Source organism: Micromonospora sp. SL4-19, assembly GCF_047921475.1.
Lineage (GTDB): Bacteria > Actinomycetota > Actinomycetes > Mycobacteriales > Micromonosporaceae > Micromonospora.
In genome coordinates this window covers 169,122-281,852 of the sequence record NZ_JBLROB010000006.1, presented here as the reverse complement: position 1 = coordinate 281,852, position 112,731 = coordinate 169,122, and the positions used below count along the sequence as shown (strand labels likewise).

The 112,731-nt window shown below is 73.1% G+C and carries 99 protein-coding genes, 1 tRNA gene and 4 pseudogenes (1 of these 104 cut by a window edge); 33 read left to right on the top strand and 71 right to left on the bottom strand.

Annotated features, from left to right (window positions below):
• Positions 1 to 237: 237 nt before the first annotated feature.
• The 4 genes from uvrC to rsgA form a co-directional block, all read right to left on the bottom strand.
• Positions 238 to 2,178, bottom strand: a complete 1,941-nt coding sequence (uvrC, locus tag ACNAVT_RS12135) for an excinuclease ABC subunit UvrC (RefSeq protein ID WP_416295615.1) — start codon at positions 2,176 to 2,178, stop codon at positions 238 to 240.
• Positions 2,179 to 2,269: 91 nt separating this feature from the next.
• Positions 2,270 to 2,731, bottom strand: a complete 462-nt coding sequence (locus ACNAVT_RS12130) for a Rieske (2Fe-2S) protein (protein ID WP_416295613.1) — start codon at positions 2,729 to 2,731, stop codon at positions 2,270 to 2,272.
• Positions 2,732 to 2,913: 182 nt separating this feature from the next.
• Entirely contained in the window at positions 2,914 to 5,859 is a 2,946-nt protein-coding gene (uvrA, locus tag ACNAVT_RS12125) for an excinuclease ABC subunit UvrA (protein ID WP_416295611.1), read from the bottom strand.
• A gap of 206 nt (positions 5,860 to 6,065) precedes the next feature.
• Positions 6,066 to 7,145: a ribosome small subunit-dependent GTPase A gene (gene rsgA / locus ACNAVT_RS12120; RefSeq protein WP_416295608.1), complete on the bottom strand. Its 1,080-nt coding sequence runs from the start codon at positions 7,143 to 7,145 to the stop codon at positions 6,066 to 6,068.
• 237 nt (positions 7,146 to 7,382) lie between these two features.
• Here rsgA and ACNAVT_RS12115 point away from each other — a divergent pair, with 237 nt between their 5' ends.
• Positions 7,383 to 8,099 (top strand): maleylpyruvate isomerase family mycothiol-dependent enzyme, encoded by a 717-nt coding sequence (locus ACNAVT_RS12115; RefSeq protein ID WP_416295606.1) that lies wholly within the window; start codon positions 7,383 to 7,385, stop codon positions 8,097 to 8,099.
• 8 nt (positions 8,100 to 8,107) lie between these two features.
• Complete coding sequence (locus ACNAVT_RS12110; RefSeq protein WP_416295604.1) at positions 8,108 to 8,761, top strand: MBL fold metallo-hydrolase; 654 nt, start codon at positions 8,108 to 8,110, stop codon at positions 8,759 to 8,761.
• A 72-nt stretch (positions 8,762 to 8,833) separates the two neighbouring features.
• On the opposite strand, the gene ACNAVT_RS12105 is transcribed toward ACNAVT_RS12110, so the two are convergent.
• Positions 8,834 to 9,457, bottom strand: a complete 624-nt coding sequence (locus tag ACNAVT_RS12105) for a DedA family protein (RefSeq protein ID WP_416295602.1) — start codon at positions 9,455 to 9,457, stop codon at positions 8,834 to 8,836.
• Positions 9,458 to 9,555: 98 nt separating this feature from the next.
• Entirely contained in the window at positions 9,556 to 10,242 is a 687-nt protein-coding gene (locus ACNAVT_RS12100; RefSeq protein WP_416295600.1) for a class I SAM-dependent methyltransferase, read from the bottom strand.
• Between the two features lie 166 nt (positions 10,243 to 10,408).
• On the opposite strand from ACNAVT_RS12100, the gene ACNAVT_RS12095 reads away from it, so the two are divergent.
• On the top strand, positions 10,409 to 10,612 hold the full coding sequence (locus tag ACNAVT_RS12095) for a cold-shock protein (protein WP_357546200.1): 204 nt from the start codon (positions 10,409 to 10,411) through the stop codon (positions 10,610 to 10,612).
• 51 nt (positions 10,613 to 10,663) lie between these two features.
• Here the strand turns inward: ACNAVT_RS12095 and ACNAVT_RS12090 are convergent, their stop codons facing one another.
• Together ACNAVT_RS12090 and ACNAVT_RS12085 are read right to left on the bottom strand one after the other, a co-directional pair.
• Positions 10,664 to 11,914, bottom strand: coding sequence for an MFS transporter (locus ACNAVT_RS12090; protein ID WP_416295597.1), 1,251 nt, complete (start codon positions 11,912 to 11,914; stop codon positions 10,664 to 10,666).
• Positions 11,915 to 11,958: 44 nt separating this feature from the next.
• Positions 11,959 to 12,534 (bottom strand): ArsR/SmtB family transcription factor, encoded by a 576-nt coding sequence (locus ACNAVT_RS12085; protein WP_416295595.1) that lies wholly within the window; start codon positions 12,532 to 12,534, stop codon positions 11,959 to 11,961.
• Positions 12,535 to 12,782: 248 nt separating this feature from the next.
• Here ACNAVT_RS12085 and ACNAVT_RS12080 point away from each other — a divergent pair.
• A pseudogene (locus ACNAVT_RS12080) lies at positions 12,783 to 12,959 on the top strand (IS110 family transposase); the annotation flags it as partial.
• 145 nt (positions 12,960 to 13,104) lie between these two features.
• Here ACNAVT_RS12080 and ACNAVT_RS12075 read toward each other — a convergent pair.
• Entirely contained in the window at positions 13,105 to 13,584 is a 480-nt protein-coding gene (locus ACNAVT_RS12075) for a transposase (RefSeq protein ID WP_416295593.1), read from the bottom strand.
• Positions 13,585 to 13,712: 128 nt separating this feature from the next.
• Here ACNAVT_RS12075 and ACNAVT_RS12070 point away from each other — a divergent pair, with 128 nt between their 5' ends.
• Entirely contained in the window at positions 13,713 to 13,844 is a 132-nt protein-coding gene (locus ACNAVT_RS12070; RefSeq protein ID WP_416295591.1) for a hypothetical protein, read from the top strand.
• On the opposite strand, the pseudogene ACNAVT_RS12065 reads toward ACNAVT_RS12070, so the two are convergent.
• The 5 genes and pseudogenes from ACNAVT_RS12065 to ACNAVT_RS12045 form a co-directional block, all read right to left on the bottom strand.
• A pseudogene (locus ACNAVT_RS12065) lies at positions 13,844 to 13,945 on the bottom strand (helix-turn-helix domain-containing protein); the annotation flags it as partial. The gene ACNAVT_RS12070 and the pseudogene ACNAVT_RS12065 overlap by 1 nt on opposite strands.
• Positions 13,946 to 14,013: 68 nt before the next feature.
• A pseudogene (locus tag ACNAVT_RS12060) lies at positions 14,014 to 14,088 on the bottom strand (helix-turn-helix domain-containing protein); the annotation flags it as partial.
• A 211-nt stretch (positions 14,089 to 14,299) separates the two neighbouring features.
• Positions 14,300 to 14,944 carry a hypothetical protein gene (locus tag ACNAVT_RS12055; protein WP_416295589.1) on the bottom strand — a complete coding sequence of 215 codons (645 nt, stop codon included), beginning with the start codon at positions 14,942 to 14,944 and terminating at the stop codon, positions 14,300 to 14,302.
• A 663-nt stretch (positions 14,945 to 15,607) separates the two neighbouring features.
• Positions 15,608 to 17,263, bottom strand: a complete 1,656-nt coding sequence (locus ACNAVT_RS12050; RefSeq protein ID WP_416295648.1) for a CocE/NonD family hydrolase — start codon at positions 17,261 to 17,263, stop codon at positions 15,608 to 15,610.
• 2 nt (positions 17,264 to 17,265) lie between these two features.
• Entirely contained in the window at positions 17,266 to 17,814 is a 549-nt protein-coding gene (locus ACNAVT_RS12045) for a MarR family winged helix-turn-helix transcriptional regulator (protein WP_416295647.1), read from the bottom strand.
• A 137-nt stretch (positions 17,815 to 17,951) separates the two neighbouring features.
• On the opposite strand from ACNAVT_RS12045, the gene ACNAVT_RS12040 reads away from it, so the two are divergent.
• Positions 17,952 to 20,087 carry an MMPL family transporter gene (locus ACNAVT_RS12040; protein ID WP_416295587.1) on the top strand — a complete coding sequence of 712 codons (2,136 nt, stop codon included), beginning with the start codon at positions 17,952 to 17,954 and terminating at the stop codon, positions 20,085 to 20,087.
• Positions 20,088 to 20,138: 51 nt separating this feature from the next.
• On the opposite strand, the gene ACNAVT_RS12035 is transcribed toward ACNAVT_RS12040, so the two are convergent.
• Together ACNAVT_RS12035 and ACNAVT_RS12030 are read right to left on the bottom strand one after the other, a co-directional pair.
• A complete protein-coding gene (locus ACNAVT_RS12035) occupies positions 20,139 to 21,005 on the bottom strand; it encodes a lytic transglycosylase domain-containing protein (protein WP_416295585.1) in 867 nt (288 codons plus the stop codon).
• 31 nt (positions 21,006 to 21,036) lie between these two features.
• Positions 21,037 to 22,497, bottom strand: a complete 1,461-nt coding sequence (locus ACNAVT_RS12030) for a DedA family protein (protein ID WP_416295584.1) — start codon at positions 22,495 to 22,497, stop codon at positions 21,037 to 21,039.
• 130 nt (positions 22,498 to 22,627) lie between these two features.
• Here ACNAVT_RS12030 and typA point away from each other — a divergent pair, with 130 nt between their 5' ends.
• Together typA and ACNAVT_RS12020 are read left to right on the top strand one after the other, a co-directional pair.
• Complete coding sequence (gene typA / locus ACNAVT_RS12025) at positions 22,628 to 24,496, top strand: translational GTPase TypA (protein ID WP_416295582.1); 1,869 nt, start codon at positions 22,628 to 22,630, stop codon at positions 24,494 to 24,496.
• 124 nt (positions 24,497 to 24,620) lie between these two features.
• Complete coding sequence (locus tag ACNAVT_RS12020) at positions 24,621 to 25,487, top strand: serine hydrolase (RefSeq protein WP_416295580.1); 867 nt, start codon at positions 24,621 to 24,623, stop codon at positions 25,485 to 25,487.
• A 53-nt stretch (positions 25,488 to 25,540) separates the two neighbouring features.
• On the opposite strand, the gene ACNAVT_RS12015 is transcribed toward ACNAVT_RS12020, so the two are convergent.
• Positions 25,541 to 26,338, bottom strand: coding sequence for a tyrosine-protein phosphatase (locus ACNAVT_RS12015; protein WP_416295578.1), 798 nt, complete (start codon positions 26,336 to 26,338; stop codon positions 25,541 to 25,543).
• Between the two features lie 44 nt (positions 26,339 to 26,382).
• Here ACNAVT_RS12015 and ACNAVT_RS12010 point away from each other — a divergent pair, with 44 nt between their 5' ends.
• Both ACNAVT_RS12010 and ACNAVT_RS12005 read left to right on the top strand, forming a co-directional pair.
• Entirely contained in the window at positions 26,383 to 27,480 is a 1,098-nt protein-coding gene (locus ACNAVT_RS12010; RefSeq protein WP_416295576.1) for a mandelate racemase/muconate lactonizing enzyme family protein, read from the top strand.
• 44 nt (positions 27,481 to 27,524) lie between these two features.
• On the top strand, positions 27,525 to 28,454 hold the full coding sequence (locus ACNAVT_RS12005) for an NlpC/P60 family protein (RefSeq protein ID WP_416295574.1): 930 nt from the start codon (positions 27,525 to 27,527) through the stop codon (positions 28,452 to 28,454).
• Between the two features lie 54 nt (positions 28,455 to 28,508).
• On the opposite strand, the gene ACNAVT_RS12000 is transcribed toward ACNAVT_RS12005, so the two are convergent.
• Entirely contained in the window at positions 28,509 to 29,507 is a 999-nt protein-coding gene (locus ACNAVT_RS12000) for a TerC family protein (protein WP_416295572.1), read from the bottom strand.
• A 453-nt stretch (positions 29,508 to 29,960) separates the two neighbouring features.
• Between ACNAVT_RS12000 and ACNAVT_RS11995 the strand changes: the two genes are divergently transcribed.
• A complete protein-coding gene (locus tag ACNAVT_RS11995; protein WP_416295570.1) occupies positions 29,961 to 30,254 on the top strand; it encodes an antibiotic biosynthesis monooxygenase family protein in 294 nt (97 codons plus the stop codon).
• A 256-nt stretch (positions 30,255 to 30,510) separates the two neighbouring features.
• Here the strand turns inward: ACNAVT_RS11995 and ACNAVT_RS11990 are convergent, their stop codons facing one another.
• The 4 genes from ACNAVT_RS11990 to uvrB form a co-directional block, all read right to left on the bottom strand.
• A complete protein-coding gene (locus ACNAVT_RS11990; protein ID WP_416295568.1) occupies positions 30,511 to 31,425 on the bottom strand; it encodes a DUF5753 domain-containing protein in 915 nt (304 codons plus the stop codon).
• Between the two features lie 156 nt (positions 31,426 to 31,581).
• Complete coding sequence (locus ACNAVT_RS11985; RefSeq protein WP_416295566.1) at positions 31,582 to 31,950, bottom strand: VOC family protein; 369 nt, start codon at positions 31,948 to 31,950, stop codon at positions 31,582 to 31,584.
• A 23-nt stretch (positions 31,951 to 31,973) separates the two neighbouring features.
• A complete protein-coding gene (locus ACNAVT_RS11980; protein WP_416295564.1) occupies positions 31,974 to 32,858 on the bottom strand; it encodes a DUF6597 domain-containing transcriptional factor in 885 nt (294 codons plus the stop codon).
• A gap of 12 nt (positions 32,859 to 32,870) precedes the next feature.
• Positions 32,871 to 34,979 (bottom strand): excinuclease ABC subunit UvrB, encoded by a 2,109-nt coding sequence (gene uvrB / locus ACNAVT_RS11975; protein WP_416295562.1) that lies wholly within the window; start codon positions 34,977 to 34,979, stop codon positions 32,871 to 32,873.
• Between the two features lie 296 nt (positions 34,980 to 35,275).
• On the opposite strand from uvrB, the gene ACNAVT_RS11970 reads away from it, so the two are divergent.
• Positions 35,276 to 37,240 carry a hypothetical protein gene (locus tag ACNAVT_RS11970; protein WP_416295560.1) on the top strand — a complete coding sequence of 655 codons (1,965 nt, stop codon included), beginning with the start codon at positions 35,276 to 35,278 and terminating at the stop codon, positions 37,238 to 37,240.
• Between the two features lie 6 nt (positions 37,241 to 37,246).
• Here ACNAVT_RS11970 and coaE read toward each other — a convergent pair whose 3' ends face one another.
• Complete coding sequence (gene coaE, locus ACNAVT_RS11965; protein WP_416295645.1) at positions 37,247 to 38,425, bottom strand: dephospho-CoA kinase; 1,179 nt, start codon at positions 38,423 to 38,425, stop codon at positions 37,247 to 37,249.
• A 191-nt stretch (positions 38,426 to 38,616) separates the two neighbouring features.
• Complete coding sequence (gene rpsA, locus ACNAVT_RS11960; protein WP_416295558.1) at positions 38,617 to 40,104, bottom strand: 30S ribosomal protein S1; 1,488 nt, start codon at positions 40,102 to 40,104, stop codon at positions 38,617 to 38,619.
• A gap of 367 nt (positions 40,105 to 40,471) precedes the next feature.
• Between rpsA and ACNAVT_RS11955 the strand changes: the two genes are divergently transcribed.
• The 3 genes from ACNAVT_RS11955 to ACNAVT_RS11945 are packed head-to-tail and all read left to right on the top strand — an operon-like array spanning position 40,472 to position 41,954.
• A complete protein-coding gene (locus ACNAVT_RS11955) occupies positions 40,472 to 41,278 on the top strand; it encodes a class I SAM-dependent methyltransferase (protein ID WP_416295556.1) in 807 nt (268 codons plus the stop codon).
• Positions 41,279 to 41,317: 39 nt separating this feature from the next.
• Entirely contained in the window at positions 41,318 to 41,539 is a 222-nt protein-coding gene (locus ACNAVT_RS11950; RefSeq protein WP_416295555.1) for a DUF2945 domain-containing protein, read from the top strand.
• Entirely contained in the window at positions 41,523 to 41,954 is a 432-nt protein-coding gene (locus tag ACNAVT_RS11945; protein WP_416295553.1) for a DUF3140 domain-containing protein, read from the top strand. The genes ACNAVT_RS11950 and ACNAVT_RS11945 overlap by 17 nt, the downstream gene beginning before the upstream one ends.
• 47 nt (positions 41,955 to 42,001) lie before the next feature.
• Here ACNAVT_RS11945 and polA read toward each other — a convergent pair whose 3' ends face one another.
• From polA to ACNAVT_RS11890, 11 genes are all read right to left on the bottom strand, one after another.
• The gene (polA, locus tag ACNAVT_RS11940; RefSeq protein ID WP_416295551.1) at positions 42,002 to 44,701 is read right to left on the bottom strand and encodes a DNA polymerase I; all 2,700 of its coding nucleotides are present in this window, start codon (positions 44,699 to 44,701) and stop codon (positions 42,002 to 42,004) included.
• 118 nt (positions 44,702 to 44,819) lie between these two features.
• Positions 44,820 to 45,629, bottom strand: a complete 810-nt coding sequence (locus ACNAVT_RS11935) for an amino acid ABC transporter ATP-binding protein (protein WP_416295549.1) — start codon at positions 45,627 to 45,629, stop codon at positions 44,820 to 44,822.
• Positions 45,626 to 46,606, bottom strand: a complete 981-nt coding sequence (locus tag ACNAVT_RS11930; RefSeq protein ID WP_416295547.1) for an amino acid ABC transporter permease — start codon at positions 46,604 to 46,606, stop codon at positions 45,626 to 45,628. The genes ACNAVT_RS11935 and ACNAVT_RS11930 overlap by 4 nt, the downstream gene beginning before the upstream one ends.
• A gap of 1 nt (position 46,607) precedes the next feature.
• On the bottom strand, positions 46,608 to 47,513 hold the full coding sequence (locus ACNAVT_RS11925; RefSeq protein WP_416295546.1) for an ABC transporter substrate-binding protein: 906 nt from the start codon (positions 47,511 to 47,513) through the stop codon (positions 46,608 to 46,610).
• A 27-nt stretch (positions 47,514 to 47,540) separates the two neighbouring features.
• On the bottom strand, positions 47,541 to 48,251 hold the full coding sequence (locus ACNAVT_RS11920) for an ABC transporter ATP-binding protein (protein WP_416295544.1): 711 nt from the start codon (positions 48,249 to 48,251) through the stop codon (positions 47,541 to 47,543).
• On the bottom strand, positions 48,241 to 49,086 hold the full coding sequence (locus tag ACNAVT_RS11915; protein WP_416295542.1) for an ABC transporter ATP-binding protein: 846 nt from the start codon (positions 49,084 to 49,086) through the stop codon (positions 48,241 to 48,243). The genes ACNAVT_RS11920 and ACNAVT_RS11915 overlap by 11 nt, the downstream gene beginning before the upstream one ends.
• On the bottom strand, positions 49,079 to 50,188 hold the full coding sequence (locus tag ACNAVT_RS11910; protein WP_416295540.1) for a branched-chain amino acid ABC transporter permease: 1,110 nt from the start codon (positions 50,186 to 50,188) through the stop codon (positions 49,079 to 49,081). The genes ACNAVT_RS11915 and ACNAVT_RS11910 overlap by 8 nt, the downstream gene beginning before the upstream one ends.
• Positions 50,185 to 51,135, bottom strand: a complete 951-nt coding sequence (locus tag ACNAVT_RS11905) for a branched-chain amino acid ABC transporter permease (protein ID WP_416295538.1) — start codon at positions 51,133 to 51,135, stop codon at positions 50,185 to 50,187. Before ACNAVT_RS11905 ends, ACNAVT_RS11910 begins: the two co-directional genes overlap by 4 nt.
• 109 nt (positions 51,136 to 51,244) lie before the next feature.
• Positions 51,245 to 52,408: a branched-chain amino acid ABC transporter substrate-binding protein gene (locus ACNAVT_RS11900; protein ID WP_416295536.1), complete on the bottom strand. Its 1,164-nt coding sequence runs from the start codon at positions 52,406 to 52,408 to the stop codon at positions 51,245 to 51,247.
• Positions 52,409 to 52,667: 259 nt separating this feature from the next.
• The gene (locus tag ACNAVT_RS11895) at positions 52,668 to 53,867 is read right to left on the bottom strand and encodes a hypothetical protein (RefSeq protein WP_416295534.1); all 1,200 of its coding nucleotides are present in this window, start codon (positions 53,865 to 53,867) and stop codon (positions 52,668 to 52,670) included.
• Positions 53,868 to 53,918: 51 nt separating this feature from the next.
• Positions 53,919 to 54,539 carry an ANTAR domain-containing response regulator gene (locus ACNAVT_RS11890; protein ID WP_416295532.1) on the bottom strand — a complete coding sequence of 207 codons (621 nt, stop codon included), beginning with the start codon at positions 54,537 to 54,539 and terminating at the stop codon, positions 53,919 to 53,921.
• A 104-nt stretch (positions 54,540 to 54,643) separates the two neighbouring features.
• Here ACNAVT_RS11890 and ACNAVT_RS11885 point away from each other — a divergent pair.
• Together ACNAVT_RS11885 and ACNAVT_RS11880 are read left to right on the top strand one after the other, a co-directional pair.
• Positions 54,644 to 54,720 (top strand) — tRNA-Leu (locus tag ACNAVT_RS11885).
• Between the two features lie 32 nt (positions 54,721 to 54,752).
• Positions 54,753 to 55,502 carry a helix-turn-helix domain-containing protein gene (locus ACNAVT_RS11880; RefSeq protein WP_416295530.1) on the top strand — a complete coding sequence of 250 codons (750 nt, stop codon included), beginning with the start codon at positions 54,753 to 54,755 and terminating at the stop codon, positions 55,500 to 55,502.
• Between the two features lie 32 nt (positions 55,503 to 55,534).
• Here ACNAVT_RS11880 and ACNAVT_RS11875 read toward each other — a convergent pair whose 3' ends face one another.
• Positions 55,535 to 56,692 (bottom strand): trans-sulfuration enzyme family protein, encoded by a 1,158-nt coding sequence (locus ACNAVT_RS11875; protein ID WP_416295528.1) that lies wholly within the window; start codon positions 56,690 to 56,692, stop codon positions 55,535 to 55,537.
• A gap of 102 nt (positions 56,693 to 56,794) precedes the next feature.
• Between ACNAVT_RS11875 and ACNAVT_RS11870 the strand changes: the two genes are divergently transcribed.
• From ACNAVT_RS11870 to ACNAVT_RS11860, 3 genes are all read left to right on the top strand, one after another.
• Entirely contained in the window at positions 56,795 to 57,274 is a 480-nt protein-coding gene (locus ACNAVT_RS11870; RefSeq protein WP_416295526.1) for an Lrp/AsnC family transcriptional regulator, read from the top strand.
• Positions 57,275 to 57,322: 48 nt separating this feature from the next.
• On the top strand, positions 57,323 to 58,333 hold the full coding sequence (locus tag ACNAVT_RS11865; protein ID WP_416295643.1) for an LLM class flavin-dependent oxidoreductase: 1,011 nt from the start codon (positions 57,323 to 57,325) through the stop codon (positions 58,331 to 58,333).
• 482 nt (positions 58,334 to 58,815) lie between these two features.
• Positions 58,816 to 60,249, top strand: coding sequence for a pyridoxal-dependent decarboxylase (locus ACNAVT_RS11860; RefSeq protein ID WP_416295524.1), 1,434 nt, complete (start codon positions 58,816 to 58,818; stop codon positions 60,247 to 60,249).
• A 319-nt stretch (positions 60,250 to 60,568) separates the two neighbouring features.
• Here the strand turns inward: ACNAVT_RS11860 and ACNAVT_RS11855 are convergent, their stop codons facing one another.
• The 5 genes from ACNAVT_RS11855 to ACNAVT_RS11835 all read right to left on the bottom strand — a co-directional run bounded on the left by ACNAVT_RS11855 (position 60,569) and on the right by ACNAVT_RS11835 (position 65,288).
• A complete protein-coding gene (locus ACNAVT_RS11855; protein ID WP_416295522.1) occupies positions 60,569 to 61,648 on the bottom strand; it encodes a sulfite exporter TauE/SafE family protein in 1,080 nt (359 codons plus the stop codon).
• A 167-nt stretch (positions 61,649 to 61,815) separates the two neighbouring features.
• Positions 61,816 to 62,286 carry an RrF2 family transcriptional regulator gene (locus tag ACNAVT_RS11850; protein ID WP_416295521.1) on the bottom strand — a complete coding sequence of 157 codons (471 nt, stop codon included), beginning with the start codon at positions 62,284 to 62,286 and terminating at the stop codon, positions 61,816 to 61,818.
• A 72-nt stretch (positions 62,287 to 62,358) separates the two neighbouring features.
• Positions 62,359 to 63,243, bottom strand: coding sequence for an acyl-CoA thioesterase (locus tag ACNAVT_RS11845; RefSeq protein ID WP_416295519.1), 885 nt, complete (start codon positions 63,241 to 63,243; stop codon positions 62,359 to 62,361).
• Positions 63,240 to 64,688 carry a pyruvate kinase gene (gene pyk, locus ACNAVT_RS11840; RefSeq protein ID WP_416295517.1) on the bottom strand — a complete coding sequence of 483 codons (1,449 nt, stop codon included), beginning with the start codon at positions 64,686 to 64,688 and terminating at the stop codon, positions 63,240 to 63,242. Before pyk ends, ACNAVT_RS11845 begins: the two co-directional genes overlap by 4 nt.
• A gap of 234 nt (positions 64,689 to 64,922) precedes the next feature.
• Entirely contained in the window at positions 64,923 to 65,288 is a 366-nt protein-coding gene (locus tag ACNAVT_RS11835; protein ID WP_416295516.1) for a YciI family protein, read from the bottom strand.
• A gap of 249 nt (positions 65,289 to 65,537) precedes the next feature.
• On the opposite strand from ACNAVT_RS11835, the gene ACNAVT_RS11830 reads away from it, so the two are divergent.
• Complete coding sequence (locus ACNAVT_RS11830; RefSeq protein ID WP_416295514.1) at positions 65,538 to 67,142, top strand: GMC family oxidoreductase; 1,605 nt, start codon at positions 65,538 to 65,540, stop codon at positions 67,140 to 67,142.
• Positions 67,143 to 67,181: 39 nt separating this feature from the next.
• On the opposite strand, the gene ACNAVT_RS11825 is transcribed toward ACNAVT_RS11830, so the two are convergent.
• The 5 genes from ACNAVT_RS11825 to ACNAVT_RS11805 all read right to left on the bottom strand — a co-directional run bounded on the left by ACNAVT_RS11825 (position 67,182) and on the right by ACNAVT_RS11805 (position 72,583).
• Positions 67,182 to 67,976 carry a lipase family alpha/beta hydrolase gene (locus ACNAVT_RS11825; protein ID WP_416295512.1) on the bottom strand — a complete coding sequence of 265 codons (795 nt, stop codon included), beginning with the start codon at positions 67,974 to 67,976 and terminating at the stop codon, positions 67,182 to 67,184.
• A gap of 180 nt (positions 67,977 to 68,156) precedes the next feature.
• On the bottom strand, positions 68,157 to 68,618 hold the full coding sequence (locus ACNAVT_RS11820; protein WP_416295510.1) for a hypothetical protein: 462 nt from the start codon (positions 68,616 to 68,618) through the stop codon (positions 68,157 to 68,159).
• Between the two features lie 22 nt (positions 68,619 to 68,640).
• Complete coding sequence (locus ACNAVT_RS11815; protein ID WP_416295508.1) at positions 68,641 to 68,904, bottom strand: DUF6244 family protein; 264 nt, start codon at positions 68,902 to 68,904, stop codon at positions 68,641 to 68,643.
• A gap of 143 nt (positions 68,905 to 69,047) precedes the next feature.
• Complete coding sequence (locus tag ACNAVT_RS11810; protein ID WP_416295507.1) at positions 69,048 to 69,944, bottom strand: hypothetical protein; 897 nt, start codon at positions 69,942 to 69,944, stop codon at positions 69,048 to 69,050.
• Positions 69,941 to 72,583 carry an FtsK/SpoIIIE domain-containing protein gene (locus ACNAVT_RS11805; RefSeq protein WP_416295505.1) on the bottom strand — a complete coding sequence of 881 codons (2,643 nt, stop codon included), beginning with the start codon at positions 72,581 to 72,583 and terminating at the stop codon, positions 69,941 to 69,943. The genes ACNAVT_RS11810 and ACNAVT_RS11805 overlap by 4 nt, the downstream gene beginning before the upstream one ends.
• A gap of 172 nt (positions 72,584 to 72,755) precedes the next feature.
• Between ACNAVT_RS11805 and ACNAVT_RS11800 the strand changes: the two genes are divergently transcribed.
• Positions 72,756 to 74,195, top strand: coding sequence for an alkaline phosphatase PhoX (locus ACNAVT_RS11800; protein WP_416295503.1), 1,440 nt, complete (start codon positions 72,756 to 72,758; stop codon positions 74,193 to 74,195).
• Positions 74,196 to 74,315: 120 nt separating this feature from the next.
• On the opposite strand, the gene ACNAVT_RS11795 is transcribed toward ACNAVT_RS11800, so the two are convergent.
• Entirely contained in the window at positions 74,316 to 74,897 is a 582-nt protein-coding gene (locus tag ACNAVT_RS11795; RefSeq protein ID WP_416295501.1) for a TetR/AcrR family transcriptional regulator, read from the bottom strand.
• Positions 74,898 to 75,258: 361 nt separating this feature from the next.
• Here ACNAVT_RS11795 and ACNAVT_RS11790 point away from each other — a divergent pair, with 361 nt between their 5' ends.
• Positions 75,259 to 76,725, top strand: coding sequence for an MFS transporter (locus tag ACNAVT_RS11790; RefSeq protein ID WP_416295499.1), 1,467 nt, complete (start codon positions 75,259 to 75,261; stop codon positions 76,723 to 76,725).
• Between the two features lie 15 nt (positions 76,726 to 76,740).
• Here the strand turns inward: ACNAVT_RS11790 and ACNAVT_RS11785 are convergent, their stop codons facing one another.
• From ACNAVT_RS11785 to gltB, 3 genes are all read right to left on the bottom strand, one after another.
• Entirely contained in the window at positions 76,741 to 78,297 is a 1,557-nt protein-coding gene (locus tag ACNAVT_RS11785) for an MFS transporter (RefSeq protein WP_416295497.1), read from the bottom strand.
• Positions 78,298 to 78,535: 238 nt separating this feature from the next.
• Positions 78,536 to 80,044: a glutamate synthase subunit beta gene (locus ACNAVT_RS11780; protein WP_416295495.1), complete on the bottom strand. Its 1,509-nt coding sequence runs from the start codon at positions 80,042 to 80,044 to the stop codon at positions 78,536 to 78,538.
• Positions 80,037 to 84,707, bottom strand: coding sequence for a glutamate synthase large subunit (gene gltB / locus ACNAVT_RS11775; RefSeq protein ID WP_416295494.1), 4,671 nt, complete (start codon positions 84,705 to 84,707; stop codon positions 80,037 to 80,039). The genes ACNAVT_RS11780 and gltB overlap by 8 nt, the downstream gene beginning before the upstream one ends.
• A 147-nt stretch (positions 84,708 to 84,854) precedes the next feature.
• Between gltB and ACNAVT_RS11770 the strand changes: the two genes are divergently transcribed.
• Positions 84,855 to 85,700 carry a GNAT family N-acetyltransferase gene (locus ACNAVT_RS11770; RefSeq protein WP_416295492.1) on the top strand — a complete coding sequence of 282 codons (846 nt, stop codon included), beginning with the start codon at positions 84,855 to 84,857 and terminating at the stop codon, positions 85,698 to 85,700.
• Between the two features lie 18 nt (positions 85,701 to 85,718).
• Here the strand turns inward: ACNAVT_RS11770 and ACNAVT_RS11765 are convergent, their stop codons facing one another.
• Together ACNAVT_RS11765 and lgt are read right to left on the bottom strand one after the other, a co-directional pair.
• Complete coding sequence (locus ACNAVT_RS11765) at positions 85,719 to 86,906, bottom strand: FAD-dependent oxidoreductase (protein ID WP_416295490.1); 1,188 nt, start codon at positions 86,904 to 86,906, stop codon at positions 85,719 to 85,721.
• Between the two features lie 11 nt (positions 86,907 to 86,917).
• The gene (lgt, locus tag ACNAVT_RS11760) at positions 86,918 to 88,075 is read right to left on the bottom strand and encodes a prolipoprotein diacylglyceryl transferase (RefSeq protein WP_416295488.1); all 1,158 of its coding nucleotides are present in this window, start codon (positions 88,073 to 88,075) and stop codon (positions 86,918 to 86,920) included.
• A 104-nt stretch (positions 88,076 to 88,179) separates the two neighbouring features.
• Between lgt and ACNAVT_RS11755 the strand changes: the two genes are divergently transcribed.
• The gene (locus ACNAVT_RS11755; protein WP_416295486.1) at positions 88,180 to 88,740 is read left to right on the top strand and encodes an NUDIX hydrolase; all 561 of its coding nucleotides are present in this window, start codon (positions 88,180 to 88,182) and stop codon (positions 88,738 to 88,740) included.
• A gap of 142 nt (positions 88,741 to 88,882) precedes the next feature.
• Here the strand turns inward: ACNAVT_RS11755 and trpA are convergent, their stop codons facing one another.
• Genes trpA through trpC form a run of 3 tightly spaced genes read right to left on the bottom strand, consistent with a single transcriptional unit; the run spans position 88,883 to position 91,823 of the window.
• A complete protein-coding gene (trpA, locus tag ACNAVT_RS11750) occupies positions 88,883 to 89,686 on the bottom strand; it encodes a tryptophan synthase subunit alpha (RefSeq protein ID WP_416295485.1) in 804 nt (267 codons plus the stop codon).
• A gap of 3 nt (positions 89,687 to 89,689) precedes the next feature.
• Positions 89,690 to 90,922 (bottom strand): tryptophan synthase subunit beta, encoded by a 1,233-nt coding sequence (gene trpB / locus ACNAVT_RS11745; RefSeq protein ID WP_416295483.1) that lies wholly within the window; start codon positions 90,920 to 90,922, stop codon positions 89,690 to 89,692.
• A gap of 37 nt (positions 90,923 to 90,959) precedes the next feature.
• Complete coding sequence (gene trpC / locus ACNAVT_RS11740; protein WP_416295482.1) at positions 90,960 to 91,823, bottom strand: indole-3-glycerol phosphate synthase TrpC; 864 nt, start codon at positions 91,821 to 91,823, stop codon at positions 90,960 to 90,962.
• A 367-nt stretch (positions 91,824 to 92,190) separates the two neighbouring features.
• Here trpC and ACNAVT_RS11735 point away from each other — a divergent pair, with 367 nt between their 5' ends.
• A complete protein-coding gene (locus tag ACNAVT_RS11735; protein ID WP_416295481.1) occupies positions 92,191 to 92,445 on the top strand; it encodes a hypothetical protein in 255 nt (84 codons plus the stop codon).
• Here ACNAVT_RS11735 and ACNAVT_RS11730 read toward each other — a convergent pair.
• From ACNAVT_RS11730 to ACNAVT_RS11710, 5 genes and pseudogenes are all read right to left on the bottom strand, one after another.
• Positions 92,438 to 93,019 carry a Trp biosynthesis-associated membrane protein gene (locus tag ACNAVT_RS11730; RefSeq protein WP_416295480.1) on the bottom strand — a complete coding sequence of 194 codons (582 nt, stop codon included), beginning with the start codon at positions 93,017 to 93,019 and terminating at the stop codon, positions 92,438 to 92,440. The genes ACNAVT_RS11735 and ACNAVT_RS11730 overlap by 8 nt on opposite strands.
• Positions 93,016 to 94,569: an anthranilate synthase component I gene (locus ACNAVT_RS11725; protein ID WP_416295479.1), complete on the bottom strand. Its 1,554-nt coding sequence runs from the start codon at positions 94,567 to 94,569 to the stop codon at positions 93,016 to 93,018. Before ACNAVT_RS11725 ends, ACNAVT_RS11730 begins: the two co-directional genes overlap by 4 nt.
• On the bottom strand, positions 94,566 to 95,000 hold the full coding sequence (gene hisI, locus ACNAVT_RS11720; RefSeq protein WP_416295641.1) for a phosphoribosyl-AMP cyclohydrolase: 435 nt from the start codon (positions 94,998 to 95,000) through the stop codon (positions 94,566 to 94,568). The genes ACNAVT_RS11725 and hisI overlap by 4 nt, the downstream gene beginning before the upstream one ends.
• A 180-nt stretch (positions 95,001 to 95,180) precedes the next feature.
• Positions 95,181 to 95,897: pseudogene (locus tag ACNAVT_RS11715) on the bottom strand (nucleotidyltransferase domain-containing protein); the annotation flags it as partial.
• Positions 95,898 to 96,042: 145 nt separating this feature from the next.
• The gene (locus ACNAVT_RS11710) at positions 96,043 to 96,432 is read right to left on the bottom strand and encodes a MerR family transcriptional regulator (RefSeq protein WP_416295477.1); all 390 of its coding nucleotides are present in this window, start codon (positions 96,430 to 96,432) and stop codon (positions 96,043 to 96,045) included.
• A 104-nt stretch (positions 96,433 to 96,536) separates the two neighbouring features.
• On the opposite strand from ACNAVT_RS11710, the gene ACNAVT_RS11705 reads away from it, so the two are divergent.
• From ACNAVT_RS11705 to ACNAVT_RS11695, 3 genes are read left to right on the top strand one after another with little or no spacing between them, the layout of a single operon-like run.
• Positions 96,537 to 97,280, top strand: coding sequence for an ABC transporter ATP-binding protein (locus ACNAVT_RS11705; protein ID WP_416295475.1), 744 nt, complete (start codon positions 96,537 to 96,539; stop codon positions 97,278 to 97,280).
• On the top strand, positions 97,277 to 98,032 hold the full coding sequence (locus ACNAVT_RS11700; RefSeq protein WP_416295473.1) for an ABC transporter permease: 756 nt from the start codon (positions 97,277 to 97,279) through the stop codon (positions 98,030 to 98,032). The genes ACNAVT_RS11705 and ACNAVT_RS11700 overlap by 4 nt, the downstream gene beginning before the upstream one ends.
• Positions 98,032 to 98,628 carry a TetR family transcriptional regulator gene (locus ACNAVT_RS11695; protein ID WP_416295471.1) on the top strand — a complete coding sequence of 199 codons (597 nt, stop codon included), beginning with the start codon at positions 98,032 to 98,034 and terminating at the stop codon, positions 98,626 to 98,628. The genes ACNAVT_RS11700 and ACNAVT_RS11695 overlap by 1 nt, the downstream gene beginning before the upstream one ends.
• 57 nt (positions 98,629 to 98,685) lie before the next feature.
• Here the strand turns inward: ACNAVT_RS11695 and ACNAVT_RS11690 are convergent, their stop codons facing one another.
• Both ACNAVT_RS11690 and ACNAVT_RS11685 read right to left on the bottom strand, forming a co-directional pair.
• On the bottom strand, positions 98,686 to 100,464 hold the full coding sequence (locus tag ACNAVT_RS11690) for an ABC transporter ATP-binding protein (RefSeq protein WP_416295470.1): 1,779 nt from the start codon (positions 100,462 to 100,464) through the stop codon (positions 98,686 to 98,688).
• 114 nt (positions 100,465 to 100,578) lie between these two features.
• Positions 100,579 to 102,453, bottom strand: coding sequence for an ABC transporter ATP-binding protein (locus ACNAVT_RS11685; protein WP_416295640.1), 1,875 nt, complete (start codon positions 102,451 to 102,453; stop codon positions 100,579 to 100,581).
• A 214-nt stretch (positions 102,454 to 102,667) separates the two neighbouring features.
• Between ACNAVT_RS11685 and ACNAVT_RS11680 the strand changes: the two genes are divergently transcribed.
• Complete coding sequence (locus tag ACNAVT_RS11680) at positions 102,668 to 103,297, top strand: TIGR03085 family metal-binding protein (RefSeq protein WP_416295468.1); 630 nt, start codon at positions 102,668 to 102,670, stop codon at positions 103,295 to 103,297.
• 132 nt (positions 103,298 to 103,429) lie between these two features.
• Complete coding sequence (locus ACNAVT_RS11675; RefSeq protein ID WP_416295466.1) at positions 103,430 to 105,256, top strand: AMP-dependent synthetase/ligase; 1,827 nt, start codon at positions 103,430 to 103,432, stop codon at positions 105,254 to 105,256.
• A 78-nt stretch (positions 105,257 to 105,334) separates the two neighbouring features.
• Here ACNAVT_RS11675 and ACNAVT_RS11670 read toward each other — a convergent pair whose 3' ends face one another.
• Positions 105,335 to 106,645 (bottom strand): low temperature requirement protein A, encoded by a 1,311-nt coding sequence (locus ACNAVT_RS11670; RefSeq protein ID WP_416295464.1) that lies wholly within the window; start codon positions 106,643 to 106,645, stop codon positions 105,335 to 105,337.
• A 118-nt stretch (positions 106,646 to 106,763) separates the two neighbouring features.
• Positions 106,764 to 108,221, bottom strand: a complete 1,458-nt coding sequence (locus ACNAVT_RS11665) for a PLP-dependent aminotransferase family protein (RefSeq protein ID WP_416295462.1) — start codon at positions 108,219 to 108,221, stop codon at positions 106,764 to 106,766.
• Positions 108,222 to 108,279: 58 nt separating this feature from the next.
• Between ACNAVT_RS11665 and ACNAVT_RS11660 the strand changes: the two genes are divergently transcribed.
• Entirely contained in the window at positions 108,280 to 108,954 is a 675-nt protein-coding gene (locus ACNAVT_RS11660) for a YczE/YyaS/YitT family protein (protein WP_416295460.1), read from the top strand.
• A 131-nt stretch (positions 108,955 to 109,085) separates the two neighbouring features.
• Positions 109,086 to 109,547, top strand: coding sequence for a hypothetical protein (locus tag ACNAVT_RS11655; RefSeq protein WP_416295459.1), 462 nt, complete (start codon positions 109,086 to 109,088; stop codon positions 109,545 to 109,547).
• Between the two features lie 40 nt (positions 109,548 to 109,587).
• Here the strand turns inward: ACNAVT_RS11655 and hisF are convergent, their stop codons facing one another.
• The 7 genes in view from hisF to hisB are tightly spaced (at most 15 nt apart) and all read right to left on the bottom strand, a layout consistent with a single transcriptional unit that may run on beyond the window.
• Positions 109,588 to 110,355: an imidazole glycerol phosphate synthase subunit HisF gene (gene hisF, locus ACNAVT_RS11650; protein ID WP_416295457.1), complete on the bottom strand. Its 768-nt coding sequence runs from the start codon at positions 110,353 to 110,355 to the stop codon at positions 109,588 to 109,590.
• Complete coding sequence (locus ACNAVT_RS11645) at positions 110,352 to 110,759, bottom strand: RidA family protein (protein WP_416295455.1); 408 nt, start codon at positions 110,757 to 110,759, stop codon at positions 110,352 to 110,354. Before ACNAVT_RS11645 ends, hisF begins: the two co-directional genes overlap by 4 nt.
• The gene (priA, locus tag ACNAVT_RS11640) at positions 110,756 to 111,484 is read right to left on the bottom strand and encodes a bifunctional 1-(5-phosphoribosyl)-5-((5-phosphoribosylamino)methylideneamino)imidazole-4-carboxamide isomerase/phosphoribosylanthranilate isomerase PriA (protein ID WP_416295454.1); all 729 of its coding nucleotides are present in this window, start codon (positions 111,482 to 111,484) and stop codon (positions 110,756 to 110,758) included. The genes ACNAVT_RS11645 and priA overlap by 4 nt, the downstream gene beginning before the upstream one ends.
• A gap of 15 nt (positions 111,485 to 111,499) precedes the next feature.
• The gene (locus ACNAVT_RS11635) at positions 111,500 to 111,823 is read right to left on the bottom strand and encodes a hypothetical protein (protein ID WP_416295452.1); all 324 of its coding nucleotides are present in this window, start codon (positions 111,821 to 111,823) and stop codon (positions 111,500 to 111,502) included.
• Positions 111,820 to 112,467, bottom strand: a complete 648-nt coding sequence (gene hisH, locus ACNAVT_RS11630) for an imidazole glycerol phosphate synthase subunit HisH (RefSeq protein WP_416295451.1) — start codon at positions 112,465 to 112,467, stop codon at positions 111,820 to 111,822. Before hisH ends, ACNAVT_RS11635 begins: the two co-directional genes overlap by 4 nt.
• Positions 112,464 to 112,637, bottom strand: coding sequence for a hypothetical protein (locus ACNAVT_RS11625; protein ID WP_416295450.1), 174 nt, complete (start codon positions 112,635 to 112,637; stop codon positions 112,464 to 112,466). Before ACNAVT_RS11625 ends, hisH begins: the two co-directional genes overlap by 4 nt.
• On the bottom strand, positions 112,637 to 112,731 hold the 3' portion of the coding sequence (gene hisB / locus ACNAVT_RS11620; protein ID WP_416295448.1) for an imidazoleglycerol-phosphate dehydratase HisB. 517 nt of this gene lie beyond the right edge of the window; 95 of the gene's 612 nt are visible here — the last part of the coding sequence; its start codon lies off the right edge, out of view; it ends in the stop codon at positions 112,637 to 112,639. The genes ACNAVT_RS11625 and hisB overlap by 1 nt, the downstream gene beginning before the upstream one ends.

Sequence of the window (112,731 nt, the reverse complement as noted above, 5' to 3'; positions counted from 1 at the left end):
GCAGCCCTATACGCAGCGGGCACTTTCCGTAGCTGCTGCGTATCTGGCTGCAGAGCAAAGCGAGCCAGGGGTGGTGTCCCTCTACGAAGCTGCCGCCGGAAACCACCTGGTCAACCGCCCCAGGCCGCCAACGCGCCCACCCAGCCGAGGCACGCTCTCGCTCACTGTGCGTGACATACCCCAAACCGGGCAGCCGTCACGTTCGGTCGAACACCCGGCAGCAGAGCGCTGGGCGGATCAGGGGGTGGGGGCGGGCGCGGCACCCTCGTCGAGGGCGGCCAGGATCGCCTCGGCGGTCCGTTTGCCCACGCCGGGGACTTCGGTGATCTCCTCCACGGTGGCGGTGGCGAGCCGCTTGAGCGAGCCGAAGTGCCGCAGGAGTGCCTTGCGGCGCACCTCGCCCAGCCCGGGGATGTTGTCCAGCGCCGACTCGGTCATCCGCTTCGAACGCCGCTGCCGGTGGAAGGTGATGGCAAATCGGTGCGCCTCGTCGCGGACCCGTTGCAGCAGGTAGAGCGCCTCCGAGGCGCGCGGCAGGATGACCGGGAACTCGTCGTCGGGCAGCCAGACCTCCTCCAGCCGCTTGGCCAGCCCGCAGATCGCCACGTCGTCGATACCCAACTCGGCGAGGGCCTGCGCGGCGGCCGCCACCTGCGGCGCGCCACCGTCGACCACGACCAGCTGCGGCGGGTACGCGAACTTGCGCGGCCGCCCGGTGGTGGGGTCGATGCCCGGCCGGTCGGGGTCGCCGGCGGTCTCCTCGCCGATCTCCCCGGTCTCGGCCCGGGCGTCGAGGTAGCGGGCGAAACGCCTCCGCAGCACCTCCGACATGGCGGACAGGTCGTCGGTGGCGCCCCGGACGATGAACCGGCGGTATTCGCTCTTGCGGGGCAGCCCGTCCTCGAAGACGACCATGCTGGCGACGACGTCGGTGCCCTGGATCTGGGAGACGTCGAAGCACTCGATGCGCAGCGGCGAGGTGCGCATGCCGAGCGCGTCGGCGATCTCGTCGAGGGCCTTGCTGCGGGTGGTCAGGTCGCCGGCCCGCTTGAGCTTGTGCCGGGCGAGCGCGTCCTTGGCGTTGCGCTCCACGGTCTCCAGCAGCGACCGCTTGTCGCCGCGCTGCGGAACGCGCAGCGACACCCGGCTGCCCCGGCGGGCGGAGAGCCAGTCGGCGAGCGCCTCGACGTCGCCGGGCAGCTCGGGAACGAGCAGCTCCCTGGGGACATCGGCCTCGCCCTGCTCACCGCCGTAGACCTGGGTGCAGAAGTGGTGCACCAGGTCGCCGGTGGTCAGCTCCTCCGTCTTCTCCACCACCCAGCCGCGCTGGCCCCGCACCCGGCCGTCGCGGACGTGGAAGACCTGGACGGCGGCTTCGAGCGGATCCTCGGCAAAGGCCACCACGTCGGCGTCGGTGCCGTCGCCGAGCACCACCGTCTGCTTCTCCATGGCCCGGCGCAGCGCGGCGACGTCGTCGCGCAGCCGGGCGGCCCGTTCGAAGTCCAGCTGCTCGCTGGCCTCCAGCATCTCCCGTTCGAGCTTGCGGACCATGGTGTCGGTGCGGCCGGCCATGAAGTCGCAGAACCCGTCGACGATCTCCCGGTGCCGCTCGGGGGTGACGCTGCCCACGCAGGGCGCGGAGCACTTGCCGATGTAACCGAGCAGGCAGGGGCGGCCGACCTGGCCGGCCCGTTTGAACACGCCGGAGGAGCAGGTCCGGGCCGGGAAGACGCGCAGCAGCAGGTCCAGCGTCTCGCGGATCGCCCAGGCGTGCGAATACGGCCCGAAGTAGCGCACTCCCTTGCGCTTGGCGCCGCGCATCACCTGCAGCCGCGGGAACTCCTCGTCGAGGGTCACCGCCAGGTACGGGTAGGACTTGTCGTCGCGGTATCGGACGTTGAACTTCGGGTCGTACTGCTTGATCCAGGTGTATTCCTGCTGGAGGGCCTCCACCTCGGTGGCGACGGTGATCCAGTCCACCGATTCGGCGGTGAAGACCATCTGCCGGGTGCGCTGGTGCAGGTTGACCGGATCGGCGAAGTAGGAGTTGAGCCGGCTGCGCAGGTTCCGCGCCTTGCCGACGTAGATCACCCGGCCGGTGCCGTCGCGGAAGCGGTAGACCCCTGGCGACTCCGGAATGGTGCCAGGTGCGGGACGGTAGGTCGAGGGGTCAGCCACGCCGCAAGCCTAGTCCGCACCCCCGACACCCCACCGCCGCCGCGCGCCCCGGGCTGGCGACACGGCGGGCGGGGGACAGCGCCGGATTCGGTCAGGCCAGGGTGATCTGTTCGCCGGTGACCTTGATGTTCTTCGGCGGCAGGGGCCGGGACGCCGGCCCTTCCTTGACGGAACCGTCAACGATCGAGAAGCGGCTGTTGTGGCAGGTGCAGATGATGGTGCCGCCCTCGATCTGCGATACCGGGCAGCCCTGGTGGGTGCAGATCGGGCTGAAGCCCTTGAACTGACCCGCCTCCGGCTGAGTGACGACAACGCCCTTGCTGGCGAAGATCGTCCCCCCGCCGACCGGGATGTCCGTGGTCCGGGCGATGGCTTCACCGGCGCTCGCGGACGCGCCAGGATCGCCGCTGGTCGGGCCAGCGGCGGCCGGGCTCGTCTCCTTGTCGCTGCCACAGGCAGCCAGCACCACCGCCGCGCCGACCGCGCCAGCCCCCGTGAGCAGGGCCCGACGCGTCTGCGTACCCGGCTCGGTCAGCACCTGATCATCACTCATGTCCAGCCTCTCTCTCGGCTGCCGCCTGTCACGGACCCGCGGCTACAGTTTTGGGCACGGATCGCAGTGCCGCGCGGTTCATCCCGACGCGTCACCAATTGAGGTATTGCATGGGCCAGCCCGGCCCGATCGCGCCGCGAGGCGCGTGGACCGGTATCGGCACCGGCCCCCGCGCGGTCGGCTCAGTGCGCCCCGGCCGGCACCTTGCGGGTACGCGACTTCGCGCCGCCGCCGTTGGCCTTCGCCGCCCGGGTGGTGGCCGCCTTGGCGCCCTTGGCCTCGCCGTCGAGCTTGAGCATCGGGCGCAGGAACTGACCGGTGTGGCTCTCCGGCACCTCGGCGACCTCCTCCGGGGTGCCGGTGGCGAGCACCGTCCCACCCCGGTGGCCGCCCTCCGGCCCCATGTCGATGATCCAGTCGGCGCTCTTGATCACATCGAGATTGTGCTCGATGGTGATCACCGTGTTGCCCTTGTCGACCAGACCCTCCAGGACCATCAGCAGCTTGCGGATGTCCTCGAAGTGCAGGCCGGTGGTCGGCTCATCAAGCACGTAGACCGTCCGGCCGGTGGAGCGCTTCTGCAGCTCGGAGGCGAGCTTGACCCGCTGGGCCTCGCCGCCGGACAGTGTCGGGGCGGGCTGCCCCAGCCGGACGTACCCGAGACCCACGTCGACCAGGGTCTTGAGGTGGCGGTGGATGGCCGGGATGGCGGAGAAGAACTCCGCCGCCTCCTCGATCGGCATGTCCAGCACCTCGGCGACCGTCTTGCCCTTGTAGTGGACCTCCAGGGTCTCCCGGTTGTATCGGGCGCCCTTGCACACCTCGCAGGGGACGTAGACGTCCGGCAGGAAGTTCATCTCGATCTTGATGGTGCCGTCGCCGGAGCACGCCTCGCAGCGCCCGCCCTTGACGTTGAACGAGAACCGGCCCGGCCCGTACCCCCGGACCTTGGCCTCGGTGGTCTCGGCGAAGAGCTTGCGGACGTGGTCCCAGACGCCGGTGTAGGTGGCCGGATTCGACCGCGGCGTACGCCCGATCGGCGACTGGTCGACGCCGACGACCTTGTCCACGTGCTCCAGCCCGGTGATCCGGGTGTGCCGGCCGGGGACCAGCCGGGCACGGTTGATCTGGTTGGCCAGGACCGCGTACAGGATGTCGTTGACCAGGGTCGACTTGCCGGAGCCGCTGACCCCGGTGACGGCGATGAGCTGGCCGAGCGGGAACGACACGTTGAGGTTGCGCAGGTTGTGCTCCCGCGCCCCGTGCACCACCAGCTCGCGCCCCGGGGTCTGCGGCCGGCGCAGCCGCGGCGTCGGGATCTCCCGGCGCCCGGACAGGTAGGCCCCGGTGATCGAGTGCTCGTTCTCCAGCAGGGCCGGCACCGAGCCGCTGTGCACGATCCGGCCGCCGTGCTCGCCGGCGCCCGGGCCGATGTCGACGATCCAGTCGGCGACCCGGATCGTGTCCTCGTCGTGCTCGACCACGATCAGCGTGTTGCCCAGCCCACGCAGCCGCAGCAGCGTCTCGATCAGCCGGTGGTTGTCCCGCTGGTGCAGGCCGATGGACGGCTCGTCGAGCACGTAGAGGACGCCGACCAGGCCGGAGCCGATCTGGGTGGCGAGCCGGATGCGCTGCGCCTCGCCGCCGGAGAGGGTGCCCGCCGGGCGATCCAGGGAGAGGTAGTCCAGTCCGACGTCGAGCAGGAACTTCAGCCGGGCGTTGATCTCCTTGAGCACCCGCTCGGCGATCATCCTCTGCCGGTCGGTGAGCTCGATGCCGGCGAGCAGCTCGGCCGCCTCGCCGACGGACAGGTTGCACACCTCGGCGATGCTCTTGCCGGCCAGGGTGACCGCGAGCACCTCCGGCTTGAGCCGGGTGCCGCCGCAGGCCGCGCAGGGCACGTCCCGCATGTAGCCCTCGTACTTGTCCCGCGACCATTCCGACTCGGTGTCCGCGTGGCGCCGCTCGATCCACTGCACCACGCCCTCGAAGCCGGTGTAGTAGGAGCGCTCGCGGCCGTACTTGTTGCGGTAGCGGACGTGCACCTGGTCGTCGGCGCCGTGCAGGATCGTCTTCTGCGCCCGGGACGGCAGCGCCCGCCACGGGGTGTCCAGGTCGAAGTGCTCGGCCTCGCCGAGGGCCTCCAGCAGACGGAGGAAGTAGTCCAGGTTGTGCCCGGTGGCCCAGGGCTGGATGGCGCCCTCGCGCAGGGTGCGCTCCGGGTCCGGGATCACCAGCTCCGGGTCGACCTCCTTCTTGGTGCCCAGCCCGGTGCACTCGGGGCAGGCGCCGTACGGGGCGTTGAAGGAGAAGACCCGGGGCTCCAGGTCCTCGATGGCCAGGGGGTGGTCGTTGGGGCAGGCCAGGTGCTCGGAGAAGCGCCGCTCCCGGTCCGGGTCGTCCTCGGCCAGGTCGACGAAGTCGAGCAGCACGATGCCGCCGGAGAGGCCGAGCGCCGCCTCGACCGAGTCGGTCAGCCGCTGCTTGGCGCCGGGCTTGACGCTGAGCCGGTCGATCACCACCTCGATGGTGTGCTTCTCCTGCTTCTTGAGCTTCGGCGGCTCGGTCAGCGGGTGCACCACGCCGTCGACCCGGGCCCGGGCGTAGCCCTTGGCCTGGAGCTCGGCGAAGAGGTCGACGTACTCGCCCTTGCGGCCGCGCACGACCGGCGCGAGCACCATGAACCGGGTGCCCTCGGCCATGGCGAGCACCCGGTCGACGATCTGCTGCGGGCTCTGCCGCGAGATCCGTTCGCCGCAGACCGGGCAGTGCGGCTCGCCGATCCGGGCGAACAGCAGCCGCAGGTAGTCGTAGACCTCGGTGATGGTGCCGACGGTGGAGCGCGGGTTGCGCGAGGTGGACTTCTGGTCGATGGACACCGCGGGGCTGAGGCCCTCGATGAAGTCGACGTCGGGCTTGTCCATCTGGCCGAGGAACTGCCGGGCGTACGACGACAGCGACTCGACGTAGCGCCGCTGGCCCTCGGCGAAGATGGTGTCGAACGCCAGGCTCGACTTGCCCGACCCGGAGAGCCCGGTGAAGACGATCAGGGCGTCCCGGGGCAGGTCGAGACTGACGTCACGCAGGTTGTGCTCGCGCGCGCCACGGATGATCAGTCGGTCGGCCACGGTCCGTGTACTCCCGGAAGAAGAATGTGAGGCGGATCTGTCCGCTCGGAACGTGCTCTGAGCGGTTTTCGAGGGTCGTCGAGGCGCAGGAAACACGCCTCGGCAACTCTAGCCCCGGGGTACGACAACTTCCGTCGTGAGCGCATTCCACCAGGTCAGCCCGGTCACGCCGCCCCTGAGCTGGTCGGCGTGACCGGGTATTCGACTCAGTATCCGCCGGGCGACGGCGGGGGTGCCGGACGGGCTGTCCGCCGCCGGGCGCCCCGCCAGCTTCCCCGCCGCTCGGCGGCCAGCCGGGTCTCCCGGCGCCGGCTCTCGTACGCCACCTCCCGCTGGAGCCGGCGCCAGCTCTCCCAGCGCCGGGCGGACAGTTCGCCGCTCTCCAGGGCCGACCGCACCGCGCAGGCCGGCTCGGCCTCGTGCGCGCAGTCGGCGTACCGGCAGCCGACGGCGAGTTCGGCGATGTCCGCAAAGGCCCGGTCCAGGCCGGCCGAGCCGTCCAGCAGGCCGACCGCCCGGACGCCCGGGGTGTCCAGCACCGCGCCCCCGCCCGGGACGGGCACCAGCGCCCGCCAGGTCGTGGTGTGCCGGCCCTTGCCGTCCACCCGGCGGATCGCCTGGGTACGCATCACCTCCGCCCCGGCAAGGGCGTTGACCAGGCTCGACTTGCCCGCCCCGGAGGGCCCGAGCAGGCCGAGGGTCCGCCCCGGCGCCACGTACGGGCGCAGTGGGTCCAGCCCGGTGCCCTGCTCGGCGCTGACCGGCAGCACCGGCACCCCGGGCGCGAGGGCGGCGAGTTGCCGGGCGACCGCCGCCGGGTCGGCGGCGAGGTCCGCCTTGGTGAGCACGAGCAGCGGCGCGGCGCCGGACTCGTGGGCGAGGGAGAGCAGCCGTTCGATGCGTGCGGCGTCCGGCTCGGGGTGCACCGGCTCGACCACCGCGGCGGCGTCGAGGTTGGCGGCGAGCACCTGCCCGCTGGCGTCCTTGCCGGCGGTCCGCCGGACCAGCGCGGTGCGGCGGGGCAGCACCGCCTCGACGGTCACCGGCCCGTCCGGCCAGGTGGCCAGCAGCACCCAGTCGCCGGCGCAGGGCAGGGCGGCCAGGTCGCGGGCCGCGGCGGCCAGCACCGCGCCGCCCAGGCTGGCCCGGACCGGCCCGTCCGGGCAGAGCACGGTGCAGATCCCGCGGTCGACCCGGGCCACCCGGCCCGGGCGGTGGTCGGTGCGCCGTCGTACGTGGGCCGCCCAGTCGGCGTCCCAGCCGAGGGCGGTCAGATCGAGTGTCATGGTGTCCTCATCGGTGTCGAGGGGGTTCATGGCGGAACACGGGTGCTACGACCGGCATGCTCACCACCTCCGCTCCGACTCCCGGTGCCGCGTTCGACGCCGACGGTAGGGGGCGCACCGACGCGCCGAAAGCGATTTCCCCGGCGACGCGGCGGCGCCGGACCGTTAGGGTCTTTCCGTGAGCGCGAGGAGTGAGCCGATCCTGCGAGCCCCGCAGTCGCGAATCGAGGTGGCGCCGTGACCACCGATCCGCTGCTGCTGACCGGCGAGGTGGCCGACGCCACGGCCCGGCTGCTGCACACCGCGGCCGCGTTCGACGCCGCCGACGTCGCCGCCGCGTCCCTGCTGCCGCGTTGGACCCGCGGACACGTGCTGACCCACCTGGCCCGCAACGCCGACGGCTTCGTCAACCTGCTCACCGCCGCGCGCACCGGCGAACCCATCCCGATGTACGCCAGCGCCGACGCCCGCGCCGCCGACATCGAGGCCGGGGCCGGCCGTACGCCGGGCGACCTCCGCGACGACCTGCGCCGCAGCGCGGAGCGCTTCGCCGCAGCGGTCGACGCGATGCCGGTCGAGGCGTGGGCGGCCACCGTGGAGACCCGGCGCGGCCCGTGGCCGGCGGCCCTGCTGGTCTGGGGGCGGCTGCGGGAGATCGAGGTGCACCATGTCGACCTGGCCGCCGGCTACCGGCCGACCGACTGGACGGATGCGTTCGCCCAGCGGCTGCTGCACGAGGTGGCGGCCGGGCTGGACGGCAATTCCGAGGCGCCGGCCATGGTGCTGCGGTTCGACGGCGTCCGCCAGGAGCTCGTCGTGGGCGAGCCCGAGGGGGCGCCGACGATCACCGGCCCCGCGCCGGAACTCGCCGCCTGGCTGATCGGGCGCAGCGCCGGCGAGGTGCTCACCGTCACCCCCGACGGCCCCCTGCCGACCCCACCGGAATGGATATAGAAGTGGTCATGCCCTACACCGGAGACGTCACGCCCGGCGGCGCGCCGGCCGTCCGCGAACTCGACCGGCTCACCGTCACCAAGGTGTCGGTGGGGCCGATGGACAACAACGCCTACCTGCTGCGCTGCCGAAACAGTGGCGAGCAGGTGCTGATCGACGCCGCGAACGAGGCGCCCCGCCTGCTCGACCTGGTCGGCGACGGCGGCCTGGCCGCGGTGGTCACCACGCACCGGCACATGGACCACTGGGTGGCCCTGGAGGAGGTGGTCGCCAAGACCGGCGCCCGAGCGCTGGTGCACGCCGACGACGCCGAGGGGCTGCCGATCGAGGCCGAGCCGCTGCGCGAGGGCGACACGGTCGCCGTCGGTGACTGCGCCCTGGAGGTGATCCACCTCAAGGGCCACACCCCGGGCTCGATCGCGCTGCTCTACCGGGACCCGTCCGGCGTCCCGCACCTGTTCACCGGCGACAGCCTGTTTCCCGGCGGGGTCGGCAACACCGACCAGGACCCGGACCGGTTCGGGCAGCTCGTCGACGACGTCGAGCACAAGCTGTTCGACCGGCTGCCGGACGAGACCTGGTTCTACCCGGGGCACGGCAAGGACAGCACCCTCGGCGCCGAGCGGCCCGCGCTGCCGCAGTGGCGGGCCCGCGGCTGGTGAGCTGCCCGCCGGGGCGGTCCTGGCTGGTCGCCAGCGCCGGTCAGGACCCCCGTCGGTCCCTGACCGGCCTGGTCAGGAGGCGATGCCGGCGCCGGTCACCGCGCGCAGCCGGCGCCGGGTGACGAGCAGCACCGGACCGGCGAGCAGCAGGCCGACCGCCATGGTGAGCACCGTCGGGTTCGGCGCCCCGGGCAGCAGACCGGTCACCGCCCGCGCGGTGGTGCCGAGGGCCACGTACACACCGGCCCAGAGCGCCGCGCCGAGCGCCGCGCAGGACACGAACTTGCGGTACGGCATGCGCAGTCCGCCGGCGGCCAGGGGCAGCAGCGCGTTGAACACCGGCAGGAACGGCGCCACCAGCACCATCCGGCCGCCGCCGCGGCGCAGGATCGCCTCGGCCGCGACCCAGCGCGACTCGCCGATCCAGTCACCCACCCGGCTGCGCCGCAGCCGCTCGCCCCAGCGCCGCCCGGCCAGGAAACTCAGCGACCAGCCGGCGAGGCAGCCGGCCACCACCGCCGCCACGGTGGCCAGCCCGGTCGTCGGCCGGCCCGCGGCGACCGCGGCGAGGACGGCGGCATCGCCGGGCACCAGCACCCCGAGCAGCGGTACGGCGTCGGCCAGCATGACCATGCCCAGCATCCCCATCAGCAGGCTGGTGGGGAGCTCCCCGACCTCGGCCAGCAGATCCGTCATGGCCCGTAGGCTACGGCCGCCGAACCGGACACACATCCGGCCGTCTCCCCCAGCGTCCCCTGATTCCGGCTCGGGGTCGTCCCCGAGCGGCGGGTCCGTCACCGGGGGCGCAGCACCTGCACCCGGCGTACCGGGGAGTCGACCGAGGGCTCGGTGGTGGGCACCGGGTAGCTGGTCACCACCTCCAGCCGGTCGGGTGGCAGGTGCCCCCGGTCCGGGTCGCCGACCAGCACCTCGACGCCCCGGTCGGCGGCACGTTGGAGGAACGGCAGCACCCGCTCGGCCAGCGCCGCCTCGTAGAGGATGTCGCCGGCCAGCAGCAGGTCGGTGGGCACCATGGCGTCCAGCAGGTCGTCACCGGTGGCCGCCACGGCCACCTGGTTGGCCCGCGCGTTGACCGTGACGGCGGCGACCGCGAACGGGTCGATGTCGTTGGCGACCACGCGCTCGGCGCCGGCGAGCGCGGCGGCGATGGCCACCAACCCGGAGCCGGCGGCCAGATCGAGCACCCGCCGGCCGGCGGCCAGCTCGGGGTGGTCGAGCAGGTGGCGGGCCAGCGCCTGGCCGCCGGCCCAGACCGAGGCCCAGTAGGGCGGCGGCAGCGAGCGGCCGGCCGTCGCCTCCATCCGGGCCCACCAGACGATCGCGTCCTCGGCGAGGTGCAGCCGTACCTCGGGCACGAACGGCGGGGCAACCAGGCGGAGGCGGTCCAGGCCGCCGCCGGGCGCGGCGATCTCCCGTTCCAGGTCGGCCAGCGCCGTCTGTGCCCTCACCGGGGCAAGCATGCCGGGCCCCGACCGGTCGCGGAGGTATTTTCCCGCTCGGGTTGTATTAACGAGCCACGCCGGCACTTCCGCCAGCAGATCCCGGTTCTGGCGGTTAGTGTCGGGAAGGTACAGGGCGATCACCGGCCGCGGCCGGTGGTCAGCCGCTTTGAACAGGGAGAGACGCATGGCAACCGGCACGGTCAAGTGGTTCAACTCGGAAAAGGGCTTCGGCTTCATCGAACAGGACGGCGGAGGGCCGGACGTGTTCGTCCACTACTCGGCCATCCAGAGCGGCGGCTACCGCGAGCTGCAGGAGGGCCAGAAGGTCGAGTTCGAGGTGACCCAGGGGCAGAAGGGCCCGCAGGCGGACAACGTCCGCCCGCTGTAGGTCCGTGCCAGCGGCGGCGGTCGGGCTTCCGGCCGCCGCCGCAGCCCATGCTCAGACCGGCGACGCCGGCAGGTCACGGCGCCGTCGCAGCGGCCCGACCAGCAGGATCAGCGGGGTCAGCGCCAGCCAGCCGGTCATCACCTGGATCGCCCTGGCCGGCCCCCACGCCGCGCCCAGCACGCCGGCCAGCACGGCGGCCAGCGGGATGGTCCCGTAGTTCAGCAGCTGCATGCTCACCGTCACCCGCCCGAGCAACGCGTGCGGGGTGTACGTCTGCCGGAAACTGCCCTTGACCACGTTGCCCACGGCTACTCCCAGGCTGACCAGCGCGCCGCCGAGCACGAGCCAGGCCACCCGCGGGCCCGGGCCCGCCAGCGGGATGAGCAGCGCCGGCGGGCCGGTGAGCACGGCGGCGAACAGCAACGCGCGGGCGGAGCCGAGCCGGCGGGCGAGCACGCCGGCCAGGCCCGCGCCGACGATCCCGCCCACACTGGCCAGTCCGATCAGCAGGCCCACCAGGCCGGCCGGCAACCCCGCGGAGCGGACCAGGAAGACCACGAGGACGGCCTGGTAGCCGGTGAGCCCGATGTTGCTGGCCGCCCCGAACACGGTCAGGACCCGCAGGTACGGGTCCCGGACGACGAACCGCAGCCCGTCCGCCACCTCGCGCCTCAGCGAGGGTGGTCCGTCGGGGCGGCCGGGTCGCGGCTCGACCGTCCGGATGCGCCCCAGGCAGGCGGCGGAGACCAGGAAGCTCAGCGCGTCGAGCAGCACCGCGGTCACCGCACCGGCGAGCTGGGCGATCAGGCCGGCCAGCCCGGGGCCGACGAGGTAGCTCGCGGTCTGCGTGGCGTGCAGCTTCGCGTTCCCCTCCGACACCTCCTCGGGCCGCAGCAGGGTGGGCAGGTAGACCTGGTCGGCGGTTTCGAAGAAGACCCGGGCCAGGCCGGCGCCCAGCGCCACCACGAGGAGTTGGGCGACGGTGAGCACGTCGAGCACGGCGGCCACCGGGACGCTGAGGAACAGCGCCGCCGAAACCAGGTCCGCGGCGATCATCACCGGTCGGCGGCGGACCCGGTCCACCCAGGCCCCGGCGGGCAGGCCGACCAGCAGCCACGGCAGCCAGGCCGCCGCGGTGAGGACCGCCACCTGGAACGTGGTCGCGTCCAGCACCGCCACCGCGGCCAGCGGCAGCGCCACGGCGGTCACGTTGCTGCCGACGGCGCTGACCGTCTGGCCGGCCCAGAGCAGCCGGAAGTCACGGTGCCGGAACAGGCCGCCGCGTCGCCGCGCCTCGCGCACGGGTGTGGTCGTACCGGCGGGCGCGGCCTCGGCCGGGCGGGCGGTCACGGCTGCCCGGGGACGCCGTGCGCGAACAGGAAGACCGGCTCGCGTCGCCGCCCGTCGTCCGGGACCGGCCGCTCGGCCCAGCGGGCGAACAGCTCGGTCACCTCGCGCCCCAGCTCGGCGAGTTCCTCGGGTGTCAGGTGCAGCCAGCGGTCGGTGCTGAACGGCCCCTCGCCCCAGGCGGCGTGGGCCTCGTCGGCTGCGGCGTGCCAGGCGCGGACGAGGGCGACGTGGCGGTCCAGGTTGAGCGAGGTGGCGGCGTCGGCCACCGCTCGGGCGGCGGGGTCGGCGTCGAAGTCGGCGTTGGACCAGCGCACGGCGCGGGAGCGCAACCGCCACCAGCGCTCCCGGCGGTCCCGGGCCAGTTCGGGTGCCTCGTCCACCAGCTCGGCGGCGGCCAGCACCTTCAGGTGGTGGCTGACGTTCGCCGGCGCCTGGCCGGTCCGCTCGGCGAGCAGGCCGACGGTCGACGGACCGTGGACCTTGAGCACGTCCATGAGGCGGCGACGCAACGGATGGGCGAGCGCCGCGAGGACGCGGGAGTCGGTGACGTGTCGGACGTCGGAATTCTCCACGGGGAGACTCTGGCATCCGCAAGAGCGGTTGCGCAAGAGTCATTGCGGGAATGCTCGGGGCGCCGGTCGCGCCGCGCTACAGCCGCCGCGCCCGGCCGGCGCCCCGGTCAGGAGGTCAGCCGCCGGGACTGACCTCATCGCGGGGGTCTTGCGATAGACGTACTTGCGGGCGCATTTGCCGCAAGAAGCGCTAACGCGTGAGATCGCTTCGGTCGACCGACTCCAAACAGGGGTAGGGCTCGATCCAGCGCCTCGCCTCGGTCGGCTACCAGTGGGCCTTCCACGCCCTGACCACCTCACCCGGTGCCCTGGCCCACTACCGCCGCCAGCGAGATGGCGGCTGCTGGAATGCCGCCGCGCAACGCAACATGTTCAACCGGGTGCTCGGCATCCTCCATCACTGCCTGACCACCGGACAGCCCTAGAAACCAGAGCCTTTCCCCCGCGGGCACCGGCATATCCGACAACCCACAGCCCGGAAACAGCGGCCACACCCGCCAACCGTGGGCGCTGCCCCACACGCCGGCCCTCCAAGGAGCCGCCGGTTGACATATACCCCGGTGGGAGGTCTCAGAGATGGGCCGGGGCACCCGAGCTACGGGCCAAATCCCCAAGACGTTTGCACCTCGGTGAACAGGTTGAAAGCGTCGCCGACTCGGAAGGCACCGTTGCTCGCGGGGGCGCTTCGGCGAGACACCCACGTATGGCAGCGCGCCCCATCCTGCTTGTGGCGTCCGGTACCAGAACCGCGGCGAACTCGACTTCGATCCAGTTCAGCCAGGACGCGTAGGTTGGTAGGAACACCAGGTCTATCCGGTTGGCGGCGCAGCAGGCGCGAACCTCGGGGTGCTTGTGCGGCGAGAAGTTGTCCACGATCAGGTAGAGGCGCTGCTCGGGCCAGCGGCGGCGCAGCACCTTGAGGAAGCTGAGGAACTCGCGCCAGCGTTTGCGGTCGCGGATGCGGTAATGCAGCCGTCCGGTGGCCAGGTCGAGGGCGGCGATCATGTGCCGCACGCCCTGGTCGCGGGTGTAGGTGGCCCGCAGCCGCACCGGCTGCCCATGGGGTCGCCAGGCGCGGCCGGGGCGGGGTTTGCAGGCTCAACGGACCGAACTCGTCGACGCAGATCGCCCGCCCGCCGGCGGGTGGGTGGTCGTAGAGGTCCAGGATCCGGCGCATCTTGTTCGTGAAGTCGGGGTTGGTGCTGGCCTTCCATGTCTTGGTGGCCTGCCACGACACCCCGCGCTCGCGCAGGATCCGCCGGATCGTCTCGACGCTGATCGCCGCGACGCAGCCGGCCTCGATCAGGTAGTCGCGCAGCTTGGCAAGCGACCAGCAGGAGAACGGCCGGCCGACGAAACGGGGGCCGCACCGGGCGATGACACAGATCCGGTCACGGGTCTGCTCATCGATCCGTCTCGGTGCGCCCCCGCTCCATTTTGGCCCAGCGCGTCGAACCCCCGATCGTTGAACGCGTGGATCACGTCCCGCACGTAGTCCTCGCTGGTCTTGAGCAGGTGGGCGATGTCCGGGGCTGGCTGTCCCTGGGCGGACATCAGCACCACGATCGCCCGCCGCAGCTTCACCGGGTCCTTCGCCGTCCGGCTGATCCGCTGTAACCGCTGACCCTCAGCCATCGACACCTGCCGGACAAACACCTCCGGGCGCTACCCACCCGGCACCACCTCCCACATACGTTGGGAGACAGCCTGCCCGACAGGTACTCAGAACCGACGGATTAAACGATCAACGTTCAAAGACGAGACACTAGTAGCCACGCTTCAACCTCAGATATAGACCGCTAGCAAGGTCGACGAAGCCGGGGTGGCCGTTGTAATGACGCAGCACTTCCTGGAGCCGGTCACTATCCGGCATCCCGTACTCCTCATCAACCGGAATCTGCGCATTCTTCAAATAATTCTCGATCGCGAGATCAATCGACTCCTCGTCTGATATTGGCGTCGGCGACGTAACTTGCATTACCCCATAGGAGCCGCGCGGGAAAAATCGTCCCTTCACATACTCAAGCCTTCGGAACCAATGCGGTCGCTGAAGATTCTCTGCGTAGAGTACTGCCAGAACCAGATCCTCGTCTGCACCAGCCTCTTTGGCTTTCTGCTGCGCATGGTCGACCAATCTCCGAGGCGCTTCTCGAACCGCGATGTCGTACAGGTCGCCTGCCTGATGACGCATGCGAGTTGCATCGAGGACGACTACGCCCAATACCGCTACGAAGACGGCCGTCCAGATCGCCTTGAAGAATTCGTCGATGGGAGGAACCACGAACCCGAATGGCCCGGGGCCGAGCCCACCAAGAAGAGCCGCAGCAATAGACAAGGCCGCGAGCGAAAATTGCAGGAGAGCGTCCGGTCCCCACGCATGGCGCCAACTGTTCCGAAGCGCGCTAACCATGGGAAGCCCATGATTCAGGAAGCTGTGGCCTAGTCCGATTATCAGGGCAGTCAAGAATCCTACAGATTTTTCCCTGTGGGCCATCGTAGACATGAGCAATGAGACGAGGTAAACCGGAGAGAGAATGAAAAGTAGGTACCTCTGAACCGACCTATTGACCACCAGACCGAAGCTTCGTGTCATGGTTACGTAGTTTGATGGCCACTCTAGCCGCACGGCCCTGTAGAAGACGTGCAGCAGCCCGACGCCAAGCAGCCCAAAGAGAACGGCGCTAGAGATCTGCCTCATTGACCACAGCTCCTAGAGCAAGGGCCGTCATGCCCATACGAGCGACTCGGCCACGTCGCGAGGGGGGAGCCCAGTGCGAAGGGAGAGTTCATCATGGCTGGCACAGTAGACAGCAAGAAGCCGGGGTGTTGCCCCGGCGGTGGCGAGCCCCACAGAGGTAGTTGCGCCAGCGGGATCAGACGGCGGTGTGCCACTGCGTGCCAGCAAGTGGTGGCTCGAACGGGCACGCGGGTCGCCCGCATCCCCGCCACGAGTAGGAATTTGGGGCATCTTGGGGCGGTGATCTTCGTCCTTAGTGGTGCACCGCGCCGGGCAGTTGCCCCGAGGATATCCACGCCCACCGAGAACTGCCCAGGTCAGAGGCACTATCTGGAACTACGGGCAACCTGTGGACGGTGGCTGCGCCAGGGGGAGCACAATGGCCGACGGATGCGCCGGGTCGTGCAGGATCTCCCGCCAGCCAGCACGAAGAGTAACGGCAGTGCCGAGCGGCTCGCCCGTGCCCGGGTTCCGCGCGTAGCGCGGGTGGGCGCCGCCGGAGACCTGGACGCGCAGCCGGTGCCCGGGCGCGAAGCGGTGCGCGATCGGCCAGAGGGTGACCGGCACCCGAACCACGCCGGAGGGATCCGTCGGGAAGCGGCCGGGAGCGACCCGCACCAGACCGTCGCAGACGTTCCAGGACCGGCCCCGGCGGTCCACGTCGCAGAGCCGCACGAAGACGTCCAGGTAGGACAGCTCGCTGCGGACGTGGACCTCGGCGCGGACCGGGCCGACCACCTCGACCGGCGCGTCCAGCGCAGCGCTGGTGTACGTCAGCACGTCCGCCCGGGCCTCCACGGGCCGGTTGTCCACCGCACCGGCCCGCTGGGCGACCAGCAGCGGGCCACCGAGCGACGGCGTGGGGTCGGCCGGGTCGTACCAGATCCGGTCGGGCGGGGACGAGGGCGCGGCGGCGGTGCCGAGGGCCCGGCCGGGGTGCAGGTGCCACCGGATCGGCACCGCCGGTGGGGGCCAGTCCGGCAGGTCCCGCCAGCCGCCGCCGTCGCCGCCGACATGCACCCGGACCGGGGCACGGCGCGGCCCCGGACGGCCGGCCAGGTGCTCGTCGAGCCAGTCGAGGCCCTCCCGGATGGACGCCACGAGCAGGCCCGGACTGCCGTGGGTCCACGGTCCGACAATCAGCCGGAGCCGGGCGCCGGCCGCGCGGAGCCGGGCGTAGTCGTCGAGCTGGGCGGGGAGGAAGATGTCCTGCCAGCCGCTGACCATCGCCACCGGGGCACGTACCTCGGCGATCCGGTTTCCGAAGACCCGGGGGCGCCAGTAGTCGGCGTCGGGGGTGTGGTGGCGCAGCCACTCCTGGAAGAACGGCACGGTCACTCCGGTGGCGATGCGGTCGGCCTCCGCCAGCGGCAGGTGGGCAAGTGCCCGGGCCAGCCGGGGCTGCCCCCGCTTCAGCTCCCACTGCCGCACCAGCCACGGCACGGTCTGCGCCTGGAGCAGTTCCGCCCAGGTCAGCACGGTGTCCAGCGCGAACGACTCCCCCGCGTACGTCGAGTCCCGGGTGGCCGACGCGGTCACCACGGCGACCAGCGCGCGCAGCTCGTCGGCCGCCTCGGCGGCGAGCGCCCACTGCACGAAGCCCTGGTAGCTGGCGCCGAACATGCCGAATGCCCCGGACCACCAACGCTGCCGACGCAGCCAGTCGAGGGTGTCCAGGCCGTCGTCGCGCTCGTGCACCAGCGGGGCGAACTCACCGCCGGATCCGAACGTGCCCCGGCAGGACTGGATCACCACGTGGAAGCCACGTTCGGCGGTGAGCCGACCCAGCAGCCGCGTCGGCCCGCCCCGCCCGTACGGCGTGCGGATGAGCACGGTGGGCGCGCCCGGCAGGTCCGGGGCGTAGTGGTCGGTGCGGAGGATGACGCCGTCGCGGACCCGGACCGGGATGTCCCGGGCCACCGCGATCCGCCGGGTCCGGGCGGCGGGCAACCGCAGCGCCGCGGTGACCAGCCGGGTGACGAGCCGATCCACGGTCACTCGGCGGCGCGCTCCGGGGCGGCCAGATCGGAGGCAGCCGCCCGCCGGGACGGCTCACCCCTGGCCGCCCGGACGGCGTCCCGGTGCTCCCGCATCGACACCACCATCTCGGCCATGAACCGGTGCACGACCTCCAACTCCCCGTCGCTGAACCGGGCCATCACCTCGTCGGTGCGCCGGCCGAGCGGGGCGAAGAAGCTACGGGCCAGGGCGGCACCCTGGTCGGCGTAGCGCAGGAACACCTTGCGCCGGTCGACGGTGTCCCGGTCGCGCCGGATGTGACCGGCCCGTTCCAGGCGGTCGATCAGCGCGGTCACCGAGCCGGAGGAGAGGTCGAGGCGCTCGCCGAGCCGTCCCGGGGTGATCGGGTCACCCAGCAGCTCGGCGTCCATCACCGCGAACAGCGCCTGCAGGTCGGTGGCGTTGAGCCCGTGCATGCCGGCGAACGCATGCCCGACCTGCTGCGCGTCCACCGAGTAGCGCCGCAGGTCGTTGGTGATGTCCCCGATCATCTGCCCGCGCCGGTCGTCCCGCCGCCGGTACATGCTCTGCGCTGCCACGTCTCGCCGATGCCCCCTGTCCGCGCGGCCCGGTTGCAGCATAGAGCAGCCACCGATAATCTCGGCCATCGAGATACTCGACAGGCAAGAGTCGCCCCCGCAACGACCACCTGAGGCATCCCATGTCACTGCTCACCCGCGTCGCCCGGGGCCGGCTGGCCGCCTGGCTCACCGTGGCCGCCGCGCTCGTCGTCGGGGCGGTCGTCTTCGGGCTGCCCACGCCCGACAACCCCGCACCCGTCTCCACCACCGGCCTGTCCGTGCGGTGGGAGTCGACCCAGGTCGAACGCCTCCAGGAGCAGCTGCCGTCCAGCGACGTCCAGCCCGCCGTCGTCGTGGTCAGCCGCGACGACCGGGCCCCGCTGGCCGAGTCCGACCGGGCCGCCCTCGCCGAAGCATCGGCCGCGCTCGGCCGGCTCGCCGCCGGCGGCCAGGTCGGCCCGGCGCAGCTGTCCCCCGACGGCACCGTGGCGCTCGTCGCCGTACCGCTGTCCACCGCCGGCGGTCAGCCGGCCGTACTCGACGAGGTCGCCCAGCTGCGCACCGCCCTGGCCGGCCTGCCCGACGCGCTGACCGTGCAGGTGACCGGCGCGCCGGCCGTCACCGCGGACCTCACCAAGGTCTTCGAGGGCGCGGACGTCACGTTGCTCGCGGTGACCGCCGCCGTCGTCGCGCTGCTGCTGCTCGTCACCTACCGCAGCCCGTTCCTGTGGATCGTGCCGCTGCTGGTGGTCGCCGCGACCGAGCAGCTCACCCTGCGCGCCGTCGACACGATCGTGCCGGCGGTCGGGATCCACCTCCAGCAGGGCCAGGTCACCGGGATCGCGAGCGTTCTCGTGTTCGGCGCCGCCACCGACTACGCCCTGCTGCTGATCGCCCGCTACCGCGAGGAACTGCGCCGCGAGGAGGACCGGTTCACCGCGATGCGGGCCGCCCTGCGCCGCACCGCCGAACCGATCCTGGCCAGCGGCGCCGCCGTCGTCCTCGGCGTGCTCACCCTGCTGCTGTCCGAGCAGGAGACCAACCGCGCCCTCGCGGTCGCCTGCGCCACCGGTGTCGTGTTCGCCATGCTCTCGGCGCTGTTCGTGCTCCCCGCCGCCCTGGTGATCTTCGGGCGGGGACTGTTCTGGCCGTTCGTACCCCGGGTCGGCAGCCGGCCGCGGGAAGGCCGGCTCTGGGGCCGGCTCGGCGCCGCCGTCGTCCGCCGGCCGGTGCCGGTCGCGGCACTCGCCACGCTGCTCCTCGCCGGCCTGGCCCTGGGCGGCCTCGGTGTCCGCACCGGCCTGTCGGAGACCGAGCGGTTCCGGGTGAAGCCGGAGGCGGTGGCCGGGGCGGAGATCCTCGCCCGGGCCTTCCCCGCCGGAGCCACCCAACCGGTCGCCGTGCTCACCAACCCCGGCGCGGCGCAGGCCGTCGTGGCCGCCGCCACCGCGGTCGACGGGGTCGCCTCCGCCCGGCCCGGCCCCGCCGGCGACCGGGTCGCCCAGGTCGACGTGGTGTTCGCGGCGGAGCCCGGCACCGCCGCCTCGGACCGCGCCGTGGCGGCGCTGCGCGACGCCGTCACCGCCGTGCCCCACTCCGCGCCGCCCACGGTCGCTGGCGCGGACCCCCCGGACGGCGCGGTGGTCGGCGGTACGGTTGCCGCCACCTACGACTCGGACCGGGCGAACAGCAAGGACCTGCGACTGATCCTGCCGGTCATCCTGCTGCTCGTCGGGGCGGTGCTGGTGCTGCTGCTCCGCGGCCTGCTGGCCCCCGTCCTGCTGGTGCTCACCGTGATCGCCTCGTTCTTCGCCAGCCTCGGCGCGGCGTGGCTGCTCTTCGACCGGGTGCTGGACCTTCCGGCGCTGGACAGCGGCGTGCTGCTGCTGGCCTTCGTGTTCCTGGTGGCCCTCGGCGTGGACTACAACATCTTCCTGGTCACCCGGGCCCGGGAGGACGCCCGCCACACCGGCACCCGCGACGGCATGCTCTCCGCGCTGCGGGTCACCGGCGGGGTCATCACCAGCGCCGGTGTGCTGCTCGCCGCGGTCTTCGCCGTGCTCGGGGTGCTCCCGCTGATCACGCTCACCCAGATCGGGATCATCGTCTGCGTCGGCGTGCTGCTGGACACGCTGCTGGTCCGGACGGTGCTGGTCCCGGCGCTGGCGTTCGCGCTCGGCGACCGGTTCTGGTGGCCGGGCCGGATCCGCCGCGAGGCCGCCGCCTCGGGGCAGCGGGGCCGGGCGCCCGCGGCGGCGGTCACCGCCCGCGACTGACCTGCCGAAGCGGCGGCGAGGGGCCCCGGACGGGGCCCCTCGCTCGTCAGCTCAGAAGCTGAGGCATTCGCACGTGTTCATCAACTCCCGCACGTTGTACACGTACCCCGGGTTGGGGATGGTGAGCGGCTGACCCTCCCGGGCCACCGCGTTGTGCCCGTAGTTGTACGCCGAGATGATGGCGTTGAGCAGGCACGAGTTCAGCTCGCTGGTGCACAGCGAGGTGTCCAGCCGGTAGTCCGACTCGAAGTACATGTCGCCGATGTACTTGGTGAGCCAGGCGAGGTAGTTCGCGCCCAGGTACGCGTTGTCCCGGTAGTTGTTGATGTCGTACGACTGACCGAAGCGCTGGTTCATCCAGTCCGCGGTGGCCGGCATGACCTGCATCAGCCCGATCCCACCGTCGCAGGCCACGATGTTGGACTGCCAGCCGCTCTCCTGCCAGGCGGTGGCCTTGACCAGATTGAGCGGGATCTTGATGGCCGGCGCTGAGGTCGGCCAGTAGGTCTTCGCGGCCGCATCGGACAGGGCGGCCTTCACCTGGCTGCGGGTCGCCTGGGTGCCCCGGTAACTGGGCTTGCAGCCACTCGGCGCCGGCTTCGGCGGTGGCGGCGGGACCTTCGTCTCCGTCGGTGGCTTGGGCTTGGCCAACGGGCCGGTGGTGGTCCGGGTGGGCTTAGGCTTCGCTTTCGCCGTCGGCGTGGCGCTCGGGCTGGCCTTGCTGGGCGCCACGCCCATCGCCTCGACCGCCGGCGGCGCCTCGCTCGGCTCGTCGGCCGGCGCCTCCACGGGCACCTCGCCGGGCAGATCGACGGCCACCCCCCGAGGCGGGCGCTGCTCACCACCGCATCCGCTGATCCCGACCGCCAGCAGCAGCGCGGTGGCCGCCGTGGCCCACCGGCCGATTCCTCGACGCATCCGATCCTCCCCCATGGCTGTCCGCCGCACCCTAGCAAGGATCGATGGGGCGCCGGGGTACCCGCGGCGCCGCCCCGGACGAGTGCGGCCCCTGCGGGCCTGCCCGGGGCGGCGGCTCCCCCGTGCCCTCAGACTCCTCCGTGGGCAGCGGATCGCCCACGCCGACCGCCCGGTCCCGGGTGGCCCAGGCGACCATGAACACCGTGGTCCAGGCCACGCCGAGCAGCACGGATGTGGCGGTGCCACTGGCCGTGCTCCACCCCAGATAGAGGCGGGCGCCACCGACGGCCAGCACGCCCGAGACAGCACCCGTCCACACCGCCACGGCCGCCGGCCAGCGCGCGCCCCTCGACAGCAGCCAGGCCAGCGTGCCGAAACCCGCGGTCACCACCGCGTTCTGGGCGGGGAAGAGGGCCCCGTCGCCGCCCGGGCCGGTCAGGTCGGCGACCACGGCCAGCACCACCAGCGGCACGAACGCGCCCACCGTGCCGAGCACGCTGAGCAGGTCCGCCCGCCGGGGCGGTTTCCGCCAGGCCAGCACCGCCGCGACGACCGCCACCGCGGCGATCAGGACCGACCCGCGCAGCACCGAGACCACCACCAGCGCCGCATCCACCACCCCGGGGGTACGTCGGGCGGCAAACCAGTGCGCGATGAACCCGTCGACCACCCCGAGCCCACTGTGCCGGACCACCGCCTCCAGCAGCACGGCGACGGCCAGCCCGACGGTGAAGAGCAGCAGCAGGCCGACGACGAGGTTGAGCAGCAACGTCCAGGCCGGCCCGACCCGCGCGGTGACCAGGAGAAACAGCACCCCGTAGCGGGCGCGCAGCCAGCGGACCGGAGGCAGGGCGGCCGCCCGGGCGGCCAGCGCCCGCGCCGGGTCGGGGTTGCGGCCGAGCCAGCGGCCGGCCAGCACCACCCCGACCAGGCACAACAGCAGGAGCAGCACCGCGCCGGTGGCCCGCCCGAGCAGCCGGGACACCTGCTCGTACGACTCACCGGCGACGTAACCGGCCAACACGGACGCGCCGACCCAGCTGACCACCCCGGCCAGGTTCCACGGTGCGAACCGCCGGTACGGCAGACCCGCCGCGCCGGCCAGCCGGGGGGCCAGGGTGCGGACGAAAGGCACCCAGCGGGCGACCAGGACACCGCGACCGCCGAGCCGGCCGAGCAGGGAGTCGGCCCGCCCCCAGCGGTCGGCGCCGATCCGGGCGCCGAGGCCGGAGGCGCGCAGCCGAGGCCCGTACCGGCGGCCGGCACGGAAGGCCAGTGTGTCTCCGGTCACGGCGGCGGCCATCATCGCCAGCAGCGTAGGGGCGAGCCGTAGCGTCCCCGCGTACGCTAGGAACCCGACCAGCAGCAGGGTCGCCTCTCCCGGCACCAGCAGTCCGAAGATCACCGCGGTCTCGCCCGCGACGATCATCGCGGCGACCAGGTAGATCAGCAGGGGCGACAGGCCCTGCAGCCACGTCAGCAGGTCAGGCATCCGGTCCCCCGCACGGGGCCCAGCATGCCAGCCGACGAAACGGTCGGGACAGCAGTTTCGGCAGAGATCCGGGCCATCCAAGGGTGACCCCGAACGACCCACGGCAACCGCAGACAGGAGTATGGAGGGTATGCAGCTACGCACCGACCTCCGCAACGTCGCCATCATCGCCCACGTCGACCACGGCAAAACGACCCTGGTCGACGCCATGTTGCGGCAGGCCGGCGCCTACGGCGCCCGCGGTGAGGTCACCGAGCGGGTCATGGACTCGATGGACCTCGAACGGGAAAAGGGCATCACCATCCTCGCCAAGAACACCGGCGTGCGGTACATGCCGGCGGACGGGTCCGAGCCGGTGACCATCAACATCATCGACACCCCCGGCCACGCCGACTTCGGCGGCGAGGTCGAACGCGGCCTGACCATGGTCGACGGCGTGGTGCTGCTGGTCGACGCCAGCGAGGGCCCACTGCCGCAGACCCGGTTCGTGCTCCGCAAGGCCCTCAAGGCCCGGCTGCCGATCATCCTGGTGATCAACAAGGTGGACCGCCCCGACGCCCGGATCAAGGAGGTCGTGGACGAGGCCTACGAGCTCTTCCTCGACCTGGACGCCGACGAGGAGCAGATCGACTTCCCGATCGTCTACGCCTGCGCCCGCGACGGCATCGCCTCCCTGACCCAGCCCGCCGACGGCGCGGTGCCCAACGACAGCCACAACCTGGAGCCGCTGTTCCGCACCCTGCTCGACACCATCCCGCCGCCCGCGTACAACGAGGATGCGCCGCTGCAGGCGCACGTCACCAACCTCGACGCCTCGCCGTTCCTCGGCCGGCTGGCGCTGTGCCGGGTCCGCCAGGGCACCATCAGCAAGGGCCAGTCCGTGGCCTGGTGCCGCACCGACGGCAGCACCCAGCGGGTCCGCATCTCCGAGCTGCTGATGACCGAGGGCCTGGAGCGCAAGCCGGCCGAATCCGCCGGCCCGGGCGACATCATCGCCGTCGCCGGCATCCCGGAAATCATGATCGGTGAGACGCTCGCCGACGCGGAGAACCCGACGCCACTGCCGCTGATCACCGTCGACGAGCCGGCCATCTCGATGACCATCGGCACCAACACCTCGCCGCTCGTCGGCCGGGTCAAGGGCGCCAAGGTCACCGCCCGCATGGTCAAGGACCGGCTCGACAAGGAACTGATCGGCAACGTCTCGCTACGGGTGCTGCCCACCGAGCGCCCGGACGCCTGGGAGGTGCAGGGCCGCGGCGAGCTTGCGCTGGCCATCCTGGTCGAGCAGATGCGCCGCGAGCAGTACGAACTCACCGTCGGCAAGCCGCAGGTGGTCACCAAGGAGATCGACGGCCGCACCTGCGAGCCGGTCGAGCGGCTGACCATCGACGCCCCCGAGGAGTACCTGGGTGCGATCACCCAGCTCCTCGCGACCCGCAAGGGCCGGATGGAGCAGCTGGTCAACCACGGCACCGGCTGGATCCGGATGGAGTGGCTGGTCCCGGCGCGTGGCCTGATCGGCTTCCGGACCGAGTTCCTCACCGAGACCCGGGGCACCGGCATCCTGCACCACGTCTTCGAGTCCTACGAGCCGTGGTTCGGCGAGCTGCGTACCCGCAACAACGGCTCGCTGGTCGCCGACCGGGCGGGCAGCGTCACCGCGTTCGCGATGACCAACCTGCAGGAGCGCGGCCAGCTCTTCGTCGAGCCGGGCACCGAGGTGTACGAGGGCATGATCGTCGGCGAGAACTCCCGCTCGGACGACATGGACGTCAACATCACCAAGGAGAAGAAGCTCACCAACATGCGCTCGTCGACCGCGGACGAGACCGAGAAGCTGATCCCGCCGCGCAAGCTGTCGCTGGAGCAGGCCCTCGAGTTCTGCCGCGAGGACGAGTGCGTCGAGGTGACCCCGGCCGCGGTCCGCATCCGCAAGGTGGTCCTCGACCAGACCCAGCGGGCCCGCACCGCCGCCCGCCGCAAGCACGCCGGCTGACCCCGACCCACCCGGAGCCCGGGCCGCCCACCCGGCGGCCCGGGCTCCCCCGTCTCCCCTGGCCCCGGCGAGGGCCGGTCCACCCCGGTCCCGCCGGTGGCGATGATCGGCTACGGTCACCGGCATGACCTGGGAGGAAATCGACGCGCACCTCGACAAGGTGCCCGGCACCGTCTCCGCGTACGTGGGGCGCCTGGGCGCCCGACCCACCTGGACCCGGCTACCCGACGACACCCACTACGCGGCCAGCACGATGAAGGTCGGCGTGCTGGTGGCGCTGCACCGCGCCGCCGAGGCCGGCCGGCTGAACCTGGACGAGCCGATCCCGGTACGCAACGACTTCGACTCCGCCGCGCCGGGCGCACCCCGATTCGCCTGCGCCCAGCACTACGACAACGACGACGCGGTCTGGGAGCGGCTCGGCGGCACCGCACCGCTGCGCTGGCTCGCGGAACGGATGATCACCCGGTCCAGCAACCTGGCCACCAACATCGTCATCGACCGCGTCGGGCTGCCCGGAGTGGCCGAGGCGTGGACGCTCGGCGGGGCGCGGCACAGCCTCACCGGCCGGGGCATCGAGGACTACGCCGCCCGGGACGTGGGCATCAACAACCTGGTCACCGCCGCCGACCTGGCCGCCCTGCTCAGCGAACTGGCCCTCGGCGCGCGCCGGCCCGGCCCGCTGGCCTCCCCGACCGGATGCGCGTCCATGCTGGACGTGCTGTTCGCCCAGGAACACCGCGAGGATCTCGCCGCCGGCCTGCCCGAGGGGACCCGGATCGCGCACAAGAACGGCTGGGTGCACGGCGTCCGGCACGGCGCCGGCGTGGTCTTCCCGGCCGACGCCCCGCCGTACGCGATCGTCGTCTGCACGACCACCGACCTGGCCGACGGCGGCCCGAGCGGCGAGGAGGTCGAGGACGACGCCTGCCGCCTGATCGCGAACGTCTCCGCGCAGGTGTGGGAGTCCCGGCACGACCTGACCGACTGACCGGCACCACCGGCCCGCCGACGCGGGCGTCGGCGGGCCGGCCGGCAGCCCCCTCAGTCCAGCAGGTTCCCGCGCAGCGCGGCGAGCATCTCGTCAGTCACCCCCAACCCGTCGCGCAGATACGCCCCGAACGAGCCGTGCACCCGCCGCACCTCGTCGTAGGCGGCATCCAGGTACTCCGGCCGCACCTCCAGCAGCGGACGCGCGGTCGCCGGGTCCAGGTCCGGGCGCTGGCGGCTCATCGCCGCGAGCAGCACCTCGCGCAGGCTCTCGGTCAGCTCGTTGTGCCGCAGGTAGTCGGCCCGGATCGCCGCCTCGTCCACCCCGAGGGCGGTGAGCAGCACCACCGACAGCCAACCGGTCCGGTCCTTGCCGGCCGAACAGTGGAACAACAGCGGCAGGTTGGCCCCGTCCGCGGCCACCCGCACCGCCGCCGCGAACCCGGTCCGCGCCGACTCCCCGGTCACGAACCACCGGTAGATCGTGGTCATCGCCGCCGGCATGCCCTCCCGGGCCAGTTCCTCGTACGCGCCCAGATCGTGACCGAGCAGCACCGCCGAGACGTACGTGAAGACCGGGTGAGCCGGGTCGTACACCGGCAGGTGCACCACCCGCGGCTCCCCGACGAGGCGGTCCGGCGGGGCGACCCGCTGCTCGGTGGCGTGCCGCAGGTCCACCACGCAGGCCGGCGCCAGCTTGCCCAGCACCGGAAGGTCCTCGTCGGTGAGCCGACCCAACGCGGCGGTGCGGATCAGCCGGCCCGCCCGGACCCGGCGTCCGTCCGGTGTGGGCAGACCACCCAGGTCACGGGCGTTCGGCGCGCCCACCAGCCCCCAGTCCAGTCCTGCCATCGGCCCTCCCCTGGTCCTCGGCATCTGGCTATAGAGTGCCGCACATGACCATCGCCGCGGTACGCACCCACCGGCTGTCCGCCCCCCTGCACACCCCGTTCGTCACCGCACTGCGCCGTACGACCACCGTGGACACCCTGGTCGTCGAGGTGGTCGACACCGACGGGCGGTCCGGGTTCGGCGAGGCCCCGCAGGTCTGGCAGGTCACCGGGGCGTCCATCGACGGGGCCGAGGCGTGCGTGCGGGACGTCCTCACGCCCGCGCTGACCGGACGGGACGCCGACGACCTCCAGGCCCGCTGCGCCGAGGTACGCCGCGCGGTGGTCGGCAACGAGTCCGCCAGGGCCGCCGTCGACGTCGCCCTGCACGACCTGGCCGCGCGGCGGCTCGGCGTACCCCTGGTGCGGCTGCTCGGCGGCACCGCGCTGCGGGTGCCGACGGACGTCACCCTGGCGGCCGGCGACGCGATAGACCTGGCCGCCGCCGCGAAGCAACGCCGGGCCGAGGGCTTCACCGTGCTCAAGCTGAAGGTCGGCACCGACGCCCGCGGCGACCTCGACCGGGTCCGCGCGGTCCGCGCCGCGGTCGGCCCGGACGTGCGCATCCGGCTGGACGCCAACCAGGGCTGGACGCCACGCGAGGCGGTCCGGGTCATCCGCGGCATCGAGGACGCGGGGCTCGACGTCGAACTGGTCGAGCAGCCGGTCCACCGCCGGGACCTGGACGGCCTCGCCTGGGTCAGCGACCGGGTCGACCTGCCGATCCTCGCCGACGAGTCGGTCTTCGACGTCCGCGACCTGGTCGAGGTGATCCGCCGCCGGGCTGCTGACATGGTGAACGTCAAGCTGGCCAAATGCGGCGGCCTGCACACCGCCCGGACGCTGCTCGACCTGGCCGCCGCCCACGGGATGGGCACGATCGTCGGCTCGATGATGGAGAGCCAGGTCGGCCTGGGCGCCGCGGCCAGCCTGGTCGCCGCGTACGGCACCAGCGCCATTTCCGACCTCGACGCCGCCTGGTGGCTGGCCTGGTCGCCGGTGCGCGGCGGCATCCGGTACGACGGCGCGAGCCTGATCCTCCCGGACGCCCCCGGCCTCGGCATCACCGGCCTGAGTGAAGCTAAGGTTCAGAGCAACGGTTGAGGCTCGTTGGAAATTTTCATAGGGTCGGCAGAGGAGGACACGACATGGGGGTGGACGTGGAGCTGCAACCCGGCCGCGAGGCCGTCGTCCGGGTCCCGGTGGCGACCCTCTGGAGTTCTCCGGAGGAGATCCGCCCGGTCGATCGCCCCGCCCTGACCGACACCCCGGACACCGCCGCCTGGATCGGCGGCATGGACCGCGACCAGCGGGTCGGCGAGTGTGTGCTCAGCCAGCTGCTACTCGGCGAACGGGTGCTCGTCACCGAGCTGCGCTCCGACGGCTGGGCCCACGTGGTCGCTCTCGAACAGCCCGCCCGGAAGCTCGACCACCGGGGCTATCCCGGCTGGCTGCCCACCGCCCAGCTGACCCCCGCGCCGGAGCCGGACCCGTCGGCCACCCCGCTGGTGGTCGACGCCACGCTCACCGCGCTGCGCTCCGCTCCGGACGGCCCGGTGGCGGTGCCCGCGGTGGTCCTCGGCACCCGCCTCGCCCCGGCCGGCCGCCCGGTGGACGGATGGCGGCCGGTTCACGTGCCCGGCCAGGCCGGGCCGCTCTGGGCCCCCGAGGGCGACGTCGTGCCGCTGCCCACCGAGCGGCCGGAGGCCAAGGAGGTGCTCGCCGTCGCCGAGCGACTGCGCGACCTGGTCTACGTCTGGGGCGGCGTCTCCAGCCACGGCATCGACTGCTCCGGGCTGGTGCACCTGGCCTGGCGGCGATACGGGGTGACCCTCCCCCGCGACGCCGACGACCAGGCCGAGGCGACCACTCCCCTGACGCTCGGCGAGGAGCACCCCGGCGACCTCTACCTCTTCGCCCGGCCGGGTCGCCGGATCCATCACATCGGCATCGTCAGCAGCGAGCCGCGCGGCGAGGTCCGGCGGATGCTGCACGCCTGCTACCTCCAACGCGAGGTGGTGGAGGAACGGCTCCCCCCCGACCGCGAGGCCACCCTGATCGGCGCCCACCGGGTCTGACCCGGTAGGCGAACGGGGCGCTCCCGTGGCCGGGAGCGCCCCATTTGCGCGAGGTCAGTGCCGGGCGGCGGCCAGCTCGCGCCGCCGGTCCCGGGACGACTTGATCAGGCTGGCCGCGGTGGCGAGCCCCAGGGTGCCCAGGATGACGGCAAGCGAGAGCCAGATCGGGATGTGCGGGGCCCACGCCACGTGCTGGCCGCCGTTGACGAACGGCAGATTGTTGTCGGCGAGCGCCTCCAGGACCAGCTTCACCCCGATGAAGCCGAGCACCACGGCCAGGCCGTAGCTGAGGTAGATCAGCCGGTCCAGCAGCCCGCCGAGCAGGAAGTAGAGCTGCCGGAGCCCCATCAGCGCGAACACGTTCGCGGTGAAGACCAGGTACGGCTCCTGGGTGATCCCGAAGATCGCCGGGATCGAGTCGAGGGCGAAGATCAGGTCGGTGGTGCCGATGGCGATCATCACGATCAGCATCGGGGTGAAGAGACGCTTCCCGTTCTCGTGGGTGGTGATCCGCGCGCCGTCGAAGTCCCGGGACAGCGGCAGCGCCTTGCGGCTCCACCGGATCAGCACGTTCTCGCTGAACTCGTCCTCGTCCGGCTCACCCTGGCGGGCCAGGTTGATCGCCGTGTAGATCAGGAAGGCGCCGAAGAGGTAGAAGACCCAGGAGAACTGGGCGAGCAGCGCGGCGCCGGCGGCGATGAAGCCACCCCGCAGGACCAGCGCGAGCAGAATGCCGATGAGCAGCACCTTCTGCTGGTACTTCCGGGGCACACCGAAGCGGGCCATGATGATCACGAAGACGAAGAGGTTGTCCACCGAGAGGCTGTACTCGGTGAGCCAGCCGGTGTAGAACTGGCCGGCCGCGCTGGGCCCCTGGATCAGCCAGAGCCCCGCACCGAAGAGCAGCGCCAGCCCGACGTAGAAACCGACCCACAGGCTCGACTCACGGACGCTGGGCTCGTGCGGGCGCCGACCGATGACGAAGAGGTCGAGGAGCAGGATCGCGATCAGCGCGACGAGGGTCCCGGCCCACACCAATCCGGACACGTTCAACTTATCCTCCGGCAGACACACAGCGTCGGGCACACCGTACGCCCCGTGAGGGGCTGGGGTGCGTCGACGCTGACACTGGTGACTGTCGGAGGTCTCTTCCGCCACCGATCCGCCATGGCGGATCACTGACCGACGGAGCCGGGTCGTGCCACCGGGGGGCCGGTGCCTCTTCCGTGCTGACGACTCCGTCGCGGGGGAATACTCCCCTCCTCGGGCGCCATTGTTCACCATCAGGGCCGCCGGGCGCATCTCCGGGGGGCCAGTTTGCTGAACGAATCACTTCGGACGTGCGGACAAGCTCATTCCGCAGCACATCCTAGGAGGCTAGGGCTTGCCGTGGCGGCGGCGCCGCCCGACGTGGACTCCTTCTTGTCGGCTCGTGCCGGCGGAGTGCGGCACGGGACCGGGGCCCCGGGGCGTACCGACCGACGAGCGGCGTGCGAGGCTTCGGGCATGGTTCTTGAGGTCGCGCTGATCGACGTGACGCCCGGGCATGAGGATGACTTCGCCGCCGCGTACGCGCAGGCTCATCCGATCCTCTGCGGCGCCGAGGGCTGCCGCTCGGTGCGGATGACCCGCGGCGTGGAGTCGCCGTCCCGGTTCGTGCTGCTGGTCGAGTGGGATTCGGTCGAGGCGCACGACGTCAACTTCCGGCAGACCGAGCGCTTCCCGCAGTGGCGGGCCCTGATCGGCCCCTACTTCGCCGGCCCGCCGCGGGTCGAGCACTTCATCGACGTGCCTGCCTGAGCTGTCGTACCCCTCGCGTAGCCTGCGCACGACGCGCCGGCCACCGGTCCCGACGGGCATCGGGGGCGCCGGGCCTGGTGGCCGCGCGGGCATTCTCCGTGGCGAGACTCCGAGGGTGGTTTCCAGCGGCACGGAGCACGCCGGCACCTGTTACGCACGGGCGGCGCCCTGGCTCGATCGGCCGGTCGGAAGCGTGGCTGGCGGATCGGCTGCGCTCCCTGCTCGACCGGGCACAGGCAGCCGGACAGGCCCCCACTCAGCGTGGTTCGGGGACCGGGGCGCTGCGGGGCTCGCGGGGCCGCGGCACGTGCGCCGGGCCGAGCTGCCGGGCCAGCAGGTCGACGGTCTCCGCGGCGGGCAGCGCCGCGGCCAGCAGCCGGTCGACCAGCCGCTCGTAGCGGGCGATGTCCGCCTCGGCCACCAGCCGCAGGTCGGTGGTGAGGGTCTCCACCAGCACAGTGCGGGGGTCGGCCGGGTCCGGGTACGCGTAGTAGGAGAAGGCGGCCAGCGGGTGCACGCCACCGTCCCGGGCAGCGTCGTGGGGCACCACCCGGATGGTGATGTGCGGCCGCTCGGCAAGGGCGACCAGGTGCCGCAACTGGTCACGCCAGACGTCGGCCGGGGTGCCGTCCGGGTCGCAGACCCGCTCGTCGAGCAGCGCCGTGTAGTCCGGCGGGTCCGGGCGGCGCAGCACCTCCTGGCGCACCGTGCGGCCCCGTACGTCGGACTCCACGTCCACCTCGTCACCGAGCAGCGCCCCCGCGCCTACCCGCAGCCGGGCATAGGCCGCGGTCTGCAGCAGCCCGGGCACGAGGGCCGGTTGGTACTCCACGATGCAGGCGGCGCCCGCCTCCAGCTCCGCGTACGCCCGCTGCCGCTCGCCCATTTCGCTCAAGGCCTTGGAGCGGCCCCGGCCGGTGGCGGCGTCCCGGGCGATGACGATCAGCTCGTTGCGCTGGTCGGTGGGCACCTGGTAGGCGTCGAGCAGGTCGAGCACGTCGGCCAGGTCCGGCCGGCTCTGGCCCAGCTCGATGCGGGACAGCTTCGACGTGGACGCCCACCCGAGCCGGACACAGACCTGCTCCAGGGTGAGCGACTCCCGGCGGCGCAACCGGCGCAGCTCCGCGCCGAGCCGCACCCGCCGGACCACAGGACTTGCGGACAGCGGCATACGAGCCTCCCCACCGTGGGAGCGTACGCATCGCCATCACGCAGGGCAACACCTCCCTTGCGCAGTGCAATCGACCTGGCGCCCCGCCCGCTTCCGGACGACCCGGTGCGGTCGGCACGGTCCCAGCCGGCCGATCGGGTTGCCGTCCGGGTCGGATCAGGGCCGGTACGTGCCGAAGGACCAGACCAGCCCGGCCAGGTCCCGGGCGACGTAGTCGCGGGAGCCATAGTCGGTGTCGAAGGGCGGCCGGACGATCTCCGCGCCGGCCGCCCGGGCCCGCTCGTGGTGGGCGTCGACGTCGCCCACGGCCACGTAGACGCGGTAGTCGTCGTCGGCCGGCCGGGACGCCGGTGCCGGCCCGGTGGCCAGCATGACGAGGCTGTCGCCGTAGCCGAGCTGAGCGTGTTGCACCGTCCCGTCCGGGCCCTCGTGCACCTCGTGCACGGTGAGGTCGAACGCGGACCGGAGGAAATCGATGGCAGCCTTGGCGTCGGCGTACCGGAGGACCGGGTAGATGCTTCGCATGCGCCGAGTCTGCCGCAGGCCGGTCAGCCAGGATTGGACGAATGTGACCTCGGGCGAGCCAACGTCTCGGGGGTGTCCCCGGCGAACTCCCGGAAGTCACGGATCAGATGCGACTGGTCGAAGTAGCCGCAGCGCAGGGCCAGCTCCGCCCACCCCGGCCCGCCGTGCCGGCCCGGTGGCGGGCCGGTCCCGGCGGCCGGCGCCGCACCGTGCCCGGGCGGGCCGATCAGCTCGCGGCCCAGCGTCGCATACGCCCGCTGGAAGCGCATTAGCCGGGCGACAGTCTTCGGCGGCAGGCCGAACTCCCGTCGGAACCGGGCGGCCAAGTGCCGGCGGCTCCAGCCGACCTCGCCGGCCAACGCCCCGACAGCGGCAGCGCCTCCGCTGCCGGCGAGCACCCGCCAGGCCTGCAGCAACCGCGGGTCGACCGGCCCGGCCGCGGCCAGCCGGGCGGCGAGGGCCGCGTCGAGCCGGGCGAAGCGTCCGGCCCAGTCAGGGGCGTCGGCCACCTCGTCGCGGAGCCTCGCCAGCCAACCGGCGAGCCCGTCGGCGGGCACCGCCCGGTTGGTCACCTCACCCAGCGGCAGCCCGAGCACCCGGCGCGCGGCCGGCGGCGTCAGCAGCACCTGCACCCCGGCGCCCTCCCCCACCGTGCGCGTCGTGCAGTACGCGTCGAACGGCCCGGCCAGGAACGCGTTCACCCCGTACGCGCCGCGCTCGACGGCACGGGGATCGATGACGTCGAGCGGGGCACCCCAGCCGAGGATCAGCACCACGAAGGCGCCGGCCACCTCGCGGCGCACCAGGGGCCGGGCCACCTGCTCGCGGTAGCCGAGGTAGCGGTCCACGTACGGGCGCAGCCGGGGGTCGGGCAGGCCGACGATCGCCTCGGTCAGCACCCCGTCCATCCCCGCCCCCCGTCACTTCACGCCGGCGGCGTCCATCCCGCGCAGCTCCTTCTTGAGGTCGGCGATCTCGTCCCGGATCCGGGCCGCCAGCTCGAACTGCAGCTCCCGCGCGGCGGCGAGCATCTGCTCGTTGAGCTCCTGGATGAGGTTGGCCAGATCGGACCGGGCCATCCCCTCCCGGGACGTGGCCGCCGCGCCGCCGCGGCCACGGCTGCGGGTCTCCTTGACCGGAGCCTTGCCCCGCGACAGCTGCCGGGCACCCCCGCCGACACGGGTGTTCTCGGTGTCCTCCGCCTCGCGGTAGATGTCGTCGAGGATGTCGTGGATCTTCTTGCGCAGCGGCTCGGGGCTGATCCCGTGCGCCTCGTTGTGCGCGATCTGCTTGGCCCGACGCCGGTTGGTCTCCTCGATCGCGTTCGCCATCGACGGGGTGATCTTGTCGGCGTACATGTGAACCTGGCCGGAGACGTTACGGGCGGCCCGGCCGATCGTCTGGATCAGCGACCGGCCGCTGCGCAGGAAGCCCTCCTTGTCGGCGTCGAGGATCGCCACCAGGGAGACCTCCGGCAGGTCGAGGCCCTCCCGGAGCAGGTTGATGCCGACCAGCACGTCGTAGTCGCCCTTGCGCAGCTCGCGCAGCAACTCCACCCGGCGCAGCGTGTCCACCTCGGAGTGCAGGTAGCGCACCCGAATGCCGTTCTCCAGGAGGTAGTCCGACAGGTCCTCGGCCATCTTCTTGGTCAGGGTGGTGACCAGCACCCGCTCGTCCCGCTCGGTGCGCAGCTTGATCTCGTGCATCAGGTCGTCGATCTGCCCCTTGGTGGGCTTGACGACAACCTCGGGATCGACCAGGCCGGTGGGGCGGATCACCTGCTCGACAAACTCACCCTGGCCCTGCTCCAGCTCCCAGGGGCCGGGAGTGGCGGAGAGGAAGACCATCTGCCCGACCCGCTCCAGGTATTCGTCGAAACGCAGCGGCCGGTTGTCGGCCGCGCTGGGCAGCCGGAATCCGTGGTCGATCAGCATCCGCTTGCGGGAGGCGTCACCCTCGTACATGCCGCCGATCTGCGGAATGGTCACGTGTGACTCGTCGACCACGGTGAGGAAGTCGTCGGGGAAGTAGTCGAGCAGGCAGTGCGGCGGGCTGCCGGGGAGCCGGCCGTCGATGTGCATGGAGTAGTTCTCGATGCCGGAGCAGAAGCCGACCTGCCGCATCATCTCGATGTCGTAGGTGGTGCGCATCCGCAGCCGCTGCGCCTCCAGCAGCTTGCCCTGCCGCTCCAGCTCGGCCAGCCGCTCACCCAGCTCGGTCTCGATGTCGCGGATCGCCCGCTCCATCCGCTCCGGGCCGGCCGCGTAGTGCGTGGCCGGGAAGATCATCAGCTGGTCGACCTCGCGGACCACGTCACCGGTGAGCGGGTTGAGGTAGTACAACTTCTCGATCTCGTCACCGAAGAGCTCGATCCGGACGGCCAGCTCCTCGTAGGCCGGGATGACCTCCAGCGTGTCGCCCCGGACCCGGAAGGTGCCCCGCTGGAACGCCATGTCGTTGCGGGTGTACTGGATGTCGACCAGCCGGCGCAGCAGCTGGTCGCGGTCGAGCTCCTGCCCGACGGCGGCCCGGACCGCACGGTCCAGGTATTCCTCCGGGGTGCCCAGGCCGTAGATCGCCGAGACGGTCGCCACCACGATGACGTCGCGCCGGGTGAGCAGCGACATGGTCGCCGAGTGCCGCAGCCGCTCCACCTCCTCGTTGATCGAGGAGTCCTTCTCGATGTAGGTGTCGGTCTGCGGGATGTACGCCTCGGGCTGGTAGTAGTCGTAGTACGAGACGAAATATTCCACCGCGTTGTGCGGCAGCAGCTCACCGAACTCCTTGGCGAGCTGGGCGGCGAGGGTCTTGTTGGGCGCGAGCACCAGCGTCGGCCGTTGCAGCCGCTCGACCAGCCACGCCGTCGTGGCGCTCTTGCCGGTGCCGGTCGCGCCGAGCAGCACCGTGTTGCGGTCGCCGCGCCGCACGCGGCGCTCCAGCTCGTCGATGGCGGCCGGCTGGTCGCCGGCCGGCTGGAACTCGCTGACGACCTGGAAGCGGCCGTCGAGCCGGGGAATGTCGAGCGCCATGACCCCAACGGTACGCCCGAGGTCCGACAGTTCCGGGCGACCACGGAGGGTCCGAGATCGGCTTCGATATTCCCATTGTGTGCCACATCTCACCCGGCTACGCTCCTACCGTAGGCCGCTCGCGGCGGCCGACCGGGCCGGCGGCCGCCCTCCAAGGGCCCGGCCGCCCCTGGACCGACGGTCGCAGCACCCGGGACGACCGGCGTGCGCGCCGACGTGGTCGCGCTGGACGCGCAGACCGGCCGCCGCGAGCGCCCCTGCTCGTCACCGGATCCGCCCAGGCGCGTTCTCCACTCGTGGAGACCTCCCCCGGACGCCGGTCCCGGCGCGTCCCGTCACCCGAACCCGGTCCGCTCCCCGCCGACGACACCCCAACCGACCCGGCCGGCACACCGCCAGCACGCGCGGCCGCCGAACCCGATCCCGGCACACCGCCCGCATGCCCGGCCGTCGAGCCCGAGGCGGCTGCGCCGGCGGCCACCCGCCGCTCCTCGGCCCCGACGGACGGCCCGGCCACCGGCGGCGCCACCGGGCGACCGGGCCGTTCCATCGACCAGCCCGAAGGCGTCGTCCGCCCCGCCGGGCCCGCCGAGGGCCCGGGCCGCCGGAAAGACGGCGCCGCCCCGCCCACGGGCATCCCCGGCCGCACCGAGCCGGCCCGGGGCGAGCCCACGACCGGCCCGACGCCCGGCACCGTGCCGCGCGAGCCCGGGCGCGGCCACCGGCGCGCCCGCCACGCCGCCGGCGCCGGGACGTTCCCGGGGCGTCGGCGGCGGGCCGACCCGACGACCGGCGGACGACCGGCCACGACGCGTGCCGGAGCCACGCCGGCCGACCACCACCCGGACGCGACCGGCGACCCGCCGGAACGGTCGACCCGGCACCGGGCCGTCCTCGTCGCGCTCGGCGTGGCCGCCGCCGTCTCGGCGGCGGCCCTGGTCGCCGGACTGCTGCACTGGTCGCCCCAGCCGACCGACCCCGCCCGGCCGCTCGCCCCGGTCGAGGCCGAGCGACTGGCGGCGATGCGGGTGACCAATCAGCGGGACGTCCGCGCCGGGGTACGCGTCAGGATCGGCACCGGCCGTGCTCGCGCCGAGCTGGTCGGCTGGGTCGACTGGGCCCGGCCGCTGGTCTACCTCGACGTGGGCGGGCCGGGCGCGGGCGTCGAGCGCGGGCTGGTGCAGGCCACCCGGTCGGCCATGGTGGTGCGGCCCGACCCGGCCGCGGCACCCACCCCCGCCGCGCCGCCGCTGGTGCCCCCCGACGACCGCTGGCGGCTGCGGGAGCCGCCCGCCGGACACGGCGTGGCCGCCGTCCGCGACCTGCTCCTCGGGCTCGGCACCGATCGGGTCGACGGCGCGCCGGCGGCGGCCCGCTGGAAGGGCCGGGACACCGTCGACGGCATCCCGGTCGACATCGTCCAGGCACCCCTGCCCACCTCCCCGCCCGGCCCCGCCGCGGCCACCGCCGGCCCGGACAGCGCCGCACCGTCCCGGCCGCCTCGCCTCTGGCTCGACCGTGACGCCCGGCTGCACCGGCTGGAGGGCTGGCTGCCCGACAACACGCCGGTCACCCTCGAACTGGCCCGCACCGACCGGCCCACGCTCCGCCCGGTTGACGCGCTCGGTGGCCTTCCGGGGCTGCCCCGCGCGCTCGCCGACGCCGAGCTCGACCGGCTCGCGCGGCTGCCCGCCCGGCTACGGGCGGCCGGTGGCGCCACACTGGCGCTGGCCGCACCGGTCGGCCCCACCGCCAACCTGCGCGCCGCCGGCTGGCTGAGCTGGACCGGATCCGCGGCATACCTGGCGGTGGGCGAGGTCGACACCCCGGGGCGCCGAACCCTGCTGCGCTGGCGGTCGGGGAAGGTGGCCCGGGTGGAGGTACCGGCGGACGGCGGGGCGGTGGAGGTCCCGGCCGCGCCGCCGCTGCCACCACCGGCCGGACTGGCCTGGCCGGCCGACCGGCCGCCCGGCGACGGCCTGGACCGGCTGCTGGACGCGGCACTGCGGGCCGGCGGGGCCGCCGTACCAACGGCGTCGGCCCTCAGGCTGCGCGGCGACCGGGTGGCGGGCCACGCCGTGGACGTCATCGAGGTACGGCCCGGCCGGGCGGCCCAGCGCTACTGGATCGACCGGGACGGCCTGCTGCGCCGGCTGGAGCTGCGAACCGGGCCAGGCACCTGGGCGCAGCTCGACCTCACCCCCGGCCGGACGCCGGTACTGCCCACCACCCACCGATCGCCAGGACAGACACCGCGCTGAGCCGGGTCAGGGCCGCCAGCCGGTCTGCGCGGCCCACTCCTCGGCGCGTAGGTGCTCCTCGTCGAACCAGGGGTCCTTCAGCGTCCCGTACGTGGCGCTGTCCGGCGCGACGGCGGCCAGGTCCCGCTTCACCTGCAGGTACGCGGCCCGCTGGCCCGGGTCGGCGCGCAGGTGGTCGCGCATCAGCAGCGCGTACCGCCAGCCGGGCGTGCCCGCGACCCGCAGGTGCAGGTACACCGGGCGGCCCGGATCGGCGCTGCCGTGCAGCCGCTTCTCCCACCGGGCGCAGCCGGGCGGGCGCGGGTTGTCCCACCAGTCGCCGGGCAGCCGCGGGAATCCGGCGTCGGCGAGCCGATCGGCGAGCGGGCCGTCCGCCTCCGCCAGCGACGGCACGGTGAGCTGGATGTCGATGACGTCCTTCGCGGCCAGCCCGGGCACCGCGGTGGAGCCGATGTGGTCCACCCGCAGGTCGGCCCCGACCGCGTGCCGGATCCGGGCGGCCAGCCGGGCGTACTGCCGGGGCCAGGTCGGGTCGGGCTCGGTGAGCCCCACCCGCTCCGGCCGGATCGCGCGCCGCTCGCGGACGTTGCGCTCGTAGGGCACCAGGCGGTCGCGCCAGAGCCCGTCCAGCGCGGCGTTCAGCTCGTCCAGGGTGCCGTCGTTGGTGAGCAGCACGTCGGCCGAAGCCTGCCGGCGGGCGTCGTCGGCCTGCGCGGCGATCCGCCGCTCGGCCTCCGCGCGGTCCAGGCCGCGGTCGCGCGCCAGCCGCTCCAACCGGGTGGTCACCGCCGTCTGCACCACGACCACCAGGTGGTACGTCGGGGCGAGTCCCACCTCGACCAGCAGCGGCACGTCGTTGACCACGATCGCGTGCGGGGGCGCGGCGGCGGCCAGTTCGGCGGTGCGCGCCCGGACCCGGGGATGGGTGATGGCTTCCAACCGGCGCCGGGCCGCCTCGTCGGCGAAGACGACGGCGCCCAGCGCCGCCCGGTCGAGGGCGCCGTGCGCGTCGAGCACGCGGTCGGAGAAGGCGGCGACGATCTCGGCGAGCCCCTCGCTGCCCGGGGCGACGACCTCGCGGGCGATCCGGTCCGCGTCGATGACCACCGCGCCGAGCGCGGCCAACCGGCTCGCCACCGCGCTCTTACCCGAACCGATCCCTCCGGTCAGCCCCACCATCAGCACCGGACCAGTCAACCCGATCACCGTGCCGGTGCCAAATTGGCCGGGGGCGGGAAAGGCGAAGGGCCCCGCCCCCGGCGGCCCGGTGGAACCGGATCGCGGGGACGGGGCCCGTCGTCGTCAGCCGACAGCTCCATCGACGGCTTCAGGTCGCGGCGCGGCGTCAGACGCGTCGCACTGGAGCTGTCGCAGGATCACTTGCCGCCGGCAAGCTTCTCCCGCAGCGCGGCGAGCGCCTCGTCGGTGGCCAGGGTGCCGGCCGGCTCCTCGGCCTGACGGCTCGGGGCCGAGGTCGAGGTGGTGGTGCCGGCGGACACGGCCGGAGCCGGGTTGGCAGCGGCCTCGGCGTCGGCGGCCCGGGAGGTCTGCACCTGCTTGGTGTGGGCCTCCCAGCGCTGACGCGCCTCGGCGTACTGGTTCTCCCAGGTCTCGCGCTGCTTGTCGTAGCCCTCGAGCCACTCGCCCGTCTCCGGGTCGAAGCCCTCCGGGTAGATGTAGTTGCCCTGCTCGTCGTAGGTCGCGGCCATGCCGTAGAGGGTCGGGTCGAAGTGCTCCTCGCCCTCGACGAAGCCCTCGTTGGCCTGCTTGAGCGACAGCGAGATCCGGCGACGCTCGAGGTCGATGTCGATGACCTTGACCATGACCTCGGAGCCGACCTGGACGACCTGCTCCGGGATCTCCACGTGGCGCTCGGCCAGCTCGGAGATGTGGACCAGGCCCTCGATGCCGTCGTCCACCCGGACGAAGGCGCCGAACGGCACGAGCTTGGTGACCTTACCCGGCACGATCTGCTGGATCGCGTGGGTACGGGCGAACTGGCGCCACGGGTCCTCCTGGGTCGCCTTCAGCGACAGCGAGACCCGCTCGCGGTCCAGGTCGACGTCCAGGACCTCGACCTCGACCTCCTGGCCGACCTCGACGACCTCGGACGGGTGGTCGATGTGCTTCCAGGAGAGCTCGGAGACGTGCACCAGGCCGTCCACGCCGCCCAGGTCGACGAACGCGCCGAAGTTGACGATCGAGGACACGACGCCCTTGCGGACCTGGCCCTTCTGCAGCTTGTTGAGGAACTCGGTGCGCACCTCGGACTGCGTCTGCTCCAGCCACGCCCGGCGGGACAGGACCACGTTGTTGCGGTTCTTGTCCAGCTCGATGATCTTGGCCTCGAGCTCCCGACCGACGTACGGCTGCAGGTCGCGCACCCGCCGCATCTCGACGAGCGAGGCGGGCAGGAAGCCGCGCAGGCCGATGTCGAGGATGAGACCACCCTTGACGACCTCGATGACCGAACCGCGGACGACGCCGTCCTCGTCCTTGATCTTCTCGATGGTGCCCCAGGCCCGCTCGTACTGCGCGCGCTTCTTCGAGAGGATCAGGCGCCCCTCCTTGTCCTCCTTCTGGAGAACAAGGGCCTCGATGTGGTCGCCGACCGAAACCACCTCGGCCGGGTCCACGTCGTGCTTGATCGACAACTCCCGAGAGGGAATGACGCCCTCGGTCTTGTAGCCGATGTCGAGCAGGACCTCGTCCCGATCGACCTTGACGACGGTGCCTTCGACAATGTCGCCGTCGTTGAAGTACTTGATGGTCTCGTCGATCGCGGCGAGGAAAGCCTCCTCGGAACCGAGATCGTCGTGGGTGACCTTGTTGGCGCTCGAGGGGGCCTCGATGCTGCTCGTCATGTGGGCGGTTGCTCCGGTCGGATGGGTTGTCACAGCAGGCGTGGCGTCGCGGTGACTCGTCCGCGCCAACGGATCCGTCGCCGGGCACACCGAACGATCGCCGTAAGAAGATCATTAGTGGCTCCGGTGACCGCGCACCTGCTCCCTGCCGAGGCACACGATCCGCGAGCGCATCGTCTAGCCTACCTGCTGCATTACCACAGCGTGCAAGCCCTCCCATGTCCTCACGACCTCGTCAGCTGCGAAAGCGGAGATTTCGCGCGGTAAGGGGCACGGGCTGTCTCGTCCGTCACATTCGCCCCACCCGTCTCACCCGCCGGCGACGGCCCCTCGCCGGCCCGCCCGGGTGAGGGCCTAGCGTGAGCGGGTGGATGACGACAGGGTGACCCGGCGCCGGGTGGGCGCCGGCGAGGTCCGCCGGGCCAACCGCGGCTGGTGGGACACCGACGCCGACGACTACCAGGCCGAGCACGGCGAGTTCCTGGGCGACCTGGACTTCGTCTGGTGCCCGGAGGGGCTGCGCGAGGCCGACGCCCGCCTGCTCGGCGAGGTCGCCGGCCGCCGGATCCTGGAACTCGGCTGCGGGGCGGCGGCCGCCGCCCGCTGGCTGGCCACCCAGGGGGCCCGGCCGGTCGCCCTGGACCTCTCCGCCGGCATGTTGCGGCACGCCGCGGCCGCCGCCGCCCGCACCGGCGTACGCGTGCCGCTGGTGCAGGCCGACGCGCTCGCCCTGCCCTTCGCCGACGCCGCCTTCGACATCGTCTGCACGGCGTTCGGCGCGATCCCCTTCGTGGACGACTCGGCGGCGGTCATGCGGGAGGTGTCCCGGGTGCTGCGCCCGGGCGGTCGCTGGGTCTTCTCGGTCACCCACCCGATGCGCTGGATCTTCCTCGACGACCCCGGCGAGGGCGGGCTCACCGCCGTGCACTCGTACTTCGACCGCTCCCCGTACGTCGAGCAGGACGAGCACGGGGTGGCCACCTACGTCGAGCAGCACCGCACCCTCGGCGACCGGGTCCGCGAGCTGGTCGGCGCCGGGTTCCGCCTCCTGGACCTGGTGGAGCCGGAGTGGCCGGCGGGGCACGAGGGCATCTGGGGGCAGTGGAGCCCGCTGCGCGGGCGGCTCTTCCCCGGCACCGCCATCTACGTGGCCGAGAAGCCCGCCGCCGGATAGCTGCCGTTTCCGCGGGCCGGCCCCGGGTACCCCGACGGCATGGCCGAGAAGGAGTTCCGCGAGGGCGACCACGTCTCCTGGGCCAGCCACAGCGGCCGGGCGTACGGCGTGGTCAAGGAGAAGCTCGTCGACCGGACGCACGTACGCGGGCACACCGTGAACGCCTCGCCGGAGGACCCGCAGTACCGCATCCGCAACGACCACTCCGGCCGGGATGTCGCCCACCGACCGGAGGCGCTGCGCCATGAGCCGGAGCGATGAGGAGCAGCAGACCTACCGGGAGTTCACCGAGGCGGTGAACATGAAGCCCGCCGAGCTGCGGAACTGGCTGGAGACCGACGAGTCCAAGCACGTCGGCTGGCGGAGAAAGGGCAGTCAGGGCGGCGAGTCGGTCGGCCACGAGTCCGGCCGGAGGATCGTCGAGCTGCTGCGCCGCAAGCGCGACGAGCTCTCCACCGCCGACTACCGGCACATGCGCAAGGTGATCGGGTACGTCCGGCGACACATGGCGCAGCGACCGAGCGGCGACGTCCGGAAGACCCGGTGGCGCTACTCCCTGATGAACTGGGGTCACGACCCCGTCAAGGCCCCGCTACCACCGCCCGGCGGCCGGTCCCGGCAGGCCCTGGAGCGGCACGGCGCCCCGCCGAAGGCGCGCCGGGGACCCGGACGCTGACCCCGCCGTCCCGCCCCGGGGAACGGCCGGGACGGGACGGGAGCCGGTCAGTGGTCGGCGCTGTTCCAGTCGCGGCCCTCGCCGACGGAGACCTCCAGCGGCACCGAGAGCGGATGGGCCTCCCCCATCTCCTTGCGGACCAGGGCCTCCAGGGTCTCCCGCTCGCCCCCGGCGACCTCGAAGACCAGCTCGTCGTGCACCTGCAGCAGCATCCGGGAGCGCAGCCCGGCCTCCCGCAGCGCGGTGTCGACGTGCAGCATGGCGACCTTGATGATGTCGGCCGCCGAGCCCTGGATCGGGGCGTTGAGCGCCATCCGCTCGGCCATCTCCCGGCGCTGCCGGTTGTCGCTGACCAGGTCGGGCAGGTAGCGGCGGCGGCCCAGGATGGTGGAGGTGTAGCCGTCCTGCCGGGCCCGGGCCACCACCTCGTGCAGGTAGTCACGGACCCCGCCGAAGCCGGCGAAGTAGTTCTCCATCAGCCCGCGCGCCTCCTCGGCGCTGATCCCGAGCTGCTGGGAGAGGCCGAACGCGCTCAGCCCGTACGCCAGGCCGTAGTTCATCGCCTTGATCTTGCGGCGCTGGTCACCGGTGACCTGGTCGACCGGGACGCCGAACACCGAGGAGGCGGTGGCGGCGTGGAAGTCGTGCCCGGAGTTGAACGCCTCGATCAACGCGTCGTCCGACGACAGGTGCGCCATGATCCGCATCTCGATCTGGCTGTAGTCGGCGGTGAGCAGGCACTCGTAGCCCTCGCCGACGACGAAGGCGCGGCGGATCCGTCGCCCCTCCTCGGTGCGGATCGGGATGTTCTGCAGGTTGGGCTCGGTCGAGGAGAGCCGACCGGTGGCCGCCACCGTCTGGTTGAACGTGGTGTGGATCCGGCCGTCGTCGGAGACCGACTTGAGCAGCCCGTCGACGGTCGACTTCAGCTTGGCCACGTCCCGGTGGCGCAGCAGGTGCGCCAGCACCGGGTGCGGCTGCTGGGCGTAGAGCCACTGCAGCGCGTCGGCGTCGGTGGTGTAACCCGTCTTGATCTTCTTGGTCTTGGGCAGGCCCAGCTCACCGAAGAGAATCTCCTGCAGCTGCTTGGGCGAACCCAGGTTGAACTCCCGGCCCACCGCCGCGTACGCGCCCTGGGCGGCGGCCTTCACCTCGGCGGCGAAGTGCGCCTCCAGCTCGGACAGGTATTCGGTGTCGGCGGCGATGCCGGTGCGCTCCATGGTGGCGAGCACCCGCATCAGCGGCAGCTCCACGCCGGCCATCAGCCGCGCCGACTGCTCGCCGTCGCGGGACAGCTCGGCGTCGATCGCGTCGGCCAGGTCGAGGGTGGCCCGGGCGTGCAGCATCAGGTTCTGCTCGGCCTCGCCGTCGTTGCCCAGCCCGTCCAGCGTGAGCTGCCCCGTCTCCGGCGTGTCGACCCGCAGCTCCCGGTGCAGGTAGCGCAGCGCCAGGTCGGTGAGGTCGTACGAGCGCTGGTCGGGGCGGGCCAGGTAGGCGGCGATCTGAGTATCCCGGGAGATGCCCTGCAGGTCCCAGCCGTGCGCGGCGAACGCCAGCACCGCCGGCTTGCTGTCGTGCAGCACCTTGGGACGCGAGCCGTCGGCCAGCCAGCCGGCCAGGGCCGCCTCGTCGGTCGCGTCGAGGGTGGCCGGGTCGCACCAGGCGGCCGCGCCGGACCCGGTGGCCAGGGCCAGCCCGGCCACCACCGCGGTGTGCCGCCGGTTGGGCCCGGTGTCGAGCTTGACCGCCGCGCCGACCGGGGTGCCGGCCGGGGCGTGCGTCTCCAGCCAGCCGGCGAGCGCGCCGGGCTCGGCGAGCACCTGGCCGGCCAGCTCGAAGCCGGCCTCGGCCTCCGGCTCGACGGCCTCCAGGTATTGATAGAGCCGGTCGCGCAGGATGCGGAACTGGAGGGTGTCGAAGACCTGGTGCACGGCCTCCCGGTCCCAGCCCTGCCAGCGAGCGTCCTCGGGGCGCACCGGCAGCTCCAGGTCGGAGACCAGGCAGTTGATCTCGTAGTTGCGGATCACGTCGGCGAGCCGCTCGCGCAGGCTGTCGCCGGCCTTTCCCTTGATCTCGTCGGCGCGGGCGATCACGCCCTCCACCCCGCCGTAGGCATTGATCCACTTGGCGGCGGTCTTCGGGCCGACCCCCGGGATGCCGGGCAGGTTGTCGCTGGTCTCGCCGACCAGCGCGGCCAGGTCGCGGTAGCGGTCCGGGACGACGCCGTACTTCGTCTCCACCGCCGCCGGGTCCATCCGGGCCAGGTCGGAGACGCCCTTGCGCGGGTAGAGCACGGTGATGCGGTCCCCGACCAGCTGGAACGCGTCCCGGTCGCCGGTGGTGATCAGCACCTCCATGCCCTGGTCGCGGGCTTGGCAGGCGAGGGTGGCGATGACGTCGTCGGCCTCGTAGCCCTCCTTCTCCACCACCGGGACGCGCAGCGCGGCGAGCACCTCCTTGACCAGGCTCACCTGGCCCTTGAAGTCGGTCGGGGTCTCGCTGCGGCCGGCCTTGTACTCGGCGTATTTCTCCGTCCGGAAGGAGCGGCGGGAGACGTCGAAGGCGACCACGATGTGCGTCGGCTGCTCGTCGCGGAGCACGTTGATCAGCATCGAGGTGAAGCCGTAGACGGCGTTGGTCGGCTGCCCCGTGGTGGTGGAGAAGTTCTCCACCGGCAGGGCGAAGAAGGCCCGGTATGCCAGGGAGTGTCCGTCGACGAGGAGCAGGCGCGGCGTCGTAGCTGTCACGGCAGCGACTCTATCCCCACCGGCCGACATCGCCCCGCACCCGGGACGCTGGCGCGGTGGCCGGCGGCGCGGGCTGCCGGGGCCCGGTGCGGCGGAGGCCGCACCGGACCCCGTCCGGTCAGAGGACCTTGGCCAGGAACGCCTTCGTCCGGTCGTGGCGCGGGTTCGCGATCACCTCGCGCGGGTTGCCCTGCTCGACGACCACGCCGCCGTCCATGAACACCAGCGAGTCGCCGACCTCGCGGGCGAACCCGATCTCGTGGGTCACCACGATCATCGTCATGCCGTCGCGGGCGAGGTCCTTCATCACGTCGAGCACCTCACCGACCAGCTCCGGGTCCAGCGCGCTGGTCGGCTCGTCGAAGAGCATCAGCTTCGGCTGCATGGCCAGGGCCCGGGCGATCGCCACCCGCTGCTGCTGGCCGCCCGAGAGCTGACCCGGGTACGCGCCGAGCTTGTCGCCCAGCCCCACCCGCTCCAGCAGCTGCGCCGCCCGGTCCCGGGCCTCGGCCTTCCTGGCCTGGCGCAGCAGCACCGGCGCCTCGACGATGTTCTGCAGCACGGTCATGTGCGGGAAGAGGTTGAACCGCTGGAACACCATGCCGATCGCCCGGCGCTGCGCGGCCACCTCCTTGTCCCGCAGCTCGTGCAGCTTGCCGCCGCGCTCCCGGTAGCCGATCAGGTCGCCGTCCACCCAGATCCGGCCGGCGTTGATCTTCTCCAGGTGGTTGATGCAGCGCAGGAAGGTCGACTTGCCGGAGCCGGAAGGCCCGAGCAGACAGCACACCTCCCCGGCGCGGACCTCCAGGTCGATGCCCTTGAGCACCTCGAGGGGCCCGAACGACTTGTGCACCTGCTCGGCCCGGACCATCGGGCCCGGCGTCTCGTCCACCGAGCCCGCCTGCTGAGGAATGATCAGCTCAGTCATCGCTCCGCCGTCCCGCTCGTGGTGCCACCGCTCTCGGCGGTGATGTCACGCAGCCGCTGCCGGGCCCGCTCGCTGCGCCCGACGCCCTTCGAGAAGTGCCGCTCCAGGTAGTACTGCCCGACCAGCAGGATGCTGGTCAGGAACAGATACCAGAGGGTGGCCGCGACGTACATCGGAAAGGGCTGGAAGGTCCTGGTGACGACCGCCTTGAGCTGGAAGAACAGCTCGGCGCTGACCGGCACGTAGGCGACCAGCGAGGTGTCCTTGAGCATCGCGATGGTCTCGTTGCCGGTCGGCGGGATGATCACCCGCATGGCCTGCGGCAGCACGATCCGGCGCAGGATCTGCGCCCGGCTCAGCCCGAGCGCCTGCGCGGCCTCGGTCTGCCCCTCGTCCACCGACTGGATGCCGGCCCGGACGATCTCCGCCATGTAGGCGGCCTCGGACAGCCCGAGGGCCAGCACGCCGGCGACGAACCCGGTGAGGATGTCCACCGCGGAGAACCCGAACAGCCGGGCCTCGAAGTCGTGCACGCCGAACAGCGCGCCGATCTGCCGGTCGAAGGGCAGGCCGAACTCCACCCGGGCCCAGAGGATGCCCAGGTTGCCGAAGAGGATGCCCAGCACCAGCCGGGGCACCGCCCGGAAGAACCAGGTGTAGACCCAGGAGACGCCGCGCAGGATCGGGTTCGGCGACAGCCGCATGATCGCGATGACGATGCCGAGCCCGATGCCGATCAGCATGGAGAACACGAGCAGCACGATCGTGCCGCGCAGCCCGGCGATGATCGGCGGCCGGAACATCTCGTCGACCATCAACGACCAGTTGAACGCCTTGTTCGTCACCAGCAGGTGCACGAACATGGCAACCAGCACCCCGATCACCGCGATGGCGATCCAGCGGCCGGGATGCCGCACGGGCACGGCCTTGATGGGTTCAGGCCGTGCCCGTTCGGGTGTTTCGATGTCGACCGACATGTCAGCCGGCGGGGTTCAGTTCGGAACTGGTCACGGCGCCGCCCTCGACGCCCCACTTCTCCAGCGCGGTCTTGTAGCTGCCGTCGGAGATGACCGCCTGCACGGCCTCCTTCAGCACCTCGGCGAACGCCTGCTGGTCCTTCTTCACCGCGTAGCCGTACGGGGCCGACTCGTAGATGTCGCCGAGCAGCTCCAGCTGGCCGCCGCTCTGCTTCACCGCGTACGCGCCGACCGGGGAGTCGGCGAGCATGGCGTCGTCCTTGCCACTGACCACGGCGGCGGTCGCGTCGCTCTGCGCCTGGTACTGGTCGATGGTGATGGCCGGCTTGCCGGCGTCGGTGCACTTCTTCGACCGGGCGGTGATGTCGTCCAGCTGCACGGTGCCGACCTGCACGGCGACCTTCTTGCCGCAGGCGTTCTCGTTGTCCACCCCGCCCGGGTTGCCCTTCTTCGTCGCCCACTGGGTGCCGGCGGAGAAGTAGCTGACCATGTTGACGCTCTTGAGCCGCTCGGCGTTGATGGTGAACGACGAGACGCCGACCTCGTACTTGCCGGAGTCGACGCCAGGCAGGATCGCGTCGAACGGCGCCGACTCGTACTCGGCCTTGAGGCCGAGCTTCTGCGCGACCGCGTTGAACAGCTCGACGTCGAAGCCGATGACCGTCTTGCCGTCGTTGTCGATGAACTCCGCCGGGGCGTACGTCGAGTCGGTGCCCACCTTGATCACGCCGTCGGCCTTGATGGCGTCCGGCACCTTCGCGGCCAGGTTCGTGTCGGCCGTCACCGAGGGGCCGGCACCGGGCGTGCCGGAATTCTCCTTCTCGCCGCACGCGGCGAGGGAGACCAGCAGGACAGCCGCGCCGGCGACGCCCATCGCCGCCCGCCGACCACTGTTGAAGTTGCGCATCGTTGAACTCCTTTGAGGGATCGTCGGTCAGGCCACGCCGAGGTAGGCCTCTTTGACCGACGGGTCGTGCAGCAGCTCGGCGCCGGTGCCGCTCTTGACGATCCGTCCGGTCTCCAGCACGTACGCGCGGTGCGCCCGGGCCAGTGCCTGTTGGGCGTTCTGCTCCACCAGCAGGATCGTGGTGCCCTGCTGGTTGATCTCGGTGATGATGCTGAAGATCTGCTGGATCAGCATCGGCGCGAGACCCATCGACGGCTCGTCCAGCAGCAGCAGCTTCGGCCGGCTCATCAGCGCGCGCCCGACGGCCAGCATCTGCTGCTCGCCGCCCGACAACGTGCCACCGGCCTGCTTACGCCGCTCGGCCAGCCGGGGGAAGAGTTCCATCACCCGGTCGAGGTCCTGCGCGATGCCCGCCCGGTCCCGCCGGGTGTACGCACCGATCTCCAGGTTCTCCAGCACCGACATACCCGGGAAGATGCCGCGCCCCTCGGGGGCCTGGCACAGCCCGCGGCGCACCCGTAGGTCCGCCCGCAGCTTGGTGATGTCCTCGCCGTCGAACCGGATGCGTCCGGAGGCCACCGGCCGGATCCCGGAGATCGCCCGCATCGTGGTCGACTTGCCGGCCCCGTTGGCGCCGATCAGGGCGACGATCTCGCCCTCGTCCACCGTCAGGCTGATCCCGTGCAGCGCCTGAATCCGCCCGTACAGCAGGCTCACATCGTCGATCTCAAGCAGCATCGTCCGGTACCCCCAGGTACGCCGCGATCACCTTGTGGTCGTCCCGCACCTCGGCGGGCAGCCCCTCGGCGATCTTCTTCCCGAACTCCAGCACCACGATCCGGTCGGTCACCCCCATCACCAGACGCATGTCGTGCTCGATGAGCAGCACGGTCACGCCGGTGTCGCGGATCTGCCGGATGAGCTGGAGGAGCTCCTCCTTCTCCGCCGGGTTGAAGCCGGCGGCCGGCTCGTCCAGGCACAGCAGCACCGGGTCGGTGGCCAGCGCGCGGGCGATCTCCAGCCGCCGCTGCTCGCCGTAGGAGAGGTTGCGGGCGAACTCGTGCATCCGCTTGCGGATGCCGACGAACTCCAGCAGGCGCTCGGCCTTCTCGCGGCCCTCGCGCTCCTCCCGCCAGTGCCGGGGCAGCCGCAACAGCGCGGAGACCACACTGGTCTTGTGGTGCGCGTCCGCGCCGACCAGGACGTTCTCCAGCGCGGTCATCTCCGGGAAGAGGCGGATGTTCTGGAACGTCCGCGCCATGCCCATCTGGGTGATCCGGTGCCGCTTCTTACCGCTGATCTTCTCGCCGCGGAACCGGATCTCCCCCTTGGTGGGCTGGTAGATACCGGTCATCGCGTTGAAGCAGGTGGTCTTGCCGGCGCCGTTCGGGCCGATCAGACCGAGGATCTCGCCCTTGTAGAGGGTGAAGTCCACCTCGTTCAACGCGACCACGCCGCCGAAGCTCAGCGTGACGTTGTCGACCTCCAGCAGCGGCTCCCGTCCGGGCACCGTCTCCGCCGCCGGAGCAGCGGCCTGCGCGGGAACGGCCGGCTTCTGCTCGATCTCACTCACCGACGATCACCTCCTTGCGGCGGTCCTTGAACTCCGCCGCCCGTCGTCGGTTCGGGATGAGGCCCTGCGGCCGGAAGATCATCATCACCACGAGCACCAGGCCGAAGAAGAGGAACCGGTACTCGTAGAGCTCCACGCCGAACAGCTCGATGCCACGGAACCGCTCGATCATGTACGCCACCAGGCCGCCGCCGACGATGGCGCCGACGATGTTGCCGGAGCCGCCGAAGATGACCGCGGCGAGGATGATGATCGAGTTGAGCAGCTCGAAGTTCTGCGAGTTGACGAAGTTCTGCTTGCCCGCGAAGAGCGCGCCGGCCAGGCCGGCGATCGCCGCGCCCGACGCGAACGCCCACAGCTTGAACTTGAAGGTCGGCACGCCCATCAGCTGAGCGGCGTCCTCGTCCTCACGAATGGAGATCCACGCGCGCCCCACCCGGCTGTGGGTCAGGTTCCGCACCCCGATCACCACCAGGATGATCAGCGTGAGCACCAGCCAGTAGTACGGCCGGGCGTCGAGGATGCCGAAGAACGGCTTGCCGTCGGCGTACTTACCCGGCGGGTGCGGGATCTGGTTAAAGCCCCGCTGTCCCTTGAGGAACGGAACGCTGACCGCCGAGATCCGGATCATCTCGGCGAAGCCGAGGGTCACCAGCGCCAGGTAGTCACCGCGCAGCCGCAACGTCGGCGTGCCGAGCATGACGCCCGAAACCATGGTCAGCGCGATCGCCACCGGCACCACCAGCAGCCACGGCCAGAGCGTCTTGATGTCGCTGCTCGGCGAGGTCAGCACCGCCACGGTGTACGCGCCGACGGCGAAGAAGCCGAAGTAGCCGAGGTCGAGCAGGCCGGCGAAGCCGACCACGATGTTCAGCCCGACGGCCATCAGCACGTAGATCGAGACGGTGAACATCACCTGGGTGAAGTTCGAGCCGGTGGTCGGGATCGGCCCCAGGTACTGGTAGAACTCCTTGTTCGGCAGCGCGTAGAAGAACACGATGACCGCCACCAGCAGGGCCCACCGCACCCACTTCGGCGCGCTGCGCCACCGCTCCCCGACCGCCTCGCGGCCGGAACGCACCCGCTCCTGAACGGTCGTCATGCCCGTGCCCTCCCCAGCGACTCACCGAGCAGACCGGTCGGCCGGAACATCAGCAGCACCACCAGCACCGCGAAGGCCGCGAAGTCCTTCCACTCCGAACCGAACAGACCCGAGGCGTAGTTCTCCACCACGCCCAGCAGCAGACCGCCGACCAGCGCGCCGCGCAGATTGCCGATGCCGCCGAGCACCGCGGCGGTGAACGCCTTGAGGCCCAGCAGGAAGCCGACGCTGTAGGTCAGCGTGCCGATCTTCACGTCGTAGAGCAGACCGGCCACGCCGGCCATGGCGCCACCGGCGATGAAGACCATCATGATGATCCGGTCCTTGTTCACGCCCATCAGCGCGGCGGTGTTGGCGTCCTGGGCCACCGCCCGGATGCCGCGACCGACCCGGCTGCGGTTGATGAACTGATCCAGCGCGAACATCATCACCAACGCGGCGCCGACGGTGAGCAGCTGCACCGAGTCGATCGGCACGCCGGCGATCTCGAACAACGGCTTCGTCTCGACCAGGCTCGGAGCGCCCTGCGGGCGCCGGCGGGTGTAGACGCCGAACGCCTCCGAGATCGCGATCGACGCGCCGATCGCGGTGATGAGGAAGGCCAGCGGCGGGGCGTTGCGCTTACGCAGCGGCCGGTACGCCACCCGCTCGATGACCGTCGCCGTGCCCGCCGAGGCGATGGCCGCGACGATCACCGCCACGAGCAGGTAGAACATGATCGAGCCCAGCCCGCTGACCTGCGAGTTCTGGTCCAGGCCGAAGCCGTTCCAGGTCCACAGCGCGGCGAACGCGCCGGCGATGAAGACCTCGGAGTGGGCGAAGTTGATGAGTCTCAGCACGCCGTAGACCAGCGTGTAGCCGAGCGCGACCAGGGCGTAGATGGCACCCTGCGTCAGGCCGGTCGTGGTGAGTTCTCCGAAGTTGGAGAACAGTCCGTCGAAGTTCAAGGGCGGGACGCTCCATCGGGGTCTGGAGAGAGAAAAATGGGGTGCGGCCGGGAGCGAGCTCCCGGCCGCACCCACGATCAAGCCGTAGTCGCCGTCACAGCGACCGAGGTCAGGACTTCGGAATCTCCTGGTCCGGGACGACCTTGCCGCCCACCACCTTGAACGCCCAGACCTTCACCTGCGCCGGGTCCAGCTCGCCGCCCTCGACGAACTTGTAGCTGGCCGCCACGCCCTCGCCGGAGTAGCCCTTGACGAACTCGAGCAGGTCCGAGCGGGAGGTCTTGCCCGCCTTGATGCCGGCGAGCAGGATGTTCGCCGCGTCGTACGCGGTGTCGCTGTAGGTGCCCGGGTCAGTGCCGTTGAGGGCCTTGAAGTCCGCGGCGAAGGTGCCGCGCGCCTCGGTGGCCGGCTGGCACGGGCAGGTGAGGATGGTGCCCTCGGCAGCCGCCGCACCGGCGGAGTCGATGTACGCCTGGTCGTTCACGCCGTCACCAGCGACCAGCGGAGCGGTGACCCCGGCAGCGGTCAGCTGCTTGCGGATCAGGCCGGCCTCCTGGTAGTAGCCACCGTAGAAGATCGCCCCGACGTTCGCGTTCTTGACCTTGGTGACCACGCCGGAGAAGTCGGTCTGCTTGCCCTCGCCCTGGACCTTGTCCGAGCCGGCCACGGCCGAGCCGAGGACCTTCTTGACCTCGTCGGCCAGACCCGCGCCGTACGCGGACTGGTCGTCGATCACGTAGACCTTGTCGGCCTTGATCACGTTCTTGATGTAGTTGCCGGCCGCGGGGCCCTGGCTGAAGTCGTTGCCGACCGCCCGGAAGAAGGTCTTCCAACCCTGCTGCGACAGGCTCGGTCGGGTCGCCGACGCGGTGATGTGCACCAGGCCCGCCTCGCTGAACAGCGGGTCGGCGGCCTCCGACTCACCGGAGTAGGCCGGCCCGACGATGCCGAGGATCTTCGCGTCGTCGATGGCCTTCTGCGCCAGACCCGGGGCCTGGTCGGGGCTGCCCTGCGAGTCGAGCGGAACCAGCTCGACCTTGCAGTCGGCGTTCTCCTTGTTGTACTTGTCGACGGCCAGCTTGACGCCGTTGTTCTCATTGATACCGAGCGCCGCCGAGCTGCCGGTCAGCGCACCGAAGAACGCGATCTTGTTGCCGCACTTGTCGCCGCCACCGGACGCGGTGTCGTCTCCACCACTGCTGCAAGCGGTACCACCGGCGACGAGCGCCAGCATGGCGGCCCCACCGATCACCCGCGCGAGCTTCTGCCTCAAGGCCCGAACCCTCCTCCGTCGCATGGCCCAAACCACCCGCTACCAATTGGCCCTTGCGGGGGTGGACGAACCAGACCGTCGTCGCCGGTCTGGGCCGGGACGTTATCCCACCTGGGAGGTGTGGCGTAAGTCCTACGAGAGCGGGTTGACCGAACCGTTACACGCCGTGCCGGATCGGAAGCGATCGCTGTAAGAACCTTCGGCCACGAGAGGCCTGCGCCTTGGTTTCCTCGGTAAGTGGCCAACGCTGTATCACCCGCTACCGATCGACGATCGGCACCGCCGCCCACCAGGCACGGGACCCCGCACCGTCATCGGCGACCACCACTAATCGATCTCCGCCGAACGCCGCCGCCACCGCCGTGTCCCCACCATCGGACACCACGACCGGCAACACCATCGACCGCCACGAGCCGCCCGAATCGACCGAGAACCACAGGCCGTGGCGAGCCCCGTCGCCGGTCACCGCCAGCAACCCACCGCCAGCGGCCGACACGAGCCCGTGCACCGACGACACGCCCGGGCCGGCCGCAGCGAAACCACCGACCCTCCGCCAGCCCGCCGCACCGATCCGCTCCGCACCGCCACCAGGCGGCACCACCCGCCACACCCCGAACCCGTCCCGCAGCGAACCGACCACCACCACCGCACCGCCCACCAGAGCAACCCGCTGCGCCTGGCTCCGCCCGTCCGACGCCGGCAACTCCACCCGCCGCCAGGCCCGCCCGTCCACCGACGTCCAGGCCAGCGGCAGCGCCGCCGTCGCGTGCGGCGGCAGCACCGCCCCCACCACCAGCCACCCCGGCGGTACGGCCACCGCGTCCAACCCGACCGTCCGGCCCCGGCCGTCGCCGGCCAACTCCGGCACACCCTCGCGCAGCGTGAACCGCTCCCCGTCCGACGAGGTCCACACCGCTGCCCCGTCGGCCCGGGACCCGACCACCAGCCACCCGCCCGGCCCCGCGACCAGCCGGGAGACGCTCACCGCCCGTGGTCCCCCGTACAGCTCGAACGGGGCCGGCACCTCCCGCAGCGTGCCGTCGGGGGCCTGGGCCCAGGTGCCCGTACGCGGATTGCCGTGCACGCCCCCGTTCCGCGCGCCCACCGCTCCCAGCCGGCCCTGACGACAGGCCGCCGCGTAGAGCACGTGCCGCCGGCCGTAGAAGCTCGACGGCGCGATTGGCACCGACGACCACGAGAGACCGTCCGCGCTGGTCCACGCCGCCGGCCGGGTCTCTCCCTCGGGGTCGGCCACCCCGCCCACCACGAACCAGTGCCCGGCGCAGGCCGCCACGTCGCGCAGCAACAGCCGGCCGGGCGTTCCCGGCAGCACCGGCAGCGTCAGCGACCGCCACTGCGGACGGAGCGGTTCGGGATCGGCGTGCGCCGGCGAGCGCACGCAGCCGGCGAGCAGCACGACGGTGACACCGAGCACCGCCACCAGCCGCCGCAACGCCACGGGTCAGACTTTATCGATCACCGCCGCTCCCGCACAGGGGGAATCGACGGGTCAGGTGGCCGGCTGGGCCACCTCGCCGCCGGCGGTCTCCGCGAGGATCCGCTCGGCGACCTCCTTCATGGTCATCCGGTGGTCCATCGCCGTGCGCTGAATCCACTTGAACGCCTGCGGCTCGGTCATCCCGTACGTGGTCATCAGGGCGCCCTTGGCCCGCTCGACGGTCTTGCGGATCTCCAGCCGGTCGGTGAGCCCGGCGACCTCCGCCTCCAGCGCCGCGATCTCCGAGTAGCGCGACAGCGCGATCTCCACCGCCGGCACCAGGTCGCTCTTCTGGAACGGCTTGACCAGGTACGCCATCGCGCCGGCCGCCCGGGCCCGCTCCACCAGGTCACGCTGGCTGAACGCGGTCAGGATGATCACCGGGGCGATCCGGGCGCCGGCGATCCGCTCGGCGGCGGCCAGCCCGTCCATGATCGGCATCTTGATGTCGAGGATGACCAGGTCCGGCTTCAGCTCCTCGGCGAGCCGCACGGCGGTCTCGCCGTCACCGGCCTCGCCGACCACCTCGTAGCCCTCTTCGACCAGCATCTCGGCCAGGTCCAGCCGGATGAGCGCCTCGTCCTCGGCGATCAGTACGCGCCTGCGCTCGGCATCCGTCTGCGTCTCGGCCACGAGCCTCTCCCACCAGTCTGAACCCGACACCCACCCTGCCGGGTGTCGCCGCCCCTAGCCTAGTGGGTAACCTATGACACGACGCGACAGCGTCAGGCGACCCTGTCCCCGTATTCCAACCGGTAGAGAAACGGAGCTCAAACCTCCGACAGTGTGGGTTCGAATCCCACCGGGGGCACCAAAACTGTCGTACGGGCGTTCGAAGATGTCCATGTGCACCCACCCGAAATACGCGCGCGAGCGCGGCAGCTGTACCTCGCTGGCGCGACCGTCGCGGAGGCCGCCCGCGCCGTCGGGCTCTCTTATCCCACCGTCCGGCACTGGTGCAAGGATCGACCGGAGCCGAAGCAACAGAGCAGTGCGCTACGCTGCTTCCGCTGCCGTTCTGGCGTCGACCATCCGACAGATCTCGGCCAGTACGCCTACCTGCTCGGCCTCTACCTCGGCGACGGGCACCTGGTCACCGCCGCGCGGGTTCCGGTGCTGCGCATCAGTTGCGCCGATGCCTGGCCCGGCCTGATCGACGCCTGTGAGCAAGCCATGAAGAGTGTCCTCGCGGCCTCAGTGCAGCGCGTGCAGAAGCAGGGCTGTGTCAGCGTGCAGAGCTACGGCAAACACTGGCCGTGCATGTTTCCGCAGCACGGGCCCGGCAAAAAGCATGAACGGCCGATCGTCCTGGCCGACTGGCAGCACGAGATTGTTGCGGCGCAAACGGGCGACTTTCTGCGCGGCCTGTTCCACTCCGATGGCTGCCGGTTCGCCAACCGGGTCACCGTCCGCGGCAAGGAATACGTCTATCCGCGCTACATGTTCTCCAACCGGTCGTCCGACATCATGGAACTCTGTCAGTGGGCGCTCGACCTGCTGGGCATCGCCTGGCGGATGAACCTGCCCTGGTCCCTCTCCGTCGCCCGGCGGGACGCGGTCGCCGCGCTGGACCACCACGTCGGCCCGAAATCCTGACGCGGGGCAGCGCGACGACCGCGAGCTACGGGTCAGATCGCGGCGAGCGCCTGCTCCAGGTCGGCCCGCAGGTCCTCCGGGTCCTCCAGGCCGACGGAGATCCGCAGCAGTCCGCCGCACGGCTTGGCGTCCCCCTCGACCGGTCGGTGGGTGAGCGAGGCGGGGTGCTGGATCAGGGTGTCGACGCCGCCGAGCGAGACGGCGTGGGTGATCAGCCGGCAGGCGCCGGCGACGGCTGCCGCGGCGGGGGCGCCGCCGCGTACCTCGAAGGCGAGCAGGCTGCCGGTGCCGGACATCTGGCGGCCGACCAGCGCGGCGGGGTCGTGCAGCGCGGGGTGGTGGACCCGCTCGACGGCGGGGTGCCCGGCGAGCCAGCTGGCGAGCTTCTCGGCGCCGGCCTGCTGGGCGCGGACCCGCAGCGGCAGGGTCTGCAGGCCGCGGTGCAGCAGGTACGCGCCGAGCGGGTGCAGGATCGCGCCGGTGACGGCGCGGACCTGGCGCAGCCGGGCGGCCCAGTCGGGGTCGCAGGCGACGACGCCGGCGAGGACGTCGCCGTGGCCGCCGATGCTCTTGGTGGCGCTGTGCAGCACGAGCGCGGCACCGTGCCGGGCGGGCTGCTGGAGCACCGGGGTGGCGACGGTGTTGTCGACGAGCAGCGGGACGTCGCCGGCGGCCTTGGCGAGGGCGGCGATGTCTACCAGGTCGAGGGTGGGGTTGGCCGGGGTCTCGACGACGACCAGCGCGGTGTCGGGGCGGATCGCGGCGCCGACCTCGTCGGGGCGGGCCCAGGTGACCTCGGTGCCGAGCAGGCCGGTGGCGAGCACGTGGTCGGTGCCGCCGTAGAGGGGGCGGACGGCGACGACGTGTCGCTTCCCGTCGCGGGTGGCGGCGAGCAGGGTGGCGGTGAGGGCGGCCATGCCGCTGGCGAAGGCGACGGCCTCGGCGGTGCCTTCGAGGGTGGCGAGGGCGTTCTCGAAGCGGGCCACGGTGGGGTTCCAGAGCCGCTGGTAGACGGCGCTGGCGCCGGGCGGGAGGGTGCCGCCGGTGGCGAGGGCTTCGTACGCGTCACCGCCGTCGTCGACCGACGGCAGCGGGTTGGTGGTGGAGAGGTCGATGGGCGGTACGTGGACGCCGAGCACGGCGAGGTCGTCGCGCCCGGCGTGCACGGCTGTGGTGTCCACGGCGGTCATGGCTCGAAGCATCGAACATGACAGCATCATCGGGCAATAGAGACGAAGGAAATTCTGCGGACTGCTCTTTTGTCATCGGGAGATTCGAAGAATGATGGTGGCATGCCTGTCGCACCGAATGATGTACGGCCGTTCGCGGCGCTGGACGACGTCGACCGCGCGATCCTGACCGAGCTGGCGGCCGACGGCCGGCTGCCGAACAACGCCCTCGCCGAGCGGGTCGGGGTGGCACCGTCCACCTGCCTGGCCCGCACCCGGGCGCTGCGCGAGTGTGGGGCGATCCGCGGGTTCCACGCCGAGGTGAACCCGGCGGCGGTCGGGTTGCCCTTGCAGGCGCTGGTGTCGGTACGGCTGGCCGCCCACGAGCGGGCGGCGGTGGACGCCTTCCGGGCCCGGTCGGTGCGGCTGCCCGGCGTGGTGTCGGTGTTCCACGTGGCCGGCGCGGAGGACTACGTGCTGCACGTGCGGGCGGCATCGGGGGACGCGCTGCGGGACTTCGTCCTGGACCATCTGGCGGTGGATCCGGCGGTGCAGCACACCCAGACGAGCCTGATCTTCGAGCAGGCGCGCGGTATGGGATAGGGGCGGCCGGGAGGAACAATTCCGGTGCGGGACGTGTTGATCAGACGCGTGATCGACGTACCGCTGTCTGTTCTTGATCTTGCTCCAGTCGCCCGCGGCGCGACCGCCGGTGAGGCGCTGCGGCACACCACCGAGCTGGCCCGCCGCACCGAGGAGCTGGGCTACCGCCGGTTCTGGGTGGCCGAGCACCACAACATGCCCGCGATCGCCAGCTCCGCCCCGGCGGTGCTGCTCGCGCACCTCGCGGCCAACACCTCGACGATCCGGCTCGGCTCGGGCGGGGTGATGCTGCCCAACCACGCGCCGCTGGTGGTGGCCGAGCAGTTCGGCACGCTGGAGGCGCTGCATCCGGGCCGCATCGACCTGGGCATCGGCCGGGCACCGGGCACCGACCAGGTGACCGCGCTGGCGCTGCGCCGGACCATGGAGGGGCTGTCGGCGGAGAACTTCCCCCGGGAGCTGGCCGACCTGATGAACTACTTCAGCGGCGCGGAGCCGGGCCCGATCACCGCCACCCCGGGCAAGGGGCAGTCGCCGGCGGTCTGGCTGCTCGGGTCGAGCGGGTTCAGCGCCCAACTCGCCGGGCTGCTCGGGTTGCCGTTCTCGTTCGCGCACCACTTCAGCGCGCAGCACACGCTGCCCGCGCTCCAGCTCTACCGGCAGAGTTTCCGGCCGTCGCAGTGGCTGGAGCGGCCGTACGCGATGGTGGCGGTCAACGCGATCTGCGCCGAGACCGACGAGCGGGCGGAGTGGCTGGCCGGCCCGGCCGGGTTGTCCTTCCTGAAGCTGCGCTCGGGGCGGCCGGAGCCGCTGGCGACGCCGGAGGAGGCGGCGGCCTACCCCTACACGGAGCTGGAGCGGGAGTTCGTGGCCCAGCGCCGGGAGGGGCAGGCGACCGGTTCCCCGGAGACGGTGGCCCGGCAGCTCGGCGCGCTGCTGGAGCGCACCGGCGCCGACGAGCTGATGCTGACCACGATGGTGTACGACGTGGCCGACCGGGTCCGCTCGTTCGAGCTGATCGCCGAGCGGGTGGCCGGTGGCCTGAGCCGAAACGGCTGAAACACGCTCTTCACAGCCCCGTCACCCCGCCGTCGCGCGGCGCCTCTACCTTGGTGACCGGTGGTGGTACGGCACTCCCGGTCGGGACGGGTCGGGGGTGCCGCGGTGTGGTGCACCGGGTCGCCAGTGCGGGTTCCGCGCGGGCGACCCGGTGCCAGCCGGGCCGGGCCTCGAGTTCAGCGCAGGTAGATGTTCGGTGCGGGCGGGGTAGCCATGGCCCTCCATCTGCTTGGCGCCGGCCGGAGGTGGCGCGGTGGTGGGTGGCACGGTGGTCGGGGGCGCGGTGGTGGTCGGCGGCGTGCTGGTGGGCGGGGCGCCGGTGCCGGCGGAGGAGGTACGCCGCGCTGACGATGAGGGTGGACGCTGCTGATCGACATCCATCAATGGCTCCGCGCACGGGCATCGTAGGACAGTGCGTTCCCGCCGCACAACCGCCATCGGCGCCCCTTGCCCGCGCCCCGCCCACCTGATCGACTCCAGGCATGGCTGAGCACATGGACCCGGAGGAGTTCCGCCGCGCCGGGCACGCCGTGGTGGACTGGATCGCCGACTACTGGACGACGCTCGGAAAGCGGCCGGTGACCTCGCAGGACCCACCCGGCGTGGTGGCCGCCGCGCTGCCCGACGGGCCGAGCGAGCAGGGTGAGCCGGTCGAGGCCGTCCTGGCCGACCTGGACCGCATCGTCACACCGCGGCTGACCCACTGGCAGCACCCGGGCTTCTTCGGCTACTTTCCCGCCAACACCTCCGGGCCCAGCGTGCTGGGCGACCTGGTCAGCTCCGGCCTCGGCGTGCAGGGGATGCTCTGGGCGACCGGACCGGCCTGCACCGAACTGGAGACGGTGCTGCTGGACTGGATCGCCGGCCTGCTCGACCTGCCGGAGCGGTTCCGCTCGACCAGCCGCGGCGGCGGGGTCATCCAGGACTCCGCCTCGTCGGCGACCCTGGTCGCCACCCTGGGCGCGCTGCACCGGGCCAGCAAGGGGCGGTGGCGCTCCGACGGCATCGACCGGCGCTACCGGGCGTACACCTCCACCCACGGGCATTCCTCGATCGAGAAGGCGGCCCGGATCGCCGGGCTGGGCGCCGACGGGGTCCGCACCATCGAGGTGGACCCGGCGACGCAGGCGCTACGCCCCGCGGCGCTGCGGGCGGCGATCGAGGCCGACCTGGCCGCCGGCGTGGTGCCGGCGATCGTGGTGGCCACCATCGGCACCACGTCCACCACCGCGGTCGACCCGCTGCCGGAGATCGGCGCGATCTGCGCCGAGCACGGCATCTGGCTGCACGTTGACGCCGCGTACGCGGGCGCGGCGGCGGTCTGCCCCGAGCTGCGCTGGTCGCACGCCGGGGTCGAGCATGCCGACTCGTACTGCTTCGACCCGCACAAGTGGCTGCTCACCGGCTTCGACTGCGACGCGTTCTGGGTGGCCGACCGGGGCGAGCTGATCGAGGCGCTGACGGTGATGCCGGAGTTCCTACGCAACGCGGCGACCGAGTCCGGGGCGGTGATCGACTACCGGGACTGGCAGGTGCCGCTGGGCCGCCGGTTCCGGGCGCTCAAGCTCTGGTTCGTGCTCCGCTGGTACGGCGTCGAGGGGCTGCGGGCCCACATCCGTTCCGGGGTGGCGCTCGCCGCCCGCTTCGCCGCGCGGGTCTCGGCCGACGACCGGTTCGAGCTGGCCGCACCGCATCCGTTCTCGCTGGTCTGCTTCCGGCTGCGCGCCGGCGACGAGGCGAGTGCCGAGCTGCTGCGCCGGGTCAACGACACCGGGCGGGTGCTGCTGACCCACACCCGCGTCGAGAATCGGTACACGCTGCGCCTGGCGGTCGGCTCGCCGCTGACCACCGAGCAGCACGTCAACGAGGCCTGGGATCTGCTCTCCGCCGCGGCCGACGACCTGCTCACGGCCTGACCGTCACGCGCCATGCCATGCTCGCCGGCGCGGCCAACGGGCACGACTGAACACTGTCGGTAAGGTCCGGCCCGAGTGACGAGTCCGCTGCGGGTTCGCTTTGCTCTGCAGCCATCCACGCAGCAGCAACGGAACGTGACCGTTGGTAGGCGCCGTCAGGTCAGCCGGACGGACGTCGTCACTGCTCGGTGGCGGTGCTGCGGTAATGGCTGCAGAGCAAAGCGAGGGAAGGGCACCCGGCACACCGCTCCGGCCGTAACGGAGAGTGGCGCTACGGTGGGTGACGCCTGCGGGTGCGCGTCCCCGGCTCGCCCGGCGGTCAGCCCTCGACGGCGGCGAGCCGACGGGGCTCCTCCGGCATCGCGCGGTCGCCGTCGCTCGCCGGCCCACCGGCGGCCGGGACGGCCGCAACGGGCGCGTCCGGCGCGGCGAGCGCGGGCGCGGCCGGCGCGGCATCGGTCGGCACGGCCTCGGTCGGCGCGGCATCGGTCGGCGCGGCATCGGTCGGCGCGGCGAGCGCGGCGTCGGCGACGGCCCGGGCTCGGCGGGTACGGCGCAGCGCCCGCACCGCCAGCGCCAGCGCGGCCAGCCAGCCGGCTCCGAGCAGCGCGTAGACCAGGGACGGGACGGGGCCGCCCAGCTCCCCGACGCGCAGCAGCGTCCGGGCGTTGGTCAGCACGATCACTCCGCCGATGACGGCGCCCAGCAGCTGGGCGGGGACGATGCGGACCAGCCAGGCGGCGATCGGCGCGGCGATCAGGCCACCGACCAGCAGCGCGGCCACCGTGGGCAGCAGGAAGCCCTCGGAGCCGAGGCCGACGAGGAACCCGGCGCTGGCCGCGCCGGCCACCAGGAACTCGGACGTGTCGACCGAACCGATGACCTTGCGCGGCTCCATCCGGCCGGAGACCAGCAGCGCCGGGGTAGCGACCGGACCCCAGCCGCCCCCGCCGGTGGCGTCGACGAAGCCGGCGACCAACCCGAGCGGGGCGAGGAAGCGGCTCCGCAGGCGGCCGGCGGCCCGGTTGGCGCGCAGCGGCCGGGAGAAACGGACCAGCAGGTACGCGCCCAGGGTGAACAGGATGGCGGCCATCCACGGGGCGGCGGCCTCGGTGGAGATGGAGCTGAGGAAGGTGGCGCCGGCGAAGGCGCCGATCGCCCCGGGCACTGCGATCCGGCCGACCACCCGCCAGTCGACGTTGCCGAACCGCCAGTGCGACACCCCCGCCGCGAGGGTGGTGCCGATCTCCGCCAGGTGCACCGAGGCGGACGCGGCGGCCGGCGCCACTCCGGCGAACAGCAGCAGGGTGGAGGAGGTGAGCCCGTACGCCATGCCGAGCGCGCCGTCGACCAGCTGCGCGGCGAGCCCGACCAGGGCGAGGATCAGCAGCTTGCGCACGAGCGCCCTCCGTCTTTTCGGCATCTCCTATCGACTTGGTCGACAATGCGGCACGGAGGCGTCCCGGTCAAGTCCTCCATCCGGTTGGTGGGACGCGCCGGACGGCGCGGACGGGACGCGGGTCGGCCCGCCGCCGGCCTGACGACGGGGCGGCGCGAGGCCGGCGATCAGCTCCAGGCGCTCGGGTCGGCCGCGAGGTCGTTGACCCGGCCGGGCAGTGCGCCGCTGGCCACATCGGCGATCGTGACCAGTTCGAGGATCTCCCGCTCACTGGCCCGCAGGGCGATCCAGACCTCCTGCAACGCCCGGGCCGCCCCCTGGTAGCCGAGCTGCTCCGGGCGCTGGCCACGGACGTGCGCCAGCGGACCGTCGATCACTCGGATCACCTGGGCGAGGGAGATCTCCGAGGCCGGCCGGGCCAGCCAGTAGCCGCCCTCCGGGCCGCGCTGGGCGTGCACGATCCCGCCCCGGCGCAGCTGGAGCAGGATGCTCTCCAGGAACTTCGGCGGGATGTCCTGGGCGCGGGCGATCTGCTCGGCGGTCACCGGCCGGCTCCGTCCGGCCGCCGCGCCGCTGGCGACCGAGGCCAGCTCGGCGGCCGCGCGGAGGGCGTAGTCGACCCGGGCGGAGAGGCGCATGCCGGCAAGGTTAGCCCGCTGTTCAGCCGGCCGGTTTCCCGACCCGCGGCCCGAACGGCCACGGTTCGCCGGTCAGGCGCCTACCCGGCGCAGCAGCCCCTCCTGCACGGCGCTGGCGATGTGCCGGCCGTCAGTGGTGAACATCCGGCCGGTGGCCAGCCCGCGGGCGCCGGAGGCGGACGGACTCCAGCAGTCGTAGAGGAACCACTCGTCGGCCCGGAAGGAGCGGTGGAACCAGAGCGCGTGGTCCAGGCTCGCGCCCACCACTCCTCCGGGGCCCCAGACCTCGCCGTGCACCGAGAGCACCGAGTCGAGCAGGGTCAGGTCCGAGGCGTACGCCAGGGCACAGGCGTGCAGCAGCGGGTCGTCGGGCAGCTTGCCGTCGATGCGCATCCAGACCCGCTGGTGCGGCTCGGCGGGCCGGTCGCCGGGGCGCACCCAACCGGGCTCGCCGACGTAGCGGACGTCGATCGGGCGCGGGATCTGGCCCCAGATCCCGAGCCGCTCCGGATAGCGGGAGAGCCGGTCGGTCATGGTCGGGACCTCGTCCGGACCGGGCACGTGGAGCGGGGCCGGCGCCTGGTGGTCCAGCCCGTCCTCCCGCCGCTGGAACGACGCCGACATGAAGAAGATCGGCTTGTCGTGCTGGAGCGCGACCGACCGGCGCACCGAGAAGGAACGGCCGTCGCGGACGTTCTCCACCTGGTACTCGATCGGCTCGGCCGGGTCGCCGGGGCGGACGAAGTAGCCGTGCAGGGAGTGCACGAATCGCTCCGGGTCGACGGTGCGCCCGGCGGCGACCAGGGCCTGACCGGCGACCTGGCCGCCGTACACCCGCTGCGGGCCGACCGGCGGGCTCATCCCCCGGAAGGTCATCTCGCCGATGTGGTCCAGGTCCAGCACCGCCAGGAGCTGGTCGACGGCGGCCTGGCCGGTCGCCACCGCCGGTTCGCTCACTGCAGCGCCCGGGCGGAGGCGGCGTCGACCAGCGAGCCGAGCTGGTGGACCCGCAGGGTGTTGGTGGAGCCGGGGGTGCCGGGCGGGCTGCCCGCCACGATCACCACGTGGTCGCCGGGGTTGGCCCGGTTGAGGCCGAGCAGCGCCTGGTCGACCTGGCGGAACATGTCGTCGGTGTGCTCGACGAAGGGCATCAGGAACGTCTCGACGCCCCAGGACAGGGCGAGCTGGTTGCGCACCTCGGGCACCGGGGTGAAGGCCAGCAGCGGCAGGTCGCAGTGCAGCCGGGCGAGCCGCTTGACGGTGTCGCCGGTCTGCGAGAAGGCGACCAGCGCCTTGGCGCCGATGGCCCGGGCGATCGAGGACGCGCCGACGGTGAGCGCGCCGCCGTGCGTACGCGGGTCGTGCTGGAGCCGCGGCACGGCGATCGAGCCCGACTCGGTGGTCTGGATGATCTTGGCCATGGTGCTGACCGTGAGCACCGGATACTTGCCGACGCTGGTCTCGCCGGAGAGCATCACCGCGTCCGCACCGTCGAGCACCGCGTTCGCCACGTCCGAGGCCTCGGCGCGGGTCGGCCGGGAATTCTCGATCATGGAGTCGAGCATCTGGGTGGCCACGATGACCGGCTTGGCGTTCTCCCGGCAGAGCTGCACGGCCCGCTTCTGCACCAGCGGCACCTGGTCGAGCGGCAACTCGACGCCGAGGTCGCCACGGGCGACCATGACGCCGTCGAAGGCGAGCACGATCGCCTCCAGGTGGTCGACCGCCTCCGGCTTCTCGACCTTGGCCAGCACCGGGCGGGACACGCCCTCCTCGGCCATGATCGAGTGCACGAGCTTGATGTCGTCGGGCGAGCGGACGAAGGACAGCGCGATCATGTCGACGCCCAGCCCGAGGGCGAAGCGCAGGTCGTCGGCGTCCTTCTCGGAGAGGGCCGGGACGCTGACCGCCACGTTCGGCAGCGAGACGCCCTTGTTGTTGGAGACCGGGCCACCCTCGGTGACCAGGCACCGGATGTCGTTGCCGGTGACGTCGCTGACCTCGACCGCGACCCGGCCGTCGTCGATCAGCAGCCGGTCGCCCGGCTTCACCTCCTGCGGCAGCTTGCGGTAGGTGCAGGAGACCCGCTCCTTGGTGCCGAGGACGTCGTCCCCGGTGATCACGACGGAGTCGCCGGTGCGCCACTCGTGCGGGCCGTCGGCGAACCGACCGAGCCGGATCTTCGGGCCCTGGAGGTCGGCGAGCACCGCGACGGGACGCCCGGCCGCGTCGGCCGCCTCACGGACGAGCCGGTAGACCGCCTCGTGGTCCTCGTGGCTGCCGTGGCTGAAGTTGAGCCTCGCCACGTTCATGCCCGCTTCGACCAGGCCCCGGATGCGCTCCGGGGACGAGGTGGCGGGGCCGAGGGTGCAGACGATCTTCGCGCGGCGTGTCACGCCCATCAGGCTAGTCTCTCCTCCGGGTCGACCGGCCGGCCGACCCCTTTCGGACTGCGGAACAGTTGTCCAACGACGCGCGACGCCCGCGCAGGCGGGCGGTACGGGACGGACCCCGGACGTCGTGGGTGGCGGGCGTCGGCGACCGCGCGGCGGAAATCGTACCGCCAACCGTGATCCGCCGTCGGAGCGCTCCCGCGCTCGCCGTTCGAGGCAGCGCCGCCCGTCGATCGGCCGCGCTCAGCTCTGCGTCTTCGCCAGCGGGAACTCCAGCGAGCCGGCCGGGCAGAGGAAGGTCAGCACGTCCACCCGGTAGAGCCCGGCCTGCACCGCCGGGTCGGCCTCCATGACGCTGCGCACGTCGTCCACCGAGCCCGTCCGGGCCAGGCCGAAGCCGATCGGCGGGTCCGGCTCCCGGGCCGGGCCGTCCACCGAGCCGTCGATCAGGATGACGCCCTGTCGCTGCAGCGCCTGCATGTGCTGGTTGTGCTCGGCCTGCAACCGCTGCACCGTCTCCTCGGGCAGAGCCCGACCCGACGGCCCCGGGTAGAGCACGATGCACTCGTACGTGTCGAGCGCGAAGTCGACCCGCGGCGTTGCGGCCATGGCGCACCTCCAGGCGTACGGCCCCTCCGGCCCAGCGTCGCACGGCGCGGCGGGGCTCGGCGGTCGCTCCGCCCAACTGCCTGGGGCCGGGCCGGGTTGTCGACGCGCTGCGCCGTTCGCCCGCCCTCTCCTCCGTTCCGCCGACATGGGCTCGAGCTACCAGACCGTTCCCGTCGACCCTTTCCGTTACGTGATCGACCCGATACCGTCGGGAAGGATTTTCGCGTCCGGGACGAGGTGGGGTCCGAAGTGGAAGAGTTCGACTACGTCATCGTCGGTGCCGGGGCGGCCGGCTGCGTGCTGGCCAACCGGCTCAGCGAGGACCGGGGCACCCGGGTGCTGCTGATCGAGGCGGGTGGCTGGGACCGCAGCTCCTCCGTCCGCATCCCCAAGGCGTTCTCCCGGCTGATGGATGATCCGCGTACCGCCTGGCACTATCCGGCCACGACCGGGCCGGGGCCGGACGAGACGTGGCAGCGCGGACGGCTGATCGGGGGCTCCACCTCGATCAACGGCATGATCTACAGCCGCGGCTCGCAGCCCGACTACGACGCGCTGGAACGCCTCGGCAACCCCGGCTGGGGCTGGTCCACCATGTTGCCGATCTTCAAGCGGCTGGAGGACAACCCGCTGGGCGCCTCGCCGCTGCGCGGCGCCGGCGGCCCGCTGCGCCTGTCCACCGCCACCGGCACCGACGAGCTCTGCGAGGAGATGATCGAGGCCGGGGCGGAGCTGGGCTGGCACCGGGTCGACGACCTCAACGCCGACGACGGCGAGCGGATCGGCTACGCCATGGCCACCATCCGTGACGGGCGCCGGGTCAGCGCCGCCACGGCCTTCCTGCACCCGGTGCGCAGCCGCCCGAACCTGACCGTCGCGGTCGACACCGTGGTGCTGCGTGTCCTGATTCGGGACGGCCGGGCGGTCGGGGTGCGCGCCGAGCACCGGGGCCGGCAGGTCGACCACCTGGCCGCCGCCGAGGTGATCCTGGCCGCGGGCGCGATCGCCACCCCGCAGCTGCTGCAGGTCTCCGGCATCGGGCCGGCCGACACCCTGCGGTCCGCCGGCGTGGAGGTGCTGCTCGACCGGCCCCGGGTGGGCGCGGGCCTGCGCGAGCACCGGTCGATGCCCCTGCAGTACCGGCTGGCCGGGCCCGGCGGCTACAACGCGCAGCTCAGCAGCCGGCTCGGGCAGGGCCGCGCCGCTCTCCGCTACCTGCTCACCCGCCGCGGCCCGCTCGCGCTGCCGGTGTTCGACGTCGCGGCCCACATCAAGTCCCGTCCGGAGCTGGACCGTCCGGACGCCCACCTGCTGATGGCGCCCTTCTCGGCGGCGCCGCGGCGACCGGGCCGGGCGTTGGAGCTGGAGCAGGAGCCGGGCCTGATGTGCATGGGCACGGTTACCCACCCGGACAGCGAGGGAAGCCTCACCATCACCGGGCCCGACCCGCGCACGCCACCCGCGATCGCGACGAACTACTTCGCCACCCCGCACGACCGCCGGGTGGCGGTGGATGCCTTCCGGCGGATGCGGGACCTCTTCGCCACCACGCCGATCGCCAAACGGATCAAGGCGGAGGTCCTGCCCGGGCCGGCGATGCAGACGGACGAGGAGATCCTCGAGGCGGCCCGGGTCCACGGCTACTGCGGCTACCATGCCATCGCCACCTGCGCGATGGGCCCGGACGACGAGCACGTCGTCGATCCGCAGCTGCGGGTACGCGGCGTGACCGGACTGCGTGTCGTCGACGCGTCGGTGCTGCCGGTGATGGTCTCGGGCTACACCAACGCGCCGGTGACCGCGCTGGCCTGGCGGGCCGCCGACCTGATCCTCGACCGGACCACCACGGGCTGACCGGCGGGCGACGCCCGGCTGCCCGCCGGCGTGCTCGGATCAGAGGGCGAAGCAGTCGGGCCGGATCGCGGCGCCGGCGAGCGCCTGCCGGACGACGGTGTACGTCGTACCGTCGAGGACCAGGCCGAGGTGGCCGACCACCCGCAGCGGGCACCACGCCTGGACCAGGACGTTGGTGGCGCCGTCGGCGAGGGTGGCGTTGTCGACCGGGCGGACCAGTTCGTCCTGCCAGGTCCGGACGGTGGTCCAGCGGACGGCGCCGGGGGTGTCGTCGCCCGCGTTGAGGCTGGCGAGGAAGTCCGAGCCGATCGACATCTGCTGGCAGGCGGGGATCCCGACGCAGCTGCCCAACCCGACGAATGTCAGGATGTTGGCAACGTAGGTGCCCTGCTGCGGGCTGCCCAGGCTGACGTAGTGGTCGACCCGGTCGGCGCCGCCGAGGAACTTGACGTACCAGCGGGAGACCAGCCCGCCCTCGGAGTGGGTGACCATGTCCACCTTGGCCGCGCCGGTGGCGGCGCGGACCTGGTCCACGTAGGACGACAGGGCGCGGGCGGACTCGCGGATGTCGCCGAAGCCGAGGTCGGGCAGCTGGTAGATCCAGACCCGGTGGCCGTCGGCGCGTAGCCGGGCGGCGATCGGCTCGTACGCGATGGAAACGCCGATCAGACCGCCGACGACGATGACGGGCGCGGAGCCGGCGACGGCGGTGGTGGCGGACGCCGCGGCCGGGGCCGGGGCGGCGCGCTCGGCGGTGGCGGCCTGGGCGGCGGTGGCCGGGGCGAGCAGGGCGGCGACGGCGGTGGTGGCGGTGAGGACCTTTCGGAGCAGCATGGCTGCACCTCCGGGGGCGGCGCCCGGGGACCCGGGAGAGGCGGACGGGGATCCGATCGATCGTGGGAACGATGATGCGCGATCCGTTTCACGTCCGTCAATGAAAAGTTACGCATCGGTAACCCGTTGTTCCGCCTCGGGCACGAACCGGCGTATCGGACATTCGGCGGGGTCGCCCACTCACTGGGATCCGGCGGTGTCACCTGCGTGAGCCGGGCTGATCGCGAGCGCGGTCGCCGCCAACCCGGCCCGGTCGAACCGCTCGGGATCGACCAGCACGTCGACCGCGACGCCCGGCTCGACCAGCCAGAACGCCTCCGCCGTGCCGATCAGGCCGGGACCGTCGGGGTGCGGGAGCTCGGCCAACTCCTCGCCGGCGGGGTCGCGCTCGTGGTAGTCGGCGAGGAAGTCGTGCAGCGCGGCGAGGTCGGTGAGCTGGTCACCGCGGAGCACGTGCACCCGCAGGTCGACCCGGTAGCCCTCGTCGACCTGCCGCTCCCAGACCCGGGTGGCGAAGCTGACGTCGTCCCACTCGGTGGCGAAGTCCGACACCTCCGTACCGGCGTCGCCCGGCACGTGGCCGATGTGGAAGCCGTCCAGCTCACCGCCGTCCCGGCCGATGATCTCCGCGGTCTCGCTCATCCCGCCGTCTCACCACCCCTGCTCAATTTCCCAACGCCTGGACCTTGGCGATCGTCTCCTGGACGTGCTGCCTGGCGGGATCGCCGCCCCGGGCGGCCTGGGCCAACGACTGCCGGTAGGCGTCGATCATGCCGAGCAACGGACCGGCCGCCACGCCCTCCAGCGCGCCGGCCACCAGCGCCCGCGCCTCGGCAGCGTCCTGGGCCGCGGCCGCCGTCTTGGCCTTCGCCTCGTCCAGCTTCTGTGCCGCCGCCGCGAGCCTGGCGATGACCTGCGCTGCGCTCACGCGCCCTCCCCACGTCACCCGGATCGCTCGACCCACGCCACCGGCGCCGGCCACAAAGGAGCCTACGAGATCGCCGCACGCCCCGCGACCAAGCGATCACAGATGAGGATCCACCGGTGCTCAGTGGAACGCCGTCCCGGTGCTCAGCCGATCAGGCGGAACGCCAGGAGGTAGACGCAGAAGAGCGACGGGGAGACCAGCGCACAGATCACGAAGCCGAGCGGGACGTACCGCGACGGTGGGGTGCCGGCGCTGATCGGCGGCCTGCCCCATCGGCCGAGCACCAACTGCCCGGCGAGGAACGACAGCAGCGGAACGCCCGCGCACGAGACGGCGGCCACCAGATCGAGCCCGGTGGCCGGGATCTGCGAGCCCATCAGGGCGGCCAGCATCAGCACCGAGCCGACCAGCGAACAGACGGCGTAGACCGCGACGGCCCGAGCCGGCGGCGACCAGGTGGGCAGCAGCGCGGACCGGTGGGCGAGCGCCTCGGCCTGCTGCCCGTACCGGTCGGCCTCGTCGACGAGCTGCCGGGCCGCGGCCAGCTCCGCCGCCGGGTCCACCTCCGCCACCCGCGGCGCGGGCACGGTCCCTGCCGGATACGCCCAGACCCCCGGCCGCTCCGGCGCGGCGGCTTCGCCGCCGGTCGCCACCGGCCCGGTCCCGGGCAGGGATCCGGGCGCCCCCGCCGTGGTCGTCGCGCCACCCGGCGGCGCCGGCACCGGCGATCCGCCGCCGGGCGGCGCAGGCGCGGCCCCGGGCGCGGCGCCGGGTGCCGGTGCCACGCCGACCTGAGAGGCCGGCCCGTCCGGCGAACCGGGCGGTACGAGGGGCCCGTCCGGAGGCGGGGTGGGCAGGCCGGCGGCCCGGCCGAGCTGGTCGAGGCGCTGCCCCTGGGCGGCGAGCCGGTGGCCGAGCTGGTCGACGGCGGCGTGCAGGCCGCGGCGGCGGTCCGCCTCGGCGGCGACGGCCCGCTCACCGCCGCGCTGCCGGGCGGAGAGCTCCCGGACCAGGGCCGCGTACTCCTCGAAGCCGGTCACCGGTCGTCTCCGTCGCCGACGAAGGGCACGATCAGGCTGGTCCGCTGATCGTGCCGGTCCACCAGCAGGGCCCGCCCGTCGCGCGGGGTGTAGCTGAGGTCGTGCATTCCGAGGTGCAGACCGAGGTCGGCGCCGGGCACGTTCAGCGCGACCAGGCAGGCCAGGTCGTCGCGGTTCTGCGTACCGCCCAGGTCCTCGCCGAGCCGACGCAGCCCGCGCCACCAGCCGAGCAGGTGCACCCCGTGCGCCGGCCCCTGACGCAGCACGGCCCGCAGGTCGTCGTGCCCGGAGCGGAAGGTGGTCGGATCGGTGGTGGCGAGCGCGTCGGCGGCGGCGTCCACACCGAACACCACGAGGTACGTCCGGCCGGTGGGCCCGGTCGACGAGCCGGCCGGGTGGGCAGCGGCGGGCGAGCCCTGCCCGGGCCCGTCGGCGGTGACGAGGGCGGCGAGCCGGCCGGGCAGGTCTGCCTGGTCGAGGCGTTGCACGGGCTGGCCGGCGGCGGCCAGCTCCATGGCGAGGTCGTTGGCGAGGTCCGTGGTGCCGGGGGCCAGGGGGGCGAGCAGGAAGCGGGCCGTGCCGGGGGCGTGCTGCCGGGCCAGGCTGAGGGTGGCCGAGCGGAGCACGTCCGCCCCGGCGGCGGCGGTGCCGACCACGGCCAGGTGCCGGCCGGGAACGGGGTCGAGACGCACCGAGGCGCCACTGCCGGCCACGTCGACCGTGCGGCCGACCAGGGCGAGCGGCGGCTCGGCGCCGGGACGCAGCCCCGCCCAGGTGGGATCGTCGACCAGCCGCGGTGTCTCGTACCCCCGGAAGACCGTGGGGGGCGGCGAGCCCGCCGGCCGGGCCTGGAACAGCTCGCGCCGCAGCGCGGCCAGGTCGGCGCGGGCGGCGTGCGCGTCGGGGAAGCGGACCTCGGTGTTCGCGCCGGCCACGCCGCCGGCGGTGTTGACCACGGCCGTCCCGACCGCGAGCGCCGTCGCGGCGTCGTTGAGCGGATCGAGCACACCGCCTCCGCCGGGGAGCGCCACCCGCAACGGGAACTGACCGAAGATCGCCTCGGCCCGGCCGTAGAGGGCCTCGACGCCGGTGATGCTCTGGCTGGCCAGCACCAGGTGCAGGCCGTACGAGCGGCCCTTGCGGGCCAGCTCCTCCAACAGGTCGACGGCCTGCCGGGCGAGCGCGTCGTTGCCGGCGAAAAGGACGTGGAACTCGTCGACGACGGTGACGATCCGGGGCGGCCGGGCGTTCGGCGGCAGATCGGCGAGCTTGGTGACGCCGTGCCGCTTGAGCAGGGCGGCCCGGCGGGTCAGCTCGGTGCGCAGCTCGCGCAGCAAGGCGACGCCGTACTCGCGGTCGGACTCGATGCCGACCGCGCGGGCGTGCGGCAGCCAGGACGGGTCACGTTCGGTGGGGACGAACTCGGTGAAGCTCACCCCCTCCTTGAAGTCGAGCAGATAGAGCTGAAGCTCGGCCGGGGAGTAGCCGGCGGCCAGCCCGTAGAGCACGTCGAGCAGGAACACGGTCTTGCCGGCGCCGGTCCGCCCACCGACCAGCCAGTGCGGGGTGGCGTCGTCGAAGGCGACCGTGACCAGCTCCCGGCCGACGGCTCCAGGTCGTGGCGCGGCGTCAGACGCGCCGAGCTGGAGTGGTCGGAGCGCCCGCCCCAGCACGGTCCGCAGCCCCGTACCGGACGACTCGGTCCAGCGCCGGGCGGGGAGCAGGTCCGTGAAGGCCACCTCCTCGGCCCGGCGGGTGGTCGCGGCGAGCTGCCGGGCCAGCCCGGTGACGGTGGCCTGCGAAGGGTCGCCGTCGAGCACGACCGGGGCGGCCAGGCCGCTGCCGTCGGCGCTGAACGGCTGCCCGGGCGGGTCGCCGACCAGCGCGTACCGGTCGTTCAGCCGGAGTTGGGTGGTGGCGCCGAGCGGCGGCGGCGCGTCGCCCGGGCCGGCGGACGGGTGGCCGGCGAGCAGAACGCAGACCGCCGCGGCCGGGCCGGCGTGGGTGAGCGCGGCCAGCCGGGCCAGCTCGCGGGGCGGTGGGGCGGACGCGGCGACGACCACGAGGAGTTCCTGGTCGTCGCGGGCGGCCTGCTGGGCGGTGCGGGCGTGCCGTTCCGCCTCGTCGAGCAGGGCGGTGATCTCGGCGGCGGTGGTGGCGGCGGGGCCGAGCACCCCGGCGTCGTGCAGCGGACGCAGTGGCAGGAACGCGGCGCCGAACGCGGCGGGGTCGATCCCGACGACCCGGACCGCGCCGGGCGGCGCGGCGGCGAGCAGCCGCACCACCACGGCCCGCAGCAGCTCACCGACCCGGGGTTGACGGGCGTCGGTGTCGACCGCGAGGTGGGTGCCGCCGCCCAACGGCACCAGCACCGGGAATCCTCCGTCGACAGTGGTCGCCTCGCCGACGCGTATCGGGACGGGGGCCGTGGCGGGGCGGGCGGCGCCGCGCGCGGGGGCGGCCAGGTCGGCGCCGAGGCCGGCCAGCCGGGAGACCAGCTCGGGGCTGCCGGGGGCGACCGGTCCGGCGGCGGCGAGCGCTCGCCGTGCGGCCTCCCACCGGCGTACGGCCTGCCGGTGGAAGGCGACCGCCTGCCCGTACGCCGTCGCGAAGCTGCCCACCGTCCGCCCCTCCGACACCGTCGCGATCCTCAATCGAGGGAACCCTAACGGACACGCGGCGACCCGGCACAGCTTGCGACGCCCGCTCCAGATTGGTCGACTGTTCATCGAACGGTCGCCGTTCCCACCGGTCGCCGTTCCCTGGCCCGGATTGCCTGCTCGCAGAGCCCGTGAACAGGAAGGCGACGACGTGACCTCCTCCCCCATTTCCCGCCGGTCCATGCTGCGCGGCGGTGCCGCCGGCGCCCTCGGCATCGTGGTGGCCGGCAACCTGGACGTGATTGCGGGACCGGCGGCGGCGCGGGCCGCGGCCCGTCCGGCGGTCGGCTACGGCGGGCTGGTGCCGGACCCGGCCGGCCTGCTGGCCCTGCCGCCCGGCTTCTCGTACACCATCGTGGCGCAGGCCGGGGCGACGCTGCTGGAGTCGGGGCAGCCGACCCCGAGCGACGCCGACGGTACCGGCTGTTTCCTCGGCCGCGAGGGCTCGGTGCTGGTCAACAACCACGAGATCGGCGGCAGCGAGCCCTTCCCGGTGCCCGCGCTGGCCGGCCTCACCTACGACCCGGGCGCCCGTGGCGGCACCACCACCATCGAGGTGGACCAGCACGGCCGGCGCCTGCGCGAGTACGTCAGCCTGGCCGGCACCCACAACAACTGCGCCGGCGGCATCACCCCGTGGGGCACGTGGCTGAGCTGTGAGGAGACCGAGCAGCGCCAGGGCGGGAAGTACCTCTACGACCACGGGTACACCTTCGAAGTCGATCCGCACGACCGGTCCGCCAACCAGAACCCGGTGCCGCTGAAGTTCCTCGGCCGGTACGCGCACGAGGCGGTGGCGGTGGACCCGTACACCCACGCGATCTACCTGACCGAGGACGCCGGCGGGCCGAACGGGCTCTACTTCCGGTGGACACCGCCGGCCGGCTTCCGGGGCGGCAAGGGCGCGCTGCGCGCGCTCGCGCAGCGGCCGGACGGCGACACCGCCGGCGGCCTCCAGGCGATGAGCTGCTACCGGGGCAGCAACCACATCACCGACCTGTCCGAGGCGACCACGCCGGGCACCCGCTACAAGGTGCAGTGGGTGGACGTGCCGGACCGGGACGCGAGGACCGTCTCGGTGCGCAAGCAGTTCACCGACGAGCAGGTGACCCGCAGCCGCAAGCTGGAGGGCGCCTGGTGGGCCGACGGCGGCGCGTACTTCGTGGCCAGCTTCGCCCGGCACTCCGACGGCAGCACCAACGAGCACGACGGCCAGGTCTGGTTCTACGACCCGCGGACCGAGACCGTCACGCTGAAGACCATCTTCGGCGTGAACCAGGACCCGGACGCCGACCAGGGCAACTTCGACGGGCCGGACAACATCACCGTGTCGCCGTACGGCGGGGTGATCCTGGCCGAGGACGGCGAGGGCCTGTCGCACCTGGTCGGGGTGACCGAGCAGGGCAAGGCGTATCCGCTGGCCCGCAACGAGCTGAACGACAGCGAGTTCACCGGGCCGACGTTCAGCGCGGACGGGCAGATCCTGTTCGCCTGCATCCAGTCCCCCGGCTACGTCTTCGCGATCACCGGCCCGTGGGGCCGGCCGAGCAACGCCGACCTGGCTTCGACCACTCCGGCTCGACGCGACTGACGCACCGCGCCCCGGAACGGTCGAGCGACCACTCCTGAGCCCGTCCGACGGCCGGTGGTTCCTGAGGGGCCGCCGGCCGTCGTGTTGACCTGACCGGCTCCGGCCGTGGCCTCGCGGGCGTCAGGGGCGCGCGACCGGGTGGCGCAGGCCGTCCAGGGCGATGGCCAGCACCCGGTCGCGCTGGGCCGGATCGGGGAACTGGTACGCCGTGATCCCGCTGATCAGCCGCACCACGTCGTCGAAGCTGGCGTCCGGGCGGGCCACCCCGGCCTCCTGGGCGCGGCGCAGCAACGGCTCGCCCGCGGCGTAGATCTCGGTGCGACAGCTGCGGAACACCTCGGAGTCGTGCACCAGCTCCTCGGCGAGGGCCCGCTTGGTGCCGACGTAGGCGACGAACCGGTTCAGCCACGCGACCAGGGCCTCCCACGGGGAGAGGTCCGCCAGGTCGGCGGCGGACCCGCTGAGCGCGCGCACCTCCTCGACGTAGACCGCCTCGAACAGGTCACGCCGACTGGGGAAGTTCCGGTACAGCGTCCCGATGCCGACCCCGGCCCGCCGGGCGATCTCCTCCAGCGATGCGCCCGCGCCGCACTCCCCGAACGCCTCCCGCGCGGCGGCGATCAACGCGTCGTAGTTGCGTCGGGCATCCGCCCGCTTCGGGCGCCGCGCAAGGACCTCTCCCAGCTGGTCGGCGCTGGCCATGACGGGCGTCACCTCTCCTGCCTTGCAACCGGAGGCACCCCTCCGCTAACTTAATGGAGGCACCCCTCCGGAACTGACCGGAGCCATGCCTCCGGATAGCTTACGCCGGACTTTCGGGCCGATCCCGCCTGGCGCGATCGACGAACCAGACACCGGACCCAGGAGGTCCCGCCATGCCCGCATTCGGCTGACCACCCGCAGCTCCGTCCGCCACCACCGCCCGATCGGTCCGGCCACACCGGCGCGAGCCCTCGCCCGATCCGGCGCGAGCGCCCCCGGATCACGTCGACCACACCCCCCCCGGGCGACCGACCGTCGCCTCTGCAGACGCTTCTTTCGTACGCGAACGGGAGTTCCCTCCGTGATCGAAACCACCCGACGCGACTCGCGTCGGTTGACCTTCCTCGTCCTCGCGGCCGGCACCGGCTTCTTCTCGATGCTCCAGTCGCTGATCACCCCGGTGCTGCCCACCATCCAGCACGACCTGCACACCTCCCAGAACACCGTGACCTGGGTGCTGACCGCCTACCTGCTCTCCGCGTCGATCTTCACCCCGATCCTCGGCCGGGTCGGCGACATGGTCGGCAAGGGACGGATGCTGGTCGTCTCCCTCGCCGCGCTCGCGCTGGGCTGCCTGCTGGCGGCCATCGCCCCGAGCATCGGCGTGCTCATCGCCGCCCGGATCGTCCAGGGCGTCGGTGGCGCGGTGTTCCCGCTCTCGTTCGGCATCATCCGCGACGAGTTCCCCGCCGCCCGGGTGAGTTCGGCCGTCGCGGCGATCTCGGCGGTCGTCGCCGCCGGTGGGGGCCTCGGCGTCGTCCTGGCCGGCCCGATCGTCGCCGCCCTGGGATACCGCTGGCTGTTCTGGATCCCGTTGGTCGTCGTCGGGCTCACCGCGCTCGCGGCGCACCGGTTCGTGCCGGAGTCGCCGATCCGTACGCCCGGCCGGATCAACTGGGCAGCCACCCTGCTGCTGTCCGGCTGGCTGGTGGCGCTGCTGCTGCCGGTCAGCAAGGGGGCCGCCTGGGGTTGGACCTCCGGCCGGGTGACCGGCCTGCTGGTGCTCGCCGGCCTGCTCCTGGTCGGCTGGCTGGTGGCCGAAGCCCGCTCGGCGAACCCGCTGATCGACCTGCGGATGATGCGCCTGCCCGGGGTCTGGACGACCAACCTGGTCGCCCTGCTCTACGGCGGCTCGATGTTCGCCGTCTACGCCTTCCTGCCGCAGTTCGTGCAGATCCCGGCCAGCGCCGGATACGGCTTCGGCGCCAGCGTCACCCAGGCCGGGCTGCTGATGCTGCCGATGCTGGTCGCCATGTTCGTCGCCGGCCTCGCCGCCGGCCGGCTGCAGGCCCGGTTCGGCGCCAAGGCGCAGCTGGCGACCGGCGCGGCGTGCAACGTGCTCGCCTCGGCGATGCTGACCGTCGCGCACGACACCCGCTGGGAGATCGGCGTGGCCGGCGGGCTGGTGGGCCTGGGCATCGGGCTGGCGTTCGCCTCGATGGCCAACCTGATCGTGGCCAACGTACCGCCGGGGCAGACCGGCGTGGCGACCGGCATGAACGCCAACGTCCGCACCATCGGCGGCGCGATCGGCGCCGCGGTGGTGAGCAGCGTGATCACCGCTCACCCGCAGGCGAGCGGGCTGCCGCGCGAGGCCGGCTTCACCATGGGCTTCCTGGTCCTCACCGGGATCGCGCTGGCCGCCGTGATGGCCGCACTGATCGTTCCCTCCGGCCGCCGCCCGGCGGTGCGTGGACAGCGCGGGGAGCCGTCGCCGCGACGCGCCGAGCCGGAGCTGACCGGCGAACTCGCGACGGCGGGACGCTGAGCCGCGCGGTGGCCGTCAGGCGGCGGGGCAGCCGACGCGGTGCGCGGCGGGCGACCGGGTGGCGCCGCTCGACCGGGCACGGCGCCCGGACCGGTGCGGGGCGCAGGCGGCACAGTCCTGGGCCGTGCGGCTGGCCCGGAGCCGACCGGTGCCGGGACGCGGCACCACCGGGGACGGGTGCGACAGCGCCGTCGGGGCGGTGCCGGGCAGCCCCGCCGTCCGGGGTGCCGGCGCCGGTCGGGCGGCGCCGACCGCCGCGCTCGCCGGGCGGACGACACGCGCGGCGGTGGCCGCGGCCCGGCGTACCGGGTGGACCACGGGCGCGGCCAGCACCAGGGTGAGCCGGCGGCGCAGCCGGCGCTCGCGGAGCCGGTCGAGGGCGATGCCGGCCACCACCGTGGCGACGGCGGTGACCGTGCCGGCCAGCACCAGGGTCTGCCGGGGCCCGACGTGCTCGGCGAGCCAGCCGAGCAGGGGCGCCCCGACGGCCGCGGAGACCGCGCCGGTGACGGCCAGGGCGGCCAGCACCCGCCCGCGCATGGCGTACTCGGTGTCGAGCTGGGCGCGGGCGCCGACCGTGGTGTCGATGATCACCGCCGCCGCCGCGACGGGCAGGATCACCGCGGCGAAGCTCAGCGTCCCCGGGGCCAGGCCGGCGACGATCTGCAGCCCGCTGGCCAGCAGGCCCGCCGCGACCAGCACCCCGTAGCCGAGTTCCCGGCGGCGGGCGGCGACCAGCGCGCCGAGCACGGTGCCGACGGCGAAGACGGTGGAGAGGAAGCCGTAGCCGGACGCGCCACCGCCCAGCGGCCCGTCGCTCATCGCCGCCATGGTGACCTGGTAGTTGCGGCCCAGGCTGCCGAGCACGAAGGACAGCGCCAGGGCCACCAGCACCACCGGCTGGCGCAGCAGGTAGCGGAAGCCGGCGCGGATGCTGCGGTCCGCCGGCCCGGCGTCGGCCGCCGCCGGCTCGCCGGTGTGCCGCTCCACCTCGCGTACGGCGAACAGGGCCGCGACGACCGCGACGAAGCTGGCGGAGTTGATGGCGAAGAGCAGCCCCGGGCCGACGGCGGCGACCACGACGGCGCCGACGCTCATGCCGAGAATGCGGCCGGCGGAGTTGGTGAGCGAGCCGAGCGCGAGGGCGTTGCCGAGGCTTTCCCGGTCCACCAGGGTCGAGCACCAGCGGCCCATCACCGGCCCCTCGATCGCCGACACCGCACCGGTGACCAGCGAGATCGCATAGATCGCCGGCAGTCCGCCGGCACCGGTCACCGCCACCACGGCCAGCCCGGCGGCGAGGGCCGCGTGGGCGGCCTGGGCGACGATCAGCAGCGGCCGGGCGGGCAGCCGGTCGGCGAGCGCGCCACCCCAGACGCTGAGCACCAGGGTCGGCAGCGCCTGGAGCAGGACGGCGAGCCCCATGGAGGTCGCGGACCCGGTTCGCGCCAGCACGTACCAGTTCACGCCGAGAACCTGCATCCAGGTTCCGATGACCGACACGAAACCGGCGGCGGCCCAGATCCGGTAGTTGCGGTGGCGCAGCGCGGCGAACATGGCGCCGAGGGCCATGAGGATTTCCCCGTCCAGACGGTGACACGACGAAAGCCGGACCTCACAGGTCCGGCCAGCCGCCAAGTCTGACGGCAATCAGCCCAGCTCACCGGTGTTCGTGAGCAGGCTCACCCTGGCCCGCGCCCCCGGCGACGGGCCCGCGAACGCCGACCTCGGGGTGCCCGACAGGTCAGGACCCCCCGAGGTCGGCGATCCGGAGCCGACCAGGCCGCGGACCAGCCTCTGCGGCGTCGGTTCAGCGCGCGGCCAGCGGCTGCCGGGCCGGGTCCACCGGAGCCGGCAGCGCCCCCACCCCACCGAGATGGGAGTGGATGGCCGCGGCGACGGCCCGCCCCTCGGCGATCGCCCAGACGATCAGCGACGCGCCCCGGTGCATGTCGCCGGCGACGAACACCCCGTCGACGTCGGTCTGCCAGTCGGGGCGGGCGTCGACCGCACCCCGGGCGTTGCGGGTCACCCCGAGCTGGGCCAGCAGCGGCTGCTCCTCGGTGCCCTCGAAGCCGATGGCCAGCAGCACCAGGTCGGCCGGCAGTTCCCGCTCCGAGCCCGGCAGCACGGTGACGATCCGCCGGCCGTCCCGCTTCTCCACGGTCACCTCGACGATCCGGACCGCCCGCACCTGGCCGGTGCCGTCGTCGACGAACTCCTGCACGGCGACGGCGAAGACCCGCTCGCCGCCCTCCTCGTGCGCCGGGTAGTTGCGCAGGAGCCACGGCCAGGTGGGCCACGGATCCCGGGCGGCGTCCCGGTCGACCGGGGGCTGCGGATAGAGGTCCAGCTGGTGTACGCCGGCCGCGCCCTGCCGGTGCGCCACGCCGAGGCAGTCCGCGGCGGTGTCGCCACCGCCGATGATCACCACGTGCTTGCCGGCCGCGTCGATCGGGGTGCCGTCCGGGAGGGTGGCCGGGGCGGGACGCTCCTCGCCGGCCGCGGCGACGACCCGGTTGGCGGCCACCAGGTGCGCCATCGCCTGGTGTACGCCGCGCAGCTCCCGGCCGGGCGTCTCCGGAGTGTCCCGGCCCTGCAACGCGCCGCAGGCGAGCAGGACCGCGTCGTGCTCGGCGCGTAGCTGCTCGGCGGTCACGTCGACGCCCACGTTCACCCCGGTGCGGAAGACCACGCCCTCGGCGGTGAGTTGGGCCAGCCGCCGGTCGATGTGGTGCTTCTCCAGCTTGAAGTCGGGGATGCCGTAGCGGAGCAGGCCGCCGAGCGCGTCGTCCCGCTCGTACACGGTGACGGCGTGCCCGGCGCGGGCGAGCTGCTGCGCGGCGGCGAGCCCGGTGGGGCCCGAGCCGACCACGGCGACGGACTTCCCGGTCGGGGCCGGCGCCGGGCGGGGCCGCAGCCCGCCGCGGGCCACGGCCGCGTCCGCGATCTCCACCTCCACCTGCTTGATGGTGACCGGCTGCTGCCCGCCGAGACCGAGCACGCAGGCCGCCTCGCAGGGCGCCGGGCAGAGCCGGCCGGTGAACTCGGGGAAGTTGTTGGTGGCGTGCAGCGAGCCCACCGCGGCGTCCCAGTCGCCGGTGCGGACCAGGTCGTTCCAGTCCGGGATGCGGTTACCGAGCGGGCAGCCGTCGTGGCAGAACGGAATGCCGCAGTCCATGCAGCGGGTCGCCTGTTCGCGGATCAGCTCAGGGCCGGCCGGCGGGTACACCTCCCGCCAGTCCATGATCCGCACCGGCACCGGACGCCGCGCGGGCAGCCGCCGGTCGTAACGCAGGAAACCGTTCGGGTCAGGCACGAGCCACCTCCTGGGCGGTTGCCCGCGGGGCGGGCGGCACCGGCATCGCCGGTGGGGCCGGCTGAGCCGGCGCCGTCAGTTCCTTCATGACCGCGTCGTCGACGTCACGGCCGGCGGCTTCGGCGGCCCGCATGATCTCCAACACCCGGCGGTAATCCCGGGGCACCACGGCGGTGAACTCCTCCACCGCCTCCGGCCAGCGCTTGAGCAGCTCCTCCGCGACCGCCGAGTCGGTCTCGGCGAAGTGCCGCTGCACCAGCTCGTGCAGCCGGTCCCGCTCCTCCTCGCCCAGCGGCGACAGGTCGACCAGCTCGGTGTTGACCAGCCGCCGGTCGAGCCGGTACACGAACGCGGTGCCGCCGGACATGCCGGCGGCGAAGTTGCGCCCGGTCGGCCCGAGCACCACCACGGTGCCGCCGGTCATGTACTCGCAGCCGTGGTCGCCGACGCCCTCGACAACGGCCACCGCGCCGGAGTTGCGCACCGCGAACCGCTCGCCGACCCGGCCACGCAGCAGCAACTCGCCGCCGGTGGCCCCGTACAGGATGGTGTTGCCGGCGATGATCTGGTCCTCGGCCCGCTCCCCCGGCCCGGCCTCGGCGGCCACGAACGGCGCGGCGAAATCCGGGCGGACGATGATCCGCCCGCCGGAGAGGCCCTTGCCGACGTAGTCGTTGGCGTCGCCCCGCAGGCGCAGGGTGACCCCGCGCGGCAGGAACGCGCCGAACGACTGGCCGGCGGTGCCGTGCAGCAGGAACTCGACGGTGTCGGCGGGCAGCCCGGCGCCGCCGAAGCGGCGGGTCACCTCGCCGCCGAGCATCGCGCCGACGCTGCGGTGCTCGTTGCGGACGGCCACCTCGACCCGGACCGGCGTGCCGTCCCGCAGCGCCGGCTCGGCCAGCGCGATCAGCTGGTTGTCCAGGGCCAGGTCCAGGCCGTGGTCCTGGGCCCGGGTCCCGCGCCGCGCCGCGCCCTCGGGCAGCTGCGGCAGGTGCAGGACCCGGCTGAGGTCGAGCCCGTGCCCCTTCCAGTGGTCGATGGCCGGGGTGACGTCGAGCAGCTCGGAGTGCCCGATCGCCTCGTCGATGCTGTGGAAGCCCAGCTCGGCGAGGTAGCCGCGGACCTCCTCGGCGAGGAAGAGGAAGAAGTTCTCCACGAACTCGGGCTTGCCGGTGAAGCGCTCACGCAGCACCGGGTTCTGGGTGGCGATGCCGACCGGGCAGGTGTCCAGGTGGCAGACCCGCATCATCACGCAGCCCTCGACGATCAGCGGGGCGGTGGCGAAGCCGAACTCCTCCGCGCCGAGCAGCGCCGCGATCAGCACGTCCCGGCCCGTCTTGAGCTGGCCGTCGACCTGCACGGTGACCCGGTCGCGGAGCTTGTTGAGCAGCAGTGTCTGCTGCGCCTCGGCCAGGCCCAGCTCCCAGGGCGTGCCGGCGTGCTTGAGCGAGTTGAGCGGCGACGCGCCGGTGCCGCCGTCGTGGCCGGAGATCAGGATGACGTCGGCCTTGAGCTTGGCGACGCCGGCCGCGACCGTGCCGACGCCCACCTCGCTGACCAGCTTGACGTGCACCCGGGCGGCCGGGTTGACGCACTTGAGGTCGTGGACGAGCTGGGCCAGGTCCTCGATGGAGTAGATGTCGTGGTGCGGCGGCGGGGAGATCAGGCCGACGCCCGGGGTGGCGTGCCGGGTACGTGCGATCCACGGCCACACCTTGTTGCCGGGGAGCTGGCCGCCCTCGCCGGGCTTGGCGCCCTGGGCCATCTTGATCTGGAGGTCGTCGGCGTTGACCAGGTATTCGCTGGTCACGCCGAAGCGGCCGCTGGCGACCTGCTTGACGGCCGAGCGCCGCTGCGGGTCCCGCAGCCGCTCGACGTCCTCGCCGCCCTCGCCGGTGTTGGACTTGCCGCCGAGGCGGTTCATCGCGATGGCCAGGGTCTCGTGCGCCTCCGCCGAGATCGACCCGTACGACATGGCGCCCGTGGCGAACCGTTTCACGATCTCGCCGGCCGGCTCCACCTCGTCCAGCGGCACCGGTGGACGTACGCCGGTGCGCAGGGTGAACAGGCCGCGCAGCGAGCCGGCCCGGGCGGCCAGCTCGTCGACCTTGGCGGTGTACGTGCGGAAGACGTCGTACTGGCGGCTGCGGGTGGCGTGCTGGAGCAGGAACACCGTCTCCGGGTTGAACAGGTGCAGCTCGCCCTCGCGGCGCCACTGGTACTCGCCACCGACCTCCAGCCGGTCGGAGGGCTGCGCGCCGGGGGCCGGCCAGGCCAGTCCGTGCCGGGCGGCCACCTCGGCGTGGATCTCGTGCAGCCCGATGCCGCCGATCGTGCTCGGGGTGCCCCGGAAGTAACGCTCGACCAGGCGGGTGTCCAGGCCGACCGCCTCGAAGACCTGGGCGCCGCAGTACGACGAGACCGTCGAGATGCCCATCTTCGACATGATCTTCAGGACGCCCTTGCCGAGCGCCTTGACGTAGTTGCGCACCGCTTTGACCCGATCCACGCCGGCCAGGGCGCCCGTGGAGATCATGTCCTCCACCGACTCGAAGGCCAGGTACGGGTTGACCGCCGCCGCGCCGTACCCGATCAGCACGGCCGCGTGGTGCACCTCGCGGCAGTCGCCGGACTCGACGATCAGCGCCACCTGGGTGCGGGTCTGCTCGCGGACCAGGTGCTGGTGCACGGCCGCGGTGAGCAGCAGCGACGGGATCGGGGCCAGGTCGGCGTTGGAGTCCCGGTCGGAGAGCACCAGGATCCGGACCCCGTCCTCGATCGCCTCGGAGACGTGCCGGCAGATCTCGGTGAGCCGGGCCTTGATGCCGGCGCCGCCGTCCCGTACCCGGTAGAGGCCGGAGACCCGGACCGCCTTGAAGCCGGGCAGGTCGCCGTCCTCGTCAATGGAGAGGATCTTGGCCAGCTCGTCGTTGTCGATCACCGGGTAGGGCAGCACGATCTGCCGGCAGCTCGCCGGGCCCGGGTCGAGAAGGTTGGCCTCCGGCCCGATGGTGGACGCCAGGCTGGTCACCAGCTCCTCCCGGATGGCGTCCAGCGGCGGGTTGGTGACCTGGGCGAAGAGCTGGTGGAAGTAGTCGTAGAGCAGCCGCGGCCGGGTGGACAACGCAGCGATCGGGGTGTCCGTGCCCATCGAGCCGATCGGCTCCGCGCCGCTGCGGGCCATCGGGGCGAGCAGAATCTTCAGCTCCTCCTCGGTGTAGCCGAAGGTCTGCTGCCGGCGGCGTACCGAGTCGTGGGTGTAGACGATGTGCTCGCGCGGCGGCAGCTCGTCCAGCTCGATGAGGCCGGCGTGCAGCCACTCGTCGTACGGCCGGGCGGCGGCCAGCTCGCTCTTGATCTCGTCGTCCTGGACGATCCGGCCGTTGACCGTGTCGACCAGGAACATCTTCCCCGGCTGGAGGCGGCCCTTGGCCACCACGGTGGCCGGGTCGAGGTCGAGCACGCCCGCCTCGCTGCCCAGCACCACCAGCCCGTCGGCGGTGCGCCACCAACGGCCGGGGCGCAGCCCGTTGCGGTCGAGCACCGCGCCGACGATCTCGCCGTCCGTGAAGGCGACCGAGGCGGGGCCGTCCCACGGCTCCATCAGGCTGGCGTGGAAGCGGTAGAAGGCGCGCTTGTCGGCGCCCATCTGCGGGTCGTTCTCCCACGCCTCCGGGATCATCATCAGCACCGCGTGCGGCAGGCTCCGCCCGGCCAGGTGCAGCAGCTCGAGGACCTCGTCGAAGTTGGCCGAGTCCGACGCGGCCGGGGTGCAGACCGGGAAGACCCGACGGAGGTTGCCCGGGATGTTCGGGGTACGCAGAAGCGCCTCGCGGGCCTGCATCCAGTTCCGGTTGCCGCGGATCGTGTTGATCTCGCCGTTGTGGGCGATGAACCGGTAGGGGTGGGCCAGCGGCCACGACGGGAAGGTGTTGGTGGAGAACCGGGAGTGCACCAGGGCGATCCCGCTGACCACCCGCTCGTCGGTCAGCTCCGGAAAGAACGCGGGAAGCTGGTCCGGCGTGAGCATGCCCTTCCAGACCATGGTCCGTCCGGACAGCGACGGGAAGTAGGCGGACGCGCCCCGCTCGGCGGTCTCCCGCTCGGCCTGCTTGCGGACACAGAACGCCACCCGGTCCAGGTCCAGCCCGGTCAACGGGGAGCCGGCCGGGCCGGCGACCGAATCGGTGAGCCGGCGCGCGGCGAGGAAGACCTGCCGGATCCGGGGCATCGCCGCCAGGGCGGTCTCGCCGAGACCGCTCGGATCGGTCGGGACGTCCCGCCAGCCGAGGATGTCGGCCCCCTCGACCAGGGCGTACTTCTCCACCACCTGGCGGGCCCGGGCCTCGGCCGCGTCGTCGTCCGGGAGGAAGACCAGGCCGGTGGCGTACTGGCCGGCGGGCGGCAGCGGGAAGTCGGCGACCGCGCGCAGGAACGCGTCCGGCACCTGGATCATGATCCCGGCGCCGTCACCGGTGTTGTGCTCCGCGCCCCGGGCACCACGGTGGTCCAACCGGCGCAGCGCCGCGAGGCCGTTCGCGACGACCTCGTGCGAGCGGCGCCCGTGCAGGTCGGCCACGAAGGCGACACCGCACGCGTCATGCTCGTGCGCGGGGTCGTAGAGCCCCGTCGGCTGCGGGCTGAGAGGGTACGGAAAGGCCACCCGGGCCTCCTGTCGTCACTCAGGTAGTTCATGCTCGGGACGACGTCGGCCCTTGGCGGTTTTGTTGAGTCTACGTTAGGGCGACCGGCGCGGGGCCAGTGCAGATTGATCACACCTTCCACAGTCTGGGACAGGTAGTCTCGCGCGGTGGATGTCGTACGCGCTGACGAACTCGATCGGTTGGAGCGTTTCTACGACGCCGTGCCCCGGGACGGGGCCCGTGCGGAGGAGTACGGCGCTCTGGTGCTCTTCGTCCGGGACGGCGCCGGCTGGCCGTTCTACGCCCGCCCCCGCCTCGACGCCACCGCCCCGCCCGCGCTGGCCGACGTGAACGCGGTCCGGGCCCGCCAACGGGAGCTGGGCCTGCCGGAGGCGTTCGAGTGGGTGCACGAGGTCACCCCGGACCTGCTGGCGGTGGCCCGTTCGGCGGGGCTGTCCGTGCTGGAGGCGCCGCTGATGGTGCTTGACCCGGCGCGCCTGCCCGACCCGGCGGCGCTCAGCGACGTACCGGTGCGGGTCCTCGACCCGGCCGAGCCCGGCTTCGCGGCGGACGTGGCGGCCCGCCGGGCCGTCGCGTCGGTCGGCTTCTCGAACGGTGGCACCGCGCGCGGCGAGGCCGGGCCGGCCGAGCGCGACGCCGCGGTCTCCCGGCTGGACGTGGCCGCGCTGGAGGAGGAGGCCGTCCGGATCGCCGACGGGCGGCGGATCTCCGCGCTCGCCGAGACCCCCGACCAGGGCCCGCTCGCCAGCGGGATGGCGATGCGGGTCGGGGACGTGGCGGAGATCGCCGGGGTGGCCACCCTCCCGGCGGCCCGTCGACGCGGCCTCGGCGCGGCGGTCACCGCCGTCCTCGCGCGCGAACTGCGCGCCGCCGGCACCGACCTGGTCTTCCTCTCCGCCGGCAGCGAGGAGATCGCCCGGGTCTACCTGCGGGTCGGCTTCCGCCGGGTCGGCACCGCCTGCATCGCCGAGCCGGCCGCCCTCATCGGCTGATCCGGCCGGGCTGCCGGATCAGGCCGGCGGGTGCCAGGCGGCGGCGGCCGCCGCCGCCGTGTTGCGCAGCCGGGGACTGATCGTGCCGAGGGCGGCGTCGCGGGCGCGCAGCGCCAGCCGGCCCCGGGTCTGCAGGACCGCCGACATCCGGCGGGTCTGCCGCACCATCGTCGCCGCCCGGGGCCGGCGCAGCCGGTCGTACGCGGCCACCGCGTCGGGGAGCCGCGACTCGCGCAGCAACGCGGACAGCGTGGCCGCGTCCTCGAACGCGAGGCAGGCGCCCTGGCCGAGGTGCGGGGGCATGGCGTGCGCGGCGTCACCGAGCAGCACCACCCCGCCCGGCCCGGCCGGGAAGCCGTACGCCCGGGGCAGCGGGCGCAGCTCGCGGATCTCCTGCTGCACCAGGTCGAGCGGGTCGGTGGCGTCGAGCAGCTCGGCGATCGGCGCGGGCCAGCCCGCGTACCAGCGCTTGAGCAGGGCGAGCTGGGTCTCCGGCGGCTCCGGGCGAGGCGCTCCGGCGGCGGTGGCCACCCAGTAGACGCCGCCCCGGCGGGAGGCGCCGGCGGTGCCCCGTTCGCCGAGCGAGGCGGCCACGAAGCGGTAGCCGGCACCCAGCGTCTCCCCGAACACCAGCTGGTCGGCGGCGAGCTGCGGGACCCGGTACCAGGGGATGACAGCCCGCCACGCGGCGCAGCCGGAGCTGACCACCGCCGCCTCCGGAGCGAGCTGCCGGCGGATCTCGCTGTCGGTGCCGTCGGCGGCGACCACCAGGTCCGCCGTCACGGTGTGCCGGCCGTCGCCGACCGAGGGGCGTTCTCCGGGCACCGCCCGCACGGTCCGCACGGTCACCCCGGTACGCAGCTCCACCTGGTCACCCAGGCCGGCGATGAGCGCGTCGTGCAGGTCCTCCCGGTGCACCACCACCGGCATCCGCTCCGCGGGGGTGGGGCGGGGCTGCACCAGCCAGTGCCCGTCGGGGCGGCGCACCCCGCCGTCGGGCAGCGGGGTGGCGATCGCGTCCAGCCCGGCACCGAGGCCGAGGGCACGCAGCGCGCGTACCCCGTTGGGCCAGAGCACGACGGCGGTCGGCTCCGGGCGGACCCGGTCGGCCCGTTCGAGGAGGGTGACCCGCCACCCGGAGCGGGCCAGCGCGCCGGCCACCGCCAGGCCGCCGAGGCCGGCGCCGACCACCACCGCGGTACGCATGGCTGCCCCGCTCAGCTGTCCCGGTCGTTGGCCGCAGCCGGGGTTCCCCCGCCGGCGCCGGCGTCGGAGCGGGCCTCGGCGTCCACGGCGGTCGGGGCGTCCGCGTCCGCCGCCGGAGCCGCCTCGGCGTCGGCCGCCGCCGGCTCCTCGTCGGGGACCGCGCCGGTCTCCTGGTACGCGCGGAACTGCTCCTCGCTCACCACGCGGTAGCCCTCCGGCGCGGCCTGCCGCGGCCCGGCGTCGCCGGCGGAGAGGTCGACCTGCGACACGTCGCCGCCCGCGGGTGGGACCGGGGCGGCCAGGGTGCCGACCGGGACCAGGTACTCGCGGGGCCCCCGGACCCGCAGGAAGTAGACCAGCGCGCCGAGGAAGACCAGCACCGCGGTCCACACGTTGAGCCGCAGGCCGAGGATGTGGTTGGCCTCGTCCGTGCGCATCATCTCGATCCAGAACCGGCCCGCGGTGTAGCCCATCACATACAGCGCGAACGCCCGGCCCCGACCGAACCGCAGCTTGCGGTCGAGGGCGAAGACGAGCGCGGCGACGCCGATGGTCCAGATCGCCTCGTAGAGGAAGGTCGGGTGGTAGAGCCCCGGCTGGAGGACCGGGTGGCCGGCCTCGTCGCGCAGCGCGTGCCCCGGATTGTCCGGGTCCATCACGTGCACCTGGAGGCCCCAGGGCAGGCTGGTGCGGCCGCCGTAGAGCTCGTTGTTGAACCAGTTGCCGAGCCGGCCGACCGCCTGGGCCAGCGGCAGGCCCGGCGCCAGCGCGTCGGCCACCACGCCGAGCGGGATGCCGAGCTGGCGGGCGGCGAACCAGGCGCCGACCGCGCCGCCGGCGACCGCGCCCCAGATGCCGAGCCCGCCCTCCCAGATCGCGAACGCCTTGAGCGGCTCGCCGCCGGCACCGAAGTATTTCTCCGGCGAGGTGATCACGTGGTAGATCCGGGCGCCGACGATGCCGGCCGGCACCGCCCAGACGGCGATGTCGAGCACCGCGCCGGGGGCGACGCCGCGCCGGCGCAGCCGGTGCTCGGTCACCACGCCGGCCAGCACGATGCCGACAATGATGCAGAGAGCGTACGCCCGGATCGGAATCGGTCCGAGCTGCCAGACGGCGGTGCTGGGGCTGGGCAGGGCCGCCAGTGGGGTCATCAGGGCGAGGGTCACGGGTGAACACGCTACCCGTGCGGACCGTGTTGGTGGCACCCCCGGTCCGGCCAGCTTCGCAGGTCGGCTGACTTCTGGTTTGCGCGGCCGTAGGCTGTTTGTCCATGAGCGCGCTCACCTGGGCGGTCGCCGCGGTCGTCACCGACCAGGCCGACCGGGTGCTGCTGTGCCGGCGGTCCGGCGGCGGCCGCCGTTGGGCGTTGCCCGGCGGGCGGCTGCGCCGCGACGAGAGCCCGCTTCTGGCCGCGGTACGCGAGATCCGGGCCGAGACCGGCTGGCAGGTCGAGCTGGTCGACCTGGTGGGCCTATACCGGCTCCACGACCAGGGCGCCGCCCCACCCCCGGCGGGCCGCTGCGGCGCGCTGCCCGACGTTCTGGTGCACGTGTTCCGCGCCCGGATCCGCGGCGAGGGGCCGGCCGCCACTCCGGTGGGCGGCTGCCACCTGGGCTGGCACGCGCCGAACCTGCTCCCGGAGGAGCTCACCCCGACCACCCGCGCCGCCGTGGCCGACGCCCTGGCGGGCCGGTCCGGCGTGCTGCGGGAGGCCCTACCGGAGTCGCTCCCCGTCGCCGGCACCGCCCCGCACGCCGGCGGGGGCGCCGGCACCGCGGGCCCGCCGCCCGGGCCGCGTTCCCCCGGCACCCTGGGGACCAGCCGGCGGTGAGCCCGCCGCCCTGAGGCGGTCGCGGGGGCAGGTGGGTCGCGGTCGGGCGGCACGCGCCACCCGCCACCGATCGCCGACCGGAGCGATGGACACCGATCACCGTGCGGGCGTGGCCGCCCCGCCGGCCGGCGCGAGGGTCGGGTCAGCGGGCCGGGTTGCGGACGCCTTCGGCGAGTTCGGAGCTCAGCGCGCGCAGGGCGGCCAAGCCCTCGGCCTGGCCGGGGGCGTCGAGCAGCCGGCGGATCAGCGCGCTGCCGACGATGACGGCGTCGGCGTACCCGGCGACGGTGCCGGCCTGCGCGCCGGTGCCCACGCCCAGCCCGACGCCGACCGGCAGGTCGGTGACCTCACGCAGCCGGGAGACCAGGATCGGCGCCGCCTCGGAGGTCTGTGCCCGGGCACCGGTGACACCCATGATCGCGGTGGCGTAGACGAAGCCCCGGCAGTGCTCGGCCGTCATCTTCAGCCGCGCGTCGGTGGAGGACGGGGAGACCAGGAACGTCCGGTCCAGGCCGTGCGCGTCGGAAGCGGCCAGCCACTCGCCGGCCTCCTCGGGGATGAGGTCCGGGGTGACCAGGCCGGTGCCCCCGGCGGCGGCCAGGTCGCGGGCGAACGCGTCGACGCCGTACTGCTCGATCGGGTTCCAGTAGGTCATGGTGACCACCGGCGCGCCGGTCGCCGCCACTGCCTCGATGATGCGCAGCGTGTCCCGGGTGCGCACGCCGCCGGCCAGGGCGATGTCGCTGGCCCGCTGGATGACGGGACCGTCCATCACCGGGTCGGAGTACGGGATCTCCACCTCGATGACGTCCACGCCGGCCTCGATCATGGCCCGCATGGCGGCGATGCTGCCCTCGACGGTCGGGAACCCGGCCGGCATGCAGCCGACCAGCACGGCCCGCCCGTCGGCGCGGGCCTTGTCGAACGCCACCCCGATGCGGCTCATCAGCTACTCCTTGTCGAGGATGCCGAAGTACTCGCCGGCGGTGTGGACGTCCTTGTCGCCCCGGCCGGAGAGATTGACCACGATGACCGGCTCCCGGCCCAGCTCGGCGGCGAGCTGCGGGGCGATCTTGCATGCGCCGGCGAGGGCGTGGGAACTCTCGATCGCCGGGATGATCCCCTCGGTGCGGCAGAGCAGCTCGAACGCGGCCATCGCCTCGTCGTCGTCGACCGGCAGGTACGTCGCCCGGCCGCTGTCGTGCAGCCAGGCGTGCTCCGGCCCGACGCCCGGGTAGTCCAGCCCCGCCGAGATCGAGTGCGACTCGATCGTCTGCCCGTCCTCATCCTGGAGCACGTACGTACGGGTGCCGTGCAGGACGCCGGAGGAGCCGCCGGTGATGCTGGCGGCGTGCCGACCGGTCGCCACGCCCTCGCCGCCGGCCTCGAAGCCGTAGAGCCGGACGCCGGGGTCGGGCACGAAGGCGTGGAAGATGCCGAGCGCGTTGGAGCCGCCGCCGACGCAGGCCGCGACCGCGTCCGGCAGCCCGCCGGTCAGGTCGAGGCACTGCTGGCGGGCCTCCTCCCCGATGCCGCGCACGAAGTCCCGGACCATCTCGGGGAACGGGTGCGGGCCGGCGGCCGTGCCGATCAGGTAGTGCGTGCTGTCGACGTTGGCGACCCAGTCCCGCATCGCCTCGTTCATCGCGTCCTTGAGGGTCCGCGAGCCGGTGGTGACCGGGACGACGGTGGCGCCGAGCATCCGCATCCGCGCCACGTTCAGCGCCTGCCGCTGGGTGTCCACCTCGCCCATGTAGACCACGCACTCGAGGTCGAACAGGGCGGCGGCGGTGGCGGTGGCCACGCCGTGCTGGCCGGCGCCGGTCTCGGCGATCACCCGGGTCTTGCCCATCCGTTTGGTGAGCAGGGCCTGGCCGAGCACGTTGCGCACCTTGTGCGCCCCGGTGTGATTGAGGTCCTCCCGCTTGAGCAGGATCCGCGCCCCGGCCCTCGCGGAGAACCGCCGGGCCTCGTAGAGCCGCGAGGGGGTGCCGGCGTAGTCACGCAGCAGGGCGTCGAACTCGGCGAGGAACTCCTCGTCGGTCATCGCCTTCCGGTACGCCACCTCCAGCTCGTCGAGCGCCGCGACCAGCGCCTCCGGGACGAAGCGTCCACCGAACCGGCCGAAGTGACCGGCGGCGTCGGGGACCCGGGTGGCCGGAGCCGAGGCGTCAGCGCTCATCGCGATCTCCTCTCGCTGCGTGCGGGACCGGCGCGCGTCAGCGCACCGGGCGGGGTGTGGCGGGGTGGTTGCCGGCGTTGACCAGCGCGGCGACCGCCTCGCGGGGGCTCTTCTGGGTGACCAGACCCTCGCCGACCAGGACCGCGTCGGCACCCGCCGAGGCGTATCGGATGAGGTCGTGCGGGCCACGCACACCCGACTCGGCGATCTTGACGACGCTGCTGGGCAGACCGGGCGCGATCCGCTCGAACACCGAGCGGTCGACCTCCAGGGTGCGCAGGTTACGGGCGTTGACGCCGATCACCTGCGCGCCGGCCTCCAGGGCCCGGTCGGCCTCCTCCTCGGTGTGCACCTCGACCAGCGCGGTCATGCCGAGCGACTCGATCCGCTCCAGCAGCCCGACCAGCACGTTCTGCTCCAGCGCCGCGACGATCAGCAGCACCAGGTCGGCGCCGTGTGCCCGCGCCTCGTGCACCTGGTAGCTGGAGACCACGAAGTCCTTACGCAGCACCGGAATGTTGACCGCGGCCCGCACGGCGGCCAGGTCGTCCAGCGACCCGCCGAACCAGCGGCCCTCGGTGAGCACGCTGATCGCCCGGGCGCCTCCGGCCGCGTAGTCGCCGGCCAGGTCGGCCGGGTCGGCGATCTCGGCCAGCTGCCCCTTCGACGGTGAGGAGCGCTTCACCTCGGCGATCACGGCCACGCCGGGCCGGCGCAGGGCCGCGTACGCGTCCAGCGGCGGCGGCGCGGCGGCGGCCAGCTCGCGGATCCGCTCCAGCGGAACCCGCTCCTGTCGCCGGGCCACGTCCTCACGGACGCCGGCCAGGATCTCGTCGAGTACGCCTGCGGACGGCACCGAACCGGCCTCGTCCCCCTCCGCGTGTGCATGCTCAGCAGTCACCAACGGACTCCCCTCTCCGGGTGCCATGTGCCGATGCTAGGGGGCGCCAACCGGCGACAAGTGGTGGGGGTATGGCGCTCCTCACGAAATGGGCTGTGGCATGATGGCCGGCTTCGGTGAGCGCCAGGTCACCCAGCGCCACCGCGCCCATCGGCCCGCGTCGCCCGGGCCCGGCCCGCGCCCGGACCACGACGGTCCTCGATGCTGTGACCAAGCTCAAGGACCAACGACCCTGCCCAGGTCGGCCCGGTTGGCGGACAGTTGACCTGCGCGTCATGGCGGCGAAACGTGAGTCGGCCAGCATCTTGCTCGGGCAGACTCGATGAGGCGTCTGCATCCGTCGCCAACGATCTCGAGCGGGGTGACCATGAGCACCAACGGGCCGAACCAGACCATCGGGTTCACCACCATCTCCCGGACCGTCGCGTCGCTCGCCGTCGGCGTGGTGCACACCGTCGAACGCGCCGTGGTCGGCGACAGCCGGATGCGGACCGCCCGTGGCAACGCCTGGGAGGCGGTCTGCGCCGACCGCGCCCGCGCCGCGCAACGGCGCGAGCTGGATCGGCTGGTGGCCGAACTGTCCGCCGCCCGCGGCGCGCGGGACGCCCAGCCGGTCAGCTGACCGTCGGGTCCTCGCCCCGGTCGAGCGCCTCCCAGGCGTCCCGGGTGCTGCGTTCAACCGCGGGCCGACCGGCGTCCGCCCGGCCCGCCGTGCGGTCCGACCGCTCGTAGCGGGCGCCCATCGCCGGCCAGCCGTCGCCACGCAGCGCGGTGAACACTCCGCCGGCCGCCGCGACCAGCCCGCCGGCCAGCACCAGCGCCGGCCACTGTCGACTCACCCCGCCGCCGAAGGACGCCGTCAGGCCGTACCCACCACCGGCCGCCACGCCCAGGCCGACCAGGGTCAGCAGACCGCCCAGCAGTCGCCGGACCCGACCCCGGGTGGCCAGCACCGCGCCGCCGCCGGCCAGCCCGACCAGCGCCAGCGCCGAGACCCAGGGCAGCAGGTCCGCGCCGGTGCGGGCGTGCCGCACCGCCGGCAGCGACCCCCGGGCGGTCAGCTCGACCGACCAGGTCCGGGTCACCGCCCAGAAGGCGAGGCCCGCCCCGGCCAGGCAGAGCAGCACCGCGTACGTCAGCTCGCGCCGGCCCCGCGCGACGGGCGCCCCGGCCGCGGCGGTGGTGGTCCCGCTCATCGGGCTGGGCGCAGGGTCTCGGCGGCGGCGATCGCGGCGAGCACCGCGGCGGCCTTGTTCCGGGTCTCCTGGTCCTCGGCGACGGGATCGGAATCGGCCACCACCCCCGCCCCGGCCTGGACGTAGGCCCGGCCCTGGCGGATCAGCGCGGTACGGATGGCGATGGCCATGTCCAGGTCGCCGCCGAAGCCGAAGTAGCCGACGGTGCCGCCGTAGAGGCCCCGGCGAACCGGCTCCAGCTCCTCGATGATCTCCATGGCCCGCACCTTCGGCGCCCCGGAGAGCGTGCCGGCGGGGAAGGTGGCGGCGAGCGCGTCGAAGGCGGTGCGGTCCTCGCGCAGCTCCCCCACCACGGTGGAGACGATGTGCATGACGTGGCTGTACCGCTCGATGGTGGCGAACTCCGGCACCTCGACCGTGCCCGGGCGGCACACCCGGCCCAGATCGTTGCGGCCCAGGTCGACCAGCATGACGTGCTCGGACCGTTCCTTGGGGTCGGCCAGCAGCTCGGCGGCGAGTCGGGCGTCCGCCTCCGGGGAGCCGCCGCGTGGCCGGGTGCCGGCGATCGGGTGCAGCAGCGCCCGTCGCCGCCCGTCGGCGCCGGCACTCACCTTGAGGTGCGCCTCCGGGGAGGAGCCGACGATGTCGAAGCCGTCGAAGCGCAGCAGGTACATGTACGGGCTGGGGTTGGTGGTGCGCAGCACCCGGTAGACGTCCAGCGGGTCGGCGTGGGTGTCCCGCTCGAAGCGCTGGCTGAGCACGATCTGGAAACACTCGCCGGCCCGGATCGCCTCCTTGGCCGCCTCCACCGCCTTCGGGTAGCCGCCGTCGGGCGTACGGCTGACCACGTCGCCGGCCGGGGGCCGGGCGACCGTCGAGATCATGGGCGGAATCGGTCGGGACAGGGCCGCGGTCATCGCGTCCAGCCGCCCCACCGCGTGGTGGTACGCCGCCGCGACCAGCGCCCCCCGGTCCGGCGCGTCCAGCGGTGGCAGGACCGCGTTGGCGACCAGGATCGCCGAGCCGTCGTAGTGGTCGAGCACCACCAGGTCGGTGGCGAGCATCATGCCCAGCTCGGGCACGTCGAGGTCGTCCTCGGTCAGCTCGGGCAGCCGCTCGAAGCGGCGGACCAGGTCGTAGCCGAGGAAGCCGACCATGCCGCCGGTCAGCGGCGGCATCCCGCTGGCCGGCTCCCCGGCCGGGCCGGCCAGGGCGGCGACGGTCTCGCGGAGCACCGCCACCGGGTCGCCGCCGGCCGGTACGCCGGCCGGCGGTTCCCCGGCCCAGATCGCGGCGCCGTCCCGCTCGGTGAGGGTTGCGGCGCTGCGCACGCCGATGAACGAGTAGCGGGACCAGGCCATCCCGGCCGAGCCAACGCCCTGCTCCGCGGACTCCAGCAGGAACGTGCCCGGGCCGCCGGCGAGCTTGCGGTAGACGCCGACCGGGGTCTCCGCGTCGGCCAGCAGCCGCCGGGTGACCGGCACGACCCGCCAGCGGGCCGCCAGGTCGGCGAACGCGGCCTGGTCCGGGCTGACCGTGCCGTCCGTCATGACGTCGCCTCCGGGACACTGATCGGCAGTTCGGAGAAGAAGCAGGTGCGGTGCCCGGTGTGGCAGGCCGGGCCGACCTGGTCGACGCTGACCAGCAGGGCGTCGCCGTCGCAGTCCAGCGCCACGGACCGGACGTACTGGTGGTGGCCGGAGGTGGCGCCCTTGACCCAGTACTCCTGCCGGCTGCGCGACCAGTAGGTGGCCCGGCCGGTGGTCAGGGTGCGGTGCAGCGCCTCGTCGTCCATCCAGGCGACCATCAGCACCTCGCCCGAGTCGTGCTGGCGCACCACGGCGGCCACCAGGCCGTCGGGGGAACGGCGCAACCGGGCCGCGATGGCCGGGTCGAGCCGGGACGGGCGGGCCGGGCCGGGGGCCGGGACGCCGCCGGGGATGGCGGGGGCGCCGGTCACCGGCGCGTCAGAGGCGGGCACAGTCAGCCATTCTCCCGCACGCGGCGCCGGCACCGTCGACGTGTCCCGGGAGGCGGACCCGCGACGGTCGAGAGCACCGGTCAGTTGCGCCAGGTAGCGGTCGAGCCGGCCGTCGACCAGGGCGTCCGCCAGGTCCACGCCGGCCACCGCGGCGACCTCCTCGGCGTACGGGCGGACCAGCGGGACGATCCCGGTGACCAGCCGGCCGGCGGCGGCGCCGACCTCGCCGGCGGCGCCGGGGCACAGCCCGAGGCAGCGCAGCATGTCGTCGCGGTAGCTGGGCGGGGCGACCGGGAGGTCCAGCGCGGCGGCGAGGGCGTCCCGGCGGGAGGCCACCCGGACCGACGGGTTGACCAGCCGCAGCACGGACGGGCAGAGCCGGGCGAGGTCGGCGGCGGCGAGCCGGACGGCCACCGGGTCGTCGGCCTGCCGGGCGCCGGCGACCTTGCCCAGGGTGGCGATCAGTTCCTCCAGCCGGGGCACGTCTGCGGGCTGGCAGAGCACCGGCAGGTCGAGCCGGCGCCGCCACTGCGGCGTGGCCCAGATCAGCCGGGCCGGCGTGGTGACCGGCAGCCCGAACGCCCAGTCCGCAGGCCGACCGAGCCGGCGGACCCAGGACCGCACGTCCCGGGCGGCCACCGAGACGTGCACGAGGCGCCCGTCGAACTCCGCCAGGTACGCCCGGCGCTCGGCGTACGGGGCCCCGAGGGCCGGGTCTTCGGGGCGCTCCTCGTCGGCGACGACCAGCACGTCCACGTCGACGTCGCTGTGCTCGGTGGCGGCCCCGCGGGCGTGGCTGCCGCGCAGGATGATGCCGACGACGGGACGGCCGGCGGCCTGCCGCAGGCGGGCGGCCCAGTCGTCGAGGAATCCGGACCCGGGCAACGGTAGACCCACCGCGACATGGTGCCGGACGTCCGATCTTCGGCGCAATGACCGTTGCCGCGCCTGGTGTCCGGGTGCGGGCGCTAGTGCCCGACGAGTCGCATTGTTGCCTCGGGACACCTTTCCCCGGCGGCGGGCGCGCCCGCTCGACGCCGCATCATCCCCGCTCCTCCTCCGCGCGGCGATACGCGTCGATCTTGTAGTTGAGCACCTTGAGGTCCTCCTCCAGTTCGCCCATCCGGGCCAGCACCCGGGCGCGGTGCGCCTCGAAGAGCGCCCGCCGGGCACCCAGCGTCCGGTCGCCCTGCCGGGCCAGCTCGGCGTAGCGGCGCATGTCCCGCACCGGCATCCCGGTCCGTCTCAGCCGGGTGAGCAGGAACAGCCAGTTGACATCGGACTCGGTGTAGCGCCGCCGGCCCGCGGAGTCCCGCCCGACCGGGGCGACCAGGCCCTCCTGTTCGTACCAGCGCAGCGTGTAGGTGGTCAGACCGACCCGTTCCGCCGTCTCACCGACGGTGAGGCTCATTTCCCGCGTGCTGATGTCCACGGAGCCCAGGCTTCCAGTTCGAGAGCACTCGAAGTCAACCTTGCGTACCCGGACATAACTCAACTAGCGTTGAGTTAAACGCGTGTTGAGTTTTGGAGGCGGACATGGACGACGCGGTCGTGGTCCGTGACCTGGTGGTCGACCGCGGCCGGCGCCGGGTGCTCCAGGGCATCTCCTGCGCCGTGCCCCGCGGCACGGTCACCGGGTTGCTCGGACCGAGCGGCAGCGGCAAGACCACCCTGATGCGCGCGATCGTCGGGGTGCAGACGATCGACTCGGGCACGGTGACCGTGCTCGGCCGGCCGGCCGGCATCGCGGAGCTCCGCAACCGCGTCGGCTACCTGACCCAGGCACCCAGCGTCTACGCCGACCTGACCGTCCGGGAGAACGCGCGCTACTTCGCCGTGCTCCAGGGGCGCGGCCGGGCCGAGGCGGACCGCGCGGTGGCCGACGTCGGGCTGGCGGAGGCCGCCGACCAGCTGGTCGCCACCCTCTCCGGCGGGCAGCGCAGCCGGGCCTCGCTGGCCTGCGCCCTGGTCGGCGACCCGGACCTGGTCATCCTCGACGAGCCCACCGTCGGTCAGGACCCGGTGCTCCGGGCCGACCTGTGGGCCCGGTTCCACGCCATGGCCGCGGCCGGGACCACGCTGCTGGTGTCCAGCCACGTGATGGACGAGGCGGCCCGTTGCGACCGGCTGCTGCTCATCCGGGACGGCCGGCTGATCGCCGACGACACCCCGGACGCGGTCCGCGCCACCACCGGCGTGGACGACCTGGAGGAGGCGTTCCTCCGGCTGATCCGGGCGACCGAGGCGGGCGAGGGCCCGACCGGACGGGAGGCGTCGTGAACCCCCACATCCTGGCCGCCACCACCGGACGGATCCTGCGCCAGCTCGGGCACGACAAGCGGACCGTCGCGCTGCTCGTCGTGGTGCCCAATGTGCTGCTCACGCTGGTCTACTACATGTTCGTCGACCAGCCCACCCCGCCGGGTCAGCCGACCGCCTTCGACCAGGTGGCGCTGATCATGCTGGGCTTCTTCCCGTTCATCATCATGTTCCTGGTGACCAGCATCGCCATGCTCCGGGAGCGCACCACCGGCACGCTGGAACGGCTGCTCACCACCCCGCTGGGCAAGCTCGACCTGCTCTTCGGCTACGGCATCGCGTTCGGGCTGGCCGGCGTGGTGCAGTCGACCATCGCGTCGCTGGTGGCGTACCAGGCGTTCGGGCTGGACACCGCCGGCAGTCCCTGGCTGGTCGTCATGATCGCCGGAATCAACGCGGTGCTCGCCGTGGCGCTCGGCCTGTTCTGCTCCGCGTTCGCCCGCACCGAGTTCCAGGCCGTGCAGTTCATGCCGGTGGTGGTGGCGCCGCAGCTGCTGCTCTGCGGGCTGTTCGTGCCCCGGGGCCAGATGGCCGGCTGGCTCCAGGCGGTCAGCGACGCGCTGCCCCTGTCGTACGCCGTCGAGGCGCTCCAGGAGGTCGGCGCGCACGCCGAGCCGACCACGACGATGTGGCGGGACGTGGCGATCGTCGCCGGGGCGGCGGTCGCGGCCCTGGTGCTCGCCGCGGCCACGCTGCGCCGTCGCAGCGGATGATGGCGCGACGCACCGGTCGGCGGCCCGGCAACCCGGACACCCGGGAGGCCATCCTCGCGGCGGCCCGGGCGGCGTTCGCCGAACGCGGTTTCGACGCCACGTCGATTCGGGCGATCGCCACCGCCGCAGCGGTGGACCCGGCGCTGGTGCACCACTACTTCGGCACCAAGGAGGAGCTGTTCCGGGCCACCGTGGCGATCCCGGTCGACCCGGCCGAGCTGTTGCCGGCCGTGCTCGCCGCCGGCCCGGACGGGGCGGGTGAGCGGCTGGTCCGCACGTTCCTGGCGGTCTGGGACTCCCCGACGGGGGTGGCGGCGGTGGCCCTGCTCCGCTCCGCGGTGAGCAACGAGTGGACGGGCCGGCTGCTGCGCGAGTTCCTGGTCACCCAGGTGCTGCGCCGGGTCCTCGACCGGCTCGACCTCGACCCCGCCGAGCGGCCGCTGCGCGGCGCGCTGGTCGGCACCCAGATGATCGGCCTGGCCATGATGCGGTACGTGCTCCGCCTCGAACCGGTCGCCTCCGCCGACCCGGAGGCCCTGGTCGCCGCGGTCGGCCCCACCGTCCAGCGCTACCTCACCGGAGACCTGCGCGGTTGAGGCGGCGGACCGGCTCGCCCCGCCCTCGGGCACCCGGCGCCGGCCGCCCCCCGCCGGTCAGCGGGTCTGTTCGAGCCAGGAGGCGTAGAGGAGGGCGTAGACCGAGTTCGGGTCCTTGAGGAGTTCGTCGTGGGGGCCGCGCTGCACGACCCGGCCCCGGTCCACCACGATCACCTCGTCGGCGGCCTGAGCGGTGGAGAGCCGGTGGGCGATGGCGAGCGTGGTCCGTCCCCGGGTGACCGCGTCCAGGGTGCGCTGGAGACGTACCTCGGTGGCCGGGTCGACGGCACTGGTCGCCTCGTCCAGCACCAGCAGGTCCGGGTCGGCGACGTACGCCCGGGCCAGCGCGACGAGCTGCCGCTCGCCGACGCTGAGCGCCTCGCCGCGCTCCCCGACCGGCGTGTCCAGCCCGGCCGGCAGCCCGTCCAGCCAGTCCGCCAGACCCAGCTCGGTGAAGGCGGCGGTGAGCTGCGCGTCGGTCAGCTCCGGGCGGGCGAAGCGGACGTTCTCCCCGACGGTGACGTCGAAGAGGAAGCCGTCCTGCGGCACCATCACCACCCGGGAGCGCAGCGAGTCGAACCGCACCTGGCGCAGCGCCACGCCGGAGAGCTGCACCTCACCGTCGGTCGGGTCCATCAGCCGGGTGAGCAGCTTGGCGAAGGTGGTCTTGCCGCTGCCGGTCTCGCCGACCACGGCCACCCGGCTCTTCGCCGGGATCTCCAGGGTCACGTCGTGCAGCACCGGCGGCCCGCCCGGGTACGCGAAGGTCACCTCCGCGAAGCGGATGTCCAGCGGGCCGGACGGCAGCTCCCGCCCCTGCTCCCCCGGGTCGGCCACGTCCGGCGCGACGTCCAGGACGTCGAGCACCCGGCGCCAGCCGGCGATCGCGTTCTGCGCCTCGTTGAGCACCTCGGTGGCGATCTGCACCGGCTGGATGAAGAGGGTCACCAGGAACAGGAACGCGGTGAGCTGGCCGATGGACAGGGTGCGGTCCACGCCGAGGTTGACGCCGACCACCACCACGCCGGCCAGGGCCAGGCCGGCGGCCAGCTCCCCCACCGAGCTGCCGATGATGCTGATCCGGATCGCCCGCTGCTGGGCCCGCCGCTGCCCGTCGATCGCCGCGTCCAGCCGCCGGGCGGTTCGCCCGGCGATCCCGTACGCCCGGATCACCGGGGCGCCCACCACGCTCTCGCCGATGGTGCCGAGCAGGGTGCCCATCCGCTGGCGAACCACGCCGTACGCGGTGGCGAGCCGGCGCTGCAGCAGCCGGATCACCAGCACCGCCGGCGCGAAGGCGCCGAGCACCACCAGGGTCAACTGCCAGGAGTACGCCAGCATGACCGCCGTGGTCACCACGAGCTGACCCAGGTTGACGATCAGGATCACGCCGCCCCACTGGAGGAACTGGGTGATCTGGTCGACGTCGCTGGTGACCCGGGAGACCAGTGAGCCGCGCCGCTCGGACTGCTGGTGCAGCATCGACAGGTCGTGCACGTGCCGGAAGGCCCGGGTACGCACCCCGGCGAGAGCGGTCTCGCTGACCGTGAAGAGCCGGCGCATCATCAGGTAGCCGCAGGCGGTGGTGACCACCAGCACGGCGGCGGTGGCGATCACGGTCAGCGTGACGACGTCCAGGTCGAGGCCGCCCACGATGCCGTGGTCGATGCCGCGTTGCACGGCCACCGGCACGGCGACCCGGCCGACCATGTAGACCAGCGCCAGCCCGAGCGTGCCGGCCAGCCCGGTCTTCAGCTCCGGAGACAGGGCCAGGCCACGCCGCAGCGTCCGCCAGGTCGACTCGCTCTTCTGTTCCGCGGCCACGGTGCTGCTCACCGGGCCCGCCTTTCGTTCGCGACTGCGGGGCTCCGCTCCGCTGCACTCCTCGCGCTCACCGGGCCCGCCTTTCGTTCGCGACTGCGGGGCTCCGCTCCGCTGCACTCCTCGCGCTCACCGGTCAACCTCGATTTCCAGGCCGGAGGCCAGCGGGGTGGCCTCGTCGTACGTCTGGTGCGGCTCGCGTTCCTGTTCGGCCTGCTCGTACGCGGTGACCAGGTCGGTGTAGCCGGGCACGGTGGCGAGCAGCTCGGCGTGGGTGCCCCGGGCGACCACCCGGCCCTGCTCGACGTAGATCACCTCGTCGGCGAGGGCGATGGTGGCCCGACGGTAAGCGACCACCAGGATCGACGCGGGCGCGGCGCCGTCTGCGGGGGCGCGCAGCCCGGCCAGGATGGCCGCCTCGACCCGCGGGTCGACGGCGCTGGTGGCGTCGTCGAGCACCAGCAGCCGGGGCCGGCCGGCGATCGCCCGGGCCAGGGTGAGCCGCTGCCGCTGGCCACCGGAGAGCGAGGTGCCCCGCTCGCCGACCATGGTGTCCAGTCCGTCGGGGAGCGCGGCGACGAAGCCGTCCGCCTCGGCCAGCCGCAGCGCCGCCCAGACCTCCTCGTCGCCGATGCCCGGCCGGTCCAGGGTGATGTTGGCCCGGACGGTGTCGTCGAACACGAACGGCACCTGGGCGACCAGCGCCACCGCCGAGGCGAGCGAGGCGGCGGTCAGCTCGCGGACGTCGACCCCGTCCAGGGTGACCGTGCCGGCACGCGGGTCGACCAGCCGTACGGCCAGCGAGGCGATGGTGGACTTGCCGGCGCCGGTCGACCCGACCAGGGCGACGGTCTTCCCGGCCGGCACGGTGAAGGTGACCTCGCCGAGCACCTCTGTGCCGGGCAGGTGCGCCTCGGCCGGCTCGTACCCGAAGTGGACGTCGTGGAAGCCGAGGGTGGCCGGCGCCGGCACGGCCGATTCGAGGGTCGCCTCGCCGTACGGCATCTCGCCGGTAGCGTCGAGGACGCGGCGCACCCGGTCCCAGCCGGCGACGCTGCGCGGCAGCTCGGCCAGCACCCAGCCGATGGCCCGGACCGGGAAGGCCAGCACGGTGAACAGGAAGGCGACGCTGACCAGTTCGGTGACGTCGATCGCGCCCTGCCGCAGCCGCAGCGCGCCGACCACCAGCACCGCGAGGGTGCCGAGGCTGGGCAGCGTCTCCAGCATCGGGTCGAAGACGCCGCGCAGCCGGCCGACGGCGATCAGCGCGTCGCGCAGCTCGCCGGCGCGGGCGGCGAACCGGTCGGTCTCCTGCGCCTCGCGGCCCATCGTCTTGACCACCAGGGCACCGTCGAAGCTCTCGTGGGCGATGCCGCTGACCTCGGCGCGCAGCCGCTGGGCGCGGGCCTGGCGGGGCGCCATCCGGCGGGAGTAGACCACGTTGAGCGCGAAGAGCGCCGGGAAGACGGCGAGCCCGACCAGGGCGAGCGCCCAGTCGGTGAAGAAGAGCGACACCACCGCGCCGACCAGCATCACCAGGGTGCCGACCGCGAACGGCAACGGCGCGATCGGATACCAGGCGGCCTCCACGTCGGAGTTGGCGTTGGAGAGCAGGGTGCCGGTGGCGTTGCGGTGGTGCCAGGACAGCGGCAGCTCGAGGTAGCGGCGGGTCACCCGGCGGCGGTAGGTGGCCTGGAGCCGGAACTGCATGTAGCCGGCGCCGAGCCGGCGGCCGAAGATGCCGACGACCCGCAGCACGCTGATCCCGAACAGCGCGGCGGCGGCGAGCGCCAGCACGCCGCCGGCCACCGAGCCGCGGGCGAGGGCCGGGACCACCACCTTGCCGACCACGCCGCCGACGACGTACGCGCTGGCGATCACCATCAGGCCGAAGAGCACGCTGCCGGTCACGGCGACCGCGAAGATCCGCGGTTGTTCCCGGATGGCCCGGCCGAGCACCCGAAGCCCACTGCCGAGAACGTCCCGACTTGTCCCGCTCGCCACGCTCTCCCCCGCCGTAAGCCGCACGTATCCCCCTCATCCTTACCGCTCGGCGCCCGGTCCGCCGACCCGGAGTGGATATGTCGACCGTCACGTACGCCCGCCGACCCCGCCGGCCAGGACCTTTTCCCGCGTGGCCCGCCGGCCGCCCGCCGGCTCCGCCGCGCCGCGCCGCGCCAGGCGCGCCGAAGGGCCGCACCGGGCCTACGATCGGGCCATGCCGCGGTACGCCCGATCGGAGCGCGAGGCGCTGGCCGATCTGCTGCTGGACCTGGGACCGGACGCGCCGACGATCGACGAGGGATGGACCACCCGTGACCTCGCGGCGCACCTGGTGGTGCGGGAACGCCGGCCGGACGCCGCCGGTGGCATCCTCCTGCCGCCGCTGCGCGGGTACGGCGAGGCGGTGCGCCGACGGGTGGCCGCCGGACCGTACGCGGACCTGGTGGCCCGGGTCCGCCGCCCGCCCGTGTGGAGCCCGGTGAGCAACCCGCTCACCGACGAGCTGGTCAACACCATGGAGTTCTTCATCCACCACGAGGACGTACGCCGGGCGCAGCCGGGATGGCGGCCCCGGGAGCTGCCGGCGGGGTTGCCGGCGGTGCTCTGGAAGCGGGCCGCGATGCTGGCCCGGGTGGCCTTGCGGCGCTTCCCGGCGAACCTGCTGATCCAGGCCCCCGGGTACGGCGAGCGCACCGTCGGCCGGGGCGGCGAGCGGCTGCGAATGGTGGGCGCCCCCGGCGAGCTGGTGCTCTTCCTCTCCGGCCGGCAACGGGTGGCACGGGTGCAGGTGGACGGTCCGGCGGCACCCGCCAGGCGGCTACGGGCGGCCAGCCTGGGCCTCTGACCGGGAGTGCACGGAAACGTCAAGGATGCGCAGCCGCACTAGCCGCTACCCGGGCGCAGGCAATACTCTTCGGTAACCGCAGATCGACGTGACCCTCGTCACGTCCCTCTACCCCCGAAGGCGGCTACAGCGATGGCTCTCGATGTACCGTACCGCTCCATCCCCGACATGTTCCTCAAGCGCGTGGCGGCGACCCCCGACCGGCACGCGTTCGGCCACCCGGGCTCGGACGACGCCGGGCCGGTCTGGCTGAGCTGGGAGCAGGTCGGGCGGCGCGCCAAGGCGGTCGCGGCCGGCCTGCACGGGCTCGGCGTCGGCCTGGAGGATCCGGTGGCGATCCTGGCGAACACCCGGCTGGACTGGGTGATCGCCGACTTCGGCATCATGTGCGCCGGCGGGGCCACCACGACCGTGTACCCGACCACCGAGCCGGAGGACGCGACGTACATCGTCGCCGACTCCGGGTCGAAGGTGCTCTTCGCGGAGAACCCGACCCAGGCGGCGAAGATCGCCGGCGCGGAGCTGCCCGCGCTGGCCCACGTGGTGCTCTTCGACGGCGAGCCCGACCCGGCCGCCGCCGTTCCCCAGCTCACCCTGGCCGAGCTGGAGGAACGGGGCGCGCAGACCCTGGCGAACGAGCCGGACCTGATCGACATGCTGGTCGCGGGCATCGGCCCGGAGCACCTCGCCACCCTGATCTACACCTCGGGCACCACCGGCCGGCCCAAGGGCGTCGAGCTGCTGCACGGCGGCTGGTGCTGGGAGGGGGTGGCACAGGAGAAGGTGGGGCTGCTGCGCGACGACGATCTGCAGTACCTCTGGCTCCCGCTGTCCCACTCCTTCGGCAAGACGCTGCTCTGCGGCGCCACCCACGTCGGCCTGCCCACGTACGTCGACGGTCGGGTGGACAAGCTGGTCGAGCTGCTTGCCGTGGTCCGGCCGACGCTGATGTGCGGCGCGCCCCGGGTCTTCGAGAAGGTCTACAACAGAGCGGTCACCACGGCCCGGGACGCCGGCGGCGCGAAGGCGAAGATCTTCGCCTGGGGCGTCGCGGTGGGCAAGGAGAAGGTCACCCTGGAGCAGGCCGGCAAGCCGCTCCCGGGCTGGCTGCGGCTGCGCTACGCGGTGGCCGAGAAGCTCGTCTTCAGCAAGCTCCAGGCCCGGCTCGGCGGCCGGATCCGGGTGCTGGTCTCCGGCGCGGCGCCGCTGAGCGAGGAGATCGCCGCCTTCTTCGCCGCCGCCAACCTGCCCATCTCCGAGGGGTACGGCCTGACCGAGACCAGTGCCGGCAACTTCGTCAACCCACCCGACGGGCTGCGCATCGGCACCGTGGGCCGGGCGATGGGCGACCTCGAGTGCCGGATCGACGCCGACGGCGAGATCCTGCTCCGCGGCCGGCCGGTCATGCGCGGATACCACAACCTGCCCGAGGAAACCGCCGCGGCGTTCACCGAGGACGGCTACTTCCGCACCGGGGACATCGGCAGCCTCGACGACGACGGCTACCTGCGCATCACCGACCGGAAGAAGGACCTGGTCAAGACCTCGGGCGGGAAATACATCGCCCCGTCGCACATCGAAGGGATGTTCAAGGCGATCTGCCCGTACACCTCGCAGGCGGTGGTGGTCGGGCAGGCGCGCAACTACTGCACCATGCTGGTCACGCTCGACCCGGACGCGATCAAGGGCTGGGCGGCCGGCGGCCCGCTCGACGGCCGCGACTACGCCGCAATCGTCGCCTCGCCCGAGGCGCAGGCGATGGTGGAGGGATACGTGGCGGAGCTCAACGCCAAGCTCAACCGCTGGGAGACGATCAAGAAGGTGGCCGTCCTCCCCCGCGACCTCACCATCGAGGACGGCGAGATCACCCCGTCGCTGAAGATCAAGCGCCGGTCCGTGGAGGGCAACTTCGCCGCCGAGATCGAGCAGATGTACGCGGGCACCCTCGCCGAACTCTAGGGGCCCGAAACGCCGGCGGCCGTGCCCCTCCGTCCCGGGGCACGGCCGCCGGTGCGTTCGGCGGATCGTCGGCGGCGCTCACAGGTGGTGCTGGCGCCACTGGGTCTGCTCCACCTCGACGGCGATCTGCTCCTCCAGCGCGAGCTGCCGGATCTGCCGCCGGCGGCATTCCTCGCTCACCGTCTCGGCGACGGTGCCGGCGATGCAGAGCACCGCCAGCACCGACACCGCCACCAGCTCCGGCAGCCGGGCCGCGCCCGGGGCGACCAGGACGATCACCGCCACCGCCGCCAGCAGCGGCCAGCGCACGGTGCGCAGCACCAGCAACGCGCAGGCGGCGAGGCTGAGCAGGTAGAGGCCGACACCTCCGTAGAGGACGGTGACCCAGAAGGCGCCTAGCGGTTCCCCCCAGGCCGGTGTCTCGGGGGACGCCGCCTCGGCGAGCATGCCCTTGACCCCGAGGGCGAAGAAGATGATCCCGGCGATCATCGGCAGGTGCAGGTAGGTGTACGCGTTCCTGGCCAGCCGAGCCCGTGTACCCGGCTCCCGGGCACGGTGCAGGACCTGCTCCATGCCGAAGGAGAGGGTGTCGAAGTACGCCCACCACAGCACGGCGGCGATCGCGACACCGAGCACCGCGGCGACCATCACCGGGCCGGACAGCGGCAGGGCGCTGACGGACTTCTCACCGAGACCGAGCGCGATGATCGACTCGCCGAGCGCGATCAGGATCATCAGGGCGTGCCGTTCCGCCCAGTGTCCCGCCGAGATCACCCTCCAGTACGAGCCGCCCAGTGCGACCCCCGCCCCGTACTCCACCAGCACCGCCAGCGACCAGAGCCCGAGCTGCAACAGGGTGGCCAGGGAATGCTCGGCGACCCGTGGCGGCACCTGCCCGGCGGCCAGCAGCAACATCGTGGCGATCACCGGCAGGGCGGCGAGCTGCATCCAGCGCCGGAACGCGGGCGGGTCGGAGCGGACCAACCAGCCGAAGACGGCGAGCTGCGAGGCCCGGACCACGAAGTAGCAGACGGCGAAGACGAGCGGGCCGTTCAGCCCGCCGGGCTCGTCGACGAACGCCCCCGGAATGCTCAGTACCAGCAGGAAGACGGAGGCCACGGTGACGAAGCCGACCACCGGCAGCACGCCCTGGTCGGCGCGGACCATGTTGCCGAGACCGGCGAAGCCGGTCCAGCACCACCACAGCAGCGCCAACTCCAGCAGGGCCCGGAACAGGTTGCCCCAGGAGGCGTGGGCCACGGTCAGGCCGGTGACGTTGAGGAACGCGAAGACGAAGACCAGGTCGTAGAAGAGCTCCAGCCGGGTCGTCCGGGAGCCCGGCGCACCGGTCCGGACCAGGCTCGACCACCTGCCGCCACCATTCCCCACCTGCGCAGTCTCCCAGCCGCGACCGCCGCCGCGAGCCGGATCGGAGAGCACGCCCGGGCGCCGCCGCCACGGCTCGGCCCCGGTGTCGGCAGCGCCCGCCGCCCGCCACCAGCCCGGGTCAGGCGATGACGGTCGGCTCCCGCCACTGCGGGCGGCCGGTCCGATCCAGGTCGTAGCGGACCGCGGCGAGCCGGCCGACCGCCTCCACCAGGTCGGCGGCGGGCAGCGTGAAGGGCAGCCGTAGGAACCGTTCGAGCGTGCCGTCCAGGCCGAACCGCGGCCCGGGTGCCAGGCGTACGCCGACCTCCTCGGAGGCCCGGGCCAGGGCGCTGGAGATCGGGCCGTCCAGCTCGGCCCAGAGGGTGACCCCGCCGCGCGGCACGGCGACCCGCCAGTCGGGCAACCGCTCGGCCAGCGCGCCGACCAGCGCGTCCCGCTGGGCGGCGAGCTGGGTCCGGCGGGCGGTCACGATGCTCGACGCCTCGGCCAGCAGGTGCACCGCGACGAGCTGGTCGAGCACCGGGCTGGCCATGTCCACCCCGACCCGCGCGGCGGCCAGCCGTTGCACCTGCGGGGCGGACGCCCGGACCCAGCCGATCCGCAGGCCACCCCAGTACGGCTTGCTCATCCCGCCGATGCTGATCACCCGGGAGTGCCGGTCGAACGTGGCCACCGGCGGCGGCAGCGGGGTGCCGTCCAGCGGCAGGTCCACGAAGGACTCGTCGATGACCAGGTCGGTCCCGGCGGTGTGGGCGGTGCCGACGAGCCGCTCGCGCAGGCCGATCTCCATCAGATGACCGGTCGGGTTCTGGAACTCGGGGATCAGGTACGCCAGCTTCGGCCGGGTCTGCCGGATGCTGCCCAGCAGCAGGTCGGCGTCCCAGCCGACGTCGTCGGTGGCGAGGCCGTGGGTGGTGATCCGGGCCCGGCGGGCGGACAACGCGGCGAGGGCGTTGGGGTAGGTCGGGGACTCCACCAGCACCCCGCCGCCGGGCGACAGGGTCAGCCGCAGCACCAGGTCCAGCGCGTGCTGGGTGCCGTTGGTGACCATGATCTGCTCCGGGCTGGTCGGCAGGCCCCGCTCGGTGTAGAGGCGGGCCACCGCCTCGCGCAGCTCGATGATGCCGGTCGGGTGGTACCCGGCCCCGCCGAGGTAGCGCGGCAGGTCCTCGGCGGCGGCCCGGGCGGCCGGCACGAGCTGCGGCGGCGCGGAGAGCGCGGCCACCCCGAGGTCGATCATGTCCCGGTCGTCGAGCGGGGTCCAGAGCCCGGTGCTGGCCACCCGGTGGGTGCCGGGCAGCATGGTCCAGCTTCCGGCGCCCCGGCGGCTGGCCAGGTGGCCGCTCTCCCGCAGCTCCCGGTACGCGGCGGTGACCGTGGTGCGGCTGATCCGCAGCGCCTCCGCCAGCTCCCGCTCGGCCGGCAGGCGTACGCCCAGCGGGAGCCGGCCGTCGGCGAGCAGGCCGCGGACGGCGCCGGCGAGCGCGGCGTAGTCGGGGCTGCGCCGCCGACCGGGCAGCGCGTGCCACTGACCGAGGAGCCGAGCCAATTGGACGCCACGCACCTGACTCGTCATGGCCACCCCTCCGCAATTGGCTCTATTCCTGGCTGGATTGGCCCCTAGGGTGGCATGCATGGCAGCGATTGGCAATCTCCGGCACCGCCCGGCCCGGCGGCTGACCCAGCTCTACGCCGGGCTCGCCCTCTACGGCATCAGCATGGCGTTGATGATCCAGTCCGGCCTCGGCCTCAACCCGTGGGACGTGTTCCACCAGGGCGTCGCCAGGCAGACCGGGCTCTCCTTCGGCACGGTCACCATCGCGGTCGGCGCCGTCGTGCTGCTGCTGTGGATCCCGCTGCGGCAACGCCCCGGCCTCGGCACGGTCAGCAACGTCGTGGTGATCGGCCTGGTGGTGGACGCCACCCTGGCCCTGCTGCCGCCCGGTGGCGTCCTGCCGGTCCGGATCGGCCTGCTGGTCCTCGGGATCGTCGCCAACGGCGCGGCCACCGGGCTCTACCTGGGCGCGGCGCTCGGCCCCGGCCCGCGCGACGGCCTGATGACCGGGTACGTCGCCCGCCGCCCCGGCCGCTCGATCCGGCTGGTCCGGACCGTCATCGAGGCGACCGTACTGGCGCTGGGCTGGCTGCTCGGCGGCAAGGTCGGCCTCGGCACCGTCGCGTACGCGCTCGCCATCGGGCCGCTCGCCCAGCTGTTCATCCCGCTCTTCGCGGTGCCCGCATCGCCGGTCCCGTCCACCCCGGAGCCGATGGTGGACCGCGCGCCCCGGCCGGCCGGCGAGGCGGCCTGAACCCGGCCGGCACGCGGCGCAACCCGCGCAGGGCCATGGGATGGGACGGTTCGACCCCCGCTGAGCTGCGGTGACGCCCGACGGCGAAACAGGGTGTTTTCTCCGGCGTCGACGCCGGGCATCATTCGTTCATGGGGGAGAACGGATGGCGCCGGACCGACGCCTGGATCTTCGTCGCACTGGTGATCGCGAGCGGTGCCGGCCGGCACCGCCGGTCGGCCTCCAGCCGGCGCCCGGAGGGCGTTCGCCTCGCTGACGTCCTCTCCACCGCCGACCACCTCAACCGGTCCATCCCCGAGCGGCACGAGGTGGAGGGAGCGGTGCGCCGGCTCTCCGGCGCCGGCCTGGTCAGCGTCACCGACGGCTGGTTCCGGATCACCCCGGACGGCGAGCGGCTGTGGCGTAGCCGGCCGAGCGCCGGAGTGGGGACCACGGTGGACACCGTGCAGGGCGTGCTGAGCCGCCAGCACGCCCCCGGGGAGTCCGACTGGCGCCTCGACGAGGACGATCACGCCGCCGCCGTCCAGGAGTACGCGGTCCGCTCGATCCCGATGCCGCGCCGCTCCCCCGAGGGCCACCCCGGCCGGGCCTGACCGCCGAGCCACCCGCCCGGCCGGTCCGCCCGGCGGGCGGTCAGCGGACCGGGTGGCCGGCGCCGCGCAGGGCGTCCTTGACCTCCCCGACGGTCAGCTCGCCGAAGTGGAAGACGCTGGCCGCGAGCACCGCGTCGGCGCCCGCGCCGATGGCCGGCGGGAAGTGCGCCACCGTGCCGGCCCCACCGCTGGCGATCACCGGCACGTGGACGACCTCCCGGACGGCCTGGATCAGCGGCAGGTCGAAGCCTGACTTGGTGCCGTCGGCGTCCATCGAGTTGAGCAGGATCTCCCCCGCGCCGAGTTCGGCGCCGCGCCGAGCCCACTCGACCGCGTCGATGCCGGTGCCCCGGCGACCGCCGTGGGTGGTCACCTCGAAGCCGCTCGGCGTGGTGCCGGCCGGAGCCCGGCGGACGTCGAGGGAGAGCACCAGCACCTGCCGGCCGAACCGGTCGGCGATCTCGGCGATCAGCTCCGGCCGGGCGATCGCCGCAGTGTTCACCCCGACCTTGTCCGCGCCCGCGCGCAGCAGGGTGTCGACGTCGGCGACCGCCCGGACGCCGCCGCCGACGGTGAGCGGGATGAAGACCGACTCGGCGGTGCGCCGGACCACGTCGAGCATGGTGCCCCGGTCGCTGGACGAGGCGGTGACGTCGAGGAAGGTCAGCTCGTCCGCGCCGGCCCGGTCGTACGCGGCGGCCAGCTCGACCGGATCGCCGGCGTCGCGCAGGTCGAGGAAGTTGACCCCCTTGACCACCCGCCCGGCGTCCACGTCCAGACACGGGATCACCCGCACCGCCACCGTCATGCCGCGAGCCTATCCAAGTACGCCTCCAGCTCGACCTCGACCAGGTGGTCCGGATCGATCAGCCCGGCCACCACCACCATGGTCGCCACCGGGCGGACCGCCCCGAACACCGCGTTGTGCGCCCGGCCGACCTCGTCGGCGTAGCTCCGGTCGGTGACGTACATCCTCGTCCGGACCACGTCCGCCGGCCCCGCGCCCACCTCGGCAAGCGCGTCCAGGCCGATCCGCAGCGCCTGGGCGGTCTGCGCCGCCGCGTCGCCGACGTGCACCACCCGCCCGTCGACGGTCGATGTGCAGCCGGCGGTGATCGCCAGGCCGCCGGCCCGGATCACCCGCGAGTAGCCGTACCGGGCCTCCCACGGGCCGCCCGAGCCGAGCCGGGTGACGGTGGGGCCGTCGCTCACGCCGCGGCCCGCAGTGTGGCCAGCGCCTCGGCGACGGTGAACGCCCCCGCGTACAGCGCCTTGCCCGCGATCACGCCCTCCACGCCCGCCGTCTCCAGCGTGGCCAGGGCGCGCAGGTCGTCCAGGGTGGAAACGCCGCCGGACGCGATAACCGGGGCGTCGGTGCGGGCGCAGACCTCGCGCAGCAGGTCCAGGTTCGGGCCGCGCATGGTGCCGTCCTTGGTGATGTCGGTGACCACGTACCGGGCGGCGCCGGCCTTGTCCAGCCGCTCCAGCACCTCGTACAGGTCACCGCCCTCACGGGTCCAGCCGCGCGCGGCGAGGGTACGGCCGCGCACGTCCAGCCCGATCGCCACCCGGTCGCCGTACTCGCCACAGATCCGGTCGCACCACTGCGGATCCTCCAGCGCGGCGGTGCCGATGTTGACCCGGGCCGCCCCGGTGGCGAGCGCGGCCCGCAGCGACTCGTCGTCGCGGATCCCGCCGGAGAGCTCCACCCGCACGTCCAGCTTGCCGACCACCTCGGCGAGCAGGGCGGCGTTGGAGCCCCGACCGAAGGCGGCGTCCAGGTCGACCAGGTGGATCCACTCGGCGCCGTCGGACTGCCAGGCGAGGGCGGCCTCGAGGGGGTCGCCGTACGCGGTCTCGCTGCCGGCGGCGCCCTGCACAAGCCGGACGGCCTGACCGTCGGCCACATCGACGGCGGGCAACAGGGTGAGGCTCAAGCTCTTCTCCTCGCTTCAGGTACGACGGTCCAGGGCGATCACCACGATCGCCGGCAGGGCCAGCAGCAACAACACGACCAGCGCCAGCCGCAACGCCAGGTCGTCGACGAAACTCCAGATGCTGATCAGCGCCAGCCCGGTGAGCAGCGCGATCGCGGCGCGCTCGCCCCGGGTGCGCCGGACCAGCCGGCCGGTCCGGCCGCGCCGCAGCCTCGGGGTCAGCCGGCGTACGACGGCCCGCCGCCGCTCCCGCCGAGCCACCCGGCGGAGGCGGGCGGCGCGTTCGGCTTCCAACTGTGCCTGGCGGGCCTCCCGGCGGCGAGCCCGCTCCTTGCTCACCGGGCCACCTTCGTCAGCCAGTTGCGCAGCAGGGCGGCACCGGCGTCGGCCGACTTCTCCGGGTGGAACTGGGCCGCCGACAGCGACCCCCGCTCCACCGCGGCGACGAACTCGGTGCCGTGCTCGGCGGTGGTCACCGTCGCCCCCGCGGCGGCCAGCCCGACGGGATCCGTCACCCCGTACGAGTGGACGAAGTAGAACCGGGCGTCGGCCGGCAGCCCGGCGAAGAGCGCCGAGCCCCGCGGCGGGCGGACGGTGTTCCAGCCCATGTGCGGCAGCCGCTCGGCGGGCAGCATGGTCACCCCGCCGGGCAGCAGCCCGAGCCCCTTGGTGACCACGCCGTGCTCGTCGCCGTGGTCGAAGAGGACCTGCATGCCGACGCAGATGCCGAGGACCGGCCGGCCGGCGGCGACCCGCTCGGCGATGACCGGGCCGGCGCCCAGCGCCTCGATCCCGGCCATGCAGGCGGCGAAGGCGCCGACACCCGGCACCACCAGGCCCGCGGCCTCCGCGGCGGCGGTCAGGTCGTCGGTCACGACGACGTCCGCGCCGGCCCGTTCCAGGGCACGTTCGGCCGACCGCAGGTTGCCCGAGCCGTAGTCGAGCACCACGATCCGCTTGCTCGCCCGCTGGCGCTCGCTCATGAGCCCTCCGCGGGTAGCAGCCAGAGCAGCCCGCCGGCGGTGGCCATCGCGGCCAGCAGCCCGGTGATCACCACCGCGGCACGCGGTGCCTCCTGCCGGTACAACGACCACGTCCCGCCGACCAGCATCGCGCCGAGGATCAGCAGCAGCATCGGCAGCACCGTGCCCATCAGAGTGCACCCTTCGTGCTCGGGATCGCACCCTGTGAGCGCGGGTCGATCGCGGTGGCCTCGCGCAGCGCCCGGGAGACCGCCTTGAACTGGG

Excerpts from the sequence above, each read along its gene's own strand:
- ACNAVT_RS12055 (WP_416295589.1), bottom strand. The coding sequence starts at position 14,944 with ATGGTTAGCGCGCTTCGGAACAGTTGGCGCCATGCGTGGGGACCGGAC.
- pyk (WP_416295517.1), bottom strand. The coding sequence starts at position 64,688 with ATGGGCGTGACACGCCGCGCGAAGATCGTCTGCACCCTCGGCCCCGCC.
- ACNAVT_RS12110 (WP_416295604.1), top strand. The coding sequence starts at position 8,108 with ATGCCCTACACCGGAGACGTCACGCCCGGCGGCGCGCCGGCCGTCCGC.
- ACNAVT_RS12005 (WP_416295574.1), top strand. The coding sequence starts at position 27,525 with ATGGGGGTGGACGTGGAGCTGCAACCCGGCCGCGAGGCCGTCGTCCGG.
- rsgA (WP_416295608.1), bottom strand. The coding sequence starts at position 7,145 with ATGACACTCGATCTGACCGCCCTCGGCTGGGACGCCGACTGGGCGGCC.
- ACNAVT_RS12015 (WP_416295578.1), bottom strand. The coding sequence starts at position 26,338 with ATGGCAGGACTGGACTGGGGGCTGGTGGGCGCGCCGAACGCCCGTGAC.
- ACNAVT_RS11825 (WP_416295512.1), bottom strand. The coding sequence starts at position 67,976 with ATGCTGCTCCGAAAGGTCCTCACCGCCACCACCGCCGTCGCCGCCCTG.
- ACNAVT_RS12100 (WP_416295600.1), bottom strand. The coding sequence starts at position 10,242 with ATGCTTGCCCCGGTGAGGGCACAGACGGCGCTGGCCGACCTGGAACGG.
- rpsA (WP_416295558.1), bottom strand. The coding sequence starts at position 40,104 with ATGACGAGCAGCATCGAGGCCCCCTCGAGCGCCAACAAGGTCACCCAC.
- ACNAVT_RS11675 (WP_416295466.1), top strand. The coding sequence starts at position 103,430 with ATGGCTCTCGATGTACCGTACCGCTCCATCCCCGACATGTTCCTCAAG.
- ACNAVT_RS11950 (WP_416295555.1), top strand. The coding sequence starts at position 41,318 with ATGGCCGAGAAGGAGTTCCGCGAGGGCGACCACGTCTCCTGGGCCAGC.
- ACNAVT_RS11625 (WP_416295450.1), bottom strand. The coding sequence starts at position 112,637 with ATGGGCACGGTGCTGCCGATGCTGCTGCTGATCCTCGGCGCGATGCTG.
- ACNAVT_RS11920 (WP_416295544.1), bottom strand. The coding sequence starts at position 48,251 with ATGCTGCTTGAGATCGACGATGTGAGCCTGCTGTACGGGCGGATTCAG.
- uvrB (WP_416295562.1), bottom strand. The coding sequence starts at position 34,979 with ATGGCGCTCGACATTCCCCGGCTCGACGGCCGCTTCCAGGTCGTCAGC.
- ACNAVT_RS11850 (WP_416295521.1), bottom strand. The coding sequence starts at position 62,286 with ATGCGCCTCTCCGCCCGGGTCGACTACGCCCTCCGCGCGGCCGCCGAG.
- ACNAVT_RS11945 (WP_416295553.1), top strand. The coding sequence starts at position 41,523 with ATGAGCCGGAGCGATGAGGAGCAGCAGACCTACCGGGAGTTCACCGAG.
- ACNAVT_RS11655 (WP_416295459.1), top strand. The coding sequence starts at position 109,086 with ATGGGGGAGAACGGATGGCGCCGGACCGACGCCTGGATCTTCGTCGCA.
- ACNAVT_RS12020 (WP_416295580.1), top strand. The coding sequence starts at position 24,621 with ATGACCTGGGAGGAAATCGACGCGCACCTCGACAAGGTGCCCGGCACC.
- ACNAVT_RS12095 (WP_357546200.1), top strand. The coding sequence starts at position 10,409 with ATGGCAACCGGCACGGTCAAGTGGTTCAACTCGGAAAAGGGCTTCGGC.
- ACNAVT_RS11925 (WP_416295546.1), bottom strand. The coding sequence starts at position 47,513 with ATGCGCAACTTCAACAGTGGTCGGCGGGCGGCGATGGGCGTCGCCGGC.
- trpB (WP_416295483.1), bottom strand. The coding sequence starts at position 90,922 with ATGAGCGCTGACGCCTCGGCTCCGGCCACCCGGGTCCCCGACGCCGCC.
- ACNAVT_RS11930 (WP_416295547.1), bottom strand. The coding sequence starts at position 46,606 with ATGTCGGTCGACATCGAAACACCCGAACGGGCACGGCCTGAACCCATC.
- ACNAVT_RS11730 (WP_416295480.1), bottom strand. The coding sequence starts at position 93,019 with ATGAGCGGGACCACCACCGCCGCGGCCGGGGCGCCCGTCGCGCGGGGC.
- ACNAVT_RS12130 (WP_416295613.1), bottom strand. The coding sequence starts at position 2,731 with ATGAGTGATGATCAGGTGCTGACCGAGCCGGGTACGCAGACGCGTCGG.
- ACNAVT_RS11820 (WP_416295510.1), bottom strand. The coding sequence starts at position 68,618 with ATGAGCGAGACCGCGGAGATCATCGGCCGGGACGGCGGTGAGCTGGAC.
- ACNAVT_RS11935 (WP_416295549.1), bottom strand. The coding sequence starts at position 45,629 with ATGACTGAGCTGATCATTCCTCAGCAGGCGGGCTCGGTGGACGAGACG.
- ACNAVT_RS11910 (WP_416295540.1), bottom strand. The coding sequence starts at position 50,188 with ATGACGACCGTTCAGGAGCGGGTGCGTTCCGGCCGCGAGGCGGTCGGG.
- ACNAVT_RS11795 (WP_416295501.1), bottom strand. The coding sequence starts at position 74,897 with ATGGCCAGCGCCGACCAGCTGGGAGAGGTCCTTGCGCGGCGCCCGAAG.
- ACNAVT_RS12040 (WP_416295587.1), top strand. The coding sequence starts at position 17,952 with ATGTCACTGCTCACCCGCGTCGCCCGGGGCCGGCTGGCCGCCTGGCTC.
- ACNAVT_RS12105 (WP_416295602.1), bottom strand. The coding sequence starts at position 9,457 with ATGACGGATCTGCTGGCCGAGGTCGGGGAGCTCCCCACCAGCCTGCTG.
- ACNAVT_RS12010 (WP_416295576.1), top strand. The coding sequence starts at position 26,383 with ATGACCATCGCCGCGGTACGCACCCACCGGCTGTCCGCCCCCCTGCAC.
- ACNAVT_RS11765 (WP_416295490.1), bottom strand. The coding sequence starts at position 86,906 with ATGCGTACCGCGGTGGTGGTCGGCGCCGGCCTCGGCGGCCTGGCGGTG.
- ACNAVT_RS11680 (WP_416295468.1), top strand. The coding sequence starts at position 102,668 with ATGCCGCGGTACGCCCGATCGGAGCGCGAGGCGCTGGCCGATCTGCTG.
- ACNAVT_RS11990 (WP_416295568.1), bottom strand. The coding sequence starts at position 31,425 with ATGCCGCTGTCCGCAAGTCCTGTGGTCCGGCGGGTGCGGCTCGGCGCG.
- ACNAVT_RS11725 (WP_416295479.1), bottom strand. The coding sequence starts at position 94,569 with ATGACGGACGGCACGGTCAGCCCGGACCAGGCCGCGTTCGCCGACCTG.
- trpA (WP_416295485.1), bottom strand. The coding sequence starts at position 89,686 with ATGAGCCGCATCGGGGTGGCGTTCGACAAGGCCCGCGCCGACGGGCGG.
- ACNAVT_RS11755 (WP_416295486.1), top strand. The coding sequence starts at position 88,180 with ATGAGCGCGCTCACCTGGGCGGTCGCCGCGGTCGTCACCGACCAGGCC.
- hisH (WP_416295451.1), bottom strand. The coding sequence starts at position 112,467 with ATGAGCGAGCGCCAGCGGGCGAGCAAGCGGATCGTGGTGCTCGACTAC.
- ACNAVT_RS11665 (WP_416295462.1), bottom strand. The coding sequence starts at position 108,221 with ATGACGAGTCAGGTGCGTGGCGTCCAATTGGCTCGGCTCCTCGGTCAG.
- ACNAVT_RS12045 (WP_416295647.1), bottom strand. The coding sequence starts at position 17,814 with ATGTACCGGCGGCGGGACGACCGGCGCGGGCAGATGATCGGGGACATC.
- ACNAVT_RS11735 (WP_416295481.1), top strand. The coding sequence starts at position 92,191 with ATGAGCACCAACGGGCCGAACCAGACCATCGGGTTCACCACCATCTCC.
- ACNAVT_RS11860 (WP_416295524.1), top strand. The coding sequence starts at position 58,816 with ATGGCTGAGCACATGGACCCGGAGGAGTTCCGCCGCGCCGGGCACGCC.
- ACNAVT_RS11785 (WP_416295497.1), bottom strand. The coding sequence starts at position 78,297 with ATGGCCCTCGGCGCCATGTTCGCCGCGCTGCGCCACCGCAACTACCGG.
- ACNAVT_RS11695 (WP_416295471.1), top strand. The coding sequence starts at position 98,032 with ATGGCGCGACGCACCGGTCGGCGGCCCGGCAACCCGGACACCCGGGAG.
- ACNAVT_RS11870 (WP_416295526.1), top strand. The coding sequence starts at position 56,795 with ATGCCTGTCGCACCGAATGATGTACGGCCGTTCGCGGCGCTGGACGAC.
- ACNAVT_RS12035 (WP_416295585.1), bottom strand. The coding sequence starts at position 21,005 with ATGCGTCGAGGAATCGGCCGGTGGGCCACGGCGGCCACCGCGCTGCTG.
- ACNAVT_RS11980 (WP_416295564.1), bottom strand. The coding sequence starts at position 32,858 with ATGGACGGGGTGCTGACCGAGGCGATCGTCGGCCTGCCCGACCCCCGG.
- ACNAVT_RS11995 (WP_416295570.1), top strand. The coding sequence starts at position 29,961 with ATGGTTCTTGAGGTCGCGCTGATCGACGTGACGCCCGGGCATGAGGAT.
- ACNAVT_RS11875 (WP_416295528.1), bottom strand. The coding sequence starts at position 56,692 with ATGACCGCCGTGGACACCACAGCCGTGCACGCCGGGCGCGACGACCTC.
- ACNAVT_RS11835 (WP_416295516.1), bottom strand. The coding sequence starts at position 65,288 with ATGGCCGCAACGCCGCGGGTCGACTTCGCGCTCGACACGTACGAGTGC.
- ACNAVT_RS11705 (WP_416295475.1), top strand. The coding sequence starts at position 96,537 with ATGGACGACGCGGTCGTGGTCCGTGACCTGGTGGTCGACCGCGGCCGG.
- ACNAVT_RS11660 (WP_416295460.1), top strand. The coding sequence starts at position 108,280 with ATGGCAGCGATTGGCAATCTCCGGCACCGCCCGGCCCGGCGGCTGACC.
- ACNAVT_RS11985 (WP_416295566.1), bottom strand. The coding sequence starts at position 31,950 with ATGCGAAGCATCTACCCGGTCCTCCGGTACGCCGACGCCAAGGCTGCC.
- hisF (WP_416295457.1), bottom strand. The coding sequence starts at position 110,355 with ATGACGGTGGCGGTGCGGGTGATCCCGTGTCTGGACGTGGACGCCGGG.
- typA (WP_416295582.1), top strand. The coding sequence starts at position 22,628 with ATGCAGCTACGCACCGACCTCCGCAACGTCGCCATCATCGCCCACGTC.
- ACNAVT_RS12030 (WP_416295584.1), bottom strand. The coding sequence starts at position 22,497 with ATGCCTGACCTGCTGACGTGGCTGCAGGGCCTGTCGCCCCTGCTGATC.